Below are 115,343 nucleotides of genomic sequence, written 5' to 3' on the forward strand. Positions count from 1 at the left end.
TCGCGACCGGCGTTCAACGTTAGGTCGCGGCCACTCTGCAGCGTGCTGCCGATGTTGTTGATGTCACGACCTGCCGACACGCTGAGGTCGTTGGCCGCTTCGATGCGTGCTGCGTTGTCGGCATAGTCCTTGTGCAGTTGACCGCGCGTGTCGCTGTCGAGCGAGGTGATGGTGCGTTCGTTGGTGACGTCGCCGCCGATGGCGGTCACGGTCACGTCATGGCCGACGATGATGCTGCCCGTTTTGTAGGAGATTTGTCTTTATAAGCGCGGGGTAAAGCATACGACGCTAACGACTCAAATCCTTTATCAGAGAGTCATCGACGATCTGCGAAATCCCGTCCAATGCGGCGCGCAACAGTTCAGGTTCGGTGCGATAGCGCAACGGCGTGTAACCGTAAGTGTTCGCCCCATTGAAGGGAGTGATGTATTCCGTACGTTGCCAGACAGTTTCCTCGTTGCGCTTGAGGATGCCGGTGACATTAATGGTGGGATAGACCACGCTGCTGAAACCTTGAGTGAGCGCAAAGCCCCAGTTGTTCACGGTCAGCTGCACGAAGGCATCGGCAGGTTCCTGATCACTCACCACCTTGAACCGACCGGACGCCGCCAACTGTTCTTCAAAACGCTTTTTGACTATATCGCCAAGATTAATATTGGCTCTGTTCATGTTGTAAACAAGGGCTTCCACCGTCGACATCGACGCAAGATCTCCAGCCCTCATTCCCGCCGCAAACCCGGCGCCGGATAGCGCTGCGGTACCAACACCGGACGCTTTCACTGCAGCCCCCGCTGCAGCGCCAACACCAGTCCCCACAGCTGCACCCCAAGCCTGTTCGCGCCCCATGTAAGTGATGTCTTTGGTTGACCAGACCACGGGGAGAATTTTAACGGTTTGGATTTGTGATTGGTATTCGGCTTTGAACTTCTGATTAGTGCAACCACTTAGCACAAAATAGCAGACCATCACAAGCGATCGGTTTCTTTTCACCAGACTTTTCCTTATTTGCCTTCAACCTCTCACAAACAGTAAAAAAAATACAAGATCTTTTCTACACCAATCAGTGCATCTAACTAATTTACTCTACATATCCACACCCAAATCATCCGCCTGTCCTCTCAACCTCAAAGATATCTCAATAATTTCCTCCTTCGTCATTCCGCAGTAAGTTGGAAGAGAACCGGATGGAATATGCTGCATTAATGCAATCCCACAGGCAATAAAGTACCTTAATTCTTTTTCGCTCACATGCAGCACAATACATTTCGCGTCGTTCGCATCGTTCATTTTTTAGGCACCTGCGACTTGATATATAAATCCCAACCGGCTCCACCCTTGTCAGGGCGGAAGGCTGTAGCTTCACCTCGTTGGCCACGAATCACAATAGTTTTTGTCTCGTTGTCCAAGTAATAAGTAGTACCATCAACCGCGCGTCTGACTTCGGTAGCAGGATTTAGAACGATATTTTCGATAAGCTCTTGAAATTGCCCTCTTGTGTTGATACCCAAGTCTGCAAACTCCTGACCAGTGACAACGTGCTTATCATAAGCGTGACCACTCGCGACCTCCTCGGCCAAGATTTGGGAATAATAACGCTTGCCGTTGACTGAGCTTTCGGCGCCAGAGGCCCCTTTTGGGCTGCCCCCTCCAGCTTTAGATCCTCCACTGACACCCATCGTTGCGATGATCCGTAAACCTTCGCGGATCCCAACCATCTGCGCGTCGCTTAACCCCCACTTATCCTGGAACGCTCTTGCAACGGCATCGATTGATTCGCCGGCGGTAACGCTTGCCAACGTGTTCTGGAACTCGAAGTTTTCTGCCAGCAGTTGTCCATAGGCGTTTTGTGCCTGTTGAGACGCGCCGCCTACCAAGTCCTTCAGATGCTCTGTGTCTGCTTGGGCCTGCGCCACCAAGCTTGACGATACCTTGCAATTTTTCGGGTCGGCTGCACATGCGTTGATGGCTGCTATTTCCCTATCGCGACTCAAATCCCTAAAAACTCTCTGAGTTTTTTGCACGCATACGGTATCGCCCTCTGCGCATACATTTAACTCGTTGGCAGCCCTTTCAAGATCGCTGTGCGTCAGATAGTTATATTGAGTCGCATTCGCTGCAATGTTGGCAGCGATTCCTGGATCGCCTCCTGTAACCACTGTCGTTAACACGGCTACCAACTGTGTCATCGCAAGCAGATTGGCCTGCGCCTGGGCCATACCTGGATTATTCGGGTTGTACCCTTCAGGCAAGACGAGTTTTGCCAAGTACTGCACCAACGCTTCGTTGGCACCGCCTGCAATGGCGCCCGTCTGGAAGTCGCCCCCCATGGCCATTGATTTCAGCCCGCCCAACAACGCATGCGCAGCTACTTTCGTGGAGCTGCCATCGGCAAGCGTTGTGCCGCCAAGCTCCTTCGCGCCGATCGCACCTGCAATATCGATCACCGCGCTCAGCATTCCGTCTGTCAAGGTTTTGCCTAAGTTGCCGCCGTTGATGACCGTCTTGACGAATGACTGGGCAACGACGTTGATCGCGACTTTTTGAGCGCTGGCAAGATCAAAGGTTATTTTGGTCGGGTCATACCCCAGTTGGGAGGCTACGCCAGCAGTGGCGGCGGAGGTCAGATAGCCCTTTATCGCGTCAGAGGACGTCACATCTTTGAATACTGCACCGAGATTGCCGCCATTGTTGACAAAACTCACCGTAGCGTTTGTCGAGGCTCCTGCGGCGACCGCGCCTACCATCGTGCCAGTTGTTCCTCCTCCAGCAAACGCTGTAGCTGCGGGCCCTACTACCGCCGCCATGAGGATGGCAATGGCTAACTGCGCCGCAACACCCAAACCTGAGTTGCTGTACTTGAAGGACTGGTGAATTTCCTGCACCAGTCGCCAGTCAACATCTCCGCGTTTCTCCGCATCTTTGAGCCACGTGAGATTCGGATCCGCCTTGACCATCGCATCAATCGCTTCGCTCACGGTTTGCTGGTTCACCTGCTTGACGTCAATGTGCACGCCCGCAACGGCGTTGATAACCAGATTGCCGTTCGCGATCAGCTCGCTTTGGCGCAGGGTCTCATCGGTGCTGCCCTTCCCTGACATCGAATTCCAAGCGGCATTACTGTTGCTCTTCTCGTGACTTTCTTGGTGCAGATCCTTGACAGCCTCAAACAAAATCCCGCCACCACTGTTCAAGGTCAGGTCTTTGCCACTGTCGAGCTTTGCAACCTGATAGTGCTGATCCCCGCCACTGACCAGCATCATGTTGCCGCCGGAAGTGATCTCGCTGCCGATGTGGGTGACCTGCGTCACCTCATCGCGTTTGGTTTTTTTCGCGCCAAAGGAGCCTTTTTTCTTCTTGTCGTACAGTGAGTAATCACTGTCCTGCGCTGCCAGAATGTCCAGCTTGTCGCCTGCGACCAGATACGCTTCTTCGCCTGCGGTGATGCGGCTGGAGATCACCGCGAGGTTTTGTCCGGCGCTGACGGCGACGCTGCCGCCGGCTTTGATGTCCGTCGCAACCTGGCTGACGTGGTCTTCCTGCACGGTCAGCTTTTTGCTTTTCGACAGGAAGTGATCTTCGTCGGCGGCGGAGCTGATGGTGACGTTCTCAGTGGCGGCAATCGCGATATCGCGCTTGGCATCGATCTGGCTGGCGATGGCGTTGACGTCACGCCCGGCTTGCACTGACAGATCACGGCCTGCGCTTACCGTCGCACCTGTCTGCGTGATGTCGCTGCTGGTGTGTTTGCTGTCGAACACCAGGCTGTTGGTGACTTGGGTGGAGGCGATGTTGACGTCGCGACCGGCGTTCAAGGTCAAGTCACGGCCACTCTGCAGCGTGCTGCCGATGTTGTTGAGGTCACGACCTGCCGACACGCTGAGGTCGTTGGCAGCTTCGATGCGTGCTGCGTTGTCGGCGTAGTCCTTGTGCAGTTGGCCGCGCGTGTCGCTGTCGAGTGAGGTGATGGTGCGTTCGTTGGTGACGTCGCCGCCGATGGCGGTCACAGTCACGTCACGACCGGCGATGATGCCGCCTGCCTTGTTGGTGATGTCGTTGCCTGCCAGCAAGTCCAGACGATTGCCCGCCGAAACCAGCCCGCTGTTCACCAGGTCATTGCCAGCGACGGCGGACAGGTTGTTGGTGGCTTTCAGGGTGCCGACGTTGTCGAGGTTTTGACCGGCAATGAGGGTGACGTCGTTGCCGGCAATCAGTGCGCCGTTAGGTGCGAGGCGGTTGTCGGCCTGGGCCAGATACAGCACCGGCACCAGCACTTTTTCGCCATTCACTTCGTGCTCTTCGAGCCAGACGATGTCGTGGGTAAGCGCTGCGACCTGTTCGGAGGTGAGCGATACGCCAACGGACAGGTTGAGGGCGTCCTTGCTGGCGATGGCGTTGTTCATCAGGTACTTGAACTGATCCTCGTTGGAGGTCTGTCCGTCGATGAACGCCTGGCCGGTGCGGGCAGTGACGGCCTGTTGCACGAGACGTTGTTCGTAGAGGCCGTCGCCGAGGCGTTTGGCGCTGACGTCGGGGTCGTAGCCAAGGCCGGCGAGCAGGTAGTCCGAACTCATGAATTGCTTGAGGTCAGTGAGTACCGGGTTGGTTTCGATCAGGTATTTGCCGGTGCCAGGTTTGGCGGCGGAGCTTGGCAGGCCCTGAACGCGCGTCAGGCCTTGTGCACCGCTGGCGACATTGATGCTACTCACGTTGGCCGTCACGCCAGCGTCCTGACGATCCGCGACTGTCACCACGTGCCCGGTAGCGCCTGGATCGCCTGCGTTGCCAATCAGGATGTCGCGGGTCGAGGTGCCAGGAAGGGTCTGATCGCGCTGCGCTGCGGAGACACTGGCGCTGCCAATGTTCCAGTTCTGCGGGGCGGTGCTGGCTTGCGTGCCACCCTCAGCGCTGAGACGGAACAGACCGTTCTGCCCGGTGGGCAGGCTGAAGCCAGGCAGGCTGGTGGGGTCTACCTGTTGTTGGGCCAGATCGGGAGGGAGTTGCGCGTTCAGGCGAACGACAACGGTGGTACCTGTGCCATTGGCGTGGGTGTCGGCAACCTTGTTGGTGCCGCCAGCGGAGGCGTAGTCTTCGTGAATGACGCTGTTTTGCAGGTCTTGAGTGGCGTTGATGGAGACATTGCCACCCGCTTGAATGACAGCGCTCCGGCCAGCGTTGCCGGTGCCGTCCTTGGCGACTTCCACGTCGCTGACCAATGCCATGCCGGAAAGCGCCGTCGGGAGTTGCAACAAATTGGCGGGGTCGTACTGGGAGGTCGGTGTGCTTCCCCATGCGTAACCAGAAACCGTGAGGGCGGAAACGTTCTCACCTGTTTCATCGTCCTTGACGGCAGTGACTTTAATCAACCCACCGTCATGCCCAGGTTCCCGTCCCGTGGAGAATGTCACTACTCCAAGACGCAGCTCCCCAGAAGATGCGACGTAATAGATCTTCGGGAAGTCCGGGTTATCGCGCTGGTTATAGGCAACGACTTCCGGCATAAAACGATTGACGGTGCCGTCCGTCACAACGCCTTGGGAATACGTACGCGTACGCTCGACCGTCCCACTCACCGCACCAATGTTTTTGACATTGTCGGCCTGAATCGAAATATTGCCGCCGGCGCTTACAGTGCTTTTGCTGTTGAGAAAGCTGCTGCCGGAAAAGCTGAAATCGCTGCCTGCGGTCAACAGTGCCGATGCACTGGTGTCGCTGTCCTGGCCTGCGTCGAATGTCTCGCGGGCAATGTAGTTGACTTCATAGTGGTCACCACTGCAGTCGATGCACTGCACGGCAATGAACCCTGAGACCAGCGTGCGCCCCACAGCGAAGTTCTGCGTCCCGTCCGAGCCTTCGGTACGGTTTTCAAACGCTGTGGCGCTGAGGGTGAATTTACTGCCGCTCTCCATCGAACCCGAAATGTTCGACACCTGGTTCGCACGCGCCGCGCCATAACCACCGATGGTGAGATTTCTCAGGCTGTAGAAGTCGCCTTTCAGGTTAGTGAGCGTCGCAGTGTTTACCTGCATGTCCGCGCCACTGAAGATCAGCCCTTGGCTGTTGCTCAACGCAGGCGTGGTCAATGTGAGGTTTTGCGCCGCACCCAGCGTGCCGTAGTTGGCAAGACTGCCCGCGTTGACAACCAGGTCAGTGCTTGAGGTCAGTCGGCCATAGTTGGTCGCCGTGCCTGCGATATTGATGTTGGTGCGCGCACCACCCGCAATGCTGGCCGCACTGCCCAACGCCAATTGGCTGGCAGAGAGGCCCAATGTATTAAGACTGCTGACACGGCCATTGCCGGTATAGCTGCCGCTCAAGGTCAGGCTCAACGTTCCGTCGCTGGCGATCAGACCGTCGTTTGTCCAGCTCCCACCCGTGCCCACCAGCGCAGTCGACGCCAACAACTGTCCACTGGCCGTCTGCGTGAAGTTACCAACGTTGACGCTCAGCGTGCCTGCCTGAATGACGCTGCTGTTCGTCCAGCTGTCCGCATTGAGGGTGAGCGCGCCACGCGTAATGAAGCTCCCGCCAGCGTTGATGACGTTGGTCGTGGAAATCCCGAAATTGCCACTGCCCACATGCAGGATGCTGCCGCCCGCGTTAAGCAGACTGCCGACACCCAGCGCGAGGTCGGTGTTGGCGGTTTCCAGGGTGCCGTTGCGGTTATCGAGCAATCCGCCGATCTGGAAGCGGGTCACACCGCTGGTGCCCAGCGCGCGGAGTTTGCCGGTCTGGTTGTTGAGGCTGGCGGCAGTGATGTTGAGGGTGCTGTCGCTTTCGATGATGCCAAGCTGGTTGTTCAGCGCGCCGCTCAGCGTCAGGTCGATCTGCTGACCCGCGATCTGGCCGTCATTGCTGCCGCTGTTGTCGAAATTGTTGGCGGTGACGATGACGCGCTGTTTGGCATACAGGCCGCCGTTGCGGTTGTCGAAGTTGCCGCTGCCGGTGTTGATCAAAGCGTCGCCGCTTTGCGCCGAAATGCGGCCGCCGTAGTTGTCGATACCGGCCAGCGCACGAATGTCGAGGCTTTGCGCTTGGGTGATGCCGCCCTGACTGTTGTTGTTCAGGTCGTAGCCGTTTTTCAGCACGCCGGTGATGCGCGCGGTGAAGGCGTTTTGCAGGCTGGAGAGCACGCCGCCCCGGTTGTCGACGCTGCTCGCAGTGACGTTGAGGTTGCCGCCTTGGGCGATGATCTTGCCGCTCTGGCTATCGATGTCGCCGCTGACCGTCAGATCCAGCGCGCCCTGACTTTGCAGTGTGCCTTTGCCGTTGGCGAGGCTGGCGGCTTGCAGGGTGAGGTTGGCGTTCTTGCTGTAGATCAAGCCGTCGTTGGCGTTCTGGATGGCGCCGCTGGCAGTGAGCAGCAGTTGATCGTTGGCCGCGACGGTGCCGCGATTGCTGTTGTCCAGGCCGCCGGTGAACAGGGTCAGCGCGCGTTGGCTGGCGAGTTGGCCGCCCTGGTTGTTGATCTGGGTGGCGCGGCTGATCAACAGGTCGCCCGCGCTGGCGAGTTTACCGTTGGTGTTGGTCAGGCTGCCGAGCAGGTCGAGGGTGACAGCAGCATTGCCGGCGATGCTACCGGCGCTGTTGTCCAGGTCAGTGCCGGTGAAGTTGAGCGTCTGTTGGGCGTTGATCGTACCTGCAGCGTTCCCCAGCGTTGCCGCATTGAGGGTCAACGCAGCGCCACTGTCGATGAGGCCGTTCTGGCCGTTGTCCAGCAGGCCACTGACGGTATAGGTCTGCTCTGCTCCACTGGACAGAATCCCGCCCCGGTTATCAACGCTGGCCGCGCTGATGTTCAGTGCTTTCTGGCTGACCAATGCGCCATTGGCACCGTTGAGCAATGCGCCCGTGAGGCTGACGCTGACATCGCCGTTGCGGCTCGACAGCGTGCCGCTGTTGCGGTTGTCCAGGCTGCCGCCGCTGACATCAAGCCCTTCCCAGCCAGAGATCAGCCCTAATTGATTGAGCAGCGAATTGGCGTTGAGGGTCAGGCTCTGGTTGCTGATCAACTTGCCGTTGCTGTTGTCGAGCATGCGGCCTGTGAGGCTGAAACTCTGGCTGCTGGAGATTTCGCCGTTGGCGTTTTTGAGGTCGCGCAGGTGGTTGAGGGTCAGCGGGTTCTGGGTCGTGATCAGGCCGTTGCTGTTGTCGAGATCTGCGCCATTAAGGTCGAGGTTAACGGCAGTGGTGCCCAGCAGCGTGCCACCGATGTTGTTGATGCCGGTCGCTTGCACGTTGAGGGTTTGTGCAGCGTTGATCAGGCCATCGCCGTCGTTGCTGAGCAACCCGTTGACGTTGAGGGTCAGGTCACTGCGGCTGGTCAAAGTGCCACCGCTGCTGTCCAGCGTGCCCGCCTGCGCATCGAGGCTGGCGGCAGCGATCATGCCTTTGACGTTGTTCAGTGCCTGACCCACTCGCACGATCAAGCTCTGATTGCTCAGCAGTTTGCCCTTGCTGTTGTCGAGGCTGTCGGCGTTGAACTCAAAGCCCAAGGCGCTGGAGATTTCGCCGTTCTGGTTATTCACAGCCGCAAGGTTTTTCAGCAGCAACGCACCGGGCGCGTTGATCAAACCGTTCTGGTTATTGAGTTGCCCATGGTTGACGTCGAGGGTGAGCGTGCTGTTGCTGAACAGTGTGCCGCCTTGCTGGTCGAGGCCAGAGACGCTGGCGACCAGTGCTTTGTTGCTGCCGATGCTGCCGCCGCTGCTGTTGGTCAGTTGTGCGGTGCTCAGCGCAAGGCTGTCTGCGCTGGTCACACGCCCGTTATGGCTGTTGTCGAAATCACCCGTGCGAATCGACACCGCGCCTTTGCCGCTGATGCTGCCGCTTTGCGAGTTATCGAGGCTGGCGCTTCTGATGTACAGGCTGCCATCGGTCACCAGGTTGCCGCCCTGACTGCTGACGGCACCCACGCTGTCGACACTCAATGCCCCGGCGCTGGACAGCGTGCCGCCGTTGTTGTTGAGCGAAGCGCTGCGAACACTCAGCGTGCCTTCGCTGCTGAGCAAGCCAAGGTTGTTCAGCAGGTCACCGCTCAGGCCCAGATTGACGTTTTGCAGGCTGAGCAGGCTGCCGCCGCTGTTGTCCAGACGTGTGCCGGTCAGGCTCAGGCCGGTATTACCAGACAGCACGCCGTTGTTGCGGTTGGAGAGTTGATCGACCGCCAAGGTCAGGTTTTTCTGGCTGACCACTCGCCCCGCATCGCTGTTGTCGAACTGCTGAGCCGTCACGCTGATCGCGTCCTGACTCGATACCTCACCACCACGGTTGTCGATGTTGGCGACGTTCAACGTCAGCGGGCCGTTGGCGCTGAGCAGACCGTTGTGACTGTTGTCGAGTTGGGTACCGGTCAGCTTGAGACTGCCCAGCGCGATGAACTGACCGCCCTGTTGCTGCAGGCCGCCGATGTTGGCGATGAGGTCTTGTTTGCTGGCGATCTGTCCGAGGCTGTTGTCGACGTTCGCTGCGTTCAGAATCAGCTTGCCGTCGGCAATCAGCGTGGCGTTGTGGTTGTTCACATCGTTGTCGACGCTGAGGGTCAGGTCGCCACGGCTGGTCAGCAGACCGTTGGTGTTGTCGAGACTCCCCGCGCGAGCATCGATGGCCGCTGCGGAGATCGCGCCGTTGACGTTCGCCAACGCGTGGGCGACGCGCACCGTCAAGCTCTGAGTGCTCAGCAGTTTGCCGTTGCTGTTGTCGACGCTGTCGGCGGCCAGGGTGAATGCCTGGGCGCTGGAGATTTCGCCGTTCTGGTTGTTCACACCCGCAAGGTTCTTCAGCAGCAACTCACCGGGCGCGTTGATCAAACCGTTCTGGTTATTGAGTTGCCCATGGTTGAGGTCGAGGGTGAGCGTACCGTTGCTGAACAGTTCGCCACCTTGTTGGTCGAGGCCGGTGACGCTGGCGGTAACGGCCTTGGCGGCAGCGATGCGACCGCCGTCCTGGTTGGTGACCTGGGCTGCGGTGAGGCTCAGGCTGTCGGCGCTGGTCAGTTGGCCTTGGTGGCTGTTGTCTAACGCGCCGGTGTTGACGACGGTCGCGCCCTTGCCGGAGATCGCGCCGTGGTTGCGGTTGTCGAGGCTGGCGCTGGTGAGGGTCAGCGTGCTGTCGGTGCTCACCGAGCCCTGCTGGTTGTTCACCGCGCCGGTTGCGAGGACGTTCAACGCTCCGGCGCTGGAGAGTTTGCCGGTGGTGTTGGTCAGGTTGTTGGCCGCGATATTCAGGGTGCCTTCGCTGCTAAGCAGGCCGTTACTGTTGTCGAGGTCACCGGTGAGGTTGACGCTGAGATCGGTTTGCCCGGACAGGGTGCCGCCACTGTTGTTCAGCAACCCGCCGTCGAGGCGCAACGCGCTGCCCGCATAAATCAGGCCGTTGCTCTGATTGAAGACGTTGGCGATGTTGAGGTTCATGGCGCCGCCGGACAGCAGCTTGCCAACCTGGCTGTTGTTGAGTTGGCCCGCTTTGATGCGAACGTCGATCTGGCTGGAGATTTCGCCACCACGGTTGTCGATGTCGCTGAGGTCAAGATTCAGCGCTTTCGTTGCCCCGACCAGGCCGCCCGTGCGGTTGTCAAGTTGGCTGCCTTTGAGCGCCAGGTTGCCTTGGGCGACCAGCTCACCTTTCTGGTTGTTCAGGGTGGTGATGGTGGCGCTGAGGTCACTCTTGCTGGCGATGCGGCCGCTGCCGTTTTGCACCGTATTGGCGACGATCTGTGCAGGCCCGGTGGCACTGACCAGTCCACTCTGGTTGTTCAGCGTCCCTTGGACGCTCAGGGCCAGATTGCCCCCGGCCGTGATCTGGCGACCGCTGTTATCAAGGTTCTGACGGATGGAAGCGCTTAGATTGCGACTGGCAATCACACTGCCGTTGTTACGCAGGTTTTGAGCACTCAGCGCCACATCGCCCGTAGCGTTACGACTGTTGTCGGCATTGACGCCCGCTTCAACAATCGCGTTGTTGGTCAGCTGGCCATTGCTGCTCAAACTGATGCGATCGCGCGCGGCAATGTTCTGCTGCACGTTCAGCGCATCGCGTGTCTGCAGGTTGACGCTGTTGCCGTAGACCGCGCCCTGCACGTCAGCGCTGGCGGCCTTGACGTTGACCGCGCCGTTGGCCGCGACCTGGGCCATGCTCAGTTGGCCGTTGGCATCGATCTGGATGTCGCCCGCGCTGGCGGCGAGGTTACCGGCGAGTTTCACGCCGACGCCGGCTTCGGTTCCCACCAGCCGGATTGCGCCGGCGTACATGCCGCCCAGTGCCGAGCTGTCGATGGCCAGTTGCGGTTTGTCGCTGCCGTCGTCGGCCAATGCCGTGGCGTTCAGGGTCTGGGCGTCGACATCGTTGCGGCCGGCGATGATGTTGAGTTTTTTCGCGTGCAGTTCGGCGTTGATTTTCGCGCTGCGGGTGATGATGTCGAACTGGTCGACGTTGTCGGCATTGAGGCCGGCGCCGTCGATGGAGACGCTGCCGCCTTCGACACGGAAGTGGTCGAGACGGCCGTTGTCGAGCACCGGTTTGCCGGTGGTGAGGGTGACTTGCGGGGTGTTGATGAAACCGCAGCCGTTGCAGCTGATGCCGTACGGGTTGGCGACGATGACCCGGGCCGATTGCCCGGCCACTTCGGTGTAGCCCTTGAGCTGCGTGGCATTGGCGCCGACCACTTCGTTGAGAATGGTGCTGGCGGCGCGGCCGTTGAGGTTCTGGTTGCCGAGGATGATGCCGCCCAGTTGGGTGCTCTGGGTGCGGTCGGTGGCGTTATTGAGGATCACGCCCTGAGCGCCGACGTTGTATTGCTGGTACTGGTTATGCGACAGGCCACTGCCGTTGGGGGCGGCGATGTTGACGATGGGTACGCCGTTGCCCGCCTGGCCCATTGTGGTGTTGGTGGTGCCATTCACGGCAATGCCGTCGGCCTGGGCCAGCAGCGGCTGCCAGAACATCGCCTGCACCAGAATCAGCGCGATGCCACGCTTGGGCAGGCCGCAGAATGACGATCGCTCGATCAGTTTCGCGGACGGTTGGCGGGCAAGAAAGTTGAAGAAACGAACGTCCATGTCAGGCATCCCGGCGAAACGTTAGAGGAAAAAGTCCATGCGGAAGTAAATCGGCGATTCGCGCTCGATCAGACCGGCAGGACGTTCCAGAGAATGGGCAAAGGTCACGGTCGCGGCGATGTGCTGGCCGCGCGCGAAGAATTCGAAGGCGTTGCTGGACAGGCGTCCGTGCTGGTCGTCGTTGTAACGATCGTTGCGAATCACGCCCTGGTCATAACCGGCGGCGATGCCGTATTCGGTGAAGGCCGGGCGCAGCCAGTCGAGGGTCACGGGCCGGGTCAGGCGCAGTTCGTTGCGCCAGTAACCGCCGCTGTCGCCGGAGAGGAATTGATCCTTGTAGCCGCGCACCGAGGACGATCCGCCAAGGCTCATGCGCTGCGAGCTGAACAGCGCATCTTCGCTGCGCTGTCCGGTGGCAAGGCTGGTGAAGGTGAAGCTCTCCCCCCACAGCTTGAACGGTTGCAGGTAACTGACGGTGCCGGTGTATTTGCGATAGCGCGCGCCGGGCTCGCCGGGGCCGGGATGGTTGTTGTCCTGGGCGCCAAACGCGCTGATGCCCTGCTGTATGCCCAGATCGATGTTGATAAACGCGCCACCGACGCGTCGGCCGTGGTTGATGCCGTATTGCACTTCGCTGATGCGGTTGCTGCTCAGGGCCAGGCGGCTGTCTTCGATGTAGTTGTTGGTGCGCAGGTTGGACAGGCCGATGTTTAGCGAAGTCTTGCTCAGGGCGTCGCGATAAATGACCCGCTCGGCGCGCACCTGATGGGTCTGGCTGTCGCCGGTCTGCTTGAAATTGAAGCCGCTGGCCTGGGCCTGCGAGCGGTAGTCCGTTTCGTTGTAGCTGTAACTGAAATTCCACCAACCCCATGGCAGGTTGTAGGCCAGCGATGCGTTGTGCGAGGTGTGCTGGTGATCGGTCATGGCATCGTGGCCGCCGCGCAAGCTCAGCTGATCGGCCAGACCCAGCGGGCTGTCCCACTCAAAGCCTGTGTTCCACTGTTGCTCGCCGGTGCTGCGCTGACCGTCGTTGTTGCGCGACAGGTTCACGCGCCAGGGTTTCTGCGGGGCGTTTTTGACCAGTACGTCGCTGCCACCCACGGCCTGACCCGGCGTCAGCTCCATTTGCGCCTGATTGGACGGCAAGCGGTTGAGCTGATCGACCATCTGCTCGATCTCGCGCAGGTTGACCAGCTGCCCTTCCCTGCCCGGAAACGCCATCGCCAATTCGCGATCGGTCAGGCTGCTACCGGCGTCGCTCTTGAGTTTTTCGAGATGGCCTTCGATCACCAGCACTTGCAGATGGCCCTTGGACAAATCCTGCTGCGGCAGATAGGCGCGGCTGGTGACCAGGCCTTTCTCGATATACAGATTGGTGATGACCTTGAGCAGTTCGTTGAGCTGCGAAACGCCCAGGCACTGGCCCAGATAAGGTTGCGTCAAACGTTTGCGCTCGGATTCGGAAAGCGAGTCAGCGCCTTTGAGTTCGATCGTGTTGATGGTGAAGCAGCGGGGGTCGGCGGGCGCACTGGAGGCCACGGGAGCGCCCTCCTTGCCCGGCAAGTTCTTAAGCTCTTCGAGGCGGCGCTGCTGCTCTTGAAGCAGGCGTTCCTGCCGATCACGGATCAGGTCCTGCACGCCGGGCTCGGGCACGGGCGCGGCAAGTGAGGCGAGCGGCATGGCGGTGAGCAGGCAGTAGAAAGCAACTCTTGAAGCGGGAGAATTCACGTAGCGTCCTTGCAGTAGCACAGTGACATCAATCATCGGCGGCGATGTTAATGAGCCACTACTTTGACGTCAATTGCCCGGCGACGAACTGTTAAGCCATCCACTGAATCGGCCATAAGCAAATCGGGAAGGACTAAACAAACCAAAAAGGCGCCCGAAGGCGCCTTTGTTTTCGCTGCTCGCTTTACGCTACAACAGGAATCATCGGGTCAGCTGCCGCCAGGGCCGCTGCGCGCTCGGCCACGGGTGGGTAGATCCACACCGAGTTGATCTGCTGCTTGAGTTGCTTGGCTTCTTCCTTGATCAGCTTGACCTGACGGTCCCAGCCTTCGGTGTACACCGCGCCCCAGGCGCCGAGGTCCAGGCAGGTGACGTATTTGGCCTGGCTGTACGGGGTCGGTGCTTCGCCCAGCAGGTCGGCGGCCACGTTGTTGCCCGCCGAGCGGCCCAGCGCGATGGCGTGCTGGCAGGTCATGAGGGCGTAGTGGCCTTCGTCGTCGGTGGCGGCGTACGCCGTGTCACCGGTGGCGAAGATGTCGTTCTGGCCGATGACTTTCAGGTTGCGATCCACGTGCAGACGGCCATAGGCATCCCGCTCGCCCGGGATCTGCTCGGTCAGCGAGCTGGCCCGCACGCCCACGGTCCAGACCACGGTCCTGGCGTCGATGCGACGACCGTCGGCCAGGGTCACGCCGTTGGCGTCCACGGCGGCGACCGATGCATTGACGACCCACTCCACGCCCAGTGTTTCGGTGGCTTCGATGATCGACGGGCTGATGTTCTGGCCCAACGCCGCGCCGACTTTCTCGCCGCGATCGACGATGATCACTTTGATAGGGGCGTCCGCACCGAGCGCAGCTCGCAGGCGCGCGGGCATTTCAGTCGCGGTTTCAATACCGGTGAATCCGCCGCCGGCGATCACCACCGTGTTGCGCATCGCCGACTCCGGCTGTTGCGCCAGGGCCTTGATGTGCTGTTCAAGGCGGGTGGCTTCTGCCATGAGGTCAACATCGAAGGCGTGCTCGACACCTGGCACTGACCCAGGGCGGACGACGCGGCTGCCGGTGGCCAGAACCAGTTTGTCGTAGTTGATCGAAGCATTTGCGCCGTGGGCGTCGGTGTAGCTGACCTTTTTGCCAGCGACGTCGATCGCTTGCGCCATGCCTTTGATGAAGTTCACGCCGACCGCATCGAACAACGGCCCCAAGGGCGACTGCATTTGATGCACGTCCTGCTCGTAGTAACGCGGGCGAACTCCCAGCACCGCCTCAGGGGCCAGCACGGTGACTTCGACGTCATTGCGACCGTGCATGTCCAGTAAACGCGTGGAACTCAGTGCGCTCCACATCCCGCCAAAACCCGCGCCGATGATCAGGATTTGCTTTTTCATTGTGTGCTCCAGAGAAGAAAAAAGTCGTTTTCACAGTGAGTGCGCCACGGTTTGGGTCAGGTAAGCGCTGCAGTGACCCATGCCGGTGTGTGCTGGTCGGAGTTCTCGACCCACTCAACATAACTACGACTCTATTGATCGTAGTTAATTTCGGCAAGCCGTTTTTAATACGATTTTTCCGTCGAGCTTCAGATCGATCAATAAAAATCAATAATTTCAAACAGATACAGGCTAACACCGGCTGTCTATTGATTGGTTCGTGCCAACAGCGGTCATTGCCGCCGGTCATCAAAACCTGCTGCTCCTTGCGGCCAACGCGCCAAATTGTTAGCTTTCGCACGATCAATTCAGTCGGAGATCAACATGTCTCTCTATAGCGCGGGTGTCGAATACGGCATTCACTGCCTGCTTTATCTGGTGGATGAGCGTGGCGACAGCCGCGAAGCCAGCGTGCGCGACCTGGCGGAACTGCAGGGCGTGCCTCAGGAATACCTGGCGAAGGTGTTCACCAAGCTGGCGAAAGCCAGGCTGGTGGTGGCGACCGAGGGCGTTAGGGGCGGGTTCAAACTGGGCCGGCCTGCGGACGAAATCACCCTGCTCGACATCGTCACGGCCATCGACGGGCGCAAGCTGATTTTCGATTGCCGGGACATTCGCGGCCGTTGTGCGGTGTTTGACGGGTGCGCGCCGGAATGGGCGACCGAAGGGATCTGCGGCATCAATGCGGCGATGCTGACCGCGCAGAAGCGGATGGAAGAAGCGCTGGACCAGCAGACGATCCTCGACCTTGCGCGCCGCACCGGGCGCAAGGCGCCGCCGGAATTCTCCGGTCAGATCAGCGGCTGGCTGAGCGAGCGCAAGGAAAGCCGCGCCGCGGGCACGGACAGTCAGCACATTGCCGTGACGCGGGTCGACGAATAACCGGCGGTAATGCCAAACCTTTGGGAGCCGGCTTGGTGCGGGTCGCGTTCGGACGAATGCAGTGTGTCAGTCACCATGGAGGTTGGCGACTCATAGCATTCGCCAGCAAGCCGGCTCCCACGGCCTTCGGCCAGAAACGTATCGTGGTACGACGAGAAGTGGAGGTCACCGTCGTAAGGCATTACAGCCGAAAAGTCCGAAGTGTTGGGAAACGCGGCCCGTTTATCCGTAAGGGGAAATCGCTTGTACTGGTCTCAAGCGCCCCGAACGCGAAAGTCCTCACGGCTTTCGACACGGGCAACGGTTTTTCCCTTTTGCACTTGCGACCGAGGCAATCATGTCCACACTTCATTCTCCCGTTAACGTAGGCCCTTTCACGTTTGCTCACCGCGTCGTGCTCGCCCCTCTGACCCGCATGCGTGCCGAAGAAGGCGCACGCCCGGGGCCGCTGATGGCCGAGTACTACGCTCAGCGCACCTCCGAAGGTGGTTTTCTGATCGGCGAAGCCACCATCGCTGCGCCCAACGGCAATGGTTACCTCGGCGCACCGGGCCTGTTTGACGACAGCCAGATCGCGGGCTGGAAACAGGTCACCGATGCCGTGCACGCCAAAGGCGGCAAGATCTTCCTGCAGCTTTACCACGCGGGTCGTCAATCCAACGTCGATGTGCAACCTCAAGGCAGCCTCCCGGTTGGTCCGTCCGAAGTGCTGCACGGCGGCGTGGCGTACACCACTGAAGGCTGGGTGCCGAACACCCCGAACCGCGCACTGACTGTCGAAGAGATCGCGGACCTGGTTGAAAGCTTCCGCACTGCGGCCGAGCGTGGCGTCAAAGCCGGTTTTGACGGCGTGGAGTTGCACGGCGCCAACGGTTACCTGGTCGATCAGTTTCTGCAGGACAACAGCAACAAACGCACCGACAGCTACGGCGGCTCGTTTGAAAACCGTACGCGCTTTTTGCTGGAAGTGACCCGAGCACTGATTTCAGTCTGGGGCAGTGAACGGGTTGCCGTGCGCATCGGCCCAAGCGGCACCTGGGGTGACATGGGCGACAGCGACCCGGAAGGCCTCTTCACCTACGTCGCGCAGCAACTGGCGCCGCTGAATCTGGCGTACCTGCACCTGATCGAGCCCCGTATTCTGGGCAACATCGAAGATGAAAATGCTGACCCGGCGCCCGTAGCGGCTCAGTTGATCCGCAAGCACTACACAGGCGTGATCATCGCGGCGGGCGGGTTCGACGGCGAAAGCGCAGAAGCCATTGTTCAGGCCGGCGACGCCGATCTGGTTGCCTTCGGCCGCCACTTCATCGCCAACCCGGACCTGCCCACGCGCCTGCGCCATCACCTGCCGCTGAACCCCTACGACCGCCCGACTTTCTTCGGCGGCACTGAAGTGGGCTACACCGACTACGCGTTCTATAAAGAAGAAGCGACCGCGTAAGCCATCTCCCAACGGCGTTAAGGTGGTGATCGAACAATCACCACCGCTCTACACAGCGAATGGGAAATAACCTGTGGGAGCGAATTCATTCGCGAGAAACCCGTCCAGACGACCGACCTTCATCGCCTGAAATCCCCTCTCGCGAATGAATTCGCTCCCACCGTTTTTCAGCGTCCGACAGGACCGCTTGCCATCACGCAGACACCACCGCGTATATTCCCACCACGCTCAGCACCATCACTGTCGCGCCCAACACCACCACCTCACGCAGCGGCGCCGGGATGCGCTCGTTCTTCAGACCGCGCGCACTCTTGCGGTAGCGGGAATTGAGGGCGAGCTGGATCAGCAGGCTGGCCGCCAGCGACACCATGATTGGCAGCAAGGCAATCAGACCGAAATGAGGGATCCAGCGCAGGAAGATCGTGCAGACGACGATCAGGGTCAGCAGCGTGCGCCGCCAGGCCAGCAGGGTGCGTTCCGGCTGTAAGCCCGGATCGTCATGGCCCAGAGAGACGGGACTTCGGCGACTCACGACGCGCCATATATAAGGAAGACGATCAACCCCGCCGCCACCAACGCCCCGCCCAGCGACAGAATCGGCACCAGCACCGGCAGCGGCAACGGCTTGCGCTGCCGCATCGCGCGCTCGACTTTCAGCCAACGGAGGCAGGCACTGGCGCTGACCAGCATGGCGAGCACCAGCAGCGACAACGCGACCGCGCGACGCAGGCCCGGGCTGAACACATCACCGGTGAACGCCTCGACGGCAATCCCGCCCGCCAGGAAGGCCAGCGCCGTGCGAATCCAGGCCAGAAAGGTCCGTTCGTTCGCCAAGGTAAAGCGCGGGTCGGGCTCGCAACCGCCGCCCAGCAATGACGCGGAGAGGCGATCACGGTCAGGAGCGGGAATTTTGCCAGGATCCGGAGAATTCATGTCGCACCGAGGTCGGGTAGATGACCGCGATCATACCGGTCATCACCCCGAAAGGCCCGTATCGGCAGCGACATTGGTGTGCCTGTGGCCGTACGGGTAAATGAAGCGACGTCATCTGTAGGAGCGCGCTTGCCCGCGAAAGCGGACTTTCAGGCGTTACATCTCTGCCGGCTGTCAGGACGTCTTCGCGGGCAAGCGCGCGCCTACAAAGGTCATGCCTGTTGACGTTGCGCCAGGTCCACCCACACCGGCCCGTTCGGGTACTCATAGCGCTCCAGTGTTTCGGCGGTCATTTCAATGCTGTAACCCGGGCGCTTGGGCGGCATGTAGCGGGCACGGCGGATCACCACCGGGTCGAGGAAGTGTTCGTGCAGGTGATCGACGTATTCCAGCACGCGATTGTCCAGGGAGCCGGACACCGCGATGTAGTCGAACATCGAGATGTTCTGTACGTATTCGCACAACCCCACGCCGCCGCCGTGCGGACACACCGGCACATTGAACTTGGCCGCCATCAGCAACACGATCAGCACTTCGTTCAACCCACCGAGGCGCGCCGCATCCAGCTGGCAAAAATCCAGCGCCTCGGCCTGGAACATCTGCTTGAACATCACGCGGTTGTGGCAGTGCTCACCGGTGGCGACGCCAATCGGTTTGATGCGCTGGCGAATGGTCGCATGGCCGAGAATGTCGTCCGGGTTGGTCGGTTCTTCGATCCACCAGGGCTCGAACGCGGCCAACCGACGCATGTTGCTGATCGACTCTTCGACGCCCCAGACCTGGTTGGCGTCCATCATCAACGTGCGGTCCCAACCGAGCTCGTCGCGCAGAATCGCGGCGCGGCGCAGATCCTCTTCAATGTCCGAACCGATCTTCTGTTTGATGTGGGTCCAGCCGTCGGCGATGGCTTCGCGGGCCAGACGACGCATTTTCTCTTCGGAATACCCCAGCCAGCCGGGCGCGGTGGTGTAACCCGGATAGCCTTCTTCGACCAGGTGCGCTTCACGCCGGGATTTGCCCGGCACCTGCCGACGCAGCAGCGCGATGGCTTCTTCCGGCGTGATCGCATCGGTGACGTAGCTGAAATCCAGGCATTTCACCAACTGTTCGGGCGTCATGTCGGTGAGCAGTTTCCAGACCGGTTTGCCCTCGGCCTTCGCCCACAAATCCCAGACCGCGTTCACCAAGGCTGCCGTCGCCAAGTGAATAACGCCCTTCTCCGGCCCCAACCAGCGCAATTGGCTGTCGCCTGCGGTGACGTCGTGCCAGAACGCGCCCATGTCAGCGGTGATGGCTTCCAGGCTTAACCCGACGATCCGCGGCGCCAGCGACTGGATCGCGGCCACACAGATCTCGTTGCCACGGCCGATGGTGAAGGTCAGGCCGTGCCCTTCCAGACCGTCGCGGGAATCGGTGTGCAGAACGACGTAGGCGGCCGAATAGTCCGGCGCGCTGTTCATGGCGTCCGAGCCGTCGAGTGACAGTGAGGTGGGAAAACGGATGTCGCGAATGGAGACCGAGGTGATGGTCAGCGTCATGGATAGCTCTCTTGTTGTTCTGAAAGATCGATGCGTCCCTATCGCCGTGATCGCGAATGAATTCGCTCCCACAGGAGATTCGCGTTAATCCTGTGGGAGCGAATTCATTCGCGATAATCATCGGCAGACGATGCTGTGACTGTAAGCCCCTCACCGATACAGGCATAATCGCGAAATCCTAACGATCGATATCGAATCCGGTATGTCAGAGCTCCCTGAAAAATTCGCCACGCTGAAAATCTCCAGCCGTCAGATCGCACTGCTCAACGCGTTGGGCGAGCTGGGCAACCTGCGCAAGGCGGCGTTGGCGATTCACACGACGCAACCCGCCGCGAGCCTGTTGCTGCAGCAGCTGGAAGAGCGCCTGGGCGTGCAACTGTTCGAGCGCCTGCCCAGAGGCATGCAGCCGACACTGTTCGGGGACGTGATGATCCGTTACGCCCAGGGCGCCCTGCATGAGTTCGAGTACGCCGAAGCGCAGATCGCCGAACTGGCACGCGGCGCCGCAGGGATGGTGCGCATTGGCACGGTGATGGGGCCGGTACCGACTGTGCTGACCCGTGGTGTGCTGGCGTTCAAGGCGCAGCACCCCAAGGTGCGCGTAGCCATCGAGGTCGGCACCAGCGACACGTTGCTGCCCGCCTTGATTCGCGGGGATTTCGACCTGGTGCTGGGCCGGCTGCCGGATCAGCTGGACAGTCAGGGGCTGGACATTCAGTTGTTTGAACAGGGCGAGCGCATGCGCATCATTGCGCGCCCCGGTCATCCGCTCGCCAACCGTCCGAACACCCGTCTGGCAGACCTGGCGCCACTGACCTGGATCCTGCACCCCATCGACAGCCCGATGCGACGGCAGGTGGAAAACGCATTGAAAGCCGCGCAGCTGATCCAGCCGCTGGACATCATCGAAACCAGCTCGATCCTTGCCACCACCGCCATGCTGGAGTCGTCCGACATGATCGCCGTGGTGCCCAACGACGTGGCCGAGCACTACGCCCGGTATGGAATGATCACGGTGCTGGCGGTGGAGTTGCCGCTGGCGATGGCCAATCTGGGCTTGCTGACCTCGAAGGCCAGGCCGATGTCGGCGGCGGTGAAAGGGTTACTGGGTTATCTGACAAACAATGACGGCCTGTAGACGCGAACGCTTCGCCCTGAAGAGTGAACCGTTTTCATGATTTTTTGATAACCCCTCGTTATCGATCAATCGAAACCTTTCATTGGGAAATTATCAAAACGCTTCATAGAGTGATTCACAACCGGCTCGGTCTGCGCGTTCTCCAGTCCGTCCGACATGAACAACAAGAACATTGGCCGCCTGTAACGGTGCTGTTCCCTGCCCGGGAGCCGTTGTGCTGCGTCGTCACAACCCGTCACGACGCAGACGCAGGGGGCAACCGTCCCGAGAGGCCGCATGGAACTCATCGCCAAAACGCCAGCGTTCGACAGCAGTGCGCTGGTCATCCGCCTTAATCCCCTCGACAACGTGCTGGTCGCCCGGCAAGCGCTGAGCGAAGGCACGCGCCTCGAAGAAGAAGGCATCACTGTGCTGCAGGACATTCCGTCCGGGCACAAGGTGGCGACCGTCCGCGTCGAACAGGGCCAGGCGCTGCGCCGCTACGGGCAGATCATCGGTTTTGCGTCGCAACCCATCGAGGCCGGTCAGCACGTGCATGTGCAGAACGTCGAGATGTCGGATTTCTCCCGCGATTACGCCTTTGGTGTGGACGCCCACGAGACGCCGAAAACCGAGGCGTTCTTTCAGGGCATCGTGCGCGCCGACGGTCGGGTCGCCACGCGCAACTACATCGGCATCCTCACGTCGGTGAACTGCTCGGCCACGGTGGCCCGGGCGATTGCCGACCGGTTTCGTCGCGACATCCATCCCGAAGCCCTCGCCGATTACCCCAACATTGACGGCGTTGTCGCACTGACCCATGGCTCAGGCTGCGCCATCGACTCCAAGGGCGAAGCCATCGATCTGCTGCGTCGCACCCTCGCGGGTTATGCCGTGCACCCCAACTTCGCTGCGGTGCTGGTGGTCGGGCTGGGCTGCGAAACCAATCAGATTCAGGATTTGCTCGACAGTCAGGGGCTCAAGGCCTCGGACCAGTTGCGCGCGTTCACCATCCAGGGCACGGGCGGGACGTCGAAAACCATCGCCAGCGGCATTGAGCAGGTGAAGTCGCTGCTGCCCCAGGCCAATCAGATCAAGCGTGAAACGGTCAGCGCCCGGCACCTGATCGTCGGCCTGCAATGTGGCGGCTCGGACGGTTATTCGGGCATCACCGCCAACCCGGCACTGGGCAACGCAGTGGATCGGCTGGTCGCCGCGGGCGGCACCGCGATTCTGTCGGAAACCCCGGAAATCTATGGCGCCGAGCACTTGCTGACACGCCGGGCAGTGAGCCGCGCGGTGGGTGAAAAGCTCGTTCAGCGGATTCATTGGTGGGAAGACTACTGCAAGCGGATGAACGCTGAACTGAACAACAACCCGTCCGCCGGCAACAAGGCAGGCGGCCTGACGACCATTCTGGAGAAGTCGCTCGGCGCCGTGGCCAAGGCCGGTTCGACCAACCTGATGGGCGTGTACGAGTACGCCGAAGCGGTGCGCGCGCAAGGTCTGGTGTTCATGGACACGCCGGGGTACGACCCGGTCTCCGCCACAGGCCAGGTCGCAGGCGGCGCCAATCTCATTGCCTTCACGACCGGCCGTGGCTCGGCGTATGGCTGCGCGCCGACGCCGTCGATCAAGCTGGCGACCAATAACCGCGTGTTCGAATTCCAGCAGGAAGACATGGACGTTAACTGCGGCGGCATTGCCGATGGCAGCACCACGATTGAAGAACGCGGCGCGTACATCTTCCAGATGATGCTGGACATTGCCTCCGGCGCACGCAGCAAAAGCGAGCAACACGGCTACGGGCAGAACGAGTTTGTGCCGTGGCAAATCGGCGCGATCACCTGATTCACGTAAACCCGGGCGACACAGTGTAAAAATCCGCGGCAGTCTCGTGATCCGGGGCAGCCGCCAGCAACCTTAACAACAATAAAAAAGGTGCCTATGAAAAGCCTCAAGACCTACCAGACGATCACGATCGTCTTTCTGATGCTGTTCGGGATCGTCAATTATCTCGACCGCAGCGCCCTCTCCATCGCCAACACCACCATTCAGAAAGACATGCTGATCAGCCCTTCCGAGATGGGCATTCTGTTGTCGGCGTTTTCACTGGCGTATGCGTTCGCGCAACTGCCGATGGGCATGATCATCGACAAGCTGGGCAGCAAGATTGCCCTGGGCGGCGCGCTGTTGGTGTGGTCGGTGGCGCAGACGGCATCGGGTTTCATCAACAGCTTCAGCGGCTTCTTCGCGCTGCGGGTGTTGCTGGGGATTGGCGAGGCGCCGATGTTTCCGTCGGCGGCGAAAACCCTCAATGAATGGTTCGAAGAACACGAGCGCGGCACGCCGACGGGGATCGTCTGGTCGGCTACCTGCATCGGACCGTGCCTGGCGCCACCGATCCTGACGCTGTTCATGGTCAACTTCAGCTGGCGCGGTATGTTCATCATCACCGGCGTGCTCGGCATCGTCCTGGCGCTGTGCTGGCTGATGTTCTACAAGAGCCGTGCGCAATACCTCAAGGAGCTGGAAGCGCGCGGCGAAAAACCGGTCACTGCGGCACGCGAACCCGTGGTGGTCGATGTGGCGCCCCAAGGGTCGTTCTTCGCGGGCTGGCTCGACCTGTTCAAACATCGCAGCACCTGGGGCACGTTCCTCGGCTTCATGGGCGTGATTTACATGCTCTGGCTGCACCTGACTTGGTTGCCGGGTTACTTCCAGCGCGAGCATGGTCTTGATCCCTACTCGACGGCCTGGGTGGTGTCGTTCGCCTACGTGTTCGGCGCCATCGGCACCATCGCCGCCGGCCGCATCTGCGACCGTCTGGTGAAACGCGGGGTCGGCGTGCTCAACAGCCGTAAATACACGGTGATTGGCGGCCTGGTGTTTGCGGCCGTGTTCACCCTGCCACTGACCTTCGTCACCAGCCTGGGCGGCTGCATCGCCCTGCTCTGCCTGGCGCTGTTCGGTATCAACCTGTCCAGCGCCACGGCGTGGATGGTGGTCAACACCGTGGTCGATACCAAGCGCGTGGCGTCACTGGGTTCGATTCAGAACTTCGGCGGCTACATTGCCGGTTCCGTGGCACCCATCGTGACGGGGTTCAGCGTGCAGTACACGGGCACCTTCGCCACCGCGTTTGCCGTCAGCGCCATCGTCGCACTGCTCTCGGCCGTGGCGTATTTCGTCCTGCTCAAGGCGCCGATTCCGGTGCACACCGGCCACGCCGGGCAGAAAAACTGGCAGCCGAAGGGGGATGAAGTGTCAGGGCGGCAGGTTTAAGACGCCACCCCGTTCTCAACGTTGAATGGCGGGTGGGAGCGAAGTCATTCGCGAAGCGGTCGGCGAGTCAAAGCAGGTGTGTCGCCGATAGGATTCTTCGCGAGTGAATTCGCTCCCACAGTTGTTCTCCACACACCCGTCCCAGTGGCTTCGGCCATCGCCTCACCCTCCACAGATTACTTTTCCCTTCAAATCCCCGACTTGTCCTACTCTCTGTGTCAGACGGTCGCTGTTGCGATACCGTGTGTCACGAATGAGGGAGCGTTCGTCACACGGTGGGTCTGAAATCGTGGGCGTCAGTGAGGGCGGGGATTGAGACAAGTAGAAGGAACGGACTTCGACGCCAGGAACAGGCGCCTGAAGCGCATGCCTGTGCTGTGGCTGGCGGGATTCTTTACCGTGCTGGTGTGCCTTTCCATCACCAGCATCACACTGTGGCAGTTGCGGGAGACGCGCAGCCATGAGCTGGAGATCGCTGACACCACGGTGGCCAACCTTTCACGTTCGATGGCGCAGCAAGCCGACGACACGTTCGATCAGGCGGATATTCCGGTGGCCGGAATCGTCGAGCGTCTGTCCTACGACGGCTTTGGCGCCGCCACCAGTTCGCGCATGCACGACTACCTGCGCGCCATCGCCGCCGGCGTCGAGCAAATTCAGGGCCTGTTCATCTACGACAAAGACGGCAATTGGGCCGCCACCTCGCTGAGCCATACGCCGCCGAACGCCAATAACGCCGACCGCGAGTATTTCCAGTTTCACAAAGCCATCGACAGCAACCTGCCGCACATCGGCCAGGCCATTCGCAGCCGCACCACCAACGACTGGATCATCCCGATCTCACGGCGGGTCAACGACTCCGAAGGTCATTTCGCTGGCGTGGTACTGGCAACCATCGAGCTGGCGTATTTCGATCGATTCTTCGACCGCTTCGACATTGGCAAGCGGGGGGTGATTACCTTGACGATGGCCGACGGCACCGTCCTGGCGCGTCGCCCGACGATGGAAAACGTGCGCGGCGCCTCGATCGCCGACGGTGAACTGTTCCGCAAGTACCTCAAGGAACGTTACGAAGGCACGGCGACGGTGGAGTCGATCCTCGACCACGAAATCCGGCTGTACGGCTACAAACGTCTGGACCGTTACCCGCTGGTGGTGCTGGCCGGGCTGTCCGAACACGAGGTGCTCGACGAATGGCGCCAGTATGCGTGGCGCTCGCTGGCGATCATCGTGTGCGTGGTGGTGGCCAACCTGTTATTCGGTGTGTTGCTGTTTCAGCAGATTCGTTACGGCCTGAACGCCGAATCTCAGCTCAGGATCGCCAGTCACTCACTTGAAAAACTGGCCCTGCAAGACAGCCTCACCGGGCTTGCAAATCGGCGTCACTTCCATGAAATCCTTGGGCTTGAGTTCTCCAACGGCCAGCCCAACCTGCACCCGTTGAGCCTGATCATGATCGATATCGATTTCTTCAAGAGCTACAACGACAACTACGGGCACGTCGCGGGCGACAAGTGCATCGTCGCCGTGGCCGAGTGCATCCGCGGCAACCTCAACCGGACGGGCGATCTGGCCGTGCGCTACGGCGGTGAGGAGATGGCTGTGTTCCTGCCGTACAGTGAAGCGCCAGGTGCCTTTCTGCTGGCGGAAAAAATTCGCCAGGCCGTGCTGACACGCGCCATCGAACACCAGGGCAATCCAAGCGGCATCGTCAGCATCAGCCTGGGCGTCTACGGCTGTCAGGCTCAGGAATGCCCCACCATGGAAACCTTCGTGGAACGCGCGGACGCGGTGATGTATGTCGCCAAGCATGAAGGGCGCAACCGGACCGAAATCTGGCAAGGTACGACGACGATCTGACAGAGCGCTGATCAGGGACCGGGCTGCGCCCTGACGATCTGGGCGACCTTGCCGCGAAACAGCTCCAATCTGTCCACCGGCGCATCGTGCTCGACCACCAAGGCACCGACTTCCTCGCACGGCGCAACCTGATAGTGGGCGATGCTCGACAGCTTCTCGTTGATCACCGCCACCACCACCTGCCCGCTGCGCGCCACCACCGCGCGCTTGAACTCGGCAACGTCCATGTCGAACGCCGTCACGCCCTTGACGGCGTCCAGCGCGCACGCCCCCAGGAAACACAGGTCGAAGTTGAAGTGGGTCAACTGCTGAATCGTCGTGAAGCCGTACGTGCTGCCCGCGATCGGGCTGAGGCGCCCACCCAGCAGAATTACCTCCACCAACGGCAACTTCATCAACTCCACCGCCAGCACCGGTGAATTGGTGGTCACGGTCAGCGCCATCTGCGGATCGATGGCTCGCACAATCGCCAGATTGGTCGAGCCGCCGTCGATGAACACATGCTGCCCGGCGCTGATCAGCCCCGCCGCTGCCACGCCCAATGTGCCTTTGCGGTTAGGTTCCTGCTCGATGCGCGCAGTCAGCGGCCCGTCCGACGCCAGCGAAATCGCCCCGCCATACACCCGCTTGCACAACCCGGCTGCGGCGAGCGCGCCAAGGTCACGGCGAATCGAATGCTCGGACACATTGAACTCAGCCGCCAGATCGGCCGCAATCACCCGACCGTGCACGGCCAGGCGCTCAGTGATCAGACGCTGACGCTCGCCAGGAAAAGCTTCGGGATTGGCAGACATAAAAGACCTCGACAACATGCTGAACCGATCATAAACGAGCAGGATCATGCGTTTTCGTCGGCGTAAAAGTCAAACGGGCTGACGGGATAATCAGGGCGAGACCGCCGATGATCGTTCCGCACGCTCCGCGTGGGAATGCATCTGCCGACGCTCTGCGTCGAAACCGAATCACACATAGCGTCATTGTCGGCTTTGAAAACGCGGTGGGTCAGTTGCCTCAATGTCGACTCACACACCGCATTCGCGACCGTCGTAACCTCCGATTGCTCCTACAGGTTTTGTGTTGATCCGCAGACCTGTGGCAGACGCGGAACCCACACCTCTTCCAGCACTCCATCTTTCTTTATGACCTTCACGGAGACATCCGACATGAACATCGATTTGACCGGCAAGACTGTTCTGGTAACGGGTTCAACGCTGGGCATCGGGTATGCGATTGCCAAAGGCCTGGCGGAAGCGGGGGCCGAGGTGATCGTCAATGGGCGTAAGCAGGAGGCGGTCGACGCGGCGGTGGCTCGGCTGAAGCAGGATGTGCCGGGCGCGACACTGCGGGGCGTGGCGACTGACGTCGGCACCGCTGCTGGCTGTGAAGCGTTGGTAAAGGCGGTGCCGCAGGTCGACATCCTGATCAACAACGTCGGGATCTACGGCCCGCAGGACTTCTTCGAAACGCCGGATGACGTTTGGCAGCGCTTCTTCGACGTCAACGTCATGTCGGGTGTGCGGCTGTCCCGCGCCTATGCGGACGACATGGCCAAGCGCGGCTGGGGCCGGATTGTCTTCATCTCGTCCGAGTCGGCCCTGAACATCCCGGCCGACATGATCCATTACGGTTTCACCAAGACTTCCAACCTGTCGATCTCGCGCGGCCTGGCCAAACGCATGGCTGGCACTGGGGTCACGGTGAACGCCGTGTTGCCCGGTCCGACCCTGTCCGAAGGTGTGGCAGACATGCTCCAGAAAGAAGTCGAGAAAACCGGCAAGTCGCTGGAAGAAGCAGGCGCGGCGTTTGTCATGGAGCACCGCCCCAGCTCGATCATTCAGCGCGCGGCCACCATCGACGAAGTGGCGAACATGGTGGTCTACGTGTCGTCGAAACAGGCGTCGGCGACCACCGGCGCGGCGCTGCGCGTGGACGGCGGCGTGGTCGACACCATCGCGTGATTCATCAGGGCGGGGTTGGAAGGAAGGGAATTGCCTGTGACGCGGGAGACCAGAGGTGCACATCAGTAACACCCCTGGTCTTTCTCGGCGGTATCAAGGTGTCTATTCCTCCTCTTCTTCCTCGTCGTCCACCAACGTGAACCAGGGTTTCAGTTCGCTCAGCTCGAAATTGTCTGACTCCGCTCTGGCCCTCCCGATACGGGGAAAGTCAGTGGGTTTGAATGACACGGACGAGTCGAAGATCTCCGCGCTCGCCAATACAACGGATTTGTCAGCCATGTTTGAGCCTCCCTGTCCAAAGATGCGCGTAAGAACGCTGAGAGACTATAGACCAGCTTCGTGAACCACTCGTCGATTCACGACCCGCTGGTCATAAAGCGGCGAGGCTGCCCTGGAACTCAGCGTACTCCGCGCGCATGCGTCCGTTGCGTTTGACGTGGTACAGCAGGCCGTCGACCTTCTCGATGAAGGAAACAGCGTTTTCACCGGCCGAGGGCACCATAGTGCCGACGCCCAGGCTGAGCGTCAGCAGCGCAGACACTTCTGATTTTTCGTGGGGAATCTGCTGCTGACGAACCAGCTGCATGCATTTCTCCGCCACCCTGCGCGCCTGCTCCTGCGTGGTCTCGGGAAGCAACCAGACGAACTCTTCGCCACCGATACGGGCGATGAAATCACGCGGGTTGTTAGCGGCCTGCGACAACGTCTTGGCCACCGTGCGCAGCGCCTCATCGCCCTTGATGTGGCCGTAGTGGTCGTTGTACTGCTTGAAGTAGTCGATATCCATCATGATCAGCGACATCGACTGACCGGTTTCCTGAGCGCTGGTCCACTCCCGTTCGAGCACGGTATCGAACATGCGTCGGTTGGCAATGCCCGTCAGGCCGTCCTGATAGGAAAACGCCTCCAGTTGTTTCTGCAGGCGCACCAGATGCTCTTCGGTTTTCTTGCGCTCGCTGATGTCGAACATGAAGCCGACCAACGCCTCGACCTCGCCGTTCTTGCGCACCACGTGCACCACGTCGCGGATCCAGACGTATTCGCCGTCCTTGGTCAACGCGCGGTAATCGGCCTCGTGATCGACACCGGCCCTGGATTGCGACACGCAAAAGTTGACCACGTAATCACGGTCGTCCGGGTGCATGCGCTCGACCCAGTCATCGACGCCGACCCAACTGCCCTGCTCCCAGCCCAGCAATTGCTCGATCTGCGGACCGATGTAGCTGAACGTCATGCTCTGCCAGTCGATCCGCCACGGGATGGCCTTTGTCGATTCAAGCAGGGTTTTATAGACATCGCTGTCAGTGCCTGAGGGCAGAGATTCGTCACTCATGGTCGACCGGTTTCCAGAGGGCAGGAAGATGGCGACATCATGTTGCCACCATTCATGCCGCGCAAGCAGGGACCGAGTGGCGGGTCGGACTTCCAGACGGTCGGTGAGGCGGGCCGTGGTCTGGTTCATTCAGGCAGCAAGCATCGCGCGCAAGCTACGCTGCTACAACGATGAACAGGCATAACAACAAGAAGAGGCGGCCCGTGCAGACATTTAGGGTGCTCATCATTGGCAGCGGGTTTGGCGGCCAATGCGCAGCGATCAACCTGCTCAAGGCCGGGATCACTGATTTCCGTCTGCTGGAACGCCGCGATTTCTTCGGCGGCACCTGGTGCCAGAACACATACCCCGGTGCCGCCGTGGATGTCCCCTCGCCGCTCTATTCGCTGTCGTCAGCGCCATTTCCGTGGACGCAAATGTACGCCGGGCAGGACGAGTTGCGTCGCTATACCCGGCACGTCGTCGACCGCTTCGGGCTGGAGGAAAAGATCGAACTTGGCGCCGATGTCGAGTCGATGGTCTGGGATGACGTGTCGCGGCACTGGACCGTTCAAACCAGCAAAGGCGTCTTTCAGGGGCAGTTTGTGATCAACGCATCCGGCCCCTTGAGCCAGCCGCAACTCCCCTCGTTCGAGGGGGTACATCTGTTCGAGGGTAAAAGCTTCCACAGCAACCGCTGGGAACACGATTTCGACTACCGAGGGAAACAGGTGGCGATTGTCGGGAACGGCGCGAGTGCAGCGCAGATCATTCCCGCGATCGCGCCGCAGGTATCGCACTTGCACGTTTTTCAACGGACCGCTCACTGGGTGCTGCCCAGGCCCGATCACCGCTTCAAGCCTTTCGAACGCAGGCTGCTCAAATGGCCGCTGTTCTACCGACTGTTACGCAGCCTGATCTACTTGAAACTGGAGAGCCGCTTCATCGGTTTAAAGTATTCAAGAGCAGGGATCGCCGTGTTTGAGCGGATGGCCCGCCGTCACCTTGAGCGACAGGTCAAAGACCCCGAACTGCGCCGCCGATTGACCCCAGACTTCACCTTGGGCTGCAAACGCGTGGTGCTGTCCAGCGAGTTATACCCCACGCTGTGTCGGGACAATGTGACCCTGCACACAGAAGGCATCGAGCGTCTCGACGCGTCCGGAATCGTGACGTCGGATGGCCAGTCTCTTGAGGTGGACCTGATCGTCTGGGCCACGGGTTTCAATGCCACCGACGACGCCATTCCCTATACCGTCATCGGTCAGAACGGCCGCTCGTTAAACGATGCCTGGCAGCCGTTCCCCCGAGCGTATCTGGGCACGAGCGTGCCGGGCTTCCCCAACCTGTTCGTGCTCGCAGGACCTAACACCGGCAGCGGTCACACGTCGGCGCTGTTCATGCTCGAAGCACAGATGCGCTACGTGATGGCCTGCATCAACGCGGTCAACGATCAAGGCATGCGCAGCGTCGAGGTACGGGAGGAAGCCGAAGCCGCTTACACAGCAAAGGTGCACCGCGAGATGACCAAGACCGTCTGGTCCTGGGGAGGGTGCCGCAGCTGGTACCAGAACAGCAGCGGCAAAGTGGTGGCGATGTTTCCGGGGTTCAGTTGCAGCTTTTATTGGCTCGCCCGAAAGATGAAACGCGACGATCACCTCTTGCGAGAGTGAAGGATTCAACTCGTTACCTGTAGGAGACGTCCGAGGTTACGAGGGCAGCGAATGCGGTGTGTCATTCAGCATCAATGTAGCTGATCCACCGCATTCGCCAGCAAGCCGGCTCCTACAGGTCTGAGGTCTGAGCACAAGTTTGCGCATCAATCCGATCCCTGTAGGAGACGTCCGAGGTTACGGGGGTATGGGCCGCAACTCGGACGAATGCGGTGCGTCATTCAGCATCAATGTAGCTGATCCACCGCATTCGCCAGCAAGCCGGCTCCTACAGGTCTGAGGTCTGAGAATGCAGCTGATCCAGCACCAAGCCGCTCCCCCACCGTTACGGCAGCAACGAATAAACCAGCGCCGAGATCGACACCAGGCCGACCACCACCACGAACACGTTGGACAGCTTGCCGGCGTACTGACGCATGGCCGGCACCCTGCGCACGGCATACATCGGCATCAGGAACAGCAGCGCGGCGATGATCGGGCCACCGAGGGTTTCGATCATGCCGAGGATGCTCGGGTTGAGCGTTGCCACCAGCCAGCACACTACCAGCATGAACGCTGCCGTCAGGCGATCCAGCGTGCGTGGCGAAGGACGACGCCCGCTCTTGACCACCAGGCCTTTCAAACCTTCGCTGGCACCGATGTAGTGACCCAGGAACGATTTGGTAATCGCCACGAACGCGATCAACGGCGCGGCGAACGCAATGGTCGGGTTGCTGAAGTGGTTGGCCAGGTACGACAGGATCGACAGGTTCTGCGACTTGGCCTCGGCCAGTTGCTCAGGCGAGAGAGTCAGCACACAGCTGAAGACGAAGAACAGCACCATGACGACCATCAGGCCATGGGCACGTGCAAGGATCTGCGAGCTGCGCTGCTCTGCCTGCTGGCCGTACTGACGCTTTTGATCGACCGCGAACGCGGAAATGATCGGCGAGTGGTTGAACGAGAACACCATCACCGGAATCGCCAGCCACAACGTGTGCAAAAAGGCCGAAGGCGCGGGCACGCTGGCGGCGGTGGAAAGAATGCCACCGGTCCAGTGCGGGATCAGGAACACCGCCAGGAACAGCAGCGCCACGATGAACGGATACACCATCAGGCTCATGGCCTTGACGATGAGTCGCTCGCCGCACCGCACCACAGCCAGCAGGCCCAGGATCAGCACGAACGCCAGCACTGCGCGTGGCGGCGGCTGAATGTGAAGTTGATGCTCGAGGAAACTGGTGACGGTGTTGGTCAGCGCCACGCTGTAGATCAGCAGAATCGGAAACACGGCGAAGAAATACAGCAACGTGATCAGCGCGCCGGCTTTCTTACCGAAATGCTGCTCGACGACTTTAGTGATGTCGGCACCCGCGCGCCCGGACAGCACGAAACGGGTCAGCCCGCGGTGCGCGTAAAACGTCATGGGGAATGCGAGCAGGGCGAGGATCAGCAGCGGCCAGAAACCCCCGATGCCTGCGTTGATCGGCAGAAACAAAGTGCCAGCACCGATGGCGGTGCCAAACAACCCGAGCATCCAGGTGGTGTCGTGGCGATTCCACGCGGTCAATTCCGTCGTCACGCTCGCGGGCGCGGCATCGATGCGTTGTTCGACGCTGTTGGCCTGATCATTCATCCGGTCGATTTCTCCGTTGCCGGTGATAGCTACAAGGTCAAAAGCGCATCGAAAAGCTCGGCAGTCAGCGCCCCTGACCGGTTCTCTACAGGGAAAGGGGCGCGATTGTCCGGGATTAGGGAACAGAATCAAAGGGTTGTCGGAGGGATGGTCGTCGTTTCGGAGGTTTCGCACGGGGAACTGCGACAAGATTACGCAGCCATCATACCCAGCCGGACACCCTGACCGAGCTCATGACGGACGCAACACCTGTGGGAGCGAATTCATTCGCGAAAACCAGGTCAGGCGCCGCAGATGTATCGTCTGACGCTACGCATCCTGAATGAATTCGTTCCCACCGTTCAGCTGGCATGTACAGGTAGTGAGTGATCCGGCACCGGGCTAAGCGCCGCTTTTATGCCAGGCGTAATTTTATCTATGTGCCTTTCTCTGATGGTGGCAAAATGCGCCCACCAGAGGAACCGTCAGAGAGCCGTCAGAGCTTTCGGCCTGCCAATTCCGCTAACTTGATAAATGAGCTATCAATGATCGTATTTTTTGCTCCGATGCCCCGTAGAGCCAAGGGGCTGTCTGCATTGAGGTTTATTACAGGCTGGATAGTCGGCCGTTTGAAGCGCAAGCCGCTTCGTGCTTTCTGGGTTGGAGTCGAAGATGTGTATGCCGCGCACTCCGAAGCTCATGCACTAAGGCTTGCGATTGAAGATGGCGATACGTCTTTAACGCTTGATGATATTGACGAAGTTTCCGGGCCGTCGCTCAGTCATCCCATACCTGACGAAACAGAACACCCGCACACGTTGGCAGAGTTACTTCAAAAAGCCCGCACACCAGGCTGGATTGCCAGCGCGCGAGGGTGACAGTGGTCCCCTCCCATTCCGCCAGACGTTGCTGGCGGACAATGACAACTACACCATTCGTACAACTTCGCGACTCACTATAGAGCGGCCACTCCAACTCGCTTCCCATTCGAGCGAGGGAAATCGGCGAAGTGCGTAAACACAGGGACGCAGCAGGATTGAAAATCAAAAACGAAACGGTCGCATTCGCGCCCGCAATGTACAAAGGCCAGACAGATCTGCGCCATCTCCACAAGACTGTCGATGCAATCCAGCCAACAAACGTTGCCCGTGGTCCGGCTCAAAATTATCGCGCCGATATCGACGGCCTGCGTGCGATCGCCGTGTTGCTGGTTCTCCTGTTTCATGGGGGAAACTCGGTCTTCTCTTCCGGATTCATCGGCGTTGACGTATTTTTTGTGATTTCAGGGTTTCTGATCACTTCCATTGTGCTTAAAGACCTGTCTACGGGCGCTTTCAACATTGCGCAGTTCTATGCAAGGCGCGCCTGGCGCCTGCAACCGGCAATGATTGCGGTGTATGTCGCCACGCTGGGAGTTGCCGCGCTGGTTTACCTGCCAGTTGATTTCGTCGACTACCTAAAAAGCGCCAAATACGCGACGATGTTTCTTTCTAATCAATACTTCGAAAGGACCACGACCGCCTATGCAGCCGATGACACTTCTTCCTTATTGCTGCTGCACACTTGGTCGTTAGCCATCGAATGGCAGTGGTACTTCCTGCTACCTGCCTGCCTTATGCTTCTGTACAAAAAAGTGTCCGCATCCACACTGAAAATCATCGCTCCTGTGGCCACCGCGATCGCCGCTGCGGTGGCACTCACACTTTCTATCCATCAACCGGATAACAGTTATTACTATTTCGCATCCCGGGTGTTCGAGTTGCTGATCGGTGCCTGTGTGGTGGTATTGAATGGGGACAGAATCAAGCTCGGTAAGCATTCGGCAAGTGTGATCGGACTGGCAGCCCTGTTCGTCATCTTTTATTGCAGTACCCGAACGGGCATTCTTCGCGGCTTTCCTGACTACCATGCACTGCTCGTGAGCGTCGCCACGGCAGCTTTGCTGCTCAAGGAAGTCGGCGCGAACGGTATTCACAGCAGGGTTACCGCAAGCGTGCTGCCGCGTTCGCTGGGCAAGGTCTCTTACTCGCTGTACCTCTGGCATTGGCCAGTGCTGGCGGTTACGGCGTACCTGGGGCTGACAGCCGCCCACTATTCAGAAGGCGTCTATTACGCTGGGTCAATCGTTCTGGCGGTGGCCTCCTATGCCTGGGTCGAGAAACGACTTCGTCGAGTAAGGCTGAGGTTTCTTCCCACGCTGGTGCTGCTGATCATCTTTCCGGCGGTAGCGTTTTCAGTCGCTTACAAACTCGCCGATGCCCATGGCGGGTTTGCGCAACGTTTTGGCTCGGAATTCGCCGCCAGCCAAAAAACGCTGGCGGCTCACGAACTCAAAAACAGACGGTACTGCATTGACGGCGTGACGGATGAGTCCGATCCGCGGTGTGTGATTGGAGATGTCCCTTCCCCATCCCGGGCGCTCATGATCGGCGACTCATTTTCCAATCAATACATGGGATTCATGGACGTTCTGGGTAAAGACGCAAGTGTGTCAGTCACGGCTTTAAGTACGTCGGCATGCCTTTCCCTACCGGATGTCTATCTGTACAGCTGGTGGAAGTTCAAAGACGTGCTTTACACCAAGTGCCACGACCGGGCGGTGGATTTCTACAACCTGATTAGGTCAAATCGATACAAGTACGTGGTGCTCGGCCAGATCTGGGGCAACTACACCGGCGACAGCGTCGTCCACAGCCTTTCCGATGAGCGCACGACCGAACTGTCCAGGGCCAGGCTTGAAGCGTCGATGCGCAACGCCCTGAAGCTGATCATCGAATCCGGTGCTACACCTGTCATTATCAAGGCCGTCCAGGCGATGCCCACTGCGGTCAACGAATGCCTGTCGCAACACCTCAAAATGCAGGATGGCTTCGGTAGCACAGAAGCGTCGGCCAACTGTGCCACCACAGGTGAAAGCCCCAAAGATGCGGACTGGTTCGAAACGCTGTTCAGTGCGCTCAAGCACGACTTTCCTTCTTTGATATTCATCGACCCCAAGGACGTTCAGTGCGAACAGGGTCAATGCGTCACCGAAATGGAAGGCGTGCCAGTGTATCGAGATGTGGGGCATATCACTGACTTCGCGTCTTATAGGTTCGCAGAGCTCTATCTGAAGACGTTTGGAAACCCGCTAAAGTGAAATCAGTGCGAATGCCGCTCCGCTACCTGGCTCGTGGTAGCGGTGCGGTAAAAATGAGGGCCCAATGCAGCAAGCTGCTCTGAGAAACGGGCAAGTGCGCTGTTCAGGCCACCCATCTGCGCAGCGGCACGCTCAACTCAACCCGCAACCCGTCGCTGCGGCTGTCAAACTTCAACGAACACGCACAACGCTGGACGATGGCCTGAACGATCGCCAATCCGAGCCCTGCGCCGGGGCTTTTGCCATTGCGCCAGAAGCGCTGGGTCAGCTTGTCCAGATCGGGTTCGGGAATGCCGGGGCCGTAATCGCGCACCCGGAAATGCGCCTGGCCGTCGAACGTTTCCAGGCTCAACTCCACCCGCGCGCCGGGCTGCGTATGGCGCAGTGCGTTGTCCAGCAAATTGCGCAAGGCCGCGACCGCCAACGCCGCCGGCATTTCCACGGGCGCTGTGGATAACTGCGTCGGCAGGATCAGTTCGATACGCTCATCATCGCCGTGGTTGGCATCGTGAATGGCCAGCCGCGCGACCTGCTCGGCGTCGCACTGCACGCCATCGTCGAACGACAGACTGCCCTCCACCCGCGCCAGCAACAGAAGCTGCTCAAGCGTGCGGTGCATGCGATCGGCGCCCTCCTCGGCGTGTGCCAGCGCCTTGTCGCGCTTTTCACCCTCGGTCATGCGCGCCACTTGCAGGTGGGTCTTGATCGCCGTCAACGGGCTGCGCAACTCGTGCGCCGCATCACCGGTCAGCCGGCGCTCGCGCTCCAGTGTCTGGGCGATGCGCTGGAACAGCTGGTTCTGGCTCTTGAGCAGCGGCTGCAATTCGCTCGGCAGGTTGGGCACGTCCAGCGGTTCGACCGAGTCCGCGCTGTGGCGATTCAAGGCGTCACGCATTCGATTGAGCGGCGCGAGACCGCGACCGATGCCGAACCAGACCAGAATCAGACTGCCAAACAGCGCCACCAGCACCGGCAACGAGGCGGCCAGTAACACCGAGTGGCCCAGCACATCGCGCTCGATCTGTCGGTCCGCGGTGCTCACCCGCACGTTGCCGTGCATCATGGTGTACACGCGCCAGTGCTCGTTGTTGATCATCTGGTCGTGGAAACCACTGGAATCCGCTTTCAGTGGTTCGGCGGGCGAGCTGTCGGTCCTGGCCAGTACTTGCCCGCGCAACGAGCTGAGCTGACAGGCCATGCCGTTGGGAATCCCCAACTCCCCCGCTCGCAGCGACCGGCCCTCGGCATCGGCGGGCATCTGAATCTGTTCCAGCAGCCCGGCGACCATACGTGCCGAGGCCTCGAGCCGTTGATCCAGCGATTCCATCATCTGTGTGCGCAAGTCACGCAGCATCCACGCGGCGGCCAGCACCCAGATCACGATGAACGCCGAGCCGAGGATCAGGCTCAGGCGCGTTCTCAAACTCATCATCCGTGGGGCTCCGGGGCTTCACCGGCCGGGCCTAATCGATAACCCAGGCCGCGAACGGTTTCGATGATGCCGCCGCCCAGCTTGCGTCGCAGGTGGTGAATATGAACGTTGAGCGCGTTGCTTTCGACCTCGTCGCCAAAACCGTAGACGCAGTCTTTGAGTTGTTCGCTGGACAGCACCCGGCCGTGGTTGTTGAGCAACGCCTGAAGCAACGCCTGCTCGCGCCGCGACAGGTCAACGGGCTGACCGGCGAGACGGGTTTCACGACTGCTCGGGTCGTAGGTCAAGGCGCCATGCTCGATCACGTTGACGCTGCGCCCGGCCATGCGCCGGACCAGCGTGTGCAGACGGGCACTGAGCTCGCGCAGGTCGAAGGGTTTGAGCAGGTAATCATCGGCCCCGGCCTGCAGGCCGTCGACCCGATCGGTGACGGTGTCGCGCGCCGTGAGGATCAGCACCGGAATGTCGGTGCCTTGCTGGCGTAATTGACGCAGCAGCTTGAGCCCGTCTTCGTCGGGCAAGCCGAGGTCCAGAACCATGACGTCGAAATGCGCCGCCGCAAGCATGGCCCGCGCCGCAGAGGCGGTCGCCACGCGGTCCACGGTCAGGCCTTGGGCATCGAGCCCGGCCACGATGCCGCTGGCAATCAGGTCGTCGTCTTCACAGAGCAATACGTGCATGAAGCGGCCTCGAAAAAAAGGCGATTGAAACAGTGCGGGATTAACGGCGGATTATGCAGCAGCCAGGAAATATCTGCTGCTGATCGTTCCCACGTTCCGCGTTAACGTCGTTCGACACGGAGCGTCGGTGGAGGCATTACCACGCGGAGCGTGGGAACGATCAGACTCAGGTATCTGCAAAGGGGCCAACCCGCCGTTAATCGGCCCTTAATCACCGCCCGTCACCCTCGATTCATTCATGATCTGCCGAGTGTACGCATGCGCAAGTTGTTGGTACTGATGCTGCTGTTGTTTCCGTTGCTGGCGAACGCGCTGCCTGGCGGGGACTTGTTCAAGAAGCCTGAATTCCTGCAGGTCGGGCAGGCGTTCATGTTCAGTTCGGAACGTCTGGAGTCCGGCGAAACCCGCTTGTACTGGCAAATCGCTGACGGCTATTACCTTTATCAGAAGCGTCTGAAATTCGAGGGCCTGAGCGCCAATCAACAACCCGCGCTGCCGGCGGGCGAAGACCACAACGACGAGTACTTTGGCCGACAGCAGGTCTACCGCCAAGGTCTTGAACTGGTGATTCCGGCCTCGGCCCATGGTCAGGTCAAGGTCGGTTGGCAGGGATGCGCCGACGCCGGTTTGTGTTATCCGCCGCAAAGCCAGGTGGTCGATCTGGGCGACGCCGGCGTGAAGGTCGTCGACGGCCAGGCGCAGGACCAGGCGCTGGCGAGTACGCTGCAGGAACGTTCGCTGGGCTGGAGCCTGCTGATCTTTTTCGGCCTGGGGCTGCTGCTGGCGTTCACCCCATGCTCGTTGCCGATGCTGCCGATCCTGGCGGGCGTTGTCGTCGGGAGCGGCGCCGGACCGCGCAGAGGGTTCGCCTTGGCGGGCGTGTACGTGCTGAGCATGGCAATGATCTACGCGAGCCTGGGCGTGATCGCGGCACTGCTGGGCGGCAATCTGCAATCGACCCTTCAGCAGCCGTGGTTGCTGGGCAGCTTCGCCGGTCTGTTCGTCATTCTTTCGCTGCCGATGTTCGGCTTCTTTGAGCTGCAACTGCCTGGTTTCCTGCGTGATCGCCTGGAGAACGCCGGTCGTCAGCGTCAGGGCGGCAGCCTGCTCGGCGCGGGTGTGCTGGGCGCGCTGTCGGGGCTGATGGTCGGCCCATGCATGACGGCACCTCTGGCGGGCACGCTGCTCTACATTGCACAAAGCGGAAACGCTCTGCACGGCGGCCTCATACTCTTTGTGCTGGGGCTGGGCATCGGCTTGCCGCTCTTGCTGGTCGTCACCGTTGGCAACCGTTTCCTGCCCAAACCGGGCGCGTGGATGGACCTGGTCAAAGGCGTCTTCGGTTTCCTGTTGCTGGGCACCGCGCTGTTCATGATCCGGCCGTTGCTGGCTGAGTCTTTCTGGTTGGCGCTGTTGGGCGCGCTGTTGCTGATCGTTGCCTACAACGCGATCGTTCAGACCCGAGCGCTCAAGCGCGCCGCACAGGTCTGCGCCCCTCTCGGCCTGGTTGTGGGTATCTGGGGCGCCATGATGCTGATCGGCGCAGGCGGTGGCGGCGACGATCCCTGGCAGCCACTGAAGGTCTACAGCGGCTCCCGTTCGCAGGTCGACAGCGAACGACACGATGCGTTTTTGACAATCAAGGATCCCGCCGTACTGGACCGCGAGCTCGCATCCGCCCAAGCCGAGGGTCAGTGGGTGCTCGTGGACTACTACGCTGACTGGTGCGTGTCCTGCAAGATCATGGAGAAGAACGTCTTCGGGAAAGGCGATGTGATCCAGGCATTGAACGGCGTGCGTCTGCTGCGGCTGGACGTGACCGCTGATAACGACGCCAGTCGAGCACTGCTCCAACGCTATCAGGTGCCTGGACCGCCCACGATGCTGTGGTTGGGTCCTGATGGCAGCGAACGGCGGGATCGGCGCATCACCGGCGAAGTAGACGACACGCAATTTGTCGAGCAATGGCAGACCACTCGGGAGCGCGGGTGATGCTCAGCTTCTCGATCGGCCCCTTCACCCTGGCGATGAACCACCTGTTACTGCTCCTCGCCTTGGGGCTGGCGACGGCGGTGGGCTGGATCAGCGGGCGTCGACAAGGCATCAATCCTGAACGCGAGCTGTTCGGCCTTTTTCTGCTTGGGTTGGTGGTGGCCAGACTCGCTTTCGTGATCGCCTACTGGCCGCAGTACCGAGGCAGTCTGATGAGCGTCCTCGACATCCGCGACGGCGGCTTTTGGGTCTGGCCCGGCGTGATTGCCGTACTGGTCGGCGCCGTGATGCGAGGCTGGAAACACCCGAAACGGCGAACCCCGATGGGCCTGGGCGTGGCGAGTGGGCTGCTGTTCTGGTGGCTGGCCAATCTGGGCCTGAGCGCAGAACATCAGGACGCGCGCCTTCCGGACCTGACCTTGCACAATGCCGCCGGTGAGCCCGTGCGCCTGAACGACTATCGTGGCAAACCCCTGGTCATTAACCTCTGGGCCACGTGGTGCCCGCCCTGCCGGCGCGAAATGCCGGTATTGCAGGCCGCGCAGCAGGCCAATCCTGACGTGACGTTTCTCTTCGTCAATCAGGCCGAAAGCCCTCGCGAGGTCGCGACTTTTTTCGCGAGCCAAGGCCTGCACCTGGACAACGTTTTATTCGATGGCCATGGCGAACTGGCACAACAGGTGGGCTCCGCCGCGTTGCCCACCACCCTTTTCTACCGTCCCGACGGCCGCTTGCTCGGCAGCCATCTGGGCGAACTTTCCAACGCCAGCCTGAAGCGTTCCCTGGACAGCCTCAGCGAAACGGCAACACCTGCTTCCTCCTCAAGGAGCCCTCTATGAAGGCGCAATTCACTCGACGTTTGAATCTCTCCATTCTGGCCGCCGCCAGCCTGCTCGCGTTGCAAAGTACGCTCCTGCACGCCGAAGAACTGCCGGATCCGATCAAGGCGCTGGAGGCCAAGGGCGCGACCATCAAAGGGAGTTTCGACGCACCGGGCGGCCTCAAGGGTTACGCCGCCGAGTATCAGAAACAAGGCATGGCGCTGTACCTGACGCCCGATGGTAAACATGTACTGGCCGGAAACCTGTTCGACGAGAAAGGCGAAGACCTGAGCGAAGCCCCGCTGCAAAAGCTGGTGTATGAGCCCATGACCAAGGCGATGTGGAGTCAGATGGAGACCAGCACCTGGATCGCCGACGGCGCCAAGAGCGCGCCCAAAGTGATCTACCTGTTCAGCGACGCCAACTGCCCCTACTGCAACATGTTCTGGGAACAGGCACGGCCTTGGGTCAAGTCGGGCAAAGTGCAGCTGCGCCACATCATGGTCGGGGTCATCCGTGAAGACAGCGCCGCCAAGGCCGCGGCCCTCCTTTCCGACGCCAACCCTGAAGTCGCGCTGCAAAAGCATGAACAGGCCGGCAAGAGCAGCACGCTCAAGGCGCTGGATAAAATCCCGAAAGACATTCAGGCCAAGCTCGATGCCAACATGAAATTGATGGAAGACATGGGCCTTTCAGCCACGCCATCGATTTTCTACAAAGATGAAAACGGCAATGTGCAGCAGCAACAGGGCGCGCCGCGACCTGAGGTACTGGCAAAAATGATGGGTCCCAAGTAAGCCTCTGAACCTGTGACCTTCTGACCAATGGCAACCTGGCCCGAAAAGTGGATACTGCACCGACATGTCATACGTGTAAAAATGTCGACCACCATTTCAAGAGCCATAGTCAGGAGGCTCGCTCAATGCGTTACGCCGAAGATCACAAAGCCCAAACCCATCAGCGCATCCTTCACGAAGCCGCGTCACGCTTTCGTCGCGACGGCATCGGCGCGACCGGTTTGCAGCCACTGATGAAGGCACTGGGCCTGACCCATGGCGGTTTCTATGCCCATTTCAAATCCAAGGATGACCTGGTCGAAAAGGCCCTGCGTTGCGCGGTAGACCAGTTGAATGAGTCGCGGGCAGCGAAACTGTCCGGGGATGGCTCTGCTGCTGCATTCATCGACATGTACCTGTCGCCCCAGCATCGCACCGAACCTGAGCATGGCTGCCCCTTGCCGACCATGTCGTCGGAACTGGGCCAGCGCGGTCAGCCGAGCGAAATCACCGACGAGCTGATCGGTCGCATGCTCGAGACGCTCGAAGCGGGCATGCCCGCCGGGAAAGAAAACAGCGACAAGAGCGTGATGATGATGTCGAGCCTGGTCGGTGCACTCGTGCTCGCTCGCAGTGCGAAGGATCCGGCATTGGCCGAGCGGATCCTGCAAACCACGCGCGAACAGCTCAAGCAGCAAATCAACGAAGCCTGAAATAGAAAAAGCCCCTGCCGTCACCGACAGGGGCTTTCTGCTTTACAGGTTCACGCCGGGTAGCGACGGAACAGCACGCTCGCGTTGACGCCGCCGAATCCGAAACCGTTCGACAAGGCGTACTCGATCTTCATCGGACGGGCCCTGCCGTGGACGATGTCGATGCCGGCGGCCGCTTCGTCCGGGTTGTCCAGATTCAGCGTCATGGGGGCGATCTGGTCACGAATGGCCAACGCGGTGAAGATCGCTTCGATACCGCCTGCCGCGCCCAACAAATGCCCGGTGGCCGATTTGGTTGACGTCACCGCCACCCCGTTCTGGTCCCCGAACACCGTCTTGATCGCCGCCATTTCACCTTTGTCGCCGACCGGGGTCGACGTGGCGTGGGCATTGAGGTGCTGAATGTCCGATGCCTTGATGCCCGCCTGACGAATCGCCGCCTGCATCGCGCGCCGCGCACCGCTGCCGTCCTCAGGGCCGGCAGTGAGGTGGTAGGCGTCAGCACTGGTGCCGTAACCGACCAGTTCGACGATCGGCTTGGCACCGCGGGCCAGCGCGTGCTCCAGCGTTTCGATGACGACAATGCCAGCGCCCTCGCCCATCACGAAGCCGTCGCGATCACGATCAAACGGGCGCGAGGCACGCGCCGGGGTGTCGTTAAAGCCGCTGGACAGCGCACGGGCTGCGGCGAACCCGCCCAAGGCCACACGGTCGATACAGGCCTCGGCGCCGCCCGCGATCGCAACATCGGCCTCACCGGCCCGAATCATCCGCGCCGCATCGCCAATCGCCTGCACACCGGCTGCACAGGCGGTCACGGGTGCGCCAAGCGGACCTTTGAAACCGTGCTGAATAGAGACATGCCCTGCCGCCAGGTTGACCAGAAACGAAGGGATGGTAAATGGCGACAAGCGACGAGGACCACGTGTATCGCTCGTACGTACCGCGTCTGCAATCGAGACGAAACCGCCGACGCCGGAGCCGATAATGGTCGCCGTGCGCTCGCGCTCTTCATCGGTCGACGGTGCCCATCCCGCTTGCGCCACGGCCTGCTGAGCAGCCCCAAGCGCGAACAGGATAAAGCGGTCCATCTTCTTCTGTTCCTTGGGCGGCGCCGCAGCGTCGGCATCGAAGCCCGCTTCGGGATCGTCGGCCAACATCGGCACGGGTCCGCCGACCTTTCCCGGCAAATCGGCCACGGTGTCGTCAGGCAACTGTACGATGCCGGAGCGGCCCTCGAGCAACCGGCGCCAAACCGCTTCGACCCCGGTACCCAAAGGCGTAACCAGCCCCATCCCCGTCACTACGATGCGACGTTCGCTCATGCGTTCACCTTTTCAACATTCAGGACATTCACAGGTGCGGACTCAAGCACCTGGCGTTTTGTAGCGGGCTGCCGCGTGCTGCAACGACAGATTCGGACCCAATGCCAGACGTGCATTCACAAACGCGTCCCAGTCTGCGGCGTTGGACAGCGATGGAAGGGTCACAAGTTCCTTTTGATCGAAGCCGGCCAGTGCAGCGTCGACCATTTCGTTCACGTCCATCACCATTTCAGGCGGAAAGGCATTGAGGTCAATGCCCGCGCGCTCCCAGATCTCGGTACGCGTCGCGCCAGGCATCACGGCCTGCACCTGAACGCCCTTCTCACCGATCTCCGCGTTCAGCGATTGCGTCAAGCTCAGCACATACGCCTTGCTCGCCGCGTATACCGCGTTGAAGCGCTCCGGCATCATCGGCACCACCGACGCGATATTCACGATCGCGCCGCGACGCCGGGCGACAAAGCCGGAAGCGGCGGCAGACGCCAAATGGGTCAACGCCACGATGTTCAGTTGTATCAGGCGATCGACCTCGCCCATATCGGCCTCAGCCAACGCGCTGTTCGACGCCACGCCGGCATTGTTCAGCAGCAGCGTGATCGACGCGTCGGTGCGCAGGCGTTGTTCGAGGGCGGAAACGTGCGAAGCGTCAGTCAGGTCCGCCTTGAGCACCTCGACCTTTACCGACGTCTTCGTGCGCAGTTCGCCGGCAAGTGCCTCCAGGCGCGCCTGATCGCGTGCGACCAGGAGCAGATCGAAACCGCGCGCTGCCAAACGATCAGCGTACGCGGCGCCGATGCCTGACGAGGCGCCGGTGATCAGGGCTGTACCTTGAGTGTTAGGGGTGCTCATGAGCGTTTCTCCGTGGACATTGAGAGTAGCAACCGAGGCATATTACGCCCGTAATTTTACGAATTATATGGCGATCGACATTTTTAATGTCAAGCGGTTGAATGCGCCCCGCTCCTTCCTCGCCAAACGACGGGCAAAAAAAAGACCGATCACTGATCGGTCTTTCTGTGCCATGGGTGGGTCAATCGAGGGCGAGTTTCTCGCGGTTTTTATCAAGCAATGCTTTGCCGATGCCCTTGACCTCAATCAGTTCATCCACCGACGTAAATGCCCCGTTTTCGTCCCGATACGCGACAATCGCCGCCGCTTTACCTGCGCCAATACCCGACAATTCCTTTTGCAACGTGTCTGCGCTGGCCGTATTGATATTGACCTTGGCGCCCTGTTCGGCGGATGCCGACGCGACAACGGGTTGAGCAACATTCGCTGGCGCAGCGGGTGCGGCCGTGACGGCGATCGAGGTGCTGGTGAGCAGGGCGAAGAGCAGAGAGGAGAGATAGGTTCTACGCATGAGTAATGCTCCATGACATCGTGAAGGGGGAGCAGCTTTTCCTGAGCTGCCACCCAAACCTAGACGATGCTCAGGGAGCGTCAATGCAGGGAAAGGTGACGAGATGTTTGGTGCGCTGCGCCCCGGTAAAACCGGGGCTTGCGGGCCAATAGTCGAGCGCGGCGGGTGCGTTAGCAAAGATTTCGGAGGCTCAAACCTTCACGGTTCGTTGCGACGTTGCTGGTGAATCCAGTCCACGATATCGCCCTCGGGCGCATACCCACTGACCGTGTCGCTCAGGATCTGGCGGACCTTGTTGTAGTCGTCTTCATCCAGCGCCTTGAGCAAATGCGACAGGCTCTGTTTGAACGCCTCCCACGACAGGTAATCCTCCTGGGCGCTCATGATCATCGGATGGTTGGTGACGGCCACGTTATCGCCAATCAGCAACTCTTCGTAGAGCTTCTCCCCGGGACGCAGGCCGGTGAACTCGATGGAGATGTCGCCATGGGGGTTCTTCTCCGAGCGAATGCTCAAGCCGGACAGATGCACCATCTTCTCGGCCAGTTCGATAATTCTTACCGGCTCGCCCATGTCGAGCACGAACACGTCGCCGCCCTGCCCCATGGAACCGGCCTGAATCACCAACTGAGCCGCTTCCGGAATGGTCATGAAATAGCGAGTGATCTTGGGATGCGTCACCGTCAGCGGCCCACCGGACTTGATCTGCTGGTGGAACAACGGAATCACCGACCCGGACGAACCCAGCACATTGCCGAAGCGCACCATGATGAACCGCGTCTTGTTGACCTGATGCACGTTCGCACGGTCACCAAACATCACCGGCGCAGCTTCCCGGCTCAAGGCCTGAAGAATCAGTTCAGCAAGGCGCTTCGTACTGCCCATGATGTTGGTGGGCCGCACCGCCTTGTCGGTAGAGATCAGCACAAAGTTGGCAACGCCTGCCTGGAGCGCTGCCTGCGCCGCGTTCAGCGTGCCGACAACGTTATTGATGACGCCCTCCGCGATATTGTGCTCGACCATCGGCACATGCTTGTAAGCGGCTGCGTGGTAGACCGTATCGACACGCCAGGTCTTCATGACATCCAGCAACTTGGAATGGTTGCGCACGGAGCCAAGGATCGGCAGGACCTTCACCTTGAGCGATTCACGCTCGATACGGCGTTCCAACTCGGAAAGAATCGTGTAGAGATTGAATTCGCTGTGGTCCAGCAGCAGCAGTGTCGTGGGCTTGAGCATGACGATCTGTCTACACAACTCGGAACCAATCGAGCCGCCCGCCCCCGTCACCAGCACGCATTGGTTCTTGATGCAGTGCTCCAGCAGCTCTTCCTGCGCGGGAACCGAGTCGCGACCCAGCAGGTCGGCAATGTCCACTTCCTGCAGATCGTCCACTTTGACTCGGCCAGCGGCGAGGTCCGAAAAGTTCGGGACACTGCGCACATGCAGCGGAAAGCCTTCCAGAAACCCGAGGATTTCCCGGCGACGCGTTCTCGCGGAAGACGGAATCGCCAACAGGATTTCCTGCGCGCCCGTCACATCGATCATTTGCTGGATGTGCTTGGGTTTGTAGACCTGCAGGCCGGAGATCACCCGATTGGAAATCGAGTCATCGTCATCGATGAAGGCTACCGGGCGCATTGAACGGCCCATTCTGAGGGCGGCCACCAGCTGATTACCCGCTGCCCCGGCGCCATAAATGGCCACTCTGGGCAGACCATCGTCTCGGCTAGTGAACGGCATGTGCTGCGCGGCACCAAACCAGTCACCCAGAAAATATTGGCGCATGGCAAGACGCAAACCGCCAATCATGACCAGGCTCAGCCACCAGTAGTTGAACATGACGGAGCGAGGCACGACATGCTGGTGGTTGCTGTACAGATAAACAACAACGCCTAGTATTAACGCGGAAAGGCTCACGGCTTTGATGATTGCAACCAGAGCATCGTTGCCGAAGTAGCGCATGACCGCGCGGTACATACCAAAACGAATGAACAAAGGGATGGCCACGACCGGAGCGCTGATGAAAAGCCAAGTGTGGATTTCCAAAGGATTGATTAGGTCATCAATCCCTAGTCGAACCACGAAGGCCATCCATAGTGCAAACCACACCAGACAGATGTCGGTGGCAACCTGGATTATGCGCTTCTTACGACGGGGCAATCCCACCAGCAAAACGCGTACTCTCTCCATGCTTCCCTCAAACAAGAGTTCAAACTCCTTTCTATCGACCCACACGCCGACTGTTGATTCCTGCCACGCTCGAACAATCTGACCGAATGACGACGACGCTGCATCCTTTCAATTTGCTTCCAGCGTGCCAGCCTTGAACCTGATGGCCAAAATGACGAGCGGGATGTACGCAATAATCAGGCCCAAAGCACCGTCCAGCCCGAAAAGGGTGACGCACAATGCAATGGGCAATAGCCAGACCAGATTGATTACACCGACTGCGGACGTCACAGGAAGATGCCGACCAAACCGCCGTGAAGCGAATTGATAAGCGTGACTTCTGTGAGCCTCATAGATCTTGTCGCCTCGAACGAGCCGACGAATGAGGGTAACTGTAGCGTCTACGATGAAAACCCCAAGGAGGATAAGCCATGTCCACAGTAACTGCGAGGAAATCCAGGCAGCCTGCAGCGATAAAATACCCAGAATGATGCCCAGAAACCCGCTGCCAGCATCACCCATGAAGATTTTGGCGGGCGGAAAATTCCAGAAAAGGAACCCTGCCACCGCGCAGCCGAGCAAGATCGGCAGCCCAATCAGGCCGGGAAATCCACTCAACACGTAAATAAGCACCGCGCCCAGGCACACCGTAATGGCCTCTACGCTGGCAATGCCATCAATGCCGTCCATGAAGTTGTAGAGGTTAAGCAGCCAGACCAGATAGAACGCCGCAAGCACATCGCCAATCAGGCCCAGATCTAACTCAGTACCGAATAAATGAATCGCGGGAAGTCCACCCAGCCAGAACAACCCCCAAGCTGCCGCCACAAAATGCCCCAAAAGACGCCAGCGGGCCGCGATGTGGCCGTGATCGTCGAGGAAACCAAGAGCGGCTATGAATAAGCCTGCACCGAATGACGCCATAAAGGATGACAGTTCTATGCCGCCAGCGCAGTACATCCATATTAGGGCAGCCAGATAACTCACCACGACGGCGACGCCCCCTCCCCGCGGTGTTGGAACGGTATGCGAACTCCTACCGTTGGGGATATCGAGCAGACTTTTGTGCAGGGCGTACCGACGCAACCAGTACGTCAACGCCAGCGAGGCCCCGGCAACGAGGACCGCTAACCACCAATAATTCATTTTTGTTCCGTTGCTAGAAAATGATCGACAGTCTTCTTGAGGGCCTCGTCGACTGATACAGGCGGCGTCCAGCCCAGCAAGTCTCGGTTCTTCGAGATATCCACACGTAGGGAGCCTAATACCCGTTGAGCCGCGGCTTTACGCCCCAGCAACCTCGCGCCCAACTGAATAATCGACTGAGGTACTGGAACCAGCCAGCCGGACAAGGGCATAAATGCTTTTAGGCGCTTTGCCAGCTCTGTGGTGGAAAAATCTTCTCCGTCGCTCACCAAAAAAATCTGATTAGCCGCAGCCGGATGATCAACACACACCCGGATGAAGTCCACCAGATTATCCAGCGAAACAAGGCTACGCGCGTTGCGTATGGCACCCAATGGCAACGGAATGCCCTTGCGAAGTGCCCGCATCAGTTGCAGGAAATTGGCCTTGACTCCAGGTCCATAGACCAGGACCGGGCGGATGATCACGACCTCCATCGCGCACGTTTTGGCGAGTTCCAACAGACCTAGCTCTGCTTCGTATTTAGAAATCGCATAGGGATCAGAAGGACGGGCAACATCATCAGGCCGGAATACTTCATCACGCGCCGTAGACTCGCCATTGACCTTGATCGAACTAATAAAGATGAAACGGCGCACACCAGCGGCTGCAGCTTGACGAGCAAGATTAAGCGTACCTGCGGTGTTGACCTCGCGGAACAGCGCGAGCGGATCGGCGGCGGTGTCGTTCATGACGTGGACGCGGGCTGCGGTGTGTATCACTACATCCATGTCCCGGAGCGCGGATTGCCAAGCAGTATCGGTTGCAAGGTTACCTACGGGAATATTTTTCACACCGGTGGGGAGCTGGAGACCTACTTGTCTGCTGGCTGCAAAAATGTTGGTACCAGGTAGATAAGCGGCATTTTCGACCAATGCCCTACCTAAAAATCCCGAGCTCCCTGTCACCAGGATTTTTCTGACCATTTCGAATCCAGTTGGATAAACAGTATGGATAATCTCGTTACCCGAGCAAACTCGATAATCAAGTAATATAAAGGAGCAGGATTGCAGTCTGTGGACACATGTCATTCCAAGACTGCGATCCAGCCTGCATTATTTACCGCTTAGCAATCCCTCGATTTCCTTGACTTTCGCCGCAACCAATTGCGGATCACGCCGACTTTCCACATTCAAACGCAGCAGCGGTTCAGTGTTCGAACCACGGAGATTAAAGCGCCATTCGGCAAATTCAAGGCTGATGCCATCCGTCTTATCGATGTTGGAACAGATCGGAGAATAGTGCTCCAAAACCTTGTTCAGGACGGTCTTGACGTCTTCAACCTTGTAGTTGATCTCGCCGCTGCATGGGTAAGCGGCCATGCGCTCATCGACGAGCTGGGAAAACGATTTGCCAGAGACGGACATCAACGCGGTAACCAAGAGCCACGGGATCATGCCGCTGTCGCAGTACGCGAAGTCACGGAAGTAATGGTGTGCGCTCATCTCGCCGCCGTACACCGCATCCTCCTTGCGCATGCGTTCCTTGATGAAGGCGTGCCCGGTTTTGCACAGCACAGGCGTACCACCCGCCAGTTGTACTTGATCGATAGTGTTCCAGGTCAGGCGAGGATCATGGATGATCTTGGAACCCGGATGTTGCTTGAGCAGCATTTCTGCCAGCAGGCCAACGAGGTAGTAGCCCTCGACGAAACGCCCCTTCTCATCGAAGAAGAAGCAGCGGTCAAAGTCACCGTCCCACGCCAACCCCAGATCGCAGCCGTGCTGGAGAAGCGCCTCTTGGGTGATGCTGCGGTTTTCCGGCAACAGCGGATTGGGTACGCCATTCGGGAAGTTGCCATCCGGTTCGGCGTTAATGATGACCCAGTCAAACGGCAGCTGCGATTTGATCGCTTCCAAAGCGGGACCGACCGCACCGTTACCTGGGTCAGCGAGAATTTTAAGCGGTCGCAGTTCTGCACCTTCGACGTAACCGAGCAGGTGCTGAATGTAAGCGGTCTTGTCTGGCGAGTATTTAACACTGCCAACCTGAACGGCCACGTCGCCGAAATCGCCAGCATCAACGCGCTGGCGAATGGCATCAAGCCCGGTATCTCCGCTGATCGGGCGAGACTCGCGTTGCACCAGCTTCATGCCGTTATAACCCTTCGGGTTATGACTGGCAGTGACCATCACGCCACCGTCTGCGGCGTAATGGCTGGTGGCGAAATAGACTTCTTCGGTTCCGCACAAACCGATGTCGATGACATCCGCGCCTGCGTCCTGGATACCTTTCATCAGGGCCTGAGCCAGGGACGGGCTTTCGAGACGCATGTCTCGGCCAACCACGATATTTTTTGCACCCAGCTCCACCACGATGGAGCGTCCGATGCGGTAGGCGATGTCGGCATCGAGATCGTTCGGGACTTGACCACGAATGTCGTAGGCCTTGAAGCACCGGGTCTGAATAACGGGATAGTCGGGATTCATGTGTAAAAACCTATGCGACGAAAGGACCTTGGGGTCCTTCTAATCAGTAAGAAGCAACCCGGCCAGCGGGCTGCGCGCTACCCTCGCGCATGACAGCTTGAGGCGAGGGTTAGGCACTGAAAACGGAGATTAGTTATCAACACGCCCGTAATTATCTTCAAAACGTACGATGTCATCCTCGCCCAGGTAGTCACCGCTCTGCACTTCGATGAGTACCAGATCGATCACACCGGGGTTCTGCAGGCGGTGTTTATGGCCCGCACGAATGAACGTCGATTCGTTGGTATTGAGCATTAACTCTTGCTGATCGTTGATGACCACGGCCATGCCGCTGACGACAATCCAGTGCTCGCTGCGGTGATGGTGCATCTGCAGGGAGAGCGACGCCTTGGGTTTGACAACGATGCGCTTGATCTTGAAGCGCTCGCCGTTTTCCAGCGTCGTGTACGTACCCCAAGGGCGGTGTACGGTGCGGTGCAGCAAGTGAGCAGTGTGACCACCGGATTTCAACTGCTGAACGATGTGCTTGACGTCTTGCGCGTGCGCCCTGTTCGTGATCAGCAACGCATCGGGCGTGTCCACCACCAGCAGGTCTTCTACGCCTACCAATGCGGTGAGACGCTCCTCACTGTTTACATAGTTGTTGCGTGAAGCATGCGACAGGACTTCGCCTTCAAAACGGTTGCCGTTTTCGTCCTCATGGGTCAGTTCGCTGACCGCATTCCAGGAACCGATGTCGCTCCAGCCAATGTCACAGGGAATAGTTGCGACCTTCGACGAGCGCTCCATGAGTGCGTAGTCAATCGAAATATCCGGCACGTTGGCAAACGTCTCGGCATCAAGCGCGCGACAGCTATAGCCTTTGCCGGTAGACAAGCGGGAAGCTTCAAGGGTGGCGGCGACGGCTTCAACGACATCTGGCGCATGCGCACGTAGCTCATCAAGCACTGTCCCGACACGGAAGCAGAACATGCCGGAGTTCCAGTAATAGTTACCGGCACTGACATAGGCTTTTGCGGTGTCCAGATTCGGCTTTTCAACGAATCGGGCGACTTTCTGGCCACCAGCAAGCTTGTTGAATGCATCAGCTTCGATGTAACCGAATCCTGTTTCGGGATAGGTTGGCTTTATACCGAATGTCACCAACCAGCCTTGGGTGGCTAGCGTGACGGCATTTGCCACCGCAGTGGCGAAAGCCGCCTGATCTTTGATCAGGTGATCGGCAGCAAGAACCAGCATGCAAGCGTCCGGACCACGGGTTTCCAAGAGCTGCAACGCCGCCGCAGCAACGGCTGCTGCAGTATTGCGGCCAAAGGGCTCAAGAATATAGCTCAGCGAATGATGCGCACGGTCGACCGCCCGGTATTCATCCTCGGTCTTGAATAGAAGCTCACGATTGGTAACCGTCAGGATCTCGACCACACCGTCCAGACTGCTGGCCCGCAAAAATGTCTTCTGGATGAGGTTCTGACCGCCCGGCAATTGCATGAAAGGCTTGGGATGAGTCTCGCGGGATACAGGCCAGAGCCGGCTGCCAACACCGCCGGACATAATTACGGGAATCAATTCCATTCTAAAATCCTTAGTCTTCCCCAAGAGATGTGTAGCTGGGAAAGGTATGTGTGGTGTTACACGACCGCATCAGAGTCAACCCGGACTGCGCGTGGACCAGTCGGCACGCAGACATGAAGGAAGCAAGTGCCCTGCAAGCAGGCGATTATTCTACAGCCTGCTGTAAGATTTACTAACACCCACCGAGGCAAAACCCAAGATTTTCAACGATTTCAGATAGGTAACGTGGCGGGATGATAGCAAAAAGACACAGTGACGCGCAGCAAACGCCCTGACTAGAGCGCCGCCGCCATCATCCGGTTGCGTTATTGCTTGCAGTTGAGATCAGTTCCGCTCAATCAATTATCACTGCTTTGCGCTTTGTGGAGTATTTGCCTTCCAACAACTGACCGAGCCGCCTCTTGGCAGAAGGCTCTCCGTGCACCAGCTTGATCTCGGACGGCCACACCGGCATACCCGCTACGAAATCTACCAGTCCCCGCTGATCTGCATGCGCCGAATAGCCTCCGATCGTCTCGATACCCGCCTTGATCTTATAGCGCTCGCGATCCAGCTCAACGTAACCGCCCTTCGGGCCATGCTGTTGAATCGCGGCGCCGGGCGTGCCCTTCGCCTGATAGCCGACGAACACCACGTTGTGACGCGGATCGCCCAGCATGGCTTTCAGATAATTGACGATGCGCCCGCCTGCGCACATGCCGTGCCCGGCAATGACGATCGCTGGACGTCCCGTGCTGGCGAGGTAGTTGACGGTTTGATGGTGCTGAGCGGCTGTGTCGATGGTGATCAACTGCTCAAAACGCAGCGGCTGGCGCCCGCTTTCCTGGCGGGCACGGGCGTCGTCGTCCCAGATGTCATCGAAGGACTGGTAAACCTGCGTCAGCCGGCTGGCAAGAGGCGAATCAAGAATGATGGGTAGCTGTGGCCAGTTGACCGGTAGCGAACCATCCGCACCGTCACTGCCTTCCACTGAGCACGACAGCGACTTGCGGTGAAGGATGTCTTCGATTTCATACAGCAGTTCCTGAGTTCGCCCCAGGCTGAAAGCGGGTATCAGCACGGTACCGTGATCGGCCAACGCTCTGTCGATGACCGCCTCGAGTCGCCCTTGCCGGGTGGCTCGATCCTCATGCACGCGATCACCGTAGGTGCTCTCGAGCACTAGAATGTCTGCCTGCTCCGGGGACTTCGGGCTGGGAAGAATCGGCGTATGGGAGGCGCCGAGATCACCGGAAAACACCACGCGTTTAGTGCACTGCTCCATCGGGTATTCGACGTCGATCTCGACATAAGCCGACCCAAGGATGTGGCCAGCGCGCTGCAAGCGGACTCGAGCATTCAGAGCGGGGGTATTCACCACGCTGAACCAGGTATCGAATGGCACGGCAACGACGCGCTCCATCACTTGAGTGAGACAGCGTTCAATCTGACGCTCGTCTCGACCCTGCTCAAGCCTGAACGCATCTTCCAGCACCAATGGCAGCAGCTTTGCGGACGGTTCACTGCATATAATCGGGCCTTTGAAGCCCGCAGCGAGCAGTTGGGGAATTCGTCCGACATGGTCCGCGTGAACGTGCGTCACGATCAGCATCTTGATCGTTGCCAGAGAGAAATCGATTGCCGAGGCAGATTCGCCAAAGCGTTCCTTGAGATCGGCATCACGGCCTTGGAACAACCCGCAATCAACCAGCAGGCCGTGCTCGGCATCCATCTGCAATTGATGACACGAGCCGGTGACACCTTCGCCCGCACCGTGATGGATGATGTCTGGATAATTCATGAAGCTCCCTTTCGATCCGTGCACTAAAAGTCGCGCAGCTTAGTCGCACTGAACGCAGGGTTCAGCCGATAAGGTTTTGCGGGATTTTTCGGAAATACTTGGGAACAGGTTTAAAACTGAATCGAAAAGAAAGACGCGCCACGCCGGACAGAGATCGTCGGTAGCGCTGCGTGGCCTGAGAAACAGGCACACGATGAAGAGGTCAGCGGGATGTCGCCAGCCCTCAGGCCATGCGAGACGGTTTGGTTCTTTTACGCAATCGGGCAATTGAAAACAGGACTGGCCCGATCACCATACCCACCAGCAATGCCAGGATCACCGGCACGGCGATTGACATTTCAGGCGCCGACCAACCAAAGAACACAAGCGCAACGGACTGCTGGTTTTCGAGGACGAACACTACCGTCGTCGCCACAATCAGCAGGACGACCACAAAAAAAATCAGGCGTTTGATATTGCGCATCGAGTACTCCTTTGACGGCTATTGGAGCTCGTGCTCCTCCTCTTCGTTCACCCGATCACGCAACTCTTTTCCGGGCTTGAAGTGGGGGACAAATTTTCCGTCAAGACTGACGGACTGCCCGGTCTTTGGATTACGGCCTACGCGAGGCGCGCGATAGTGCAAGGAAAAGCTGCCAAAGCCCCGTATTTCGATACGGTCGCCTGTGGCAAGACATTGCGACATCTGCTCAAGCATGGTCTTGATGGCCAACTCCACATCTTTGGATGAGAGCAGTCCTTGATGGGTGACAATTCGTTCGATCAACTCCGACTTCGTCATATTTTTCCCTTCTTTTTCAAGCAGCTAGGTAAAGCGCTTTGAAGGTTTTAGCATGGGCAAATAAGTTTTGGTAGCCCTCACGAAAAAAAATAACAGTCTGTAGACATACGAGAAGGCAAACACACCTAACGCATTGCCATTGCTGGCGTCACGAGTGTCCGGTAAAACCCGAAGGGGGAGCTTGCTTCCCCTTGTTGTAGGCGGCCTTCAGTCATAATCGGATCTTTCAGACTCGATTTTGACTTATGTTTTCCAGCACGTTTTTAACTCAGTTGCTGAGTTTCATCCCGCGCTCTTCATTCGAGCGATCCGTCCAAGCACATCAAGCTGATCGCTACGTCAAACGCTGCACTTCTTGGCAATTGCTGGTGACACTGGTCAGCGGCCATTTAACCCAAGCCTCGAGCTTGCGGTCCTTGGCGACTTTCTCCCAGACGCTCGCCCCGCATCGCTACCATCTCCAGGCCGGCCCCATCGCCCGCTCGACCCTTTCAGATGCCTTGAATAAACGTGATTACCAGCCGCTCCAAGACCTCTGCGAGCTCCTGCTGAGTGGCGTCAGTCGTCAGCAGCGTAAGGCAGTCGGTGCCATGGTTAGCCTGGTTGATTCCACATCGATTACCTTGCGTGGACCTCACTTCGACGACTGGACTGCCGCGACGAAAACCCGCATTAAACAAGGCCTCAAGGTGCACGTGGGGTTGGACCTGGCGCAGCGGGCGCCGGTGTACGAGAACATCAGCCCTGCCAATGTCAACGACCTGAGCGATGCGCTGGAAATGCCGATCCAGACCGGCATGACCTACGTCTTTGACAAGGGCTACTGCGATTACAACTGGTGGCACCAGTTACAGACCAAGGGTGCCTTCTTCGTCACCCGGCTGAAGAAAAACGCCAACCTGAACGTGCTGCGCGAGCACTCAACGGCGGTCGAGCAGAGTGCGGTCATGACCGATGAAGTTGTCCAGTTCGGCAAAAAGTATCTGGGCGGCAAGCGTCTGAATGACTATCGAGACGAGCCGGTAAGAAGCGTCGTGGTTGCCCGCGAGGGGCATGCCACGCCGTTAGTCCTGGTGACCAACGACGATCAGCTACTTGTCGCTGCACCTATTCCACCGCCGCACAGGGTTTGGGAGGTTCTTGTATGAGCTGACGATTCGTATCGCTCATGCCTTGCATGAACGGCCTGCTACCCAGGAATTCAAAGACCGACGACGGCGCGAACAAGAAAAGCTGAAGGCTGCCCAAGGCAGCCTTCAGCTATGACAAATTTTCCCCGGACACTAGTGATTGCTGGCGTGGGAAGAGAAAAGGACGAACCTGAGTGAGTTAGGGCGGGGTCAGGCAAGCCAACCAAGGAAGGAGATGATCCCACCTTCGGATATCCAAATGAGGAAGCAGGGAAACGTGCAAACGGATGCGCAGCAGTTACACGAATTCACAGCAACACACCGGAGAAACACAGAACGCCCAAACAAGCACACGCGTTTAGGGGCAGAATACTCGCAGACGGCGCTAAGCGTGTTCATACCTGGCGCATCGGAGCCGTGGGCACGACAGCAGGCGCCGCTAACGCTGTAGACTCCCAACCCAATGAAACATGGAATTTTTTTGCAGCGAGAACGTGTACGACCCGGGACAGTTTTAAGGTAAGATCAGGCAATAGCGAGCGAACAAATCTCCCCTGGCATGAATGATGCTAGGACAGAAGTATTTGTCAGTGTGACACAGCTCGATGAGCATCTCAAAAGTGTCAACTGACGCGTGCAAACTCTAAGGAAGCGGTATGGATGTACAAAAAAATACAACACGATTCAGCCATCAGATTGTCTTAATTATACTGATCTCACTCGCTGCCATGTTTTTTGTTCCCAGCAACGGAAAAATGCTGTTTTCGGGTGATGATGATGACTACTTCGCCGTTGCAAGCTCCATTGCCTATTTAAGGTTTCCGTCATTCTCGAAAGAGTTTCATGCAGGTGAAACAATTCCGTTCGCCAGTGTGGGCGCAGGGGTTATGGCATCGCCTTTTGTCGCAGTATTTTCAATCTTAGACCGAGCAAATCATTTACCCATCGTACATAAGCGAACTGTATCAAACCGCGAGGGCAGTGCGTCAGTGTACGGCTTCTACATCGCCACACAGTTCTATTTGATACTAACTACGATAATGCTGTATAGACTCTTATGTCTATGGGTAGACAATAAAACTGCATTGTTCACAACTATTTTATGGATGTTAGCAGGTGGGGGCATTCTGATCTACACATTCAACAGACCGATCATGTCGCATGTTTACGAAGTTACAGCATTGACCGGCGTTTTACTTTTATTATCCAAAATTCATTTTGAGCAACAGCCGAAACGCTGGTACTTATTAATAGGCTTCGTTGCTTCATTGATTTTCCTCACTCGTTACAACAACGCCCCAATCGCAGCAGGTGTATTCTGCGTGTTGTTATGGTGGGTAAAAACGGGAAAGGTAACGCTTAAAGATTTTTCAGTTTCTTTGGCCGTCAGCTTAATATCGGTTTTTATATTCAGAGTTTTACCAGTTATAACTAACGGTTTCTCTAACACCGATCTAACATATCTAGGCGCCGGAGATCGACTCTTATCAACTCATGAATTTAGTTACTACTATCGTGAACTAGTACAAATGCTGCTAAGTACAGGCATGGGTCTCTATTATACCGGACCCGCAATCCCCATTGCAGTGTTAGGATTTCTGTTTTATGCCCGCAAACTTCCGACTTGGTATTCAGCATTGGCAGGCCTATTCGTGCTGAATGTGTTCATGTCAATGCAGTGGTGTAGCGCAGGCTCGTACTACGGTTATCGACACTTTGTTTTTACTGCAGGGCCACTTCTGGCAGTCTTCCTCGCCATGCTGATACGCCCAGCTGTGAGATCAATTAGCACAGTATCGACGACAGTTTTACTTGTGCTTTTTAGCTGGACCGCACTGTGCTCTGCATTAGTTTTTGGTATTTATCAATTAGGTTACTCCCTAAATCTGGGCACCACCGCATGCGGCTTTCCTGCGTATGAGAACGATGACTATCATGTGAATTTAATTAAGACAATTTCTTCCGACCCTTTTAAACCTTGGACATTGGCATGGGACCGTTCATTTGGAGGAATTCTCCTTATGGACAACTTTGGAGAGCATAGAAAGCTGTTGCTACTCTACGCATTTCCATGGCTGGTGGTGGCGGCATCTTGCTGTTACGCTGCGATAAAAAAAGCAACCCAAAAAAACTGTATATATGAGATCTAAAATGCACCAATTACTCGTGCAACGACTGAATGAAAAACAGAGCATCATAGGGATATTCGGCTTAGGGTATGTGGGTTTACCCCTTCTTCTTCGTTACACAGAAGCTGGTTATCGGGTGATAGGTTTTGACATTGATGAACAAAAAATCAAAACTCTATCCGAAGGCCGTAGTTATATTGAACACATTTCTAATAGCTCGGTAAAAAACGCGATTAATGAGGGGTCGACGGTAACTACAGATTTCTCTAAAGCAGGCGAGGTGGATGCGCTTATAATTTGTGTCCCCACGCCTCTTAATAAATTTAGAGAACCGGATCTCAGCTATGTAACTGAAACAACCGATGCATTAGTTCCGCACCTTCGCGCAGGGCAGATTATCTCCTTAGAAAGTACGACCTATCCAGGAACGACGGAAGAAGAGTTACTACCTCGCATTGAATCAACAGGCCTTATAGCCGGAAAGGATATTTTCTTAGTTTACTCCCCAGAGCGAGAAGATCCTGGAAATGAGAAGTATACGACCCGCACCATTCCCAAAATCTGTGGAGGTCACACGAGTGCTTGTCTCGAGGCCGGTCTAGCACTATACCGTCAGGTCATTGACAAAGTAGTGCCAGTTAGTTCCACACGAGCAGCGGAACTAACGAAGCTACTCGAAAATATACATCGGGCCGTTAATATAGGCCTTGTGAACGAGATGAAAATTGTTGCGGACAAGATGGACATCGACATCCATGAGGTGATCCGTGCGGCAGCAACTAAACCTTTCGGTTTTGTGCCTTATTATCCTGGCCCGGGTTTAGGAGGACATTGTATTCCAATCGACCCATTCTATCTGACTTGGAAGGCACGAGAGTATGGGGTCCATACGAGATTCATCGAGCTCGCAGGAGAGGTAAACTCCTCAATGCCAGACTATGTTGTTTCGAAAGTAAGCACAGCCCTAAACACTGCGAAAAAAGCGATCAACGGGAGCAAAATTATCATTTTAGGAGTCGCTTACAAAAAAAATGTGGATGATATGCGAGAGTCGCCTTCCCTCGCCCTTATCCACAAACTAACTTCAATGGGGGCTACCCTAGCCTACAGTGACCCTCATATTCCAGTATTAAAGTGCTCAGATAGTCACACGGGATTTAACGTAGATGCTTTTAGCACTGAACTTTCAGCAAAGACTCTAAAAGAGTTCGATGTTGTCTTAATTGCGACCAACCACGATAAGTTTGATTACGACCTCATCCATGAGCACGCCAATATAATAGTGGATACACGTGGGGTCTATCTGGAACCGTCAACCAAGGTTGTTAAAGCCTAAAAAAGGGAAATGAACAATGGAGCGTAAGACACCCGGCGATGACGTCGGAGCTTTTTTCAACGGCGTAGCCCACGCTGAGAAATATCAGTCAGGTAACTGGATTGCAAATAAACTTGTTACCAATTTCATGAGTTCTATTTTGAATGCGGTCAAGCGAGCTGGATCCTTGGATGTACATGAGGTAGGTTGTGGCGAAGGACACATCCTAGGCATGCTCGCCAGCAATAAATTTAATGTCCGTGGTTGCGACATCTCAGCATCTTCCTTAGCCGTTGCGAAAGCTGAAGCTGAGAAGCGCTCTCTAGTTATGCCGGTTAATCTTAAAAGTGTGTACGAGCTAAATCCCGAAGAGGACAGCGCGGACACTGTCCTCTGTTGTGAAGTGTTAGAACACTTGACTGACCCAGAAGAAGCAGTCCGAAAACTAATATCAATCACAAGAAAAGATCTAATTGTAAGCGTCCCGAATGAACCAATCTGGCATATCTTAAACATGGCGCGAGGTAAATACTTCACCGCGCTGGGAAATACACCAGGCCACTACCAGCATTGGACAAGCAAACAGTTCGTAAAGTTTATATCTCAGCATGCTGAAATTATTTCTGTAAAAACTCCTCTGCCTTGGACTTTGGTTCACTGCCGCCCATGCGAAAGGTCAGTTATATGAATATCCCAGAAGATAAGAGATTGCGCCTTCTGGTGGCGATCCCCTGCTTAAATGAAGCGAAGACAATAGCGCAAGTAGTTTCTGAAGTGCCACGTACTATAGCAGGCGTTTATAGCGTAGATATCCTTGTAGTTGATGACGGTTCAGAAGATGCAACTTCAACCGAAGCGAAACTCGCGGGTGCCGAGGTACTTCGCCATCCTCGAAATCGAGGTGTAGGCACCGCGTTTCAATCGGCGGTAAACTACGCTGTGGAAAATAGATATGATCTGATGATTAATATCGACGGTGATCGGCAGTTCAATCCTGGAGATATTCCAAAGCTTGTCGCCCCGATAGTCGCTGGCGAAGCGGACATGGTCACGGCATCTAGATTCATTGACCCTGCCATGACCCCTGATATGCCAAAGATAAAACTTTACGGTAACCATATGATGTCCTCGCTAATCAGCGGGTTAGTCCGTAAAAAGTTTGCTGATGTGTCCTGTGGATTTCGGTGCTATAGCCGAGAGAGCTTGCTCCAAATCAACCTGCACGGAGCATTTACCTACACGCAGGAGACATTTCTGGATTTTGCGGCCAAACGGCTCGAAATCAAGGAAATACCTATTGACGTCCAGTACTTTGCAGACCGGACCTCGCGGGTAGCAGGAAGTATTTCAAAATACGCCGTCAACACCTCTAAAATCATTTTCAGAGGTTACCGTGATTATTTTCCGCTCCGTTTTTTTTGGGGAATCTCAGCTGTCTTCGCTGTTCCGGCGACAATATTTAGCATCGTCTTTGTTTTACACTATTTGATGACAGGGGCCTTTACTGGCTACCTGTTTGCCGGATTTACAGCGGCGTTTTTATACAGCTTAGCTACTGTATTTTTTGTTCTAGGAATAGTGACGGACATGTTAGATCGAATCCGCTCTAACCAAGAACGCATTTTATATATGTTGAAAAAATCACCAAATCAATTACAAGGTAAAAAAAATGTGCGGGATATTCGGTCTGGCAATCTCTCCGACGTCACCATTGTCGAACAGCACGATTGAAGAATTAATAGCGCATCTTTTCAAACTTTCTGAAAGCCGTGGTAGCGAGGCAGCAGGCATCGCAATAGGAGGAAGGCAAGCGATCAATGTATATCGCCGCGCCAAACCGGCTAGCGAAATGATGAAGGCTGCAAGCTATAAACAGTTTATCAAAGATAATTTAGTACCAGAAAATAGGTCTGAGGGTGGATTAGGAGTTATTGGGCACTCAAGGTTAGTTACAAACGGCACGCAAGGGATGGAGGAAAACAACCAACCCGTAAGCACCGATTATTGCGTCGGCGTGCACAACGGCATTATCGTCAACGATGCTGAACTTTGGGAAAAACATCCCAAATTGTCGCGTAAATCGCAGGTAGATACGGAGGTAATATATCGTCTGATTGATGAAACCTACAAAACGTCTAAAAATCAACTTACAAGCGCAGTCATTGAAACCTACGGAGAGATCAAGGGCGAGGCGAATATTGCCTTTCTTAATACGTTAGAGCGTAAACTTTGTCTCGCCACAAATGTGGGCTCTATTTATTACACAAACGTCGCACAACTGGGCGTCTTTATATTTGCATCAGAGCGACACTTTTTGAAAGAAACGCTAAAAAGAACAGGTCTCGTTAGTTATGCGCCTACGGTAGAGCATTTAAAGCCGAACACCTCACATATTGTAAATACCGAAGATCTCTCCCAAGCTACGTTTAACTTCTTGCAGAAACCGCTGCCTGCGCCCAATTCGGTGATGAATCATGCTCGCATTATCACTGACACCGCGCAGACGAAAAAAGAACTTAGACGTTGCTCAAAATGCGTGCTACCTCATACTTTCCCTTACATAATCTTTGATGTAGAAGGGGTCTGTAATTATTGCCGTGAAGCGGCTCCCTCTAATTCAGACAACCGTCAGACGCTTGAAAAAAAGCTAGAGAATTTTCGTAGTATAGACGGGAGCCCTGATTGTATTGTTGCGCTCAGCGGGGGCCGCGATAGTTGCTACGGACTACATGTGGTTAAAAAAGAATTAGGACTTAACCCTATAGCGTACACATATGATTGGGCGATGGTCACGGATGAAGCAAGGCGTAATAGTGCTCGTGTTTGCAGTGAGTTGGGTGTAGAGCACATCATTCGATCCGCGGATATTTTATCCAAAAGGCGAAATATCCGCCTGAACATCCAAGCTTGGATGAAAAACCCCCAGCTGGGTATGATTCCGCTATTCATGGCGGGGGACAAGCAGTTTTTCCACTATGCTACGCAGGTGAGCAAACAAACTGGTGTACCGCTGGTAATCTTTTGCGGTGGTAACAATTTAGAAGTAACAAGATTTAAGACTGGATTTTGTGGAGTACAAGACCGCAGCGTCAACACGATGGTGAGCTTAGACCTACCAGGAAAGTTAAAGTTACTGGCTTATTACGCTAAAAACTTTCTGAAAAACCCTGCTTATTTAAACAGATCTATTTTTGACACACTATTCGCTTTCTATTCAACATATGTGAACAGGCAAGAATTTTTATACCTATATCGATATGTAAATTGGGACGAGAAGGTCATAAATGACACACTGTCTACCCACTATGGATGGGAGAACTCAAGCGATGCGGCAAGCACGTGGCGGATTGGAGACGGTACAGCTGCTTTCTATAACTACATATATCACACTGTAGCAGGTTTCTCTGAACATGATACCTTTAGAAGTAATCAAATCAGGGCTGGGCTCATTACTCGTGAGGAGGCTTTGTCCTTGGTTAAAACCGAGAACAAACCTCGTTACGCAGCAATGCAAGAGTATTCGAAACTAGTAGGCTTTAGTCTTGATGAAGCGTTAGTATCAATAAATAATATCGAAAAATTGTATTGATGTTAGATAAACGGGTATAACAGTCAAGATTCCTTACATGACTATTATGCCCTACCTCCCAACTGCCAGGATTTCGTTGGAGTATCTGCTGCTGCGAGCAATTGAAACCTTCGCACGCAAGTGAGGCCTTGTATGAGGTTTTGAATTTATTATATACCTCCGCTGGCTATCGTGAAAATTTATGTTATCTAGGTATAACCCTACAAAACGCAACTATAAATTTGAGGATACCATAAGCTGCCTTTTGGTTTTGAAAGATTTAAAGTCTGCCCCAAGATGCAAGGTAAAGAAAACTATAAACGTACAAAATACATGAGCCAACTAATGAAAAAATTATCATTAACCACTCCAGCAATGCTACAGCTTTATAAGTATATAACCATTAGCGGCCTTAGTTATGCCTGGGTGTTATCAGCAATGTACTTTTTTGTGCAAATAGCCCACTTCCCTAAACAAGTATCATTTGTGACAACCTATGCCTTAGCTTATATTTTCGAATACATAGTTAACTTGAAGTATCTATATCAAAAAAATCACAGCATTAAGACGTTAGTAAAATTCATATTGCAAATCGCTTTTTTTATCGCAATAGGTAGCATTATTTTTAAAGGTTACTGCGCAATGGAAATTCATTACTTAATCTCCACCCTTCTGACTGCCGGAACCCTACTACCGATAAGATTTATCATCCAAAAATTTGTTGTATTTCGATGAGTAAGGAGAGTTTTTGAAGCTAAAAAACTACAGCATTGAACAAGACAAAGAAACCATTCTTAATGTTCTAGGATCATTTTTGACGTTGGACGGCAGCAGCTATAATATTCCATGAAGTGTAGGCTACCGTTAAAGAAACGGCGCAGAAAAAAGTAACCGACAGAATACCCAACGCTGCAGATCGCCAGATAAAAAGGCTTGGAAACTTTGCATGCCCCGCATCGATCATAAACGGATGGAAGCAGTAGACGAATAAAGAGGCAGAAGAAAAATACTCCACAACGGCGTTAGGCCTAAAGCAATCTAAAACATGCCTTAGCCCATAAAACATACAAAAAGAGCCTATGACTACAGGCAAAGACGTATACTCATACCAAGTTTGTATAGTAGCGCCTGCCTGAAGCGAAGAACTTCTGGTAATTACCGCGACGGTAAGTAAACTAATAGTCCCGACAGCCATAGAGCCTACCAAAGCATAGTTATTTTTGGGAATATTTCCAATGTAATACCCGGCCATCGCGTAAAAGATATATGCCGCGAATGTTTCAGACCTAATAGCCCAGCTTGATAGAAATTGCGCTAGACTGCCGCCTACGATGAGTATCAGTACTAAACAGCCCGTAGCACCTGCTACAGGAGCAACGTTGGAAGGTCTAAATATCCAAATCGTCAAGTAGACTACGGAAATTGCATAAAAGAACCAAAGATGATAAAACTGAGGTATGTACAACATCTGCCAAAAGATGCTGATAGTAATGACTTCTCCATGTAATACACGGTAACAAATCGCTACTACACTCACACCTATGAATGATGGAAGGATTCGGCCGAATCTATGCCGGGCAAAATCTATGAAGGATTGTGGTTTTTTCCCATAAAGTAAAAAACCTGTAAGCATGAAGAAGAATGGAACAGCTGGCCGAGATAATGAATTTATAAGATTTGCAACATTCCAGTTCAAACTGCTTGGGTTTCCATATTGCCATATTCCAGACGAATGTAATGATATGACCATGAACATGGCAAGAGTGCGAAGATTAGTACACCAGTATTCATTCTTTATCATTATTTTTCCATTCTTGATAGCAAACTTAAAAAGCGTACTTCGCGGCAAGTAGACCTTTTGTTATATAACGATCTAAATCAGAGATCGATATACCTCCGAATAATCTTGAACCATCCGTTGTGCGGTAAAATGCGATTCAAATCGTTCAAGCGCACGTAGTCCCATTCGATCAACTAAATTAGGATTTTCCCACAGCTTTATCAAAGCAGATCTCAAGGCTAAAGGCGACTCAGGAGGAACAACTAGGCCAGTCTGGTTAGCAAGATTAATGTAAGTCGTCCCGGTGTTAATCTCACAACAGATCATCGCTTTGCGGTACATAGCCGACTCTAACAAAGAAATCCCGAAGGCTTCAGATCGGAGATGAGAGGGAAATACAGTCGCATAACAAAGTAAGAGCAAGGCCACTTTGTCCACATCGGGAAGACGGCCGAGAAAATAGACGTTGTTTAAACGCAACTCAGAAGCTTGCCGCTTTAGCTTCTGTTCCTCAGGACCAGCTCCTAATATTACGATAGGAAATTCAGCGCCTGCGGCTGCAGCCAATAGCGTGTGCAGACCCTTGTAGTAACGCAGCACTCCGACGAACAAAAAAAAACGACCAGGAAAGATCGCTCGCCATTTGGACAAAATATCTTCGGTGGGGGTTGGGTATGAATCGGCGTCCAACCCAATGGGAATAATTGTGGTCTTATCCGCATACTCGGCAAGAGTATTACTGCTCGCAAGATAGTTAGGCGAAGTTACGACTATCCGGTTCACTGATGACAGAAATTGTCGCTGTAGCGGTCTATAGAAAAATTGTGCAGTCTTTTGACGAACAATGTCGGAATGATAGGTGACAACGGAAGGTTTATTATGCCTCACCCAAAAGTGCGCTATATCCATAAAGGGCCATGGATAATGATAGTGGACGATATCCACCTCGCGCGCTCTTTCCCTAAAGTCAGCAACTGCAGAAAACGAGATAGGGGTCGATAATGACTCGAAATCCACTTTTGAATAAAAAGCCCGATGCCTGTCAAGCTCTCGCATACCCTCAAAAGATTTGCTGATTGCCAGAACATCGGTCTCTACTCCGAATTGAGCCGCCCCTCGAGCAATCTGATAAATTACTTGCTCAATTCCGCCAAATGAATCAGGAAAATAGGTTTTGAAAAAATGAAGGACTTTCATCAATCCCTCTCTAATCGATTGATAAAGGCTTTAAACCAAACAGCATAAGGCTGATATAACCACCATTTCAATGGAACGGAACCGTAATACTTTCGAACGACCGCCATTGCTTCTCGATAGTGCTCGGTACGCTTTGTACTGGTCTTGGTTTCACGATGCTCGCGATTTACTGCCACGAATTCGTCTAGAAAAAGTAGGTTACCCCCGATTTTAAACAGTTTCCACCACAGATCGTAGTCCATTGCCATATGGCACTCGGGGTCAAGTCCATGGACCGACTCCCACGCTGACCTACGGATCAAAGTAGCAGGCTGCGAAACGAAGCAACGCCTCGCCAACCTATGATCACTAAAGCTCTCGACCCATACCGGGCTTTTCTTACCGTCCCGCTCCCTAATATTCCAAGCACGACCATAGACGGCCGGCGCCCCGGAAGATTTAAGAGCCGCCACTAAGCTTTGAAGACCAGACTCTAGAAAATAGTCGTCACTATTTAACCAACAGATGTACGGTGCTGAACCTTTAGCAATGCACTCATTGATCGCTGCAGCCTGCCCTGAGTCAGCGTGACTACGCCAACCCGACAACTGCGACTCCCATCTTTGTATGACGTCGACGGAGCCGTCTGTCGACCCTCCGTCGGCGACAAAGACCTCAACAGGAACATCGCTGGAAAAAATAGACGCCAAGGCCTGATTTAAATACTGCCCTTGATTATATGAGGGAACAGCTACGGTCACTAACGGAGCGGACAAATCTACTGTCTCCCACTCATCATAAAATCAATATAAGCCGTCGAAATTCCATCTTTCAACCCAACTCTGGGTGCCCACCCCATAGCACTTAGCCGTGTAACATCCATCAACTTTCGCGGCGTTCCATCGGGTTTGGTAAGATCAAAATTTATGCCACCCTCATAACCCACGACTTCAGCGACAATCTGCGCCAGCTCAAGAATAGTTTGATCCTGTCCGCAACCAACATTTATGTGAGAAAGTGTCGGTTCAGTAACAGCATTATAGCTACCAAGTTCCAGTTCCATCACGTGAACGGATGCCGCAGCCATGTCATCTACATAAAGAAATTCACGGCGTGGCGATCCCGTGCCCCATATCGCCACCGATGGACTTCCCTTGAGTTTAGCTTCATGGAACCGTCTAATAAGGCCTGGGATAACGTGACTATTTTCCGCGTGATAATTATCACCGGGACCATATAAGTTTGTCGGCATCACACTTCTAAAGTCTGTGCCGTATTGACGGTTATAAGATTCACAAAGCTTGATGCCAGCAATTTTCGCAATTGCATACGGTTCGTTAGTTTGTTCAAGCTCACCCGTCAAAAGTTCATTTTCACGCATGGGTTGTTTTGCAAGGCGCGGATAGATGCAACTCGATCCCAAAAACAGTAGTTTATTGACACCCGCACGCCATGCCTCATGAATAACATTTGCTTCAATCATCAGATTTTCATAAATAAAATCAGCAGGGTATGTGTTATTTGCATGAATACCACCAACTTTAGCTGCAGCTAAATAAACCTGGTCCGGTCGCTCTGATTCAAAAAAAGCGCGGACATCAGCCTGGCAGCAGAGGTCCAGTTCGGTTCGATCCCTTGTCACAATATTCGTTCGGCCACGTCGCGCAAGCTCTCGCAGAATGGCAGAGCCTACCATTCCGCGATGCCCAGCCACATAAACCTTAGGGTTATACGGCATGAATTTGATTACTCGTGATAATTGAATGCGTTAAAACCATGACTCTTAACAAGCTCATCCCGCTGAGCCGATTTCAGGTCTTCACGGACCATCTCTGCAACCAACTCTGCAAAGGTAGTCTTCGGCGTCCAACCGAGCTTGTTTTTGGCATTAGACGGGTCACCCAATAATGTTTCAACTTCTGCGGGGCGGAAGTAACGAGGGTCAACAGAAACGATGCAGTTACCATCGGCATCGTAACCCTTCTCGTCGACATCATTACCCCTCCAGGTAATCTCGATTCCAAGTTCCTTTGCCGCTGCGTCGACAAAGTCCCGAACGCTGTATTGGACACCGGTTGCAATGACGAAATCTTCAGCGACCTCTTGCTGCAGCATCAGCCATTGCATTTCTACGTAGTCACGGGCGTGCCCCCAATCGCGCTTCGCGTTCAGGTTTCCCAGGAACAAGCAGTCCTGAAGACCCAATTTGATACGTGCCAGCGCGCGGGTGATTTTCCTAGTGACAAAGGTTTCACCACGGATAGGCGACTCGTGATTAAACAAAATGCCATTGCAGGCATACATTCCATATGCTTCGCGGTAGTTGACCGTAATCCAGTAAGCGTAGAGCTTAGCGACAGCATAGGGGCTGCGTGGATAGAAAGGCGTGGTCTCACGCTGCGGGGTTTCCTGAACGAGACCGTACAGTTCAGAAGTCGACGCCTGATAAAACTTAGTCTTTTTTTCCAGGCCGAGAATGCGAATGGCCTCAAGAATACGCAAGGCGCCCAAGGCATCCGAGTTAGCAGTATATTCAGGCTCTTCAAAGCTTACCGCTACATGAGACTGAGCGGCAAGGTTATAGATCTCGTCAGGTTGTACCTGTTGGATGATCCGAATAAGGCTGGTAGAATCGGTCAAGTCACCGTGGTGCAAAATGAAATTGCGACCTTCCACATGCGGATCCTGATAAAGGTGATCGATCCGATCAGTGTTAAAAAGAGACGTGCGTCTCTTGATACCGTGCACTTCATACCCTTTACTCAGAAGCAGTTCAGCGAGATAGGCCCCATCCTGACCAGTGACGCCGGTGATAAGTGCAACTTTCATTTTAATCTCCATACCGTTATTACTTCCCGATCAGCGTAAACCGCCGTTTCGGGTCGAATAGATGTGCTTGAGCAAAAAAAGACAATGCCTGATAGGCATAAAAGCCTTGCCAAATGCTCGGGGCGCGTACCGATTACGAATTATTCGCATCTCGTGAACGCCGATCTTTTGATAGTGGCTGCTTGTCTTTTGAGCAGCGTGAACCCGAAAACCTCCGAGAAAATCTGGCAAGTGAACAAATCTGGCATCAGCTTCAGCGAATCGCAAAAGCAAGTCCCAATCCATAGCGAATGCTAGTTTATCATCAACCCTTCCCCCCGCGCGACTCCAGAGTGACCTGCGCCAAAACAGGGTTTCCTGCGGAACATAATCCACGCGACGCAATAACTCGCCGTCATGATAAGGAAGCACCCATTCCCCAACCAGCGCATCCGTCTCGTCGATGATTAGACGATTACCGTACAGGACGTCGACCTCAGGGTGATCCGCAAAAAAACGTCCCACGCGATCAAGAGTTCCTGGCATTAAAACGTCATCAGAATTGAGATAGCACATGATCTCACCAGCAGTCTTCTCAAACCCGCGGTTGATCGCATCAGCCTGGCCACCGTCACGTTCGCGAAAATAGCGTACAGACCGTGATTTGATCGACCGCATTACAGCATCAGTATTATCAGCGGAGCAATTATCCTGAACGATCATCTCCAAGTTTGAATAACCCTGATCCAAGACGCTCCGCACTGTGCGCTCGATAAATTGCCCTTGATTATAGGAGGGTGTCACGATAGAGATTGAAGGCAACTCTAGAACAGAGGTACCTGAGACTGAAGGAACCGCTAAGTTATAGGAGCGCGGAGCATGTTGGAACAGCACTCCCAGCTTTATACCTAGAAGTGCTCTTAACTTACTTCCGGAAAAAAACTCTTGCGACATAACGAATTCCCTTCGATCAACTAGCTATACTGACTTTTGCAGACGAGTTAACACTTGCAACGCCGTAAAATGGCTGCGCAGCAAATCCCAAGTGTCCCACCGGGACGATCGAGAAACTCGCCACTCCAGTCAAAACACAATGTCGAGCCGAAGCAGACTCTATCTCGGCCATCGTCGAACTGGATATTTTGTCTTGCAAAGTAGTCGGCCAAGTAGCGAATCCAATGTCAAGAAGATACTCGCCTGCAGAGAAATCTAGAGGAATTTCAAAAACACTACGAATTACTTGTCCTTTGCTGATACGACGCGGAACGTCGGCGCCACACTGTCCCGAGTTACGTCCATGTATCACAACACCTCTGTCGGTCCGGATAACGAAACCTGCTACGGGTGTTTCAAGATCAGCTTCGCATACGAATTCAGCATAAAGCCTAAGAACATCAAACTGATGGAATACTTGACGATATGCCCCTTCACGGTCAGTTAACGCAATTCGAGTACATCTTATTAGTCCATCCCCTGTCTGCTCGCGAGACGAAGTATCTATCTCAATATCGACCGGCCAAATAATGGCATTATTGTCATTGCTCGCAACATTATCTTCATCAACCATGTTAGCTGCAGCGCTGTTTAGACGAGCCGCATCTTCATTGATCATCTTTCGAGCATTGACATGCCCGAGCGCATAGTAACGATTGATTGCTTCCGTTGCCTCACCTACGAAGACGGGCACGCCGCGGTTCAGTAGAAGAACCTCGTCACAGTAGTGCATAACGTCATCCATACTGTGAGTTACCAATATAACCGTACACCCCTTATCACGCAATCGTTCCAAACGCTCGTAGCACTTCAAGCGGAAGAAAATATCACCAACTGCCAACGCTTCATCTACGATCAATACATCCGGATCAATACAGGCTTGAACGGCAAAAGCTAGGCGTACAAACATACCACTGGAATAAGATTTTACCGGATTATCCATAAATTGCCCAATATCAGCAAACTCTTCTATTTCCGGAAATACCTTATCAAACTGTTTACCAGAGATGCCCAATATCTGAGCATTAAGCCTCGCATTTTCGCGCCCTGTGAATTCAGGATTAAAACCAGCACCCAACTCTAACAGAGCCGCAATACGTCCCTTTACTTTTACGTTGCCAGTCGTTGGACGAATAATACCGCAGATAATCTGCAACAACGTGGACTTACCACTACCGTTCTGTCCAATTATTCCGAAAAAACGGCCACGTTTGATATTGACGGATAAAGGTTGAAGCGCCTGAAAGAACTCCTGCTTCTTACCAGTCGAAAAGAGCAATCCTTTTACACGCTGCATAGGGCTGCGAAACAGCTCGTAACGTTTGGAGACATTATCGATCGAAATAACAATTTCAGAGGACATCAGCAAAACCTGCGCGCATTCTGTGAAAGACAAAATAACCAAGTGCGGCGGTGAAACCAGCCACAAGAGAGTATCCAACCAATGCTGACCAGTTTACCGAACCACTTGAAAAGATTAGACTTCGAACCGCTTCTACAGGAATGGTCAACGGGTTTATGTTCAGCAACCATCGAAACTGCACGGGGACCATTTCTGCCGGATAACAAATTGGAGCTGTAAACAACATAATCGTTGCAAGGCTACTCGTCAGTTGAGCCAAATCTCTAAAAAATACGCCAACAGCAGACAGCAACCAACCCACACCCACGGTAAAAACAACCAATGACGCTACAGGGATCGGCACAAGTAGAATGCTCGCAGAAAGATGCCCAGCATAATAAGCAGATCCCGCGACCAAAATGATCATACCGAAGAAAACCCCAGTAACGGTGCTGGCTACATTGACCAGAGGTAGTATCTCCAGAGGAAATATGACACGTTTAACATATGAGGTATTGCTGATAATAAGCGAGGGTGCGCGCACGAGGGTATCGGCCAATAACCCATGCAATAAGATCCCGCCAAAGAGCAGTAACCCAAACGGGACATCTTGACCGCTAGGGGTTTGTATTCCCCATCGCGAGCGCAGCACCACCTGAAACACAAATCCATATAAAAGTAGTTGTATCAAGGGTTGCCCAATCATCCATAATGCTCCAAGAAAGGAGCTCTTGTAGCGACTAGAGATGTCCCGAGCAGTCATCTGAAAGATTAGGCTACGATGGCGCAATAGCGAGCGCACACCGGAAACAATACCTGTGTTCAATTTTTTTGCCTCACAGAATCTGATGCTCGCCGTGCCCCGGCGTTAACAGAGCGCATAAGTGAAGTCACGACACGCATGAATGATAATGCGAATTCCCTTTGACATTGCCCATAGTCAATAATCTTACGTTCAGGGTCAATAGAAGCATATTTCTCCATGATCGCGGCGAGATCGAAAGCGGCATTCGGATTAAAAAATTCAATATTTTCTTTTGCCTGTTCCATATTCGCTGGAATCGCCGACGCGATGACATACTGAGAGACTGATTTAGCATCTTCAATTACCGTGGACCAGCCTTCAAACAACGACGGTTGGACGATACTCACAGCCTCTTTGAAGATAACCATTTGATCTTCACGAGGGATAAACCCGAGAAAAACGACATTTTGCGACAGTCCCAACTGGGCGACTTTATCCTTCAACTTTTTAGTGTGATCTGGAGCTCGATGATCATGCTCTTTTCCTGAAAACGCTACAACCACTTCAACGCCGCGTTTTTTCAAAAGCTGTACAGCATCGATCACAACTTCGTGATTCTTATGTACCCAGAACTGATTGGGGCAGTAGAAAAATCGCCTGTCAAGATCGTACTTCTTCAAAACCTCTAAGTGATCAGCCTTACCGTCAGACTGCTCAAAAGTCGCAAACTGCACGACATGTTTTTGTACGTCGGCTTCCGGATAAAACTCTTCAAAGTCATGACGTGCAGCGTCACTACTGAACAGGACGTGCTTATAAGAAGTAAAATACTCTCGATGCTGTTGCTCACGAGCAGCTAGTTCAGACGCGTCAAAAAAACCAGGCAGTCGCTTGTCCTGAAAATCAGGAATCCAGCAGACGGTTTGCTGCATGGTCTTATCGATAGGATATGGAAATATCATATCGAACTGAAACTCCTGCTTACGAAACCACGGCGTTAACCAGGACAAATACTTTATCCTCCTAGATATCCCCCCGTCGATCCCCTTGATCAGCTCTGGCTTAGTCCAGTGTAAATTTAAATATCCTGTGCTTCGCCTAATAAAGTCAAAGGATTTTTCCGAATGACTTATAATCCACACTTCTGGCCTAACACTTTCATCGACTAGTTTTAACGAACTTACCAAATTTTTTATATAATAGGTACCACCAATCCAGCTTTCGTCATAGTTGAACGGTATACCAATCACTGGACGCTTTATCACAAAAAAACTCCGCTACTTATCCAAATTCGCCAGGTACGAAGAATCATCAAAGATTTTTCATCCAGCTGGCAACGCGTTCCAAACCTAATTGCAAGTCAAACTCCGGTTGAAAACCCAAGCTGCTAAGGTATGAGATATCCGCTTGCCAATGCGTGGGATCACCTAATCGCTCCGTGCCAGAAAACTTGATGTCTTTGTGGAAGCCCAACGCACCGATGAGATGATGGGCAGCTTCAGAAATGGTCGATGCAGTCCCGCTAGCGACATTAATAGCTCGCCCATCGAAGGCTCCTTCACGGAGGAGGACATCAATACTAGACGCTATATCTTCCACATATACAAAATCACGCGTCTCTTGCCCCGTTCCAAATAGCTCTATATTCTGATTGGTCAATGCCTTCTGAAACACGTCCCAAAATATCTGCTTTTTCAACCCAGGTCCATAAGCGGAGAAAACCCTCAGCGATATGGTTTTTAGTTGATGAAGCTCATGATACTCACGACACAACTGTTCAGCATATTGCTTATGCCACCCATAAGGCGAAACGGGATTTAGCGCAGCTACTTCCGAGACCGGTGAGGAAAAGGGGTTGCCATAAACGGCCGCACTTGAAAAATGAACATAACGAGAATGAGGAGCTTTGGCTCGAATGGCTTCCAGCATCTGTGCTACGCGGACGGTATTGAGGGTATAGTCGTAGAGAGGATCATCAAACGACGCTGGTACACTTGCTGCTCCGGTACAGTTTACACACACATCTGGTTGAACGAGCTCGAACAGCGACATGAAATCTGGATTATGAGGATTAAAAACCAGACATTCCCGATCTGCCAGCTTATTGATATCGGCACGCACAACTTCATGACCTAGTAACCCAAACTTCCTAACCAAATGGTGACCTATGAACCCGTTGGAGCCCATTATCAGGATTTTCATTCTGTGACTCCCACTTTTCGAGCAATAAATGAATAAGGTCGCCCTGCTATCTTTGCTTCATCTATGGTTCGGGCGGTTTCTTCAGAATGAGGAAAATAGTTTATCGGGCTTTCTGCAAATCGGTACTGCTGTAGCAGTCGGAAACCTGCCAATTCTAAGAAGCTGACATACTCATCTGCACGATAAGCATTCTCTCCCCCACTGTATTTTTGAAAAGGATGACCTTGTAAGAAATTTTCCTTGTCATCAGTATCGTAGATGACGTGCTCACGGACCAGCATACTAACTCCATCGACGGAGAGCAGTCCATGGATAGTGCGTAGAGCAGTGACGGGATCGCTAAAGTGATGGACAACTTGTCGGCAGAATACTACATCATAAAGACCATGCGGCTCAAAATCCTCTAGCATGGTATGAGATACGCGCATCCGCGAGTTTATAGTAGGGTCAACGTGTTTTTGTACATGTTCTGTAAGTACTCGGGCTGCTTTCGCGCCTACTATGTCATCGCCGCAAGGTTCGGATAGCGTTACTTCGTATCCTTCGAGGGCAAGTGCAACACTCATCACCCCACCGCCACCCCCCACATCCAAAATTTTCTTTGCGCCCGGCGCATGCTTGCGCAACTCAGCTAATGTATACGAAAACTCTGCGGAGCTTTGATAGCGTAAAAGTGACGCATAAAGATCTTTGTGAAGATAAGCGTCTTTCAACATTTGCTGACTTTCAGGATCACCCTGTAGAGCATGAATAATTTCGCCCCATTCCCAGCGATCACGGGGAACCAATCCGATAAACTTTGCAGGTGTTCCAGCATATATAGTATAAGGAGGAATGTTTTTTGTCACCAGAGATCTGGAACCTACCACTGCTCCTTTACCAATCGTCACTCCCTTTAAAATCGCCGTTTCAAATCCTACCCAAACATCGTCTTCAATAAAAATTGGGGCAGATTGTACTTGCGACCAGTCCTTAAACGCTCCCATTCGTCCAGCTTCAACACCAACTTTCCAGTCGTATGCGTCATTCTTCCGAACGTCCGGATTTAAAGAATGAGAATTAGAGTCCATAAGTGTACAGCCCCAGGATAGCATCACATGGTTTCCAATGTGTATACCCGCCTCTTGCGTACATACAATCTGCGTCCCGCCACCTATCGATGTCTTGCTGCCAATTGTAATCGTTCCAATCCCTCGTTCAAATATGTAACTCCCGCCAACGAGACTATAGTCACCAACAATCACGTAAGGGCGTTGTTCAATATTTACGCGCACATCCACATAAATAGGTTCTAAACGAGTACCAATTCCCGTATGCAGAAATTTGTTCCCACCCGAATCAAATCCAGAATGATTAACTTGGCGAAGGATCAAGTTTTTTATTTTCTTCACGCCAATAACTAATCGCCGAACCAATGCGCCCTTTAGTCTGCGAATGAATCTTTCGGCTCCGTCTCTACTGCACCGATTCCGTAGACGTCTTAACCTGATTAGCCTATCCATCACACTATAATTTCTAGCTCTTATTGCCCTTGCAAACGCTTTTGAAACCCAATCACCATGGGCTTCTGCAAACTCAAGCTCTTCCTCGGTTACGTCCGCACCCAACCGTTCTACAAACTCCTGCCTATTTTCCGCTGTTACATGAGCTTGATAAAAGCCGACTGGAAGAATATATGTCGTCACGGAAGGCGTTAGTTTCTCATAAGCATCAAAGCGCCTAAAAAGTTCAAGACATAGCCTCCTCACTTCCAGAAAGTCAAATACCTTTGAGTCGTTCGTTTTGGTAGTAGAAGATGGACGCTGATAATACGCATACGAAATACCTGCATCGACATAAACGCGTCGCGCAGTAAGCATAAGATGAATCGCGAACGGATGATCCTCATAAAACACCCCTTTCGCAAACTGGATATTGTTTTCCAGTAGATGTTGGCGATTAGAGATCAGTCGCCAGGGTGGCGTGTTCCAACAAGAAACCGCCGCAAAAGTATCTGCGCTTTGCAGTGGATCTATCAAACGCCCGGAAATTGCCGAAGGCACCAGAGACGACGGTAGTGCAGGCTTGTCATCATAAGCGTACTCAAAATTGACCAAAAGCACATCTGGGTGTTGTTGGGACAAAATCCTGGTCAGCCTCGCCAGGACGGATGGAAGAAGCCAATCATCAGAGTCGACGAACCAGACGTACTCACCTTGAGCCTTTTCCAAGGCGTTGGAACGAGCTGCACCCTGACCGGCATTTGCTTGAAAAATTATTTTGAGCCTTGAATCACGCGCTTGATACTCTTCAGCTATCTGTTGAGTGCTATCCGTCGACCCATCATTAACCAGGATAACTTCGAAGTCACTGAATGGCTGAAGAAAAATAGAATCAAGGCACTTTGAGAGCGTCTCTTGTGCGTTAAAAGCAGGAATGATAAACGAAATTTTCATAATAAATTCTTTACATTCAGAAAGTTCGCGAGCTTGCGAAAAGCTCTGAGCAACCAAGATCTATGTCCCCGGACCTTCTCCGCTGCACTAGATCTCGTAGCATTCATATGCGTTAATTTTATATGCTTCGCGTTAAACGCAGCAATTACGGCAGCCTCTAATTGCTCGTCGGCGTCATATTTAGCAAGGATTGCAGGCACAGCCCTTCCATCAGACCAACCTCGAACAGCTTTGAAAATTACTTCTGCCTCAAGTTTCGTCAAACTGGGAAAGTTCCCCACAATGACCGAATAGGTTTCATTCATTATAAGTTCGTCATTAGACGATGAGGCACCTGTCAAGCTGAACTTAACAAGAACTTCTTCTATCTGCACACAACTGCAACTAGCCAATATCGCTCGATGCACCCATTGAGCATCCGCGCAGATTCGATACCCCAGATTGTAACTCCCTACCTTGGTATAAGTATCAGGTGTGACAAACATACTGTTATGACAGAAAGGAATCCCGCTTACTAGAGCGCCAATCCCATAAGCCTCATCAACTCTTCGATTTGAAGCGCCATCCTCAGAAACAAGCAGCGCACCGCCGGCGACAATGTCTGTTCTCTCTCGCTGCCACGCATTATCTACCAACGACAGCGAATTTTCCGCTAACTGGTCGTCCGAACCAATGACGCAAATAAGATCACCAGTAGCATGTGCTATGCCCTTGTTAATCGCGTCGTAAATACCTCTATCCGGCTCAGAGATCAGGATGCATGTCAGCTCTTTATATGTTTGCACCAACTCGACTGTATTATCACGAGAGGATCCATCGATGATAATGACTTCGACATGCGGCCATTTTTGCTTTCGAATAGAATCCAATGTCGCCAGCAACGTGAGCCCCGAATTAAAAGTCGGAACTATCACGCTAAATTTTGTCATCGGGTTACCTTGAGCCATCTCAACCATTGACCTTTCCGAATTCGCAATCAATTTCAAAAATCCACATCCGCTATGGTCCTTTCGCGCCCCAACCCTGAGTAATCGGCTGGCTCAACTCTAACAATCCGCAATTATAAACGCCCCAGCACACCGACCCGCCGGGACACTTAGAGTAGAAAATCGCTTCTCCATCGACTCCCTGACATGCAGTCCGTGAAGAGAATCCCCCCTTGGAGGAGATGTTTAATTTTACAAGACATATGGTCTACGCAGTCAGAAATCGAGGCTACAAGACCTGGCATGTCGTCGACTGAGATTGCTTTTTGGATAACCACGTGTTAGATCTTAGCGAATGTGCATTTTCAGCATACGATCATCGCTGATATGCCTTGTGCGGGTAGCGCCAATCCTATAGCGATGCTCTCATCCAACTTGAGCACAGTTACAAATTCCATTTTTCGCCCTCCACCGGTGCGCACTTTATAACGGATCGGACCCAACCAAAATTCATGGAGCGTACGATTAGAGATATCAGCGACTCTACATAAACGCATTTTACCGCAAACACCTCAACTTACCTATTCAGACAATACAAAACTATCATATGCGGCACGATTCTATGGTTGCCATTGGAGACTAGTTACTTGGTACTGAAGCCAATGCACCTCGATCTCGAATTTCCAATAAAACCCGCGCCCACAAAAAAGGGCGACCGAAGTCGCCCTTTTTCAATGGTCAGACAGAACTCAGTTCTGTTTTTCCATTTGAGCACGCAGCAGGTCGCCCAGAGTGGTCGGACCCGTGTTTTCTGCGGTTTCAGGCTTGCTACGCAGGCTCTGAATCGCTTCTTTCTCGTCTTCAACGTCTTTCGACTTGATGGACAAGCTGATCACGCGGCTCTTGCGGTCAACGCTGATGATCTTGGCTTCGATCTCTTCGCCTTCTTTCAGAACGTTACGCGCGTCTTCAACGCGGTCACGGCTGATTTCGGAAGCTTTCAGAGTCGCTTCGATGTCGTCGGCCAGAGTGATGATGGCGCCTTTGGCGTCAACTTCTTTAACGATACCGCGAACGATAGCGCCTTTGTCATTGACAGTGACGTACTCGGAGAACGGATCGCTTTCCAGCTGCTTGATACCCAGCGAGATGCGCTCACGCTCTGGATCAACAGACAGGATCACGGTGTCGAGTTCGTCGCCCTTCTTGAAGCGACGTACGGCTTCTTCGCCCACTTCGTTCCAAGAGATGTCGGACAGGTGAACCAGGCCGTCGATGCCGCCGTCCAGACCAATGAAGATACCGAAATCGGTGATCGACTTGATGGTGCCGGAGATCTTGTCGCCCTTGTTGAACTGGCCAGAGAAATCTTCCCACGGGTTAGATTTGCACTGCTTGATGCCCAGGGAGATACGACGACGCTCTTCGTCGATGTCCAGAACCATGACTTCCACTTCATCGCCAACCTGAACGACTTTCGATGGGTGGATGTTCTTGTTGGTCCAGTCCATTTCGGAAACGTGTACCAGGCCTTCCACGCCTTCTTCCAGCTCTGCGAAGCAGCCGTAGTCGGTCAGGTTGGTAACACGCGCGGTCACGCGAGTGCCTTCTGGGTAACGTGCCTTGATAGCAACCCATGGGTCTTCGCCCAGTTGCTTCAGGCCCAGGGAAACACGATTGCGCTCGCGATCGTACTTCAGGACTTTTACATCGATCTCATCGCCAACGTTGACGATTTCCGATGGATGCTTGATACGCTTCCAGGCCATGTCGGTGATGTGCAGCAGGCCATCGACGCCACCCAGATCGACGAATGCGCCGTAATCGGTGAGGTTCTTGACGATACCCTTGACCTGTTGGCCTTCCTGCAGCGATTCCAGCAGAGCTTCGCGCTCGGCGCTGTTTTCGGCTTCCAGGACACTGCGACGGGAAACGACAACGTTGTTGCGCTTCTGGTCCAGCTTGATGACCTTGAATTCCAGCTCTTTGCCTTCCAGGTGCGTGGTGTCGCGCACTGGACGGACGTCAACCAGAGAACCTGGCAGGAACGCACGGATGCCGTTAACGTCGACAGTGAAGCCGCCTTTAACCTTACCGTTGATAACGCCCTTGACCACTTCTTCAGCTGCGAAAGCCGCTTCCAGAACGATCCAGCACTCAGCACGCTTGGCTTTTTCGCGGGACAGCTTGGTCTCGCCAAAGCCGTCTTCGACCGCGTCCAGCGCAACGTGCACTTCGTCGCCGATCTTGATGGTCAGCTCGCCGGCATCGTTGTGGAACTGCTCCAGCGGGATGAGGCCTTCAGACTTCAGACCAGCGTGAACGGTGACCCAACCAGCCTGGTAATCGATATCGACGATGATCGCGGTGATGATCGAACCGGCCTGAAGGTTAAGAGTCTTTAGGCTTTCTTCGAAAAGTTCAGCAAAGCTTTCGCTCATTTTAATTCCTGTTGATAAGGGCGAAGAATACGCCCATCTGCCACGTTCCAGACAACGTGGGTTTCGTTCATATGAAAGAAAGCCTGCGGGACTTTGACTGGTCTCCCACATGGCTTCCTGGTCATCCAGCGAGATCGCGAAGTGCGACTTCACTCAGGATGCGTTCAAGCACCTGCTCGATGGATAATTCGGTGGAATCCAGCTGAATGGCGTCTTGCGCCGGCTTGAGCGGGGCTACCGCTCGCTGGGTGTCTCGCTCGTCGCGAACACGTATCTCATCTAGCAGACTCGACAGACTAACATCGTCACCCTTGGCCTTCAACTGCAAATATCGACGGCGCGCACGCTCTTCGGCACTGGCCGTCAGAAAAACCTTCAAGGGCGCGGCCGGGAACACCACGGTTCCCATGTCTCGACCGTCTGCAATGAGGCCGGGAAATTCCTGAAATGCCCGCTGGCGCTGCAGCAGGGCTTCGCGCACCGCTGGCAGGGACGCCACTTGCGACGCACCACTGCCGATCTGCTCGTTGCGGATCGCCAGCGTGACGTCTTCGCCTTCAAGAATGATGCGTTGACCGTGATCGTCGGTGGCGGCTTCGAACTGAACGTCCAGATGCGCGGCCAGAAGCTTCAGCGCTTCTTCGTTGGTCAGGTCGACACCGTGGTTGCGGGCGGCGAACGCCAGCAGACGGTAAAGCGCGCCGGAATCCAGCAGGCACCAACCCAGACGTTTGGCCAGCAAACCCGCCACTGTCCCTTTCCCGGAACCGCTAGGTCCATCGATCGTAATGACCGGAGCTTGAGCTTTCACGATTGCCCCTCTTGCGCTACACGAATACCCACCTGGCTGCACAGCGCCAGGAAATTGGGGAATGAAGTCGCCACGTTGGCGCAGTCCCGAATACGGATCGGGGCTGCCGCGCGCAACGACGCGATACTGAATGCCATGGCGATGCGATGATCGCCCTGCCCGTCGACCTCACCGCCGCCGATCTGCCCACCTTCAATAATGAGGCCGTCTGCGGTCGGTTCAACCTTGATACCAAGCACTGTCAGACCGTCGGCCATGGCCTGGATACGGTCAGACTCTTTGACGCGTAACTCCTGCGCACCTCGCAACACCGTCCGACCTTCGGCGCAGGCCGCGGCGATGAACAGTACCGGGAACTCGTCGATCGCCAGCGGTACAAGCGCCTCGGGAATGACGATGCCCTTGAGCCCTGCGTGGCGAACACGCAGGTCAGCCACGGGCTCACCGCCCACTTCACGCAGGTTCTGCACCGAAATGTCAGCGCCCATCAAGCGCAGGATGTCGATCACACCTGTGCGCGTCGGGTTGACGCCGACGTGCTCGAGCAGCAAGTCCGAACCTTCGGCAATCGACGCGGCCACCAGGAAAAACGCGGCCGAAGAGATGTCCGCCGGGACTTCAATGCGCGTGGCCGTGAGCGTGCCGCCCGCGACCACCGAAGCCGTCGCACCGTTGCCGGCGACGGGATAGCCAAAACCCCGCAACATTCGCTCGGTGTGGTCCCGCGTCGGTGCGGGTTCAGTGACGGTCGTGGTGCCCTCGGCATACATCCCGGCAAGCAGCAGGCAGGATTTGACCTGAGCGCTGGCCATCGGCATGACGTAGCTGATACCGGTCAGCGCTTTGCCGCCGCGAATGGTCAATGGAGGACGACCTTCTGCAGCGGTCTCAATCACAGCCCCCATCTGACGCAATGGCTCGGCAACGCGGGCCATCGGACGTTTGGACAACGAGGCGTCGCCGGTCAACACGCTGTCAAAACGCTGCGCCGCCAACAGGCCGGACAACAGACGCATGGACGTGCCGGAATTGCCCAGGTAGATCGGACCGGGCGCAGGCTTGAGACCATTGAGCCCCACACCGTGAATGGTCAGACGCCCATGGTGCGGACCTTCGATGACCACGCCCATGTCGCGAAACGCCTGCAACGTCGCCAGCGCGTCTTCGCCTTCGAGAAAGCCTTCGACTTCAGTGACACCCTCCGCCAGCGAGCCGAGCATGATCGAGCGGTGGGAAATCGATTTGTCGCCCGGCACGCGAATCTGCCCACGGACACTGCCGCCCGGCTGCGCCAGGAATGACAAATCCTCTGCCGCCACTTTTTCCACGTAAGCGCGACGGGCGAGTATTTTGCCGAAATGCTCTCGCGCCACACGAGCACGGGTGAACACGCCCAGCAACTGGTGACCGTTTCCGGCATCCACCGCATCGCGCAACGCGTCCAGGTCACTGCGGAACGTGTCCAGCGTGCGCAACACCGCGTCGCGGTTGGCCAGAAAGATGTCATGCCACATGACCGGATCGCTGCCCGCGATTCGGGTGAAATCGCGAAAACCGCCTGCGGCGTAACGGAAAATTTCGAGGTTTTCGTTGCGTTTGGCCAGCGAATCCACCAGACCGAACGCCAGCAAATGCGGCAGGTGACTGGTGGCCGCCAAGACCTCGTCGTGACGCTCGACGTCCATGTGCTCGACATCGGCCCCCAGCACCGACCACAGGCGATCCACGAGGGACAACGCCGCAGGATCCGTCTCGGGCAACGGCGTGAGAATGACTTTGTGACGACGGAACAGCTGAGCGTTGGAAGCCTCTACCCCGCTCTGTTCGGAGCCGGCGATCGGATGCCCAGGCACGAAACGCGCTGGCATCGTGCCGAACACCTCTCGCGCCGCGCGGACGACGTTGCCTTTGGCGCTGCCGACATCCGTCAGCACAGCGTTTCCAAGGTCGAGGCCGGCGAGCACGCCCAGCAGTTTTTCCATCGCCAGGATCGGCACGGCCAATTGAATGACGTCCGCACCGACGCAAGCTGTCGCAAGATGGTCTTCACAGCGATCGACGACACCCAGTTCGACGGCCAACTGACGTGATTGCGGGTCAAGATCGACGCCGACCACTTCGCGACACAGGCCACTTTCCTTCAAACCCTTGGCGAACGACCCCCCGATCAACCCGAGGCCGACCACCACCAGGCGGCCGATAATAGGCGCAGCCGATTGCACTGCCGTGACACCAGTCATGACATCAACCACGCGCCAGAACCTTACTCAGCGCTTCCAGGAAGCGGCTGTTTTCGGCGGGCAGGCCGATGCTCACCCGCAGGTGATTCGGCATGCCGTACCCAGCGACCGGGCGCACGATCACACCTTCACGCAACAGACCTTCGTAGACCGAAGCGCCTTCACGCCCCAGATCCACGGCAATGAAGTTGGCCCTGGACGGAATCCAGCTCAGGTCCAGTGCGCGTAAGCCGTCCTCCATCTGTTGCATGCCGGCTTCGTTGAGGCGACGGCTTTCAGCAACGTACTCGACATCATCCAGTGCCGCACAGGCGGCAGCCAGCGCGAGGCTGTTGACGTTGAACGGCTGGCGCACGCGATTCAGCACATCCGCCACGACCGGCGACGACAGCGCATAACCGACGCGCAAGGACGCCAGACCAAAGGCTTTGGAGAAGGTCCGGGACACCAGCAGGTTCGGGTAATCGGCCAGGAATTTCAGGCCATCTGGCAGTTCGGCGCCTTCGGCGTATTCGATGTACGCCTCGTCGAGCACGACCAGGACGTCCTTCGGCACATCGTTCAGGAAATCAGCCAGCGCATTTGGCCCGAACCAGGTACCGGTCGGGTTATTCGGGTTAGCGATGAAAACCACTCGGGTGTTGCTGTCGATGGCCGCCAGCATCGCAGGGAGGTCGTGCCCCCAATCCTTTGCCTTGGCGACGCGGGCGTCAGCACCGACCGCCTGCGTGACGATCGGATAGATGGCGAACGCGTGCTCACTGAACACGGCATTCAACCCCGGCGCCAGATAGGCACGGGCGACGATCTCAAGGATGTCGTTGGAACCATTGCCCAACGTCACTTGATTTGCGTTGACGCCATAACGATCAGACAGCCGCTGCTTGAGGTCGAAGCCGTTGCCATCGGGGTAACGGGTCAGCTCGGCCAGCGCGTCACGAATCGCCGACAACGCCTTTGGGCTGGCGCCCATCGGGTTCTCGTTACTGGCCAGCTTGATAATGCGAGCCGGATCGATATCCAGCTCACGCGCCAGTTCGTCCACCGGCTTGCCGGGAACGTAAGGCGATAGTTTTTGCACGCCGGCCTGCGCCAGCGCGAGGAAGTCGCCGCTCATGTAACGTTGTACCTCTTCAGAGAACCGCTTTCGGATAGGAACCCAGCACTTTCAGTGCCACGGCTTCCTGACTGATCCGCTCCAGAACCGCCTTGATCAGCGGGTCACGGTGGTGACCGACGAAATCGATAAAGAACACGTAGGTCCATTTACCGCTGCGTGAAGGTCGAGTCTCGATACGGGTCAGGTCGATTCCGTTCTCATGGAAAGGCACCAACAGTTCATGCAAGGCGCCAGGCTTGTTGCTCATCGACACGATGATCGACGTCTTGTCGTCACCGGTCGGTGGCACTTCCTGGTTGCCGATCATCAGGAAGCGCGTCGAGTTGTCCGGACGGTCTTCGATCTTCTCGGCGATGCGCGACAGGCCGTACAGGCCAGCCGCCATGTCACCGGCGATCGCCGCCGAGTTCCACTCACCTTTGACCCGTTTGGCAGCCTCGGCATTGCTCGACACCGCCACGCGCTCGACATTGGGGTAATGCGCGTCCAGCCACTTGCGGCACTGGGCCAGCGACTGGGCATGGGAGTAGATGCGGCTGATGCTGTCGGTCTTGGTGTTCTCGCCCACCAGCAAATGGTGGTGAATGCGCAGCTCGACTTCGCCGCAGATGACCATGTCGTGCTCGAGGAAGCTGTCCAGCGTGTGGTTGACCGCACCTTCGGTGGAATTTTCCACTGGGACCACACCGAAGTTGACCGCGCCGGCGGCCACTTCACGGAACACTTCGTCGATCGCCGCCATGGGCTTGCTGATCACCGCGTGGCCGAAATGCTTCAGCGCCGCGGCCTGGGTGAAGGTGCCTTCAGGGCCCAGGTAAGCGACCTTGAGCGGCTGCTCCAGCGCCAGGCACGACGACATGATTTCGCGGAACAGACGCGCCATCTCTTCGTTGCTCAGCGGACCACGGTTGCGCTCCATGACGCGCTTGAGCACTGCAGCCTCACGCTCGGGACGATAGAACACCGGCTCTTCGCCCTCGGCGAGGCTGGCCATCTTGACCCGCGCCACTTCCTGGGCGCAGCGTGCCCGCTCGCTGATCAGTTCAAGGACTTTTTCGTCCAGGCTGTCGATGCGAACGCGCAGCGCTTTGAGCTCTTGTTCAGACATTAGCCATGTTCCTTCTCGAATTCAGCCATGTAGGCCACCAGCGCTTCAACGGCGTCCAGACCCAACGCGTTGTAGATCGAAGCGCGCATGCCGCCCACCGAACGGTGGCCTTTGAGGTTGAGCAACGCACGCTCATCGGCGCCTTTCAGGAACGCCTTGTCCAGACGCTCGTCGGCCAGGCGGAACGGCACGTTCATCCACGAGCGGGCGTTAAGGCTGATCGGGTTGGTGTAGAACTCGCTGTTGTCGATGAAGCCGTAAAGACGCTCTTTCTTGGCGCGGTTACGCTTCTCCATGGCCTCGACGCCGCCCTGCTCCTTGAGCCATTCGAAGACGAGGCCCGAGAGGTACCAGGAATAGGTGGCCGGGGTGTTGTACATCGAACCGTTATCGGCCGACACCTTGTAATCGAGCATGGTCGGGCAACTGCTGCGCGCGCGGCCGAGCAGGTCTTCGCGAACGATCACCACCACCAGACCGCTAGGGCCGATGTTTTTCTGCGCGCCGGCGTAGATCAGGCCGAACTGCGATACGTCGATCGGGCGCGACAGAATGTCGGAGGACATGTCGACCACGAGCGGGACGTCACCGGTTTCCGGCACCCAGTCGAACTGCAGACCACCGATGGTTTCGTTGGACGCGTAGTGAACGTAGGCAGCGTTCCTGGTGAGGTTCCAGTCGTTCTGACCAGGAATGGCCAGGTAGTCGAGGGGTTTGGCGCTCGCCGCGACATTGACGTTGCCAAAGCGACGCGCTTCTTCGATGGCCTTCTTCGACCAGATACCGGTCTCGATGTAGTCGGCCGTGCCGTTTTCCGGCAACAGGTTAAGCGGGATCTCTGCAAACTGCTGGCTGGCGCCACCTTGCAGGAACAGAATTTTGTAGTTGGAGGGAACGGACAGCAGCTCGCGCAGATCCTGCTCGGCCTTCTCGGCGACGGCGGTGTAATCCTCGCTGCGATGACTCATCTCCATCACTGACAAGCCCTTGCCGTGCCAGTCCAGCATCTCGGCCTGGGCGCGCAACAGAACAGCATCAGGAAGCGCGGCTGGGCCGGCGCAGAAGTTAAAGGCTCGCTTGCTCATATCCACTCTCATCAACTCGTTGAATTCGAAACGGCTGCTGCAGCCAACGGGCGAGGCTGCAGTTCTGCCAAAAGCCAAGAGGGCCCGCGAAGGGCCCTCAAATACAACGTCTATCAGTCCTGCGATTCCTCTTCGTCTGCGCCGTCGGCCTGCAGGTCGCTCGGAGATTCGTCGGCATCGGAGAGGTTCGCAACCTCGCCTTCCACGACTTCACCGTCGAACGCCTCGCCTTCCAGTTCTTCGCCTTCCACTTCCGAAGGCTCCTGAACGCGCTCAAGACCGACCAGCTTCTCGTCCTTGGCCAGCTTGATCAGGGTCACACCCTGGGTGTTACGGCCCAGACTCGACACTTCATCGACACGGGTACGAACCAGCGTGCCCTGGTCGGAGATCAGCATGATCTCTTCGCCGTCCTGCACCTGAACCGCGCCGACCAGGCGGCCGTTGCGCTCGTTGCTGACCATGGCGATGACACCCTGACCGCCACGTTTGTACTCAGGGAACTCGGTGATCGCGGTGCGTTTGCCGTAACCGCGCTCGGAAGCGGTGAGAATCTCGCTGCCTTCTTCCGGAATCAGCATGGAGATCAGCTTCTGCCCTTCTGGCAGACGCATGCCACGCACGCCGCGGGCGGTACGGCCCATGGCGCGGACTTCGGATTCCTTGAAGCGGGTAACCTTGCCACCGTCGGAGAACAGCATGATTTCCTGCTCGCCATCGGTGATCGCGGCAGAAATCAGGATGTCGCCTTCGTCCAGTTCCAGCGCGATCAGACCGACGCTGCGCTGACGGCTGAAGGCCACGAGCGGGGTCTTCTTGACCGTACCGTTGGCGGTGGACATGAAGATGAACGGCGCCTTCTTCTTGTCTGCAGCCTTGATACGCGCCTTGCGCTCTTCTTCGGTTTCGTTGGCGTTCTCGATGTCTTCGACATCAGACTCGACACCTTCGGCCTCTTCCTCATCAGCCCGCTTGCGCATGGCTTCCAGGTCGACCGGCAGCATGGTGGTGATGTATTCACCTTCGCTCAACGGCAGCAGGTTGACCAGCGGACGACCACGGGCGGCGCGGGAGGCTTCCGGAATCTCGTAGGTCTTGAGCCAGTACACCTTGCCCTTGCTGGAGAACATCAGCAGCGTGGTGTGGCTGTTGGCGACCAGCAGGTGAGCGATGTAATCCTCGTCCTTGACGCCTGTAGCCGACTTGCCTTTGCCACCGCGACGCTGAGCCTGATACACGGCCAGCGGCTGGGTCTTGGCATACCCACCGTGGGAGATGGTCACGACGCGCTCTTCTTCCGGGATCATGTCACCCAGGGTCAGGTCCAGACGCGCATCGAGGATCTCGGTGCGGCGCACGTCGCCGTATTCGGCACGAATCAGTTCCAGTTCTTCGCGGATGACTTCCATCAGGCGCACGGAGCTGTTGAGGATACGGATCAGCTCGCCGATCTGGGTCAGGATTTCCTGATACTCGGTCAGCAGCTTTTCGTGCTCAAGACCGGTCAGACGGTGCAGACGCAGTTCCAGGATCGCCTGAGCCTGTTCCGGCGACAGGAAATACTTGCCGTCACGCAGACCGTACTGCGGATCGAGGTTTTCCGGACGGGACGACTCGGCGCCTGCGCGCTCGACCATCTCGACCACGGCGCTCGATTCCCACGGTGTGCTGATCAGGCCTTCTTTTGCTTCGGCCGGTGTCGGCGACGCTTTGATCAGCGCGATGACCGGGTCGATGTTCGACAGGGCAACGGCTTGACCTTCCAGAATGTGGCCGCGCTCGCGCGCCTTGCGCAATTCGAACACGGTACGGCGGGTGACGACTTCGCGACGGTGGCGAATGAAGGCTTCCAGCAGGTCCTTGAGGTTGAGGATCCGTGGACGGCCGTCGATCAGCGCAACGATGTTGATGCCGAAAACGCTTTGCAGCTGGGTCTGGGCGTAAAGGTTGTTGAGGATGACCTCAGGCACTTCGCCGCGACGCAGCTCGATGACCACGCGCATACCGTCCTTGTCGGACTCGTCGCGCAGTTCGGTGATGCCTTCCAGTTTCTTCTCTTTGACCAGCTCGGCGATCTTCTCGATCAGACGCGCCTTGTTCAACTGGTACGGCAGCTCGGTGATGACGATCTGCTGACGGCCACCCACCTTGTCGATGTCTTCGACAATGGAGCGTGCGCGCATGTAAATGCGGCCACGGCCGGTTTTGTAGGCTTCGACGATACCGGCACGACCGTTGATGATCGCAGCTGTCGGGAAGTCAGGGCCGGGGATGTACTGCATCAACTCGTCGACGGTCAGGTCGTTGTTGTCGATGAGGGCCAGGCAACCGTCGATGACTTCACCGAGGTTGTGCGGCGGAATGTTGGTCGCCATGCCCACGGCGATACCGCTGGAACCGTTGACCAGCAGGTTCGGAATACGGGTCGGCATGACCGCCGGGATCTGCTCGGTGCCATCGTAGTTGGGCACCCAGTCGACGGTCTCCTTGTGCAGGTCCGCCAGCAGCTCGTGGGCCAGCTTGGTCATGCGCACTTCGGTGTATCGCATGGCCGCGGCGTTGTCGCCGTCCACGGAACCGAAGTTGCCCTGGCCGTCTACCAGCAGGTAGCGCAGGGAGAAGGGTTGAGCCATACGTACGATGGTGTCGTAGACAGCCGTGTCGCCGTGCGGGTGGTACTTACCGATGACGTCACCGACCACACGAGCGGATTTCTTGTACGGCTTGTTCCAGTCGTTACCCAGTTCGCTCATTGCGAACAGTACACGCCGGTGCACGGGCTTCAAGCCGTCGCGCGCATCGGGCAGAGCTCGTCCGACGATGACGCTCATCGCGTAGTCGAGGTAGGACTGCTTCAGCTCGTCTTCGATATTGACCGGGAGGATTTCTTTGGCCAGTTCGCCCATGAGAAGCCTGATTCCTTTTTCTGGTGAAACCTCGAACATCCATCCGGGATGAACGAAGCTCGCCGCTGCCGACAATTGCCTGGCAACGACTTACGACAAATCAGCGAGTTATGCCATGGATTTGCGCAGTAAAGAGGGCCGCAATGCGCCCCCTTGGAAACCGCCGGATGTTACCACAATCGCCGTCAGGCACGAAGCCTTTGAGAGCGCTGAAAACGAGCCATTTCGTCATCACGGCCCTGAGAAGCGCTTACAGGGCCTGCTAGCGCTTTCCCGGCGGGCGGTATTGCTGGCAATGAAGGGATCAATGCAGGCGCTTACGGCACATCAGTTGCGCCATTTTCACCGTGTCGGGACGTTCAACGATGCCTTTTTCGGTCACGATGGCATCGATCAGGTCGGCAGGCGTCACGTCGAAGACCGGATTGAAGGCATCGACCTCGGCGCCAACGCGCTGGCCGCCGACTTCAAGCAGCTCTTTGCCATCGCGCTCTTCGATGGGAATGTCTTCACCGCTGGCCAGGTTCATGTCGATGGTCGAGCTGGGCGCCACGACCATGAAGCGCACGCCGTGGTGCATGGCGGCCACCGCCAGTTGATAGGTGCCGATCTTGTTGGCGACGTCACCGTTTGCCGTGATGCGGTCAGCGCCGACGATGACCCAGGTGATGCCCTTGGTCTTCATCAGGTGCGCGGCGGCGGAGTCCGCATTCAGCGTGACCGGAATGCCTTCGTTGACCAGCTCCCAGGCCGTCAGGCGAGAACCTTGCAGCCAGGGACGGGTTTCGTCGGCGTAAACGCGTTCGATCATGCCTTCTATATGGGCGGCGCGAATCACCCCCAACGCCGTGCCAAATCCGCCGGTGGCCAGTGCGCCGGTGTTGCAGTGGGTCAGAACGGTCTGCAGGTTGCCCTGATGCTTGCGGATCAGTTCCGCACCGAGTTGCGCCATGGTCAGGTTGGCTTCGCGGTCACTGAGGTGAATGGCGACGGCTTCGGCTTCCATGACCTTGCGCGGATCTTCGTGATCCTTGAGGCGATACAGGCGTTCGCGCATGCGGTTCAGCGCCCAGAACAGGTTGACCGCCGTCGGGCGGGAGTTGGCGAGCAGGTCGAAATCTTCTTCAAGCGCCATCTGCCAGTCACCGCCTGCCTCATAACGGTCAAACACCGCGAGCACAATGCCGTAAGCCGCGCTGATGCCGATGGCGGGCGCGCCACGCACGACCATCGTGCGAATGGCGTCGGCCACGCCGGCAGCAGACTGATAGGGATGCCAGGTTTCTTCGAACGGCAGGATTCGCTGATCCAGCAGATACAACGTGCCGTCCCGCCAATCGATGGCCTTTACCTTCTCCGCAGCCAATAATCGATCGCGCATTGCACACCCCACATGATGAATTGTTGAAAACCTGAGGAACCGGTGCTTGCGCCACATGACCGTGACGGCACGTCGGCAATCGCGAGCACGCTCACGCCTACAGGGCCGCATGGGCCGAGAATCAAATAGCCAGCAGCTGAAAAAGCGGCCGATTATAGCGAGCCGACCGCCAAGACGCTCGGGTATACTTCGCCGTCCCCGTAATAAGCCATTGGATGCCCGCACCATGCCCGACGCCGCTGCCCCGCTCGACCTCCTGCTTCTGCCGGACTGGCTGGTACCGGTGGAGCCCGCTGGCGTCGTCCTGCAACAGCACGGGATCGGCATTCGCGACGGCGTCATTGCCTACATCGGTCCCAAAGCCGAGGCCCTGCGCCAGCACGCCAGGGAAGTCCGCGAACTGCCCGGCATGCTGCTCAGCCCCGGCCTGATCAACGCCCATGGTCACGCAGCGATGACCCTGTTCCGTGGCCTGGCGGACGATTTGCCGTTGATGACCTGGCTGCAAGACCACATCTGGCCGGCCGAGGGCAAATGGGTCGACGAGGACTTCGTCCGCGACGGCACCGATATCGCCATCGCCGAACAGCTCAAGGGCGGCATCACCTGTTTCTCTGACATGTATTTCTTTCCAAAGGTCGCCTGCGAACGGGTGCACAACAGTGGCATTCGGGCACAGATCACGGTTCCTGTGCTGGATTTCCCGATACCCGGTGCGCGTAACGCTGACGAAGCGCTGCACATCGGTGTCGAGCTGTTCAATGATCTGGCCCATCACGACCGCATCAAGATCGCCATGGGCCCACATGCGCCGTACACCGTCAGCGATGAAAACCTGGAGAAGATCCGCGTCATTGCCGACGAGCTCGACGCGATGATTCACATGCATGTCCACGAAACCGCCTTTGAAGTGCATGAAGCGGTACAACAACGTCAGGAACGTCCGCTGGCTCGCCTGCAACGGCTGGGCCTGCTGGGCCCACGCTTCCAGGCGGTGCACATGACCCAGATCAGCGATGAAGACCTGGCCATGCTGGTCGAAAGCAACTCCAGCGTGATCCACTGCCCCGAATCGAACCTGAAACTGGCCAGCGGCTTCTGCCCGGTCGAGCGTCTGTGGCAGGCCGGCGTCAATGTCGCGGTCGGAACCGACGGCGCTGCGAGCAATAACGACCTGGACTTGCTGGGTGAAACCCGTACCGCCGCGTTATTGGCCAAAGCGGTCGCCGGCTCCGCCACCGCACTGGACGCCCATCGCGCTTTGCGCATGGCAACCCTGAACGGCGCGCGCGCCATGGGCATCGAAGGCACCACCGGGTCGCTGGAAATCGGCAAAGCCGCCGACATGGTCGCCTTCGACCTGTCGGGTCTGGCACAACAGCCGATCTACGACCCCGTCTCGCAGCTTATTTATGCGAGCGGCCGCGACTGCGTCAGCCACGTCTGGGTCGCGGGCAAACCCTTACTTCAGGACAAACGCCTGACACGCATGGACGAAGAAGCGCTGACCCGAACGGCCAAGGCCTGGGGCAATCGCATCGCCGCCGCAGACTGATTTTTAGCGCGTCATGGCGACAGGCCGTGACCGAATACCGAATTCAAGTTTTAGAGGGATTACACATGAGCAACGTCGACCACGCCGAAATCGCTAAATTCGAAGCCTTGGCCCATCGCTGGTGGGATCGCAACAGCGAGTTCAAACCGCTGCACGACATCAACCCGTTGCGCGTGAACTGGATCGACGAGCGCGTCAGTCTGGCAGGCAAGAAGGTGCTGGACGTGGGTTGTGGCGGCGGCATTCTCAGTGAAGCCATGGCGCTGCGCGGCGCGACAGTGACCGGTATCGACATGGGCGAGGCGCCCCTGGCGGTCGCCCAGCTGCATCAGCTCGAGTCCGGCGTCAGCGTTGAATACCGGCAGATCACGGCCGAAGCGCTGGCCGAAGAAATGCCGGAGCAGTTCGACGTCGTCACGTGCCTGGAAATGCTGGAGCACGTGCCCGATCCCTCCTCGGTCATCCGTGCCTGTTACACGATGGTCAAACCTGGCGGCCAGGTGTTTTTCTCTACGATCAACCGCAACCCGAAGGCGTACCTGTTCGCCATCATCGGCGCGGAATACATCATGAATCTGCTGCCGCGCGGCACCCATGATTTCAAGAAATTCATCCGCCCTTCCGAGCTGGGCGCCTGGAGCCGCAGTGCAGGCCTTGAGGTCAAGGACATCATCGGTCTGACCTACAACCCGCTGACCAAGCATTACAAACTGGCCTCCGATGTCGACGTCAACTACATGATCCAGACGCTGAAGGGGGCCTGATCCATGCGCTTGAGAGCAGTTCTTTTCGACATGGACGGCACCCTGCTCGACACCGCCCCGGACTTCATCGCGATCTGTCAGGCCATGCTGGCCGAGCGTGGTTTTGCGCCAGTCGACGACAAACTGATTCGCGATGAAATTTCCGGCGGCGCCAAAGCGATGGTCTCAGCCGCCTTCGCGCTTTCGCCAAATGAGCCTGAGTTTGAAGCACTGCGCCTGGAGTTTCTGGAGCGCTATCAGAAGGACTGCGCGGTCCACAGTAAATTGTTCGACGGCATGGCCGAACTCCTGGCCGATATCGAGAAGGCAAAACTGATCTGGGGCGTGGTCACCAACAAGCCGGTGCGCTTTGCCCAGCCGATTATGGAGCAACTGGGGCTGTCCGAGCGCTCCGCGGTGCTGATCTGTCCCGATCACGTGACCAAAAGCAAACCGGACCCGGAGCCGCTGCTGCTCGCTTGCAAGATGCTGGACCTGGACCCGGCCAGTATCTTGTTCATCGGCGACGATCTGCGGGATATCGAGTCCGGCCGTGATGCGGGCACCAAGACAGCGGCCGTGCGTTATGGCTACATTCATCCCCACGACAACCCGGATCACTGGGGCGCGGACGTGGTGGTGGATCACCCGCTGGAATTACGCCGGGTGCTGGATAATGCGTTGTGCGGTTGTTGAGATCGCGTCTAAACACGAAACCTTGTAGGAGCGTGGCTTGTCCCGCGATCTGCCGCGAAGCTGCAGTAAAATCAGTCGCCCGCGTCTTGCCAAGTACACCGCATTCCCCGGGTCTGCTGCCGCTGCGCGGCAGATCGTCCGGATGCGGCCCAGAGACAAGCCACGCTCCTACGCCTTCGGCAGAAACAGATATATGCCGACCGTGCGTTTAGGGAGAACTGAAAGGAGGCCCCATGTTCAACTACTCTGCCCGCCCCGAACTGCTCAAGGGCCGTATCATTCTGGTCACCGGCGCCGGCCGCGGGATTGGCGCCGCTGCCGCTAAAACCTATGCGGCCCACGGCGCAACCGTCCTGCTGCTGGGCAAGACAGAATCGCACCTCACAGCCGTCTATGACGAGATCGAAGCCGCAGGTCACCCGCAGCCCGCCGTCATCCCCTTCAATCTCGAAACCGCCCTGCCCCATCAGTACGATGAACTGGCAGCCATGATCGAGGCCGAGTTCGGGCACCTCGATGGCGTGCTGCACAACGCCTCAATCATCGGCCCACGTACGCCGATCGAGCAGTTGTCCGGGGAAAACTTCATGCGCGTGATGCACATCAACGTCAATGCGACGTTCATGCTCACCGCCACCTTGTTGCCGTTGCTGAAACTGTCGCAGGACGCATCGGTGGTCTTCACCTCCAGCAGCGTGGGCCGCAAAGGCCGTGCGTACTGGGGCGCTTATGGCGTGTCCAAGTTCGCGACCGAGGGCCTGATGCAAACGCTGGCCGACGAGGTCGACGGCGTTGCACCGGTTCGCGCCAACAGCATCAACCCTGGCGCCACCCGCACCGACATGCGCGCCCAGGCGTACCCGGCAGAAAACCCGCTGAACAACCCGACACCCGAAGAGATCATGCCGGTCTATCTGTACCTGATGGGCCCGGACAGCACCGGTATCAACGGCCAGGCGTTCGACGCCCAGAAGAAATGAATTCCTGTCAGACGCACGACCTGTGGGAGCGAATTCATTCGCGAGGGGCCAGTACATCCAATAGAGCATCACCGGAGGTACAACCGTCTCGCGAATGAATTCGCTCCCACAGGAGACCGCGATCATCCCCTGGAACCTCACCGCCTTTTATCAACTCGGTGGTTTTCCGTCGCCTCTTTGTAGTCCATTCGCGTGTAAACCGGTACGTTAGTCAATCCAAAGGCGCGGACACCCCGGGTGTTCGCGAACGCATGTGCTAACCCATTGATTTATATGACGATCGATATCGGCGAACGAATTGGCACGAGTTTCGCTCTACCCACATCAGGCCCGATGAGAGGCGCAGGAGCGAAAACATGAGTTTTCCGACGAATACCAACGCCATTGATTTCGACAGCGCAAGGCTTCAACGCTTCGGCTTCGCGCCTGCACACGGATTCGTGCCTCAACCGCTGGACTATCAACAGCTGCAGCGCAGACTTGAATTGCAACTGCAAACCAGTCTCGAAGCGGACAAGATCCTGGCGATGTTCTTTCAGAGCGTGCAGCAGTTCATTCCCCTCAAGGCGCTGAACTACAAACACGTAGGAACAGACTTGCGGCTGGAGTTTGGGGAGCGTTCGCGGCATAACGCCAGCTACTGCATCACGCACGACGGCGAACAGATGGGGGAACTGGCGTTTCAACGTGACCGACGCTTCGCCGAAGTAGAGCTGACGCAGCTCGAAGCCCTGCTTGCGACCCTGCTCTACCCACTGCGTAACGCCCTGCTTTACCGCAACGCGAACCTGAGCGCCCTGCGTGATCCGTTGACCGGGGCGGGCAATCGCATTGCCATGGAACAGTCACTGACGCGGGAAGCTGAAATTGCCCGGCGCCAACAGCAGCCTCTGTCGGTGCTGATGCTGGATATCGACCATTTCAAAGGGATCAACGATACCCACGGACATGCCACGGGCGATGTGGTGCTGAGGGGCGTAGCGGACGCGATCAAGGATCGCCTGCGCAACATCGATCAGGTCTTCAGGTTTGGCGGGGAGGAGTTTTTGATCGTGCTGACCAATACCGGTCGTGAGTCAGCCGCGCTGGTGGGCGAACGCCTGCGCAACGCGGCACTGCAACTCACGTATCCGGTCAATGGAAGCCCGGTGGAACTGACGGTCAGCCTGGGCTGCTCGACGCTGCTGCCGGGGGAATCCCCCGACAGCTTGTTGCGCCGCGCCGACACCGCCCTTTATGCCGCCAAACGTCAGGGCCGTAACCGGCTGGAAATGGCAGGTTGAAAGCGGCTCAGGCGCGAACCGCAAACCGGCGCTCGCGCATCGGCGCGTTTGCCTCCTGCGGCTGCTCCAGAACCATGCACCGTTCCAGAAACAGGTACATGTACTCGTAACTCTTGCACACCGCCATTCTCAGGTCCGCCTGCAACTGTTCGCTAGGGTTGTTGCCGGCCAGCGTACAGATGATCTCCAGGGCTTCCCAAGGGTGGGAGTCGTCGTATTGCGCATGCATCTTCAGCCACTTCATGGCGCGTTTTCGCAGGTCCGGCGGGAACATATCTGCGTATGTCTCTTGTGAACATACGACAGCAGACCATTCGCCGGTCGCGCCTTCAATGGCGTAATTGGTGGCTGCGATCGCGACAACCAACGGCTCCGATGAACAGCTGTGCCAGCACCAGTGATTGAGTGCGTGCAACTCTGACGGAACGCGTTGCGCTTGCAGATCCTCCAGCGTGACCCCGTGGGCCGCGCTCCAGTTCACCCAGTAATCGGCATGATTGAGCTCCACCCGAATATTGCGCATCAACCAGCGACGCGCCATGTCTTCGCCCGGATGACGGGCGAAACGGGTTTTGGTCAGGTTATGCGCCATGTAGACCGCAAACTGTTCAACAACAGGCCATCCACCAATCAAATACTGGCGCATGGTTCTCGAACTGAGCCGCCCATCTCTCATACGTTGATAAAGTTCATGCCCTACCACGCGTGCCTTGGCTTCGCTGCAATCTTTGATCAATTGCTGCGCCCAAACGGGGTAACTGCTGGCATCCATCAGCGGACCGGTTCTAATGAACATATCGATCACTGTGTAGCTCCTTATGTTGTGTTGCATCGGGGTCGTTCAGCGAAAAGTCCCGGGTGCGCTGAACAACATTGGGGTCTGCCTCGCGGGCCGTGCGTGCAGACATTCACAGGTGAATAATTGCGGTCGCTCGATAACGTACCCCTGAGCGTAGTCCACACCGATTTCCAATAACGCCTGCTCTATCTGAGGGCTTTCGACGAACTCAGCGATCGTCTGTTTGCCCATGACGTGCCCGATATGGTTGATCACTTCCACCATCGCCCGGTTGACCGGATCGTCGAGCATGTCTTTTACGAAGCTGCCATCAATCTTCAAATAATCCACAGGCAAGTGCTTCAAGTATGCGAATGACGACATGCCTGCACAGAAGTCATCCAGTGAAAAACGGCATCCCAGACTTTTGAGTTCGTTAATGAACCGAATAGCACTGCCCAAATTGGCGATCGCACTGGTTTCGGTGATTTCGAAACAGATAAGTTCAGGCGGTATTGCGTAGATTTGGAACTGCTGTCGCAAATATTCAAGAAACGCGTCGTCACCGATGCTGGTGCCGGACAGATTGATTGCACAGGTCGCCATGGGCCCGGTTCGGTGGTTGTCCATCAGGCAATCGGCAATGATCTTGAAGACGTTCTGCACTACCCATCGATCCAGCGTGGTCATCATCCCGTAGCGCTCGGCGGCGGGGATAAAGCTGTCCGGCAGAATCATGCGACCGGACTCGTCGCGCAGCCGCAGCAAAATCTCGACGTGGCCGTTGCTGTGGGCCGCATCGCGACTCAACGCCGCGATTTCCTGTGAATAAAGGCAGAAGCGATTGTCTTCCAGCGCCATGTGCAGGCGCTGAATCCAGGCCATTTCGCCGAAACGAGTAGACAGTTCCGAATCGTCGTCGTGATAGACCTGAACCCGGTTGCGACCTTTTTCCTTCGCCATGTAGCACGCCATGTCAGCCGCACGCAGCGACGCTTCCAGGGTGGTGGGCACGTCAGACACATGAACCAGGCCGACGCTGACGGTCGTCACGAACGGTCGCCCCTTCCACACAAAATGCAGGCTCTCGACCGTCTGACGCAGGCCTTCAGCGATCTGCTCGGCAGCCTCCGGTGAACAATGCTCGAGCAGAATACCGAACTCGTCGCCGCCCAGCCGCGCCAGCGTGTCTCCCTCCCGAATACCCTGTTGCAGCAAGGCACAGATGTGCCGGAGCAACTCATCGCCCGCCGCGTGGCCGCTGGTGTCGTTGACCAGCTTGAATTGATCGAGGTCGAGGAACATCACCGCGTGGCGACCCGGCTGGTAGGTCAGCCCGTTCAGCGCCAGCTCCAATCGGTATTCGAATTCGCGGCGATTGGCCAACCCGGTCAGGGCATCGTGCGTCGCCTGCCACGACAGATTGGCAATGTACTGCCGCTCCTGAGTCATGTCGTGCAGCACCAGCACCGCGCCACTGACCTTGCCTTCGGTACGGATGGGCGAGCCGACCAACGCCACCGACACGGTACTGCCGTCGAGTTGCTGAATCAGTTTTGAGTTTTCACTGCCGCCGCCCAGCTTGCCGCTGAGGATGTGCTCGATCAGGGTCGAGCTGTCTTTCTGATCATTCTCGTCAAGCAGATTGAACAACGCCGCCAGGGGCAGGCCGACCGCCTGATCGGTCTTCCAGTGGGTCATCTGCTCGGCCGCCGGGTTCATGTAAGTGATGGCGCCGTCGACATCGGTGGTGATCACGCCGTCCCCGATTGATTCCAGCGTGATTTGCGCCCGCTCCTTCTCCATCTGCAATGCCGTGGCGAAGGCATGACGCTGTTCCAGCAGTTTGTGGGTGCGCAGCAGCGCCAGGATGATCAACAGCACCGCCGTGGCCAGGTTCACCACCAGCAGAATTCGCAAAATGACCCGCGAGCCCTCGCCCAGCGCGTCGCTGAAGGCCATGGCGGCGGGCGTCACGCCCTCGTTGATCGCGTTGATCCGCTGCCGCCAGGCCAGCACGTCGCTGTTGGTGGCAGTGCCTTCGAGGATGCGGCCGTGCATTTCACGGGCAACTTCATCGAGCTGGACGAGGTAGTTGTCACCGATCTTCCAACGATCGATGGCCGTCTCCAGGTAGCTGAAATGCCGGAAATTGAGGTAGAGCCAGATGATGCCCTGGGCATCGTCAGGATGGTTACCACCCTGCAGAATGCCTGCAGTCGCGCGTGCGATGTCGGGAACGGGTTGATCCATCGCGACCCGCAGGTCATGTCCACCCTGGGGGATGGCGATGGCCTGCTGGTATTTCAGGTAGTTGATCTCGTCGCGACTGTTGGCGTAGAGATTCAAATAATAAATAGCGTCCTTCTGGCCCTTGGACCAAAGGCTTTCTCCGCCAACATAACTGCGCACAGCCGACATCATGTACAGGCTGACGCAACCGAGCAGCGCTTGTAACAGCACCACCGCGATAAATGGCCAAACGATACCGAGAAGACGAGGCTTCTCCAGGATCCGCTTTTGCTTCATGGTGTCCCTTTCATCAGCACTGCCAGTACTCACTCCCTTCGTTCAGGCGACCTTCCTGAACGGACAAGGGACTCGGCTAATTTCCACGATGCAGCGGGGTAATACTCACATCTTGCGCGCGACTTCAGGTGTTACCACCGCACAGCAAAGACGTAAATATGACGCTTTTCACACTTTCCTTAAATACACGGGTCAAGCATAGCCTAAGAATTGACGTGTTCCACTGGCGATACGCCATTTGAGACACGTTATGAGAAAAACCGACAAGATGTATCAAAGCTGTTGCAGGTGACCATAGAGACGTGCATAAAGCCCGCCGTCAGCAATCAGTTGCTGGTGGTCGCCATCCTCGGCGATGCTGCCGCCATCAAACACCAGAACCCGGTCTGCCTGCTTCACGGCCGACAGACGATGCGCAATGATCAACGTCGTCCGGCCACTGAGAAAGCGATTCAACGCTTGATGCAGGTTGTACTCGGTCGCGGCGTCCAGCGCTGAGGTCGCCTCGTCGAGGATCACCACCTTGGGGTCGGCGAGCACCATCCGGGCAATCGCCAGGCGCTGACGCTGGCCGCCCGACAGACGTACCCCGGATCGCCCCACAACACTGTCCAGCCCCTGCGGAAGGGCCCGAATGGTCGCGTCCAGCTGAGCGATTTCAAGCGCTTGCCAACACGCCTCATCGCTGCGTTCGCGCCCCATCGACAGATTGGCCCTGACGGTGTCATTGAATAGCGCAGGGTGCTGCAGGACGACAGCCACATGTTCCCGAACGGTTTCAAGGCCGATGTCCTGCAAGCTTGCGCCGCCGAAGCGTATGGTCCCGGACTTGGGGCTGTAGAGCCCCAGCAGCAATTGAACCAGGGTGCTCTTGCCGCCACCGCTGGCGCCGACGATCGCCACTTTCTCACCCGGCGTGATCGACAGGTCCAGATGGTCCAGCACCAACTCCTCGTTATAGCCGAAGCACAGGCCACTCACGTCGATGCTGACGGTCTCACGCCCCACGAACGGATTGAGCTGCCCTTGGTACTGAGGCTCGTCGGCGCGTGCCAGCAGTTCATTGATGCGCGTCAGCGCACCGCCCGCCGCATAGAACGCGTACTGCAGGTTCAGCAGTTGCTCAACGGGACCGATCATGAACCACAGGTAACTGAAGACGGCGAGCATGTGGCCGATGGACAGGTCGGAAAACAGCACCGTGAGCATCGCTGCGGCGCGAAAAATATCGATGCCGAACTGGAACAACAAACCACTGGCACGGCCCGACGCATCGCTTTTCCACTGCGAGGCGACGGCAAAATCGCGCACTTCCTTAGCCCGGAAGCCCAGACGGCCGAGGAAATGGCCCTGCCGGTTGCCGGCACGGATTTCCTGAATGGCATCCAGGGTTTCGGTCAGCGCCTGGGTGAAGCGCGAGGTGCTGTCGTTCTCCAGCTTTTTCAGGTGTTTGACTCGCTTGCCCAGCTTGACCGTGGCGTAAATCACCAGCGGGTTGAAGAGCAGGATCAACAACGCCAGTTGCCAGTGCATCCAGACGAGAATCGCCGCGGTGCCCGTCAACGTCAGCATCGCGACGAGGAATTTGCTGAGGGTTTCGCCGACGAACTTGTCCACCGTATCCAGATCGGTGACCAGGTGCGCGGTGACGGTCCCGCTGCCCAGACTTTCGTATTCGCCCAGCGAGATACGCTTGAGTCGTTCGATCAAGCGAACGCGGATGCGATAGACGATGTCTTTGGCCAGCCCGGCGAACAGGCGCGCCTGAATCACGTTGAACAGCAACGCTCCGAGCCGCAGGCACAGAGTGGTGACCAGCATCAAGCCGATATAGCCCACCGGTTTATGGAGGCTGGCGGGCAGGAACTGATTCATGAAAACCAGTGCGGTGTCGCCCTTGCCGAGCAACACCTCGTCCACCAGCAGCGGCAGCAGCAACGGGATCGGCACCGAACACAGCACCGCCAACACGGCGACTCCGTTGGCGATCCACAGCGCCTTTTTGTGCCGAAGGGCGAGACGGCGAATCTGCGGCCAATCAAGGCGATCGGCCTGGACAGCGTCGGGCCTGTGAGTGGCGCTTTCTATCTCGTGGGCATCACGCACTGGCTGCGCGCTCCAGCCAACGGCTGAGCATGGGCGCCAGTGCTTCCAGAGGTTGATAGCCGTTGGTCAGCAGGGCCAATTGGCCGTTTCGCTCGGCCAGCAAGGTGGGGAAGCCGGCGATGCCGAGGTCCTGAACCCACGAGAAATCGGACGCCGTGGCGGCATGCTGTTCAGCGCTGTCGAAGGCATCGGCGAACTCGATACGTGGCAGGCCGGCTTTTTCTGCCAACTCCGCCAGCACCGACGCCTTGGTGACATCACGCCCCTCAAGGTAAAACGCGTGCTGGATTTCCTTGACCAGTTTCCAGGCGATGTCCGGCGCCAGACTGCGCGCAGCAACGATGGCACGGCACGCGGGCTCGGTGTCATAAACAAAGCCATCGGGCAACGCGCCCTCGAACTGAAACGCCTGGCCGGTGGTGTCGTGCACCGCTTGCCAGTGTTCAAGGATGTAGCGGCGGGTGTTCGGCTCGAGTGCCGCCCCGCTGCCGGTGCGCAAACCGCCCACCACCAGATGCAACGGCAGGCCCGCCGCCTTCGCCTGTTCCACCAAGGCCTGCGCGACGGGCGAAAAACCCCAGCACCACGAACACATCGGGTCCATTACATAGAGCAGGCGGGCGTGCATGGGTCAGGCCTCGTTGGTCTGTTTTTCGTGGGTCTGTGCGTCGTCGCCATCCAGCAGGCGGTAATTACGGCCAATCGGGTGCGGCTGATTACGCGCCTTCGCCAGTTCGATCTGCTTTTGCCGGTCGATGGCGCTGCGGCGGGTTTTCTCGCTCAGCGTATCCCAACAATGCGGGCAACTGACACCCGGCGAATAGTGCTCACTGGCCCGATCTTCAGCACTGATCGGCGTGCGGCATGCATGACATTGATCGTAGTCGCCTTCGGTCAGGTCATGACGCACGGTCACGCGGTTGTCGAACACGAAGCAGTCGCCACGCCACTGGCTTTCTTCCTGCGGCACTTCTTCCAGGTATTTCAGGATGCCGCCCTTGAGGTGATACACCTCTTCGAAGCCTTCGCCAAGCATGTAGCTCGAGGCTTTTTCACAGCGGATCCCGCCGGTGCAGAACATCGCGACTTTCTTGTGCTTGGCCGGATCGAAGTTGGCTTTGATGTACTCGGGGAACTCCCGGAACGTAGTGGTTTTCGGGTCGATCGCACCCTCGAACGTCCCGATGGAAACTTCGTAATCGTTGCGGGTGTCGATCAGCAGCACTTCCGGGTCGGCGATCAGGGCGTTCCAGTCCTGCGGCTCGACGTAGGTGCCGACCGCTTTGTTCGGATCCACGCCGTCAACGCCCAGGGTGACGATTTCTTTCTTCAATTTGACCTTGGTGCGGTAGAACGGCTGCTCGTCGCAATACGACTCTTTGTGATCGATGTCGTCCATGCGCGGATCGTTCTTCAACCAGGCCATCAGGCCATCAATGCCTTCGCGGCTGCCGGAAACGGTGCCGTTGATGCCTTCCTGGGCGATCAGCAGCGTGCCTTTGATGCCGTTGTCGACCATCGCCTTGAGCAGCGGCTCGCGCAGTTCGACGTAGTCCGAAAGGGTGACGAATTTGTACAGCGCCGCGACGACGATGGGGGCGGTTTGGGTCATGTTGCGTCTCCAGGTGGTGACCCTCGCAAAGGGCCTACCGGATGAAAAGTTCAGGTAAAAGCGTGCCGACCCGGCAGCGCGGCGCGGATTCTAGCAAAAATCGGAGGGGAGCAGACAGTGAGGTGGATCAGCGGGGGATTGATACAGGTCAACAGAGGCGCGTCAGGCGTGAACCTTACCTGTGGGAGCGAATTCATTCGCGAAAAACAGAGCAGGCGACAGGGTGCATGGACTGGAACACTGTCTCGCGAATGAATTCGCTCTCACAGGGGAAACGCATTCATCCACGAAAACGGGCCGAAACCGGGCTATGTGCCCGCTCAGTCATGCCCACCGGCGCAGGTCGGCGAAGCAGGCGCAGCGCCGAGCTTCGACCATTCTTGCGGGGTGTAGGTGTGCAGCGCCAGCGCATGGAACTCACCCATCAAGCCGCCCAGCAAGCCGTAGACCTTCTGGTGACGCTTGACGGCGTTGAGGCCAGCGAAGTGTTCGCTGACCACCACCGCCTTGTAGTGAGTATCCGAGCCACGACTGTGCATGTGGCTTTCGTTGAGTACCTGAAGGTACTCGGGCTGAAAGACCGCCAACGCGGATTCGATTCGCTGTTGCATGCTCATGTCGTGATTTCGCTTATGGCTTCTTGGCGGGGGCAGCCGGTGCGGTGCCTTTGGCGCCAGCAGGGACCAGTTCTTTGGTCATGGACTCCAGCAGACCGGTTACCACAGGCACGGCTGGCTGCAGTTTTTCCTGAGTCATCTGGAACGATTGCTGGCTGATCTGCGGCATCTTGGCCTGGACTTTCTTGCCCAGCGGCGACTGGTAGAAAGCAACCAGGTCTTTCAGCTCGGATTCGGTGAAGTTATCGGTGTACAGCTTGACCATGTCCGGCTGCAGCTTGTCCCAGCCAATGGCTTTGTCCAACGCAGCGTTGGCCTTGGCCTGATAGGTTTCCAACACCGCTTTCTTGGAATCAGGGGCTTTGGTTTCGGCGAAACGCTGGGCGAACATTTGCTGCGCTTGCATATAAATCGGCGCACCCAACTGATCGGCATGGGCCAGTTTGAGGAACGCTACAGCACTGGCTTCATGGCTGGCGGTGGCGGCGAGAACCTGGCCGCTGGCGCATGCCAGAGCGACCGCAGCACAGATGGCGCGAAGACGGGTCATCGAGTTTCCTTATCTAGCAGGCGAGGCTGAACCCCAAGGCCGAGCATTCTGCGCCCGTTTTCGCCTTGCGCTCAACCCCCGGAGCTACGAGCGGTTGATTCCCCGCTGCACGGCACCGGCCTGCCCGAAGGTAACCCGAAGGTATAAGACGACCAAGTCCTGCGTTTTGTCGCACACTAGCGGCTCATGTTTTTACCGCGCGGCCTTTAACGGGAACCGAACCCGCCTCACGGGTACTAAACTGCGCTAACGATCTTAAGGAGTGAGTCCAGTGAGCCGTACCGAAACCGACAGCATAGGTCCGATCGAAGTCCCCGAAGACGCTTACTGGGGGGCACAAACTCAACGTTCTCTGATCAACTTCGCCATCGGCCAGGAACGCATGCCGTTGCCGGTGCTCCACGCACTGGCGCTGATCAAGAAGGCCGCGGCCCGCGTCAACGACCGCAATGGCGACCTGCCTGCCGATATTGCCCGTCTGATCGAACAGTCTGCCGACGAGGTGCTCGGTGGCAAGCTCGACGACCAGTTCCCGCTCGTGGTCTGGCAGACCGGCAGCGGCACGCAGAGCAACATGAACGTCAACGAGGTCATCGCCGGTCGGGCCAACGAACTGGCCGGCAAGGGTCGCGGCGGCAAGTCGCCGGTCCATCCGAACGACCACGTCAACCGCTCCCAGAGCTCCAACGACTGCTTCCCGACCGCCATGCACATCGCGGCGGCACAAGCGGTAAAAGAGCAACTGCTGCCTGCCATCGCCGAACTCTCTTCCGGGATCGCCGAGCAGTCGTCGCGCCATATGAAGCTGGTGAAAACCGGCCGCACGCACATGATGGACGCGACGCCCATCACGTTCGGCCAAGAGCTGTCGGCCTACGTTGCGCAGCTCGACTATGCCGAAAAGAGCATTCGCGCAGCCCTCCCCGCTGTCTGCGAGCTGGCTCAGGGCGGCACCGCCGTCGGCACCGGTCTCAACTCTCCGCATGGTTTTGCAGAGGCGGTGGCCGCTGAACTGGCGGCCCTGTCCGGTCTGCCGTTCGTCACAGCGCCCAACAAATTCGCCGCGCTGGCAGGTCACGAGCCTTTGACTGCGTTGTCCGGCGCGCTGAAAACCCTGGCCGTGACGCTCATGAAAATTGCCAATGACCTGCGCCTGCTGGGTTCGGGCCCGCGCGCCGGTCTGGCAGAAGTCAAATTACCCGCCAACGAACCTGGCAGCTCGATCATGCCGGGCAAGGTCAATCCGACGCAGTGCGAAGCATTGTCCATGCTGGCGTGCCAAGTCATGGGCAACGACACCACGATCACCTTTGCGGCCAGTCAGGGTCACCTGCAGTTGAACGTGTTCAAGCCGGTGATCATTCACAACCTGCTGCAATCGATCCGGTTGCTGGGCGACGGCTGCCGCAACTTCAACGAGCACTGCATCGCCGGCATGGAGCCTGATGCCGCGAAGATGGCTGAACACCTGGAACGCGGCCTGATGCTGGTCACGGCGCTGAACCCACACATCGGCTACGACAAATCCGCGCAAATCGCCAAGAAAGCCTACAGCGAAGGGCTGACCCTGCGCGAAGCGGCGCTGCAACTGGGTTTCCTCACGGACGCCGAGTTCGACGCCTGGGTCCGTCCGGAGAAGATGCTCGAGGCTGGCAGCAATGGCTGAGCCGATCAGCGGCGCCACCCCACTGGAAGGGTATGGCAAACGCATCCTGATGGTCATCGGTACGCCGAAGACCATCAGCCTGGGTCATGCGCTGGGCGAAGCGTATGCCCACGGCGCCCGGAGTCAGGGTCATGTGGTGCGGGTGCTGAAGCTGGAAGAACTGGACTTCGACCCGGTGCTGCGCGGCGGCTACGAATCAAGCCAGACTTTGGAGCATGATCTGTTGCAGGCCCAGCGAGAGATTCACTGGGCCCAGCATCTGGTGTTCGTGTATCCGGTCTGGTGGGGCGGGCTGCCCAGCCTGCTTGGCGGATTCTTCGACCGGGTATTCATGCCCGGTTTCGCCTTCAAGGCCCACGGCCGTCATCATCCGTCGAACGAGCTGCTCAAAGGCCGTACCGCTGAGATGCTGGTGACGCTGGACACGCCTTCACGCTACTTTCGCTGGGTGCTCAAAGCCCCGGCGCATCGGCAGATGACGAAAGCGATTCTGGAGTTCTGCGGGATCAAGACCACCCGGTTGACGGAGTTTTCCCCGGTGCGCACATCGACCGAGGAACAGCGCCAGCAGTGGATTCATCAGGCTGAGGCGCTGGGTAAACGCTGACGTTCCGTTGTTTGAAAGCCAGTAATCTTCACGACACCGCAATACCTGTAAGACGTCCGAGGTTACGAGGGTATGGGCCGCAATTCGGACGAATGCGGTGCATCAGTCGACATCCTCTTCGCTAAACCACTGCATTCGCCAGCAAGCCGGCCACAGGTTTGAATGCGTCCTGCCTCGCAGATGGTGTGAAGCCGAAAATCTTCATCACGCCGCAAAACCTGTAGGAGACGTCCGAGGTTACGAGGGCAGCGAAAGCGGTGTATCAGCCGACACCTTCATACTGACCCACCACATTCGTCCGACCGCAATCCGCGGCAAGCCCGCGGCTACAGTATCAGCGCGTATTTCATTGAACCGCGCTCATCGCACTGCATCCAACGCCTGCAGTTCGGAGTAAAGTGTCATTCGGCCAGCCGATTTTTCCGTATCACGCTGTGGAAAAATCATTGGACAGCCGGACACAGGTTTAGCCGTCCTGAATCGTTTTCCAACCATCCTCCCCAGCGCGGAGAAGGCTATGTTAAGCAAGCGTGAGCAAGATCCCGAGACCGCCGTGCACTTTCGCAGCGACCGCGTCTCCCGCGTCAACGGCCTCTATTTTTTCAGCACCCGGGAAAACACCCTCGAAGGCCCTTTTTTCAGCAAAGAGGACGCCGCGCGGGAAACCGAAGCCTATATTCGACGTATGCAGGGCGCCCGACCCTCACAGGCTGAACACCCCTCCTCCTCCCTCAATGGCTGACCATCAGGCATGATTGCGGCGAAACGTTTCCTCCCCCATCGCCGCAATCTGCCCTTCGATCAACGCATTGAACGGCCTTAACAGCGCCTCGAACGACCGATCCGGCTCCAGCGTGTGCAGCGCATGGGTAATCGCTTCCAGCGTGGACAACGCCTCAGCGCCGGGGACCTTGCGCAACCGGTAACGCGAGGGCGGTGGATTGTCCAGCGTAACGCGAGGCAATGCGGCCAGCCGTGGATTGAGGTGCAGCAGCTTGCGCGCCTTGCGCCAGGTGCCATCAGGAATCACCAGCAACAATGGCTTGACCTCACCCGCCTGAGCACTGAGCGCCTCGGCGCCCTCCCCCGGAAATAACAACCGGGCCTGGTAACCCGGCACGTCGAGCAACGTCGCCAGATCGTCGAACACCTCGCCCACCACCAACTCGGCATTGTTCAACCCCAGCACCGCAAGGCGCGCGGTGTTCAAGGCGTGATTGACCTCGCTGGGATGCTGCAGGATCAGCACGCGGGTGCGGCTGTCGAGGGCAGGGATCAGCGCGCACAAGCAATGATTATCGGGACGCAGGCAACGCTGGCAGCGAGCACGGGACATGGACAGGGCCTCCTAAAGCGGATTGAGCTGCGCTTTGAGCAGGTCGCGGAAGGTCTGAATCAGCGGCTCGCGACTCCGTCCCCGACGCAGGATCATCGAGAACGGTGCCTGATAGCCGAACGTCGCGGGCAACAGCACTCGCAGATGTCCGGAGTCGACCCAGGATTGTGCGTAATGCTCCGGCAGATAGCCGATGTACGCACCGGAAAGCACCAGAATCAGTTGCGCCTCCATACTCTCCACCGTGGCAGCGCTGTGCTTGAAGCCGTGCCGGGCCAGTTCCGCCTGACTCCAGTAACCGCGCCCGACCATGCGCTGCTGGGTGATCACCGGCTCCGGGATGCGTCTTTCGGCAAACAACGGGTGACGGCTGCTGCAATACAGCCAGTGCTGTTCGCGGTACAGCGGCTGGTAGAGCAGACCATTCATGCGCGTGGAAAAAGAACCGATGGCCAGGTCCAGGCGGTTGTCCAGCACACCGAGCTGCAATTCATACGGGCTCATCACCGACAGGTGCAAGTGCACGGCCGGGTGCTCTTCGCTGTACGCGCCGATCACCTCGGCAAACGGCAGCGCCCGGTCACTGACCGTCGAGTCCAGCACCCCAAGATTCAACGTCCCGCGCAACTCGCCCTTGAGCGCTGCCGCATAGAGCTCGAAGCCTTCAAGTTCACCCAGCAGACGCAAGGTCTCCTGGTGGAACAATTCGCCCTTGCTGGTCAGGCTGAAACCGCCCCGACCACGATGGCACAAGACGATGCCCAGCGCCGACTCCAGCTGACTCATGTAGGTGCTGATCGCCGATGTCGACAGATTGAGTTCCTGTTGCGCACTGGCAAAACCCTGGTGGCGAACCACACAGACGAAGATACGCAGCAGTTTCAGATCGGGTAATGCGCTGGCCATGATGTTTCCGGGACATGTTGTCGCTGTAGCAATCCGCGCAGCTTACCCGATACTTCAGAAATCTCTGAACTAAGTATTTTGCCTCAGCGATTGTTCGCAGCCCGCTCGGTTCGCAGAATCGGCACAGCTTCTGCAACGCACACCCTGCGTCTAACAATTATTAATCACCCACCGATGAGGCAATCCCGTGGACAAGATTTTCCACCAACCACTGGGCGGCAACGAAATGCCGCGCTTCGCCGGCATCGCCACCATGATGCGTCTGCCGCACTTGCAATCGGCCGAGGGTCTTGATGCCGCCTTTATTGGCGTGCCATTGGACATCGGCACCTCGCTGCGGGCAGGCACCCGTTTCGGACCTCGCGAAATCCGCGCCGAATCGGTGATGATCCGTCCGTACAACATGGCCACGGGCGCTGCACCTTTCGATTCCCTCTCCGTTGCCGACATTGGCGACGTGGCGATCAACACCTTCAATCTGCTGGACGCCGTTCGCATCATCGAAGAAGCGTACGATGGCTTTCTCGAACACGGCATCATCCCGCTGACGCTGGGTGGCGACCACACCATCACCCTGCCGATCCTGCGCGCCATCCACAAGAAACACGGCAAGGTCGGCCTGGTGCACATCGACGCCCATGCGGACGTCAACGACCACATGTTCGGCGAGAAGATTGCCCACGGCACCACGTTCCGCCGCGCGGTGGAAGAAGGTCTGCTCGATTGCGACCGTGTGGTGCAGATCGGCCTGCGCGCGCAGGGTTACACCGCTGAAGACTTCAACTGGAGCCGCAAACAGGGCTTCCGTGTGGTGCAGGCTGAAGAGTGCTGGCACAAATCGCTGGCACCGTTGATGGCCGAAGTGCGCGAGAAAGTCGGTGGCGGCCCGGTGTACCTGAGCTTCGACATCGACGGCATCGACCCGGCGTGGGCGCCAGGCACCGGCACGCCGGAAATTGGCGGGCTGACCACCATTCAGGCCATCGAAATCATCCGCGGCTGCCAGGGCCTCGACCTGATCGGTTGCGATCTGGTAGAAGTCTCGCCGCCGTACGACACCACCGGCAACACCTCGCTGCTGGGTGCCAACCTGCTTTACGAGATGCTCTGCGTGCTGCCGGGTGTCACACACCGCTGAAAGGTTGAGGTCCGTCGCTGGCCCCAGGCATCAATGAGGGCTTGCTGGCGAACCTGAATCCCGTGGGAGCGAATTCATTCGCGAAAAATGGTTCAGGCGATGGAAATGGATTGCCGCTACCGGCCCTTCGCGAATGAATTCGCTCCCACAGGTTCAACTCAGTGAAGACCTGCAAACCAAACTGAATAAAAATTCACCCGCTGACTGCCCGCGCCGTCTCAGCCGGATGAAGTGCGATTCACTATAAAAACAATGATCGGAGACACCCCATGGCTTTAGATATTTTTGTCGTGCTGATTTACGCAGCCGGCATGCTGGTGTTGGGTTGGTATGGCATGCGCAAAGCCAAGACCCATGAAGATTACCTGGTGGCCGGTCGTAACCTCGGCCCCAGCCTCTATATGGGCACCATGGCCGCCACGGTTTTAGGCGGCGCCTCCACCGTTGGCACCGTTCGCCTGGGTTATGTGCATGGCATTTCCGGTTTCTGGCTCTGCGCCGCACTGGGCCTGGGGATCATCGCGCTGAACCTGTTCCTCGCCAAACCGCTGCTCAAGCTGCGAATCTTCACCGTCACCCAGATCCTCGAGAAGCGTTACAACCCGATGGCCCGCCAGGCCAGCGCCGTGATCATGCTCGCGTATGCCCTGATGATCGGCGTGACCTCCATTCTCGCCATTGGCACCGTCATGCAGGTGCTGTTCGATCTACCGTTCTGGCTGTCGGTCGTATTGGGCGGCGGCGTGGTGGTCGTGTACTCGACCATCGGCGGCATGTGGTCACTGACCCTGACCGACATTGTCCAGTTCGTGATCAAGACCGTCGGGTTGATGTTCATCCTTTTGCCGATCTGCCTGTACCGCGTGGGCGGTTGGGACGAACTGGTCGCCAAGCTGCCAGCGTCGAGCTTTAGCTGGACCACCATTGGCTGGGACACCATCATCACCTACTTCCTGATCTACTTCTTCGGCATCCTGATCGGTCAGGACATCTGGCAGCGCGTGTTCACTGCCCGCACCGAAAAAGTCGCCAAATACGCAGGTTCCGTCGCCGGTGTTTACTGCATCGTCTATGGCCTGGTCTGCGCACTGATCGGCATGGCAGCGCACGTCCTGCTGCCTGACCTGACAAACGTCAACACGGCTTTCGCTGCGATCGTCAAAGCCACACTGCCCGACGGCATCCGCGGGCTGGTCATCGCTGCCGCACTTGCCGCCATGATGTCCACCGCCAGCGCGGGCCTGCTCGCGGCGTCCACCACGCTGACCGAAGACCTGCTGCCGAAGCTACGCGGCGGCAAACAATCGAGCCTGGGCATCAACCGTCTGTTCACGGCCCTGACCGGCTTGGTCGTGCTCGCGATCGCGCTGGTGGTCAATGACGTCATCAGCGCGCTGACGCTGGCGTACAACCTGCTGGTCGGCGGCATGCTCATTCCGTTGATCGGCGCGATCTACTGGAAACGCGCCACCACATCGGGTGCCATCACCAGCATGACCTTGGGCTTTATCACCGCACTGGTGTTCATGTTCAAGGATGGCCTGGACGCCAACACGCCGATCTACTACAGCCTGGCGGTGGGTCTGGTGAGTTTTGTACTGGTCAGCCTGGTGTCGCCGCGTCCTGTCGTGCTGACCCGCACAGCGTGATCGCGCACTCGCCGCAGGCGTAACGCGGTTGAAACAAATCAGGGTGCCTTCGGGCACCCTTTTTTATGCGCCGTTACAAAAAATCGCCATTAACGGATCAATCTCCCCCCTGAAAGTTGAACTAGCCTTGATCAGGACAGCACGGTGGCAGGAGGCCGTAACAGTGCGTTTTCTCAGGGAGAAATGACCGGTCGGCTGTCGCGCAACGACCCTCTGTTTTTGAAGTCGGGGTGATTTTCGAATACGTCAAACCAGAGGATTGCCATGAACCGTACCGAGGTCAAACAGCACGTTATCGATACACTCGGAAAAATCCTTGTCGACAAGTCTCTGATTCAGGAGAAGGACGACGCAATGCTGAGCGAACTCGTGCTGGACGAGGAAGATTTCATCGAGTTCTTTACCAGCCTGCAGACCGAGTTCAACATCGTTTTGCCCCACCGGATCAAATCCGATATCTCCCACCTTCCCGAGCACTCGACGTACAGCCAATTGACGTTGCAAGGCCTCGTGGACTTGATACTGACGCAGATGAAAGGCAGGAAAACCAATTGAACGCAGATGCGTTCGATTCCGGTGTGAGTGGAGTGTGCGAGGAAGCGTCGCCGACTCAATCCGTGGCGAAGCGTCTGGCGACCCAGGCAGAAAGCCTTGGCGGGCTATCGGGCGATAGCACCGCTGTCAGTTACGTTGAGATCTGACCGAAATCAGCGGCGCGGACGACGGCGCTCGTCATCATCGGTGCGCACAGGAATGGGCTGCAATTTTGGCCGCTCGATCAAACCCAATGCGACACCCACGTCGTGAAGCCATTCTTGCAATTTGCTGTTCATATAACGCCCCCTTCAGGGAAATACCCGGCAGCCAACTTCTGATCCGCCTAAGCAGATCATAGTGCTAAGTCGCACTTTACGCCTGCTACCGAGTGTCGCGGCAGGAAATTTTCCCTTTCTTTACGTTAAGACATTTCAAAGCAGGAAAACCCGGCGCCACGCGACCAGCGGCGCCGTCCAATCGAGAACACTTCAGCCAGGCACTGCCGTCGACATCGTCACCCCTTCATGGGCCTGGCTGTGTCGGGCAAACAGGAAGAACAGGCCGCCCCCAAGGAAGCAACCCGTGAACCAGGCGAAATTCGCCATTGGCTGCAGCGCCGGAATGAAAGTGATCGCGATGCCTGCCAGCGTCGCCAGAATCAGCGCCTTGACGGCGGTGTAGTTAACGCCGCCGTTGTACCAGTACCGGCCGGTCGGGCCGTCGTTGAACAGGGCGTCCACGTCGATTTGCTGCTTCTTGATGAGGTAGTAGTCCACCAGCAGGATGCCGAACAGCGGACCGATGAACGCGGCGAGCACGTCGAGCGTGTAGTGAATCACCTGCGGGTTGTTGAACAGGTTCCACGGCGTAATAAAGATCGACGCAACCGCTGCGATCATGCCGCCCACGCGCCAGCTGATTTTGCTGGGTGCGACGTTGGCAAAGTCAAATGCCGGGGATACGAAGTTAGCGACAATGTTGATGCCGATGGTGGCTGTCACAAAAGCGAAAGCCCCCAACAACACCGCCACGTTGTTGTCGATCCGCGCCACAGTGGCGATCGGGTCATGCAGCATCTCGCCGAATACCGGCAACGTGCCTGAAACAATGACCACCGTCACCAGCGAGAACGCCAGAAAATTCACCGGCAGGCCCCAGAAATTGCCCCGGCGGACCTCGGACATGCTCCGGCAGTAGCGGCTGAAGTCGCCGAAGTTCAACGTCGGGCCGGAGAAGTAGGACACCACCAGCGCGGTGGCCATGATCACTTGCGAAAACGCTTCCCAACCCGTCAGCGATTTCTCAGACAGAGTGAAGCTGATGTTTGCCCAACCGGCCTTCCAGACGATCCAGCCTGCCAGCAGGAACATGACGGCGTACACCACGGGGCCGGCCCAATCGATGAAGCGACGAATCGAGTCCATGCCGGTCCAGAAGACGGCTGCCTGAACCACCCAGAGGGCAAGGAAACCGAACCATCCCAGGTAGGAAAGCCCCGCAAACTGAGATTCGGCGTAGACCGACATCTGCGGGAAAAAGCGCAGCACTACGATGATCAACGCGCTGGAAGCCAGATAAGTCTGAACGCCGTACCAGGCGACCGCGATCAGTCCACGAATCACGGCCGGAATGTTTGCACCGAACACGCCAAACGCCAGTCGGCAAATGACCGGGTACGGCACGGCGGCTTGCTGGCTGGGTTTGGCGAGCAGATTGGCGATCACCTGAATAATGCAGATACCCACCAACAACGCGATCAGCACTTGCCAACTGGCCAGTCCCAGCGCGAACAGGCTGGCGGCAAACACGTAGCCGCCAACGCTGTGCACGTCGCTCATCCAGAACGCGAAAATGTTGTACCAGGTCCACTTCTGCGGCAGTGGCCCCAGGTCCTGGTTGTATAAGCGGGGGCTGTAACCTTTGGGCATTGGCTCGGTCATCACAATTCTCCCTGAGAGGACGAACTGGCTCCCGTTGCGGTACTGCCGAACACACTGCGTACGGGAGCAAGTGTGGGTTGTATACGAACCAATAGGCAGAATGCGTGCCATAGCGATTTTTCGAACGCCGCATTGTCTCTAAATGGCGGTTTTCAAAGGTCTGACACGTGGAGGGTGAGCGTGCGGTTTACGTCTTAACGAACACCGTAGCGCACGCTCGCAGTGCAGCCGTGCCTGATGGCGGTGCGTTACGGGGAAATCCGCAACCCACTCAATATATTGTGTACAAAATAGTAGTTTATTGTCTTTAACAACTCTGGAAGTTAATCGCAGGACGACGGTGGCTATTTTAAATGCATCGTCGTCAGGTCAAGCCGAGGTTGTAACCGCTGCCCTATTCCGGCAACTGCACCAACCCGTCCTCGTCTGTCATGGCACGCTCAAGCAAATCGGCTGGGAGGTTCTTGCTCGCCCGGGCCCCCAAGAGCTTGAGTTGCTCGCTGCGACTCACCAGGTTGCCGCGCCCCTCGACCAGTTTGTTACGCGCCGCCCCGTAGGCTTTGTCCAACTGCTGCAGGCGACTGCCGACCTCGTCCAGATCCTGAATGAACAGCACAAACTTGTCGTACAGCCAGCCCGCTCGTTCGGCGATCTCCCGCGCGTTCTGACTCTGACGCTCCTGTTTCCACAGGCTGTCGATGACCCGCAGGGTCGCCAGCAGGGTGGTCGGGCTGACGATGACGATGTTGCGATCGAAGGCGTCTTGAAACATGGTCGGTTCGGCCTGCAAGGCTGCCGAAAAGGCCGCCTCGATGGGCACGAACAGCAGAACAAAGTCCAGGCTGTGCAGGCCTTCCAGCCGTTTATAGTCTTTACCGGACAGTCCTTTGACGTGATTACGCAGCGACAGGACGTGCTGCTTCAGTGCGGCCTGCGCGATCACATCGTCGTCGGCCGAGACATACTGCTGGTATGCCGTCAGACTGACCTTGGCGTCCACCACGACCTGCTTGTCGCCGGGCAGCATGATCAGCACGTCGGGCTGGAAGCGTTCGCCATCCGGTCCTTTAAGGCTGACTTGCGTCTGGTACTCGCGCCCTTTCTCGAGGCCGGCGTGCTCAAGCACCCGTTCAAGAATCAATTCTCCCCAGTTGCCTTGGGTTTTCTGGCCCTTGAGGGCGCGTGTCAGGTTGGTGGCCTCATCGCTCAGGCGCTGATTGAGCTGCTGCAGACGCTCCAGCTCCTTGCCAAGGGAGAACCGCTCGCGTGCCTCCTGTTGATAGCTTTCTTCGACACGTTTCTCGAATGACTGGATGCGTTCTTTGAGCGGGTTGAGCAACTGCCCCAACTGCTGCTGGCTGGTTTCCGCGAAGCGCTGCTCACGCTCATCGAAAATTTTCCCGGCGAGCTCGGCGAATTGCGCACGCAATTCATCTCGGGAGCCCTGCAAGTCACTCAGGCGTTGCTGGTGACTCTCCTGTTGCTCACGCAGTTCAGCATTGAGTGACGCG

Annotated in this window: 90 protein-coding genes and 1 pseudogene (1 of these 91 running past the window's edge); 33 read left to right on the forward strand and 58 right to left on the reverse strand. The window is 56.9% G+C overall.

Annotated features, from left to right (window positions below; genetic code table 11):
• The 6 genes and pseudogenes from BLS87_RS12845 to BLS87_RS12870 all read right to left on the reverse strand — a co-directional run.
• A pseudogene (locus BLS87_RS12845) lies at positions 1–245 on the reverse strand (hemagglutinin repeat-containing protein); the annotation flags it as partial.
• A gap of 43 nt (positions 246–288) precedes the next feature.
• Positions 289–966, reverse strand: a complete 678-nt coding sequence (locus BLS87_RS12850) for a hypothetical protein (protein WP_074752874.1) — start codon at positions 964–966, stop codon at positions 289–291.
• Between the two features lie 117 nt (positions 967–1,083).
• On the reverse strand, positions 1,084–1,287 hold the full coding sequence (locus BLS87_RS12855) for a hypothetical protein (protein ID WP_074752875.1): 204 nt from the start codon (positions 1,285–1,287) through the stop codon (positions 1,084–1,086).
• A complete protein-coding gene (locus BLS87_RS12860) occupies positions 1,284–12,053 on the reverse strand; it encodes a two-partner secretion domain-containing protein (protein WP_074752876.1) in 10,770 nt (3,589 codons plus the stop codon). Before BLS87_RS12860 ends, BLS87_RS12855 begins: the two co-directional genes overlap by 4 nt.
• A gap of 21 nt (positions 12,054–12,074) precedes the next feature.
• A complete protein-coding gene (locus tag BLS87_RS12865; RefSeq protein ID WP_074752877.1) occupies positions 12,075–13,733 on the reverse strand; it encodes a ShlB/FhaC/HecB family hemolysin secretion/activation protein in 1,659 nt (552 codons plus the stop codon).
• Between the two features lie 232 nt (positions 13,734–13,965).
• A complete protein-coding gene (locus BLS87_RS12870; protein WP_074752878.1) occupies positions 13,966–15,171 on the reverse strand; it encodes an NAD(P)/FAD-dependent oxidoreductase in 1,206 nt (401 codons plus the stop codon).
• Positions 15,172–15,534: 363 nt separating this feature from the next.
• On the opposite strand from BLS87_RS12870, the gene BLS87_RS12875 reads away from it, so the two are divergent.
• Together BLS87_RS12875 and BLS87_RS12880 are read left to right on the forward strand one after the other, a co-directional pair.
• Positions 15,535–16,092, forward strand: coding sequence for an RrF2 family transcriptional regulator (locus tag BLS87_RS12875; RefSeq protein ID WP_074752879.1), 558 nt, complete (start codon positions 15,535–15,537; stop codon positions 16,090–16,092).
• 337 nt (positions 16,093–16,429) lie between these two features.
• On the forward strand, positions 16,430–17,536 hold the full coding sequence (locus tag BLS87_RS12880; RefSeq protein WP_074752880.1) for an alkene reductase: 1,107 nt from the start codon (positions 16,430–16,432) through the stop codon (positions 17,534–17,536).
• A gap of 193 nt (positions 17,537–17,729) precedes the next feature.
• Here BLS87_RS12880 and BLS87_RS12885 read toward each other — a convergent pair whose 3' ends face one another.
• The 3 genes from BLS87_RS12885 to BLS87_RS12895 form a co-directional block, all read right to left on the reverse strand.
• Positions 17,730–18,068: a DUF202 domain-containing protein gene (locus BLS87_RS12885; RefSeq protein ID WP_074752881.1), complete on the reverse strand. Its 339-nt coding sequence runs from the start codon at positions 18,066–18,068 to the stop codon at positions 17,730–17,732.
• Complete coding sequence (locus BLS87_RS12890) at positions 18,065–18,469, reverse strand: YidH family protein (protein ID WP_074752882.1); 405 nt, start codon at positions 18,467–18,469, stop codon at positions 18,065–18,067. Before BLS87_RS12890 ends, BLS87_RS12885 begins: the two co-directional genes overlap by 4 nt.
• A gap of 212 nt (positions 18,470–18,681) precedes the next feature.
• Positions 18,682–20,007, reverse strand: a complete 1,326-nt coding sequence (locus BLS87_RS12895; protein WP_074752883.1) for an L-fuconate dehydratase — start codon at positions 20,005–20,007, stop codon at positions 18,682–18,684.
• Positions 20,008–20,209: 202 nt separating this feature from the next.
• Between BLS87_RS12895 and BLS87_RS12900 the strand changes: the two genes are divergently transcribed.
• The 4 genes from BLS87_RS12900 (at position 20,210) to BLS87_RS12920 (ending at position 26,269) form a co-directional block, all read left to right on the forward strand.
• On the forward strand, positions 20,210–21,145 hold the full coding sequence (locus BLS87_RS12900) for a LysR family transcriptional regulator (RefSeq protein WP_074752884.1): 936 nt from the start codon (positions 20,210–20,212) through the stop codon (positions 21,143–21,145).
• A 276-nt stretch (positions 21,146–21,421) separates the two neighbouring features.
• Positions 21,422–22,975, forward strand: a complete 1,554-nt coding sequence (locus tag BLS87_RS12910; RefSeq protein WP_074752886.1) for a UxaA family hydrolase — start codon at positions 21,422–21,424, stop codon at positions 22,973–22,975.
• 96 nt (positions 22,976–23,071) lie between these two features.
• On the forward strand, positions 23,072–24,409 hold the full coding sequence (locus BLS87_RS12915) for an MFS transporter (protein ID WP_083370671.1): 1,338 nt from the start codon (positions 23,072–23,074) through the stop codon (positions 24,407–24,409).
• 366 nt (positions 24,410–24,775) lie between these two features.
• Positions 24,776–26,269, forward strand: coding sequence for a sensor domain-containing diguanylate cyclase (locus BLS87_RS12920; protein WP_074752887.1), 1,494 nt, complete (start codon positions 24,776–24,778; stop codon positions 26,267–26,269).
• An 11-nt stretch (positions 26,270–26,280) separates the two neighbouring features.
• Here the strand turns inward: BLS87_RS12920 and BLS87_RS12925 are convergent, their stop codons facing one another.
• Positions 26,281–27,063 carry a DeoR/GlpR family DNA-binding transcription regulator gene (locus BLS87_RS12925; protein ID WP_074753166.1) on the reverse strand — a complete coding sequence of 261 codons (783 nt, stop codon included), beginning with the start codon at positions 27,061–27,063 and terminating at the stop codon, positions 26,281–26,283.
• Positions 27,064–27,432: 369 nt separating this feature from the next.
• Between BLS87_RS12925 and BLS87_RS12930 the strand changes: the two genes are divergently transcribed.
• A complete protein-coding gene (locus BLS87_RS12930) occupies positions 27,433–28,227 on the forward strand; it encodes an SDR family NAD(P)-dependent oxidoreductase (RefSeq protein ID WP_074752888.1) in 795 nt (264 codons plus the stop codon).
• A gap of 102 nt (positions 28,228–28,329) precedes the next feature.
• On the opposite strand, the gene BLS87_RS34155 is transcribed toward BLS87_RS12930, so the two are convergent.
• Together BLS87_RS34155 and BLS87_RS12935 are read right to left on the reverse strand one after the other, a co-directional pair.
• The gene (locus BLS87_RS34155; protein ID WP_167362059.1) at positions 28,330–28,506 is read right to left on the reverse strand and encodes a hypothetical protein; all 177 of its coding nucleotides are present in this window, start codon (positions 28,504–28,506) and stop codon (positions 28,330–28,332) included.
• 91 nt (positions 28,507–28,597) lie between these two features.
• Entirely contained in the window at positions 28,598–29,560 is a 963-nt protein-coding gene (locus BLS87_RS12935) for a sensor domain-containing diguanylate cyclase (RefSeq protein WP_074752889.1), read from the reverse strand.
• A 203-nt stretch (positions 29,561–29,763) separates the two neighbouring features.
• On the opposite strand from BLS87_RS12935, the gene BLS87_RS12940 reads away from it, so the two are divergent.
• Positions 29,764–31,212: a flavin-containing monooxygenase gene (locus BLS87_RS12940; RefSeq protein ID WP_074752890.1), complete on the forward strand. Its 1,449-nt coding sequence runs from the start codon at positions 29,764–29,766 to the stop codon at positions 31,210–31,212.
• Positions 31,213–31,537: 325 nt separating this feature from the next.
• On the opposite strand, the gene BLS87_RS12945 is transcribed toward BLS87_RS12940, so the two are convergent.
• Positions 31,538–32,827 (reverse strand): serine/threonine transporter, encoded by a 1,290-nt coding sequence (locus BLS87_RS12945; protein ID WP_074752891.1) that lies wholly within the window; start codon positions 32,825–32,827, stop codon positions 31,538–31,540.
• A gap of 524 nt (positions 32,828–33,351) precedes the next feature.
• Between BLS87_RS12945 and BLS87_RS12950 the strand changes: the two genes are divergently transcribed.
• The gene (locus tag BLS87_RS12950) at positions 33,352–33,684 is read left to right on the forward strand and encodes a hypothetical protein (protein WP_074752892.1); all 333 of its coding nucleotides are present in this window, start codon (positions 33,352–33,354) and stop codon (positions 33,682–33,684) included.
• Between the two features lie 158 nt (positions 33,685–33,842).
• Positions 33,843–35,945 (forward strand): acyltransferase family protein, encoded by a 2,103-nt coding sequence (locus BLS87_RS12955; RefSeq protein WP_083370672.1) that lies wholly within the window; start codon positions 33,843–33,845, stop codon positions 35,943–35,945.
• Positions 35,946–36,048: 103 nt separating this feature from the next.
• Here the strand turns inward: BLS87_RS12955 and BLS87_RS12960 are convergent, their stop codons facing one another.
• Both BLS87_RS12960 and BLS87_RS12965 read right to left on the reverse strand, forming a co-directional pair.
• On the reverse strand, positions 36,049–37,377 hold the full coding sequence (locus tag BLS87_RS12960; RefSeq protein WP_074752893.1) for an ATP-binding protein: 1,329 nt from the start codon (positions 37,375–37,377) through the stop codon (positions 36,049–36,051).
• A complete protein-coding gene (locus tag BLS87_RS12965; protein ID WP_074752894.1) occupies positions 37,374–38,057 on the reverse strand; it encodes a response regulator in 684 nt (227 codons plus the stop codon). The genes BLS87_RS12960 and BLS87_RS12965 overlap by 4 nt, the downstream gene beginning before the upstream one ends.
• Positions 38,058–38,315: 258 nt before the next feature.
• Here BLS87_RS12965 and dsbD point away from each other — a divergent pair, with 258 nt between their 5' ends.
• The 4 genes from dsbD to BLS87_RS12985 all read left to right on the forward strand — a co-directional run bounded on the left by dsbD (position 38,316) and on the right by BLS87_RS12985 (position 42,359).
• Complete coding sequence (gene dsbD / locus BLS87_RS12970; protein WP_074752895.1) at positions 38,316–40,049, forward strand: protein-disulfide reductase DsbD; 1,734 nt, start codon at positions 38,316–38,318, stop codon at positions 40,047–40,049.
• Entirely contained in the window at positions 40,049–40,888 is an 840-nt protein-coding gene (locus BLS87_RS12975; protein WP_074752896.1) for a TlpA disulfide reductase family protein, read from the forward strand. The genes dsbD and BLS87_RS12975 overlap by 1 nt, the downstream gene beginning before the upstream one ends.
• Positions 40,885–41,667 carry a thiol:disulfide interchange protein DsbG gene (dsbG, locus tag BLS87_RS12980; RefSeq protein WP_074752897.1) on the forward strand — a complete coding sequence of 261 codons (783 nt, stop codon included), beginning with the start codon at positions 40,885–40,887 and terminating at the stop codon, positions 41,665–41,667. Before BLS87_RS12975 ends, dsbG begins: the two co-directional genes overlap by 4 nt.
• A gap of 125 nt (positions 41,668–41,792) precedes the next feature.
• Positions 41,793–42,359: a TetR/AcrR family transcriptional regulator gene (locus BLS87_RS12985; protein ID WP_074752898.1), complete on the forward strand. Its 567-nt coding sequence runs from the start codon at positions 41,793–41,795 to the stop codon at positions 42,357–42,359.
• Positions 42,360–42,409: 50 nt separating this feature from the next.
• On the opposite strand, the gene fabF is transcribed toward BLS87_RS12985, so the two are convergent.
• From fabF to ihfB, 11 genes are all read right to left on the reverse strand, one after another.
• Positions 42,410–43,684 carry a beta-ketoacyl-ACP synthase II gene (fabF, locus tag BLS87_RS12990; RefSeq protein WP_074752899.1) on the reverse strand — a complete coding sequence of 425 codons (1,275 nt, stop codon included), beginning with the start codon at positions 43,682–43,684 and terminating at the stop codon, positions 42,410–42,412.
• A 42-nt stretch (positions 43,685–43,726) separates the two neighbouring features.
• Complete coding sequence (locus BLS87_RS12995) at positions 43,727–44,533, reverse strand: SDR family NAD(P)-dependent oxidoreductase (RefSeq protein WP_074752900.1); 807 nt, start codon at positions 44,531–44,533, stop codon at positions 43,727–43,729.
• A gap of 181 nt (positions 44,534–44,714) precedes the next feature.
• On the reverse strand, positions 44,715–45,044 hold the full coding sequence (locus tag BLS87_RS13000; RefSeq protein ID WP_074752901.1) for a ComEA family DNA-binding protein: 330 nt from the start codon (positions 45,042–45,044) through the stop codon (positions 44,715–44,717).
• 198 nt (positions 45,045–45,242) lie between these two features.
• Positions 45,243–47,237 carry a polysaccharide biosynthesis protein gene (locus BLS87_RS13005; protein ID WP_074752902.1) on the reverse strand — a complete coding sequence of 665 codons (1,995 nt, stop codon included), beginning with the start codon at positions 47,235–47,237 and terminating at the stop codon, positions 45,243–45,245.
• Positions 47,238–47,345: 108 nt separating this feature from the next.
• Positions 47,346–48,362 (reverse strand): MraY family glycosyltransferase, encoded by a 1,017-nt coding sequence (locus BLS87_RS13010; protein ID WP_074752903.1) that lies wholly within the window; start codon positions 48,360–48,362, stop codon positions 47,346–47,348.
• Positions 48,359–49,327, reverse strand: a complete 969-nt coding sequence (locus tag BLS87_RS13015; RefSeq protein WP_074752904.1) for a UDP-glucose 4-epimerase family protein — start codon at positions 49,325–49,327, stop codon at positions 48,359–48,361. Before BLS87_RS13015 ends, BLS87_RS13010 begins: the two co-directional genes overlap by 4 nt.
• A 129-nt stretch (positions 49,328–49,456) precedes the next feature.
• On the reverse strand, positions 49,457–50,830 hold the full coding sequence (locus BLS87_RS13020; protein WP_074752905.1) for a phosphohexomutase domain-containing protein: 1,374 nt from the start codon (positions 50,828–50,830) through the stop codon (positions 49,457–49,459).
• A gap of 129 nt (positions 50,831–50,959) precedes the next feature.
• On the reverse strand, positions 50,960–52,402 hold the full coding sequence (locus tag BLS87_RS13025) for a mannose-1-phosphate guanylyltransferase/mannose-6-phosphate isomerase (RefSeq protein WP_074752906.1): 1,443 nt from the start codon (positions 52,400–52,402) through the stop codon (positions 50,960–50,962).
• Positions 52,403–52,736: 334 nt separating this feature from the next.
• Positions 52,737–54,182: an MBL fold metallo-hydrolase RNA specificity domain-containing protein gene (locus BLS87_RS13030; RefSeq protein WP_074752907.1), complete on the reverse strand. Its 1,446-nt coding sequence runs from the start codon at positions 54,180–54,182 to the stop codon at positions 52,737–52,739.
• Between the two features lie 223 nt (positions 54,183–54,405).
• A complete protein-coding gene (locus BLS87_RS13035) occupies positions 54,406–54,645 on the reverse strand; it encodes a lipopolysaccharide assembly protein LapA domain-containing protein (RefSeq protein WP_074752908.1) in 240 nt (79 codons plus the stop codon).
• 18 nt (positions 54,646–54,663) lie between these two features.
• Entirely contained in the window at positions 54,664–54,963 is a 300-nt protein-coding gene (ihfB, locus tag BLS87_RS13040) for an integration host factor subunit beta (protein WP_037011901.1), read from the reverse strand.
• Between the two features lie 245 nt (positions 54,964–55,208).
• On the opposite strand from ihfB, the gene BLS87_RS13045 reads away from it, so the two are divergent.
• The 7 genes from BLS87_RS13045 (at position 55,209) to BLS87_RS13080 (ending at position 63,840) form a co-directional block, all read left to right on the forward strand.
• Positions 55,209–56,111, forward strand: a complete 903-nt coding sequence (locus BLS87_RS13045; protein WP_244165832.1) for an IS4 family transposase — start codon at positions 55,209–55,211, stop codon at positions 56,109–56,111.
• A 638-nt stretch (positions 56,112–56,749) separates the two neighbouring features.
• Entirely contained in the window at positions 56,750–58,243 is a 1,494-nt protein-coding gene (locus BLS87_RS13055) for a glycosyltransferase family 39 protein (RefSeq protein WP_074752910.1), read from the forward strand.
• A 1-nt stretch (position 58,244) separates the two neighbouring features.
• Positions 58,245–59,558, forward strand: coding sequence for a nucleotide sugar dehydrogenase (locus BLS87_RS13060; RefSeq protein WP_143024370.1), 1,314 nt, complete (start codon positions 58,245–58,247; stop codon positions 59,556–59,558).
• A gap of 16 nt (positions 59,559–59,574) precedes the next feature.
• Positions 59,575–60,225 carry a class I SAM-dependent methyltransferase gene (locus tag BLS87_RS13065; RefSeq protein ID WP_074752912.1) on the forward strand — a complete coding sequence of 217 codons (651 nt, stop codon included), beginning with the start codon at positions 59,575–59,577 and terminating at the stop codon, positions 60,223–60,225.
• Positions 60,222–61,268, forward strand: a complete 1,047-nt coding sequence (locus BLS87_RS13070) for a glycosyltransferase family 2 protein (protein ID WP_074752913.1) — start codon at positions 60,222–60,224, stop codon at positions 61,266–61,268. The genes BLS87_RS13065 and BLS87_RS13070 overlap by 4 nt, the downstream gene beginning before the upstream one ends.
• Positions 61,207–63,126 carry a hypothetical protein gene (locus tag BLS87_RS13075; RefSeq protein ID WP_074752914.1) on the forward strand — a complete coding sequence of 640 codons (1,920 nt, stop codon included), beginning with the start codon at positions 61,207–61,209 and terminating at the stop codon, positions 63,124–63,126. The genes BLS87_RS13070 and BLS87_RS13075 overlap by 62 nt, the downstream gene beginning before the upstream one ends.
• A 324-nt stretch (positions 63,127–63,450) precedes the next feature.
• Positions 63,451–63,840, forward strand: coding sequence for a GtrA family protein (locus BLS87_RS13080; protein ID WP_074752915.1), 390 nt, complete (start codon positions 63,451–63,453; stop codon positions 63,838–63,840).
• Positions 63,841–63,913: 73 nt separating this feature from the next.
• On the opposite strand, the gene BLS87_RS13085 is transcribed toward BLS87_RS13080, so the two are convergent.
• The 20 genes from BLS87_RS13085 to mtnA all read right to left on the reverse strand — a co-directional run bounded on the left by BLS87_RS13085 (position 63,914) and on the right by mtnA (position 90,604).
• Positions 63,914–64,906: an acyltransferase gene (locus tag BLS87_RS13085; RefSeq protein WP_074752916.1), complete on the reverse strand. Its 993-nt coding sequence runs from the start codon at positions 64,904–64,906 to the stop codon at positions 63,914–63,916.
• A 72-nt stretch (positions 64,907–64,978) separates the two neighbouring features.
• Entirely contained in the window at positions 64,979–66,085 is a 1,107-nt protein-coding gene (locus BLS87_RS13090) for a glycosyltransferase family 4 protein (protein ID WP_279616211.1), read from the reverse strand.
• Complete coding sequence (locus BLS87_RS13095; RefSeq protein WP_074752918.1) at positions 66,082–66,837, reverse strand: glycosyltransferase; 756 nt, start codon at positions 66,835–66,837, stop codon at positions 66,082–66,084. Before BLS87_RS13095 ends, BLS87_RS13090 begins: the two co-directional genes overlap by 4 nt.
• 2 nt (positions 66,838–66,839) lie before the next feature.
• A complete protein-coding gene (fcl, locus tag BLS87_RS13100; RefSeq protein WP_074752919.1) occupies positions 66,840–67,799 on the reverse strand; it encodes a GDP-L-fucose synthase in 960 nt (319 codons plus the stop codon).
• Between the two features lie 8 nt (positions 67,800–67,807).
• Positions 67,808–68,890, reverse strand: coding sequence for a GDP-mannose 4,6-dehydratase (gmd, locus tag BLS87_RS13105; protein WP_074752920.1), 1,083 nt, complete (start codon positions 68,888–68,890; stop codon positions 67,808–67,810).
• A 30-nt stretch (positions 68,891–68,920) separates the two neighbouring features.
• Positions 68,921–69,823: a glycosyltransferase family 2 protein gene (locus tag BLS87_RS13110; protein WP_083370674.1), complete on the reverse strand. Its 903-nt coding sequence runs from the start codon at positions 69,821–69,823 to the stop codon at positions 68,921–68,923.
• Positions 69,824–69,839: 16 nt separating this feature from the next.
• On the reverse strand, positions 69,840–71,225 hold the full coding sequence (locus tag BLS87_RS13115; protein ID WP_074752921.1) for an ABC transporter ATP-binding protein: 1,386 nt from the start codon (positions 71,223–71,225) through the stop codon (positions 69,840–69,842).
• A complete protein-coding gene (locus tag BLS87_RS13120) occupies positions 71,215–71,967 on the reverse strand; it encodes an ABC transporter permease (protein WP_244165836.1) in 753 nt (250 codons plus the stop codon). Before BLS87_RS13120 ends, BLS87_RS13115 begins: the two co-directional genes overlap by 11 nt.
• A gap of 59 nt (positions 71,968–72,026) precedes the next feature.
• The gene (locus tag BLS87_RS13125; RefSeq protein ID WP_074752922.1) at positions 72,027–73,214 is read right to left on the reverse strand and encodes a glycosyltransferase; all 1,188 of its coding nucleotides are present in this window, start codon (positions 73,212–73,214) and stop codon (positions 72,027–72,029) included.
• Between the two features lie 46 nt (positions 73,215–73,260).
• Positions 73,261–74,151 (reverse strand): NAD-dependent epimerase/dehydratase family protein, encoded by an 891-nt coding sequence (locus tag BLS87_RS13130; RefSeq protein ID WP_074752923.1) that lies wholly within the window; start codon positions 74,149–74,151, stop codon positions 73,261–73,263.
• A complete protein-coding gene (locus BLS87_RS13135; protein ID WP_074752924.1) occupies positions 74,148–76,586 on the reverse strand; it encodes a glycosyltransferase in 2,439 nt (812 codons plus the stop codon). The genes BLS87_RS13130 and BLS87_RS13135 overlap by 4 nt, the downstream gene beginning before the upstream one ends.
• A complete protein-coding gene (locus tag BLS87_RS13140) occupies positions 76,583–77,542 on the reverse strand; it encodes a glycosyltransferase family 2 protein (protein WP_074752925.1) in 960 nt (319 codons plus the stop codon). The genes BLS87_RS13135 and BLS87_RS13140 overlap by 4 nt, the downstream gene beginning before the upstream one ends.
• Positions 77,543–78,261: 719 nt before the next feature.
• Complete coding sequence (gene rpsA, locus BLS87_RS13145; RefSeq protein WP_074752926.1) at positions 78,262–79,953, reverse strand: 30S ribosomal protein S1; 1,692 nt, start codon at positions 79,951–79,953, stop codon at positions 78,262–78,264.
• 121 nt (positions 79,954–80,074) lie between these two features.
• Entirely contained in the window at positions 80,075–80,764 is a 690-nt protein-coding gene (gene cmk, locus BLS87_RS13150) for a (d)CMP kinase (RefSeq protein WP_074752927.1), read from the reverse strand.
• Complete coding sequence (locus BLS87_RS13155) at positions 80,761–82,968, reverse strand: bifunctional prephenate dehydrogenase/3-phosphoshikimate 1-carboxyvinyltransferase (protein ID WP_244165837.1); 2,208 nt, start codon at positions 82,966–82,968, stop codon at positions 80,761–80,763. The genes cmk and BLS87_RS13155 overlap by 4 nt, the downstream gene beginning before the upstream one ends.
• 40 nt (positions 82,969–83,008) lie before the next feature.
• The gene (gene hisC / locus BLS87_RS13160) at positions 83,009–84,121 is read right to left on the reverse strand and encodes a histidinol-phosphate transaminase (RefSeq protein WP_074752929.1); all 1,113 of its coding nucleotides are present in this window, start codon (positions 84,119–84,121) and stop codon (positions 83,009–83,011) included.
• 16 nt (positions 84,122–84,137) lie between these two features.
• Positions 84,138–85,232 carry a prephenate dehydratase gene (gene pheA / locus BLS87_RS13165; protein ID WP_074752930.1) on the reverse strand — a complete coding sequence of 365 codons (1,095 nt, stop codon included), beginning with the start codon at positions 85,230–85,232 and terminating at the stop codon, positions 84,138–84,140.
• Entirely contained in the window at positions 85,232–86,317 is a 1,086-nt protein-coding gene (gene serC / locus BLS87_RS13170; protein ID WP_074752931.1) for a 3-phosphoserine/phosphohydroxythreonine transaminase, read from the reverse strand. The genes pheA and serC overlap by 1 nt, the downstream gene beginning before the upstream one ends.
• A gap of 113 nt (positions 86,318–86,430) precedes the next feature.
• Entirely contained in the window at positions 86,431–89,223 is a 2,793-nt protein-coding gene (gene gyrA, locus BLS87_RS13175) for a DNA gyrase subunit A (RefSeq protein WP_074752932.1), read from the reverse strand.
• Positions 89,224–89,527: 304 nt separating this feature from the next.
• The gene (gene mtnA / locus BLS87_RS13180) at positions 89,528–90,604 is read right to left on the reverse strand and encodes an S-methyl-5-thioribose-1-phosphate isomerase (protein ID WP_074752933.1); all 1,077 of its coding nucleotides are present in this window, start codon (positions 90,602–90,604) and stop codon (positions 89,528–89,530) included.
• Between the two features lie 226 nt (positions 90,605–90,830).
• Here mtnA and BLS87_RS13185 point away from each other — a divergent pair, with 226 nt between their 5' ends.
• The 5 genes from BLS87_RS13185 to BLS87_RS13205 all read left to right on the forward strand — a co-directional run bounded on the left by BLS87_RS13185 (position 90,831) and on the right by BLS87_RS13205 (position 95,861).
• Positions 90,831–92,159 carry a TRZ/ATZ family hydrolase gene (locus tag BLS87_RS13185; RefSeq protein WP_074752934.1) on the forward strand — a complete coding sequence of 443 codons (1,329 nt, stop codon included), beginning with the start codon at positions 90,831–90,833 and terminating at the stop codon, positions 92,157–92,159.
• Between the two features lie 65 nt (positions 92,160–92,224).
• Positions 92,225–92,923 (forward strand): bifunctional 2-polyprenyl-6-hydroxyphenol methylase/3-demethylubiquinol 3-O-methyltransferase UbiG, encoded by a 699-nt coding sequence (gene ubiG, locus BLS87_RS13190; RefSeq protein WP_074752935.1) that lies wholly within the window; start codon positions 92,225–92,227, stop codon positions 92,921–92,923.
• Between the two features lie 3 nt (positions 92,924–92,926).
• Positions 92,927–93,598 (forward strand): N-acetylmuramic acid 6-phosphate phosphatase MupP, encoded by a 672-nt coding sequence (gene mupP, locus BLS87_RS13195; RefSeq protein ID WP_074752936.1) that lies wholly within the window; start codon positions 92,927–92,929, stop codon positions 93,596–93,598.
• A 233-nt stretch (positions 93,599–93,831) separates the two neighbouring features.
• Positions 93,832–94,578 carry a YciK family oxidoreductase gene (locus tag BLS87_RS13200; RefSeq protein ID WP_074752937.1) on the forward strand — a complete coding sequence of 249 codons (747 nt, stop codon included), beginning with the start codon at positions 93,832–93,834 and terminating at the stop codon, positions 94,576–94,578.
• Positions 94,579–94,934: 356 nt separating this feature from the next.
• Entirely contained in the window at positions 94,935–95,861 is a 927-nt protein-coding gene (locus BLS87_RS13205) for a GGDEF domain-containing protein (RefSeq protein ID WP_074752938.1), read from the forward strand.
• A gap of 7 nt (positions 95,862–95,868) precedes the next feature.
• Here BLS87_RS13205 and BLS87_RS13210 read toward each other — a convergent pair whose 3' ends face one another.
• From BLS87_RS13210 to BLS87_RS13240, 7 genes are all read right to left on the reverse strand, one after another.
• Positions 95,869–96,666 carry an iron-containing redox enzyme family protein gene (locus BLS87_RS13210; RefSeq protein ID WP_074752939.1) on the reverse strand — a complete coding sequence of 266 codons (798 nt, stop codon included), beginning with the start codon at positions 96,664–96,666 and terminating at the stop codon, positions 95,869–95,871.
• A gap of 36 nt (positions 96,667–96,702) precedes the next feature.
• On the reverse strand, positions 96,703–99,168 hold the full coding sequence (locus tag BLS87_RS13215) for an EAL domain-containing protein (protein WP_074752940.1): 2,466 nt from the start codon (positions 99,166–99,168) through the stop codon (positions 96,703–96,705).
• Positions 99,169–99,441: 273 nt separating this feature from the next.
• Positions 99,442–101,256 carry an ABC transporter ATP-binding protein gene (locus BLS87_RS13220; RefSeq protein WP_074753170.1) on the reverse strand — a complete coding sequence of 605 codons (1,815 nt, stop codon included), beginning with the start codon at positions 101,254–101,256 and terminating at the stop codon, positions 99,442–99,444.
• A 10-nt stretch (positions 101,257–101,266) separates the two neighbouring features.
• A complete protein-coding gene (locus BLS87_RS13225) occupies positions 101,267–101,869 on the reverse strand; it encodes a DsbA family protein (RefSeq protein WP_167362064.1) in 603 nt (200 codons plus the stop codon).
• A gap of 36 nt (positions 101,870–101,905) precedes the next feature.
• Positions 101,906–102,886: an oxygen-dependent tRNA uridine(34) hydroxylase TrhO gene (gene trhO / locus BLS87_RS13230; protein ID WP_074752942.1), complete on the reverse strand. Its 981-nt coding sequence runs from the start codon at positions 102,884–102,886 to the stop codon at positions 101,906–101,908.
• Positions 102,887–103,206: 320 nt separating this feature from the next.
• Positions 103,207–103,503: a BolA family protein gene (locus tag BLS87_RS13235; protein WP_074752943.1), complete on the reverse strand. Its 297-nt coding sequence runs from the start codon at positions 103,501–103,503 to the stop codon at positions 103,207–103,209.
• A 13-nt stretch (positions 103,504–103,516) separates the two neighbouring features.
• Positions 103,517–104,053, reverse strand: a complete 537-nt coding sequence (locus BLS87_RS13240; RefSeq protein ID WP_074752944.1) for a DUF2059 domain-containing protein — start codon at positions 104,051–104,053, stop codon at positions 103,517–103,519.
• A gap of 271 nt (positions 104,054–104,324) precedes the next feature.
• On the opposite strand from BLS87_RS13240, the gene BLS87_RS13245 reads away from it, so the two are divergent.
• The 3 genes from BLS87_RS13245 (at position 104,325) to BLS87_RS13255 (ending at position 107,068) form a co-directional block, all read left to right on the forward strand.
• The gene (locus BLS87_RS13245) at positions 104,325–105,719 is read left to right on the forward strand and encodes a class II fumarate hydratase (protein WP_074752945.1); all 1,395 of its coding nucleotides are present in this window, start codon (positions 104,325–104,327) and stop codon (positions 105,717–105,719) included.
• Positions 105,712–106,326 (forward strand): NAD(P)H-dependent oxidoreductase, encoded by a 615-nt coding sequence (locus BLS87_RS13250; protein WP_074752946.1) that lies wholly within the window; start codon positions 105,712–105,714, stop codon positions 106,324–106,326. Before BLS87_RS13245 ends, BLS87_RS13250 begins: the two co-directional genes overlap by 8 nt.
• Before the next feature lie 517 nt (positions 106,327–106,843).
• Entirely contained in the window at positions 106,844–107,068 is a 225-nt protein-coding gene (locus BLS87_RS13255) for a DUF6316 family protein (RefSeq protein WP_074752947.1), read from the forward strand.
• A 3-nt stretch (positions 107,069–107,071) separates the two neighbouring features.
• Here the strand turns inward: BLS87_RS13255 and BLS87_RS13260 are convergent, their stop codons facing one another.
• Together BLS87_RS13260 and BLS87_RS13265 are read right to left on the reverse strand one after the other, a co-directional pair.
• Entirely contained in the window at positions 107,072–107,662 is a 591-nt protein-coding gene (locus tag BLS87_RS13260) for a tRNA-uridine aminocarboxypropyltransferase (protein ID WP_074752948.1), read from the reverse strand.
• 12 nt (positions 107,663–107,674) lie between these two features.
• Positions 107,675–108,568, reverse strand: a complete 894-nt coding sequence (locus BLS87_RS13265; protein ID WP_074752949.1) for a LysR family transcriptional regulator — start codon at positions 108,566–108,568, stop codon at positions 107,675–107,677.
• A 187-nt stretch (positions 108,569–108,755) separates the two neighbouring features.
• Here BLS87_RS13265 and speB point away from each other — a divergent pair, with 187 nt between their 5' ends.
• The 4 genes from speB to BLS87_RS34160 all read left to right on the forward strand — a co-directional run bounded on the left by speB (position 108,756) and on the right by BLS87_RS34160 (position 112,056).
• Positions 108,756–109,706 carry an agmatinase gene (gene speB / locus BLS87_RS13270; RefSeq protein WP_074752950.1) on the forward strand — a complete coding sequence of 317 codons (951 nt, stop codon included), beginning with the start codon at positions 108,756–108,758 and terminating at the stop codon, positions 109,704–109,706.
• A gap of 269 nt (positions 109,707–109,975) precedes the next feature.
• Positions 109,976–111,355: a sodium:solute symporter family protein gene (locus BLS87_RS13275; protein WP_074752951.1), complete on the forward strand. Its 1,380-nt coding sequence runs from the start codon at positions 109,976–109,978 to the stop codon at positions 111,353–111,355.
• A gap of 264 nt (positions 111,356–111,619) precedes the next feature.
• Entirely contained in the window at positions 111,620–111,910 is a 291-nt protein-coding gene (locus BLS87_RS13280; protein ID WP_074752952.1) for a hypothetical protein, read from the forward strand.
• On the forward strand, positions 111,907–112,056 hold the full coding sequence (locus BLS87_RS34160) for a hypothetical protein (RefSeq protein ID WP_167362060.1): 150 nt from the start codon (positions 111,907–111,909) through the stop codon (positions 112,054–112,056). The genes BLS87_RS13280 and BLS87_RS34160 overlap by 4 nt, the downstream gene beginning before the upstream one ends.
• A 6-nt stretch (positions 112,057–112,062) precedes the next feature.
• Here BLS87_RS34160 and BLS87_RS34920 read toward each other — a convergent pair whose 3' ends face one another.
• The 3 genes from BLS87_RS34920 to BLS87_RS13290 all read right to left on the reverse strand — a co-directional run.
• Complete coding sequence (locus tag BLS87_RS34920; RefSeq protein ID WP_256601618.1) at positions 112,063–112,188, reverse strand: PA1414 family protein; 126 nt, start codon at positions 112,186–112,188, stop codon at positions 112,063–112,065.
• 192 nt (positions 112,189–112,380) lie between these two features.
• Positions 112,381–113,832, reverse strand: coding sequence for an NCS1 family nucleobase:cation symporter-1 (locus BLS87_RS13285; RefSeq protein ID WP_074752953.1), 1,452 nt, complete (start codon positions 113,830–113,832; stop codon positions 112,381–112,383).
• Between the two features lie 394 nt (positions 113,833–114,226).
• Positions 114,227–115,343, reverse strand: the 3' portion of a protein-coding gene (locus BLS87_RS13290) for a DNA recombination protein RmuC (protein WP_167362065.1). It continues 248 nt past the right edge of the window; the window shows 1,117 of its 1,365 coding nt (coding positions 249–1,365); its start codon lies off the right edge, out of view; it ends in the stop codon at positions 114,227–114,229.

Origin of the sequence: Pseudomonas abietaniphila (assembly GCF_900100795.1) — a bacterium.
GTDB classification, from domain to species: Bacteria; Pseudomonadota; Gammaproteobacteria; order Pseudomonadales; family Pseudomonadaceae; genus Aquipseudomonas; species Aquipseudomonas abietaniphila.

Bases quoted from the DNA above. Each gene is read 5' to 3' on its own strand.
- BLS87_RS12850 (WP_074752874.1), bottom strand. From the start codon at position 966: ATGGTCTGCTATTTTGTGCTAAGTGGTTGCACTAATCAGAAGTTCAAA.
- BLS87_RS12855 (WP_074752875.1), bottom strand. From the start codon at position 1,287: ATGAACGATGCGAACGACGCGAAATGTATTGTGCTGCATGTGAGCGAA.
- BLS87_RS12860 (WP_074752876.1), bottom strand. From the start codon at position 12,053: ATGGACGTTCGTTTCTTCAACTTTCTTGCCCGCCAACCGTCCGCGAAA.
- BLS87_RS12865 (WP_074752877.1), bottom strand. From the start codon at position 13,733: ATGCCGCTCGCCTCACTTGCCGCGCCCGTGCCCGAGCCCGGCGTGCAG.
- BLS87_RS12870 (WP_074752878.1), bottom strand. From the start codon at position 15,171: ATGAAAAAGCAAATCCTGATCATCGGCGCGGGTTTTGGCGGGATGTGG.
- BLS87_RS12875 (WP_074752879.1), top strand. From the start codon at position 15,535: ATGTCTCTCTATAGCGCGGGTGTCGAATACGGCATTCACTGCCTGCTT.
- BLS87_RS12880 (WP_074752880.1), top strand. From the start codon at position 16,430: ATGTCCACACTTCATTCTCCCGTTAACGTAGGCCCTTTCACGTTTGCT.
- BLS87_RS12890 (WP_074752882.1), bottom strand. From the start codon at position 18,469: ATGAATTCTCCGGATCCTGGCAAAATTCCCGCTCCTGACCGTGATCGC.
- BLS87_RS12895 (WP_074752883.1), bottom strand. From the start codon at position 20,007: ATGACGCTGACCATCACCTCGGTCTCCATTCGCGACATCCGTTTTCCC.
- BLS87_RS12900 (WP_074752884.1), top strand. From the start codon at position 20,210: ATGTCAGAGCTCCCTGAAAAATTCGCCACGCTGAAAATCTCCAGCCGT.
- BLS87_RS12910 (WP_074752886.1), top strand. From the start codon at position 21,422: ATGGAACTCATCGCCAAAACGCCAGCGTTCGACAGCAGTGCGCTGGTC.
- BLS87_RS12915 (WP_083370671.1), top strand. From the start codon at position 23,072: ATGAAAAGCCTCAAGACCTACCAGACGATCACGATCGTCTTTCTGATG.
- BLS87_RS12920 (WP_074752887.1), top strand. From the start codon at position 24,776: ATGCCTGTGCTGTGGCTGGCGGGATTCTTTACCGTGCTGGTGTGCCTT.
- BLS87_RS12925 (WP_074753166.1), bottom strand. From the start codon at position 27,063: ATGTCTGCCAATCCCGAAGCTTTTCCTGGCGAGCGTCAGCGTCTGATC.
- BLS87_RS12930 (WP_074752888.1), top strand. From the start codon at position 27,433: ATGAACATCGATTTGACCGGCAAGACTGTTCTGGTAACGGGTTCAACG.
- BLS87_RS34155 (WP_167362059.1), bottom strand. From the start codon at position 28,506: ATGGCTGACAAATCCGTTGTATTGGCGAGCGCGGAGATCTTCGACTCG.
- BLS87_RS12935 (WP_074752889.1), bottom strand. From the start codon at position 29,560: ATGAGTGACGAATCTCTGCCCTCAGGCACTGACAGCGATGTCTATAAA.
- BLS87_RS12945 (WP_074752891.1), bottom strand. From the start codon at position 32,827: ATGAATGATCAGGCCAACAGCGTCGAACAACGCATCGATGCCGCGCCC.
- BLS87_RS12950 (WP_074752892.1), top strand. From the start codon at position 33,352: ATGATCGTATTTTTTGCTCCGATGCCCCGTAGAGCCAAGGGGCTGTCT.
- BLS87_RS12960 (WP_074752893.1), bottom strand. From the start codon at position 37,377: ATGATGAGTTTGAGAACGCGCCTGAGCCTGATCCTCGGCTCGGCGTTC.
- BLS87_RS12965 (WP_074752894.1), bottom strand. From the start codon at position 38,057: ATGCACGTATTGCTCTGTGAAGACGACGACCTGATTGCCAGCGGCATC.
- dsbD (WP_074752895.1), top strand. From the start codon at position 38,316: ATGCGCAAGTTGTTGGTACTGATGCTGCTGTTGTTTCCGTTGCTGGCG.
- BLS87_RS12975 (WP_074752896.1), top strand. From the start codon at position 40,049: ATGCTCAGCTTCTCGATCGGCCCCTTCACCCTGGCGATGAACCACCTG.
- dsbG (WP_074752897.1), top strand. From the start codon at position 40,885: ATGAAGGCGCAATTCACTCGACGTTTGAATCTCTCCATTCTGGCCGCC.
- BLS87_RS12985 (WP_074752898.1), top strand. From the start codon at position 41,793: ATGCGTTACGCCGAAGATCACAAAGCCCAAACCCATCAGCGCATCCTT.
- fabF (WP_074752899.1), bottom strand. From the start codon at position 43,684: ATGAGCGAACGTCGCATCGTAGTGACGGGGATGGGGCTGGTTACGCCT.
- BLS87_RS12995 (WP_074752900.1), bottom strand. From the start codon at position 44,533: ATGAGCACCCCTAACACTCAAGGTACAGCCCTGATCACCGGCGCCTCG.
- BLS87_RS13000 (WP_074752901.1), bottom strand. From the start codon at position 45,044: ATGCGTAGAACCTATCTCTCCTCTCTGCTCTTCGCCCTGCTCACCAGC.
- BLS87_RS13005 (WP_074752902.1), bottom strand. From the start codon at position 47,237: ATGGAGAGAGTACGCGTTTTGCTGGTGGGATTGCCCCGTCGTAAGAAG.
- BLS87_RS13010 (WP_074752903.1), bottom strand. From the start codon at position 48,362: ATGAATTATTGGTGGTTAGCGGTCCTCGTTGCCGGGGCCTCGCTGGCG.
- BLS87_RS13015 (WP_074752904.1), bottom strand. From the start codon at position 49,327: ATGGTCAGAAAAATCCTGGTGACAGGGAGCTCGGGATTTTTAGGTAGG.
- BLS87_RS13020 (WP_074752905.1), bottom strand. From the start codon at position 50,830: ATGAATCCCGACTATCCCGTTATTCAGACCCGGTGCTTCAAGGCCTAC.
- BLS87_RS13025 (WP_074752906.1), bottom strand. From the start codon at position 52,402: ATGGAATTGATTCCCGTAATTATGTCCGGCGGTGTTGGCAGCCGGCTC.
- BLS87_RS13030 (WP_074752907.1), bottom strand. From the start codon at position 54,182: ATGAATTATCCAGACATCATCCATCACGGTGCGGGCGAAGGTGTCACC.
- BLS87_RS13035 (WP_074752908.1), bottom strand. From the start codon at position 54,645: ATGCGCAATATCAAACGCCTGATTTTTTTTGTGGTCGTCCTGCTGATT.
- ihfB (WP_037011901.1), bottom strand. From the start codon at position 54,963: ATGACGAAGTCGGAGTTGATCGAACGAATTGTCACCCATCAAGGACTG.
- BLS87_RS13045 (WP_244165832.1), top strand. From the start codon at position 55,209: ATGTTTTCCAGCACGTTTTTAACTCAGTTGCTGAGTTTCATCCCGCGC.
- BLS87_RS13055 (WP_074752910.1), top strand. From the start codon at position 56,750: ATGGATGTACAAAAAAATACAACACGATTCAGCCATCAGATTGTCTTA.
- BLS87_RS13060 (WP_143024370.1), top strand. From the start codon at position 58,245: ATGCACCAATTACTCGTGCAACGACTGAATGAAAAACAGAGCATCATA.
- BLS87_RS13065 (WP_074752912.1), top strand. From the start codon at position 59,575: ATGGAGCGTAAGACACCCGGCGATGACGTCGGAGCTTTTTTCAACGGC.
- BLS87_RS13070 (WP_074752913.1), top strand. From the start codon at position 60,222: ATGAATATCCCAGAAGATAAGAGATTGCGCCTTCTGGTGGCGATCCCC.
- BLS87_RS13075 (WP_074752914.1), top strand. From the start codon at position 61,207: ATGTGCGGGATATTCGGTCTGGCAATCTCTCCGACGTCACCATTGTCG.
- BLS87_RS13080 (WP_074752915.1), top strand. From the start codon at position 63,451: ATGAAAAAATTATCATTAACCACTCCAGCAATGCTACAGCTTTATAAG.
- BLS87_RS13085 (WP_074752916.1), bottom strand. From the start codon at position 64,906: ATGATAAAGAATGAATACTGGTGTACTAATCTTCGCACTCTTGCCATG.
- fcl (WP_074752919.1), bottom strand. From the start codon at position 67,799: ATGCCGTATAACCCTAAGGTTTATGTGGCTGGGCATCGCGGAATGGTA.
- gmd (WP_074752920.1), bottom strand. From the start codon at position 68,890: ATGAAAGTTGCACTTATCACCGGCGTCACTGGTCAGGATGGGGCCTAT.
- BLS87_RS13110 (WP_083370674.1), bottom strand. From the start codon at position 69,823: ATGTCGCAAGAGTTTTTTTCCGGAAGTAAGTTAAGAGCACTTCTAGGT.
- BLS87_RS13115 (WP_074752921.1), bottom strand. From the start codon at position 71,225: ATGTCCTCTGAAATTGTTATTTCGATCGATAATGTCTCCAAACGTTAC.
- BLS87_RS13120 (WP_244165836.1), bottom strand. From the start codon at position 71,967: ATGACTGCTCGGGACATCTCTAGTCGCTACAAGAGCTCCTTTCTTGGA.
- BLS87_RS13130 (WP_074752923.1), bottom strand. From the start codon at position 74,151: ATGAAAATCCTGATAATGGGCTCCAACGGGTTCATAGGTCACCATTTG.
- BLS87_RS13135 (WP_074752924.1), bottom strand. From the start codon at position 76,586: ATGAAAATTTCGTTTATCATTCCTGCTTTTAACGCACAAGAGACGCTC.
- BLS87_RS13140 (WP_074752925.1), bottom strand. From the start codon at position 77,542: ATGGTTGAGATGGCTCAAGGTAACCCGATGACAAAATTTAGCGTGATA.
- rpsA (WP_074752926.1), bottom strand. From the start codon at position 79,953: ATGAGCGAAAGCTTTGCTGAACTTTTCGAAGAAAGCCTAAAGACTCTT.
- hisC (WP_074752929.1), bottom strand. From the start codon at position 84,121: ATGAGCGGCGACTTCCTCGCGCTGGCGCAGGCCGGCGTGCAAAAACTA.
- pheA (WP_074752930.1), bottom strand. From the start codon at position 85,232: ATGTCTGAACAAGAGCTCAAAGCGCTGCGCGTTCGCATCGACAGCCTG.
- serC (WP_074752931.1), bottom strand. From the start codon at position 86,317: ATGAGCAAGCGAGCCTTTAACTTCTGCGCCGGCCCAGCCGCGCTTCCT.
- gyrA (WP_074752932.1), bottom strand. From the start codon at position 89,223: ATGGGCGAACTGGCCAAAGAAATCCTCCCGGTCAATATCGAAGACGAG.
- mtnA (WP_074752933.1), bottom strand. From the start codon at position 90,604: ATGCGCGATCGATTATTGGCTGCGGAGAAGGTAAAGGCCATCGATTGG.
- BLS87_RS13185 (WP_074752934.1), top strand. From the start codon at position 90,831: ATGCCCGACGCCGCTGCCCCGCTCGACCTCCTGCTTCTGCCGGACTGG.
- ubiG (WP_074752935.1), top strand. From the start codon at position 92,225: ATGAGCAACGTCGACCACGCCGAAATCGCTAAATTCGAAGCCTTGGCC.
- mupP (WP_074752936.1), top strand. From the start codon at position 92,927: ATGCGCTTGAGAGCAGTTCTTTTCGACATGGACGGCACCCTGCTCGAC.
- BLS87_RS13200 (WP_074752937.1), top strand. From the start codon at position 93,832: ATGTTCAACTACTCTGCCCGCCCCGAACTGCTCAAGGGCCGTATCATT.
- BLS87_RS13205 (WP_074752938.1), top strand. From the start codon at position 94,935: ATGAGTTTTCCGACGAATACCAACGCCATTGATTTCGACAGCGCAAGG.
- BLS87_RS13215 (WP_074752940.1), bottom strand. From the start codon at position 99,168: ATGAAGCAAAAGCGGATCCTGGAGAAGCCTCGTCTTCTCGGTATCGTT.
- BLS87_RS13225 (WP_167362064.1), bottom strand. From the start codon at position 101,869: ATGTGTTCGTGGTGCTGGGGTTTTTCGCCCGTCGCGCAGGCCTTGGTG.
- trhO (WP_074752942.1), bottom strand. From the start codon at position 102,886: ATGACCCAAACCGCCCCCATCGTCGTCGCGGCGCTGTACAAATTCGTC.
- BLS87_RS13235 (WP_074752943.1), bottom strand. From the start codon at position 103,503: ATGAGCATGCAACAGCGAATCGAATCCGCGTTGGCGGTCTTTCAGCCC.
- BLS87_RS13240 (WP_074752944.1), bottom strand. From the start codon at position 104,053: ATGACCCGTCTTCGCGCCATCTGTGCTGCGGTCGCTCTGGCATGCGCC.
- BLS87_RS13250 (WP_074752946.1), top strand. From the start codon at position 105,712: ATGGCTGAGCCGATCAGCGGCGCCACCCCACTGGAAGGGTATGGCAAA.
- BLS87_RS13255 (WP_074752947.1), top strand. From the start codon at position 106,844: ATGTTAAGCAAGCGTGAGCAAGATCCCGAGACCGCCGTGCACTTTCGC.
- BLS87_RS13260 (WP_074752948.1), bottom strand. From the start codon at position 107,662: ATGTCCCGTGCTCGCTGCCAGCGTTGCCTGCGTCCCGATAATCATTGC.
- BLS87_RS13265 (WP_074752949.1), bottom strand. From the start codon at position 108,568: ATGGCCAGCGCATTACCCGATCTGAAACTGCTGCGTATCTTCGTCTGT.
- BLS87_RS13275 (WP_074752951.1), top strand. From the start codon at position 109,976: ATGGCTTTAGATATTTTTGTCGTGCTGATTTACGCAGCCGGCATGCTG.
- BLS87_RS13280 (WP_074752952.1), top strand. From the start codon at position 111,620: ATGAACCGTACCGAGGTCAAACAGCACGTTATCGATACACTCGGAAAA.
- BLS87_RS34920 (WP_256601618.1), bottom strand. From the start codon at position 112,188: ATGAACAGCAAATTGCAAGAATGGCTTCACGACGTGGGTGTCGCATTG.
- BLS87_RS13285 (WP_074752953.1), bottom strand. From the start codon at position 113,832: ATGACCGAGCCAATGCCCAAAGGTTACAGCCCCCGCTTATACAACCAG.